The sequence below is a fragment of the Streptomyces sp. NPDC048514 genome (assembly GCF_043199955.1).
Lineage (GTDB): Bacteria > Actinomycetota > Actinomycetes > Streptomycetales > Streptomycetaceae > Streptomyces.
Genome location: NZ_JBICWT010000002.1, coordinates 165,619 through 280,592, shown reverse-complemented (window position 1 = coordinate 280,592; position 114,974 = coordinate 165,619). Strand labels below are relative to the sequence as shown.

Annotated in this window: 91 protein-coding genes, 2 pseudogenes and 1 riboswitch (1 of these 94 running past the window's edge); of the genes and pseudogenes, 46 read left to right on the top strand and 47 right to left on the bottom strand. The window is 72.7% G+C overall.

The genetic code is table 11. The features are described 5' to 3' along the window. The 7 genes in view from ACGFT2_RS04160 to ACGFT2_RS04130 are tightly spaced (at most 28 nt apart) and all read right to left on the bottom strand, a layout consistent with a single transcriptional unit that may run on beyond the window. A protein-coding gene (locus tag ACGFT2_RS04160) for an aspartate aminotransferase family protein (protein WP_393273278.1) crosses the window boundary here: on the bottom strand, window positions 1-809 show its 5' portion. The gene continues 448 nt to the left of window position 1, outside the view; only the first 809 of its 1,257 coding nucleotides appear in the window; the start codon lies at window positions 807-809; the stop codon falls past the left edge of the window. Window positions 810-826: 17 nt separating this feature from the next. Further along, complete coding sequence (locus ACGFT2_RS04155; protein ID WP_393273276.1) at window positions 827-1,942, bottom strand: Zn-dependent alcohol dehydrogenase; 1,116 nt, start codon at window positions 1,940-1,942, stop codon at window positions 827-829. 28 nt (window positions 1,943-1,970) lie between these two features. Further along, window positions 1,971-3,329, bottom strand: a complete 1,359-nt coding sequence (locus ACGFT2_RS04150; RefSeq protein WP_393273274.1) for an NAD-dependent succinate-semialdehyde dehydrogenase — start codon at window positions 3,327-3,329, stop codon at window positions 1,971-1,973. Between the two features lie 26 nt (window positions 3,330-3,355). Continuing rightward, complete coding sequence (locus ACGFT2_RS04145; RefSeq protein WP_393273272.1) at window positions 3,356-4,060, bottom strand: transporter; 705 nt, start codon at window positions 4,058-4,060, stop codon at window positions 3,356-3,358. Further along, the gene (locus tag ACGFT2_RS04140; protein WP_393273270.1) at window positions 4,057-5,451 is read right to left on the bottom strand and encodes a flavin monoamine oxidase family protein; all 1,395 of its coding nucleotides are present in this window, start codon (window positions 5,449-5,451) and stop codon (window positions 4,057-4,059) included. Before ACGFT2_RS04140 ends, ACGFT2_RS04145 begins: the two co-directional genes overlap by 4 nt. Further along, a complete protein-coding gene (locus ACGFT2_RS04135; protein WP_393273268.1) occupies window positions 5,435-6,370 on the bottom strand; it encodes an alpha/beta fold hydrolase in 936 nt (311 codons plus the stop codon). The genes ACGFT2_RS04140 and ACGFT2_RS04135 overlap by 17 nt, the downstream gene beginning before the upstream one ends. Continuing rightward, entirely contained in the window at window positions 6,363-7,898 is a 1,536-nt protein-coding gene (locus ACGFT2_RS04130; RefSeq protein WP_393273266.1) for a flavin-containing monooxygenase, read from the bottom strand. The genes ACGFT2_RS04135 and ACGFT2_RS04130 overlap by 8 nt, the downstream gene beginning before the upstream one ends. A gap of 128 nt (window positions 7,899-8,026) precedes the next feature. On the opposite strand from ACGFT2_RS04130, the gene ACGFT2_RS04125 reads away from it, so the two are divergent. Continuing rightward, entirely contained in the window at window positions 8,027-8,380 is a 354-nt protein-coding gene (locus ACGFT2_RS04125) for a hypothetical protein (protein WP_393273264.1), read from the top strand. A gap of 287 nt (window positions 8,381-8,667) precedes the next feature. On the opposite strand, the gene ACGFT2_RS04120 is transcribed toward ACGFT2_RS04125, so the two are convergent. Beyond that, the gene (locus ACGFT2_RS04120) at window positions 8,668-9,276 is read right to left on the bottom strand and encodes a helix-turn-helix domain-containing protein (protein WP_393273262.1); all 609 of its coding nucleotides are present in this window, start codon (window positions 9,274-9,276) and stop codon (window positions 8,668-8,670) included. A gap of 526 nt (window positions 9,277-9,802) precedes the next feature. Here ACGFT2_RS04120 and ACGFT2_RS04115 point away from each other — a divergent pair. Beyond that, a complete protein-coding gene (locus tag ACGFT2_RS04115; protein WP_393273260.1) occupies window positions 9,803-11,038 on the top strand; it encodes a PucR family transcriptional regulator in 1,236 nt (411 codons plus the stop codon). A gap of 2 nt (window positions 11,039-11,040) precedes the next feature. On the opposite strand, the gene ACGFT2_RS04110 is transcribed toward ACGFT2_RS04115, so the two are convergent. Continuing rightward, window positions 11,041-12,330 carry an MFS transporter gene (locus ACGFT2_RS04110; RefSeq protein ID WP_393273258.1) on the bottom strand — a complete coding sequence of 430 codons (1,290 nt, stop codon included), beginning with the start codon at window positions 12,328-12,330 and terminating at the stop codon, window positions 11,041-11,043. A 563-nt stretch (window positions 12,331-12,893) separates the two neighbouring features. On the opposite strand from ACGFT2_RS04110, the gene panD reads away from it, so the two are divergent. Next, a complete protein-coding gene (panD, locus tag ACGFT2_RS04105; RefSeq protein ID WP_393273256.1) occupies window positions 12,894-13,313 on the top strand; it encodes an aspartate 1-decarboxylase in 420 nt (139 codons plus the stop codon). A gap of 32 nt (window positions 13,314-13,345) precedes the next feature. Further along, on the top strand, window positions 13,346-13,690 hold the full coding sequence (locus ACGFT2_RS04100) for a GNAT family N-acetyltransferase (protein WP_393273255.1): 345 nt from the start codon (window positions 13,346-13,348) through the stop codon (window positions 13,688-13,690). A 686-nt stretch (window positions 13,691-14,376) separates the two neighbouring features. Here ACGFT2_RS04100 and gndA read toward each other — a convergent pair. Further along, window positions 14,377-15,816, bottom strand: coding sequence for an NADP-dependent phosphogluconate dehydrogenase (gene gndA, locus ACGFT2_RS04095; RefSeq protein ID WP_393273253.1), 1,440 nt, complete (start codon window positions 15,814-15,816; stop codon window positions 14,377-14,379). A 271-nt stretch (window positions 15,817-16,087) separates the two neighbouring features. On the opposite strand from gndA, the gene ACGFT2_RS04090 reads away from it, so the two are divergent. Then, on the top strand, window positions 16,088-17,332 hold the full coding sequence (locus ACGFT2_RS04090; RefSeq protein ID WP_393273251.1) for a transglycosylase family protein: 1,245 nt from the start codon (window positions 16,088-16,090) through the stop codon (window positions 17,330-17,332). Window positions 17,333-18,049: 717 nt separating this feature from the next. On the opposite strand, the pseudogene ACGFT2_RS04085 reads toward ACGFT2_RS04090, so the two are convergent. Beyond that, window positions 18,050-18,869, bottom strand: a pseudogene (locus ACGFT2_RS04085) (DMT family transporter); the annotation flags it as partial. Between the two features lie 721 nt (window positions 18,870-19,590). Between ACGFT2_RS04085 and ACGFT2_RS04080 the strand changes: the two are divergent. The 6 genes from ACGFT2_RS04080 to ACGFT2_RS04055 all read left to right on the top strand — a co-directional run bounded on the left by ACGFT2_RS04080 (window position 19,591) and on the right by ACGFT2_RS04055 (window position 28,581). After that, a complete protein-coding gene (locus ACGFT2_RS04080; protein ID WP_393273249.1) occupies window positions 19,591-20,343 on the top strand; it encodes a (2Fe-2S)-binding protein in 753 nt (250 codons plus the stop codon). Window positions 20,344-20,384: 41 nt separating this feature from the next. Beyond that, window positions 20,385-21,536: a glycogen synthase gene (gene glgA, locus ACGFT2_RS04075; RefSeq protein ID WP_393273247.1), complete on the top strand. Its 1,152-nt coding sequence runs from the start codon at window positions 20,385-20,387 to the stop codon at window positions 21,534-21,536. A 49-nt stretch (window positions 21,537-21,585) separates the two neighbouring features. Continuing rightward, window positions 21,586-22,806, top strand: coding sequence for a glucose-1-phosphate adenylyltransferase (gene glgC, locus ACGFT2_RS04070; RefSeq protein ID WP_393273245.1), 1,221 nt, complete (start codon window positions 21,586-21,588; stop codon window positions 22,804-22,806). 146 nt (window positions 22,807-22,952) lie between these two features. Then, the gene (locus ACGFT2_RS04065; protein ID WP_393273243.1) at window positions 22,953-25,274 is read left to right on the top strand and encodes a GH92 family glycosyl hydrolase; all 2,322 of its coding nucleotides are present in this window, start codon (window positions 22,953-22,955) and stop codon (window positions 25,272-25,274) included. 142 nt (window positions 25,275-25,416) lie between these two features. Next, window positions 25,417-26,748 (top strand): wax ester/triacylglycerol synthase family O-acyltransferase, encoded by a 1,332-nt coding sequence (locus ACGFT2_RS04060; protein ID WP_393273241.1) that lies wholly within the window; start codon window positions 25,417-25,419, stop codon window positions 26,746-26,748. A gap of 324 nt (window positions 26,749-27,072) precedes the next feature. Beyond that, a complete protein-coding gene (locus ACGFT2_RS04055) occupies window positions 27,073-28,581 on the top strand; it encodes an SDR family NAD(P)-dependent oxidoreductase (protein ID WP_393273872.1) in 1,509 nt (502 codons plus the stop codon). A 46-nt stretch (window positions 28,582-28,627) separates the two neighbouring features. Here ACGFT2_RS04055 and ACGFT2_RS04050 read toward each other — a convergent pair whose 3' ends face one another. Beyond that, on the bottom strand, window positions 28,628-29,023 hold the full coding sequence (locus tag ACGFT2_RS04050) for a hypothetical protein (protein ID WP_393273239.1): 396 nt from the start codon (window positions 29,021-29,023) through the stop codon (window positions 28,628-28,630). Between the two features lie 548 nt (window positions 29,024-29,571). Here ACGFT2_RS04050 and ACGFT2_RS04045 point away from each other — a divergent pair. Continuing rightward, complete coding sequence (locus ACGFT2_RS04045) at window positions 29,572-29,745, top strand: hypothetical protein (RefSeq protein ID WP_393273237.1); 174 nt, start codon at window positions 29,572-29,574, stop codon at window positions 29,743-29,745. 199 nt (window positions 29,746-29,944) lie between these two features. Here the strand turns inward: ACGFT2_RS04045 and ACGFT2_RS04040 are convergent, their stop codons facing one another. Both ACGFT2_RS04040 and ACGFT2_RS04035 read right to left on the bottom strand, forming a co-directional pair. Beyond that, the gene (locus tag ACGFT2_RS04040; protein WP_393273235.1) at window positions 29,945-31,303 is read right to left on the bottom strand and encodes an amidase; all 1,359 of its coding nucleotides are present in this window, start codon (window positions 31,301-31,303) and stop codon (window positions 29,945-29,947) included. Window positions 31,304-31,573: 270 nt separating this feature from the next. Continuing rightward, window positions 31,574-32,584: a LacI family DNA-binding transcriptional regulator gene (locus tag ACGFT2_RS04035; RefSeq protein WP_393273870.1), complete on the bottom strand. Its 1,011-nt coding sequence runs from the start codon at window positions 32,582-32,584 to the stop codon at window positions 31,574-31,576. A 271-nt stretch (window positions 32,585-32,855) separates the two neighbouring features. On the opposite strand from ACGFT2_RS04035, the gene ACGFT2_RS04030 reads away from it, so the two are divergent. From ACGFT2_RS04030 to ACGFT2_RS04005, 6 genes are read left to right on the top strand one after another with little or no spacing between them, the layout of a single operon-like run. Continuing rightward, on the top strand, window positions 32,856-34,145 hold the full coding sequence (locus ACGFT2_RS04030; RefSeq protein ID WP_393273233.1) for an ABC transporter substrate-binding protein: 1,290 nt from the start codon (window positions 32,856-32,858) through the stop codon (window positions 34,143-34,145). Between the two features lie 6 nt (window positions 34,146-34,151). After that, a complete protein-coding gene (locus ACGFT2_RS04025) occupies window positions 34,152-35,048 on the top strand; it encodes a carbohydrate ABC transporter permease (protein ID WP_393273232.1) in 897 nt (298 codons plus the stop codon). Next, a complete protein-coding gene (locus ACGFT2_RS04020) occupies window positions 35,045-35,956 on the top strand; it encodes a carbohydrate ABC transporter permease (protein WP_393273230.1) in 912 nt (303 codons plus the stop codon). Before ACGFT2_RS04025 ends, ACGFT2_RS04020 begins: the two co-directional genes overlap by 4 nt. A gap of 28 nt (window positions 35,957-35,984) precedes the next feature. Beyond that, on the top strand, window positions 35,985-37,241 hold the full coding sequence (locus ACGFT2_RS04015; protein ID WP_393273228.1) for a glycosyl hydrolase: 1,257 nt from the start codon (window positions 35,985-35,987) through the stop codon (window positions 37,239-37,241). Further along, window positions 37,238-39,268: an endo-beta-N-acetylglucosaminidase gene (locus ACGFT2_RS04010; protein WP_393273226.1), complete on the top strand. Its 2,031-nt coding sequence runs from the start codon at window positions 37,238-37,240 to the stop codon at window positions 39,266-39,268. Before ACGFT2_RS04015 ends, ACGFT2_RS04010 begins: the two co-directional genes overlap by 4 nt. Before the next feature lie 30 nt (window positions 39,269-39,298). Further along, the gene (locus ACGFT2_RS04005) at window positions 39,299-42,319 is read left to right on the top strand and encodes an alpha-mannosidase (protein WP_393273224.1); all 3,021 of its coding nucleotides are present in this window, start codon (window positions 39,299-39,301) and stop codon (window positions 42,317-42,319) included. A 79-nt stretch (window positions 42,320-42,398) separates the two neighbouring features. Here the strand turns inward: ACGFT2_RS04005 and ACGFT2_RS04000 are convergent, their stop codons facing one another. After that, on the bottom strand, window positions 42,399-43,808 hold the full coding sequence (locus ACGFT2_RS04000; RefSeq protein WP_393273222.1) for a lipase maturation factor family protein: 1,410 nt from the start codon (window positions 43,806-43,808) through the stop codon (window positions 42,399-42,401). 158 nt (window positions 43,809-43,966) lie between these two features. Here ACGFT2_RS04000 and ACGFT2_RS03995 point away from each other — a divergent pair, with 158 nt between their 5' ends. Both ACGFT2_RS03995 and ACGFT2_RS03990 read left to right on the top strand, forming a co-directional pair. Next, complete coding sequence (locus ACGFT2_RS03995) at window positions 43,967-46,030, top strand: SpoIIE family protein phosphatase (RefSeq protein ID WP_393273221.1); 2,064 nt, start codon at window positions 43,967-43,969, stop codon at window positions 46,028-46,030. A gap of 45 nt (window positions 46,031-46,075) precedes the next feature. After that, window positions 46,076-46,939 (top strand): Fpg/Nei family DNA glycosylase, encoded by an 864-nt coding sequence (locus ACGFT2_RS03990; RefSeq protein WP_393273219.1) that lies wholly within the window; start codon window positions 46,076-46,078, stop codon window positions 46,937-46,939. Window positions 46,940-46,942: 3 nt separating this feature from the next. On the opposite strand, the gene ACGFT2_RS03985 is transcribed toward ACGFT2_RS03990, so the two are convergent. The 3 genes from ACGFT2_RS03985 to ACGFT2_RS03975 form a co-directional block, all read right to left on the bottom strand. Further along, window positions 46,943-47,596 carry a zf-HC2 domain-containing protein gene (locus ACGFT2_RS03985; protein ID WP_393273217.1) on the bottom strand — a complete coding sequence of 218 codons (654 nt, stop codon included), beginning with the start codon at window positions 47,594-47,596 and terminating at the stop codon, window positions 46,943-46,945. 151 nt (window positions 47,597-47,747) lie between these two features. Next, entirely contained in the window at window positions 47,748-48,263 is a 516-nt protein-coding gene (locus ACGFT2_RS03980) for a hypothetical protein (protein WP_393273215.1), read from the bottom strand. Between the two features lie 144 nt (window positions 48,264-48,407). Beyond that, window positions 48,408-48,977 carry a sigma-70 family RNA polymerase sigma factor gene (locus ACGFT2_RS03975; protein ID WP_393273213.1) on the bottom strand — a complete coding sequence of 190 codons (570 nt, stop codon included), beginning with the start codon at window positions 48,975-48,977 and terminating at the stop codon, window positions 48,408-48,410. A 216-nt stretch (window positions 48,978-49,193) separates the two neighbouring features. Between ACGFT2_RS03975 and ACGFT2_RS03970 the strand changes: the two genes are divergently transcribed. Then, the gene (locus tag ACGFT2_RS03970; RefSeq protein ID WP_393273211.1) at window positions 49,194-50,339 is read left to right on the top strand and encodes a CapA family protein; all 1,146 of its coding nucleotides are present in this window, start codon (window positions 49,194-49,196) and stop codon (window positions 50,337-50,339) included. Here ACGFT2_RS03970 and ACGFT2_RS03965 read toward each other — a convergent pair whose 3' ends face one another. Continuing rightward, entirely contained in the window at window positions 50,340-51,764 is a 1,425-nt protein-coding gene (locus ACGFT2_RS03965) for an amino acid permease (protein WP_393273209.1), read from the bottom strand. It lies immediately after the preceding gene. Between the two features lie 201 nt (window positions 51,765-51,965). Beyond that, a complete protein-coding gene (locus ACGFT2_RS03960) occupies window positions 51,966-52,442 on the bottom strand; it encodes a universal stress protein (RefSeq protein WP_393273208.1) in 477 nt (158 codons plus the stop codon). An 89-nt stretch (window positions 52,443-52,531) separates the two neighbouring features. On the opposite strand from ACGFT2_RS03960, the gene lysX reads away from it, so the two are divergent. Both lysX and ACGFT2_RS03950 read left to right on the top strand, forming a co-directional pair. Then, window positions 52,532-55,810: a bifunctional lysylphosphatidylglycerol synthetase/lysine--tRNA ligase LysX gene (gene lysX / locus ACGFT2_RS03955; protein WP_393273207.1), complete on the top strand. Its 3,279-nt coding sequence runs from the start codon at window positions 52,532-52,534 to the stop codon at window positions 55,808-55,810. A 92-nt stretch (window positions 55,811-55,902) separates the two neighbouring features. Beyond that, entirely contained in the window at window positions 55,903-56,733 is an 831-nt protein-coding gene (locus tag ACGFT2_RS03950) for a polysaccharide deacetylase family protein (protein ID WP_393273205.1), read from the top strand. Window positions 56,734-56,765: 32 nt separating this feature from the next. Here the strand turns inward: ACGFT2_RS03950 and ACGFT2_RS03945 are convergent, their stop codons facing one another. Then, complete coding sequence (locus tag ACGFT2_RS03945) at window positions 56,766-57,437, bottom strand: class F sortase (RefSeq protein ID WP_393273203.1); 672 nt, start codon at window positions 57,435-57,437, stop codon at window positions 56,766-56,768. Window positions 57,438-58,378: 941 nt separating this feature from the next. On the opposite strand from ACGFT2_RS03945, the pseudogene ACGFT2_RS03940 reads away from it, so the two are divergent. After that, window positions 58,379-58,783 (top strand): annotated as a pseudogene (locus ACGFT2_RS03940) (hypothetical protein); the annotation flags it as partial. A 144-nt stretch (window positions 58,784-58,927) separates the two neighbouring features. On the opposite strand, the gene ACGFT2_RS03935 reads toward ACGFT2_RS03940, so the two are convergent. Both ACGFT2_RS03935 and ACGFT2_RS03930 read right to left on the bottom strand, forming a co-directional pair. Further along, window positions 58,928-59,692 carry a hypothetical protein gene (locus tag ACGFT2_RS03935; RefSeq protein WP_393273201.1) on the bottom strand — a complete coding sequence of 255 codons (765 nt, stop codon included), beginning with the start codon at window positions 59,690-59,692 and terminating at the stop codon, window positions 58,928-58,930. A gap of 33 nt (window positions 59,693-59,725) precedes the next feature. Next, entirely contained in the window at window positions 59,726-59,854 is a 129-nt protein-coding gene (locus tag ACGFT2_RS03930; RefSeq protein WP_393273199.1) for a hypothetical protein, read from the bottom strand. Between the two features lie 813 nt (window positions 59,855-60,667). Here ACGFT2_RS03930 and ACGFT2_RS03925 point away from each other — a divergent pair. From ACGFT2_RS03925 to ACGFT2_RS03915, 3 genes are all read left to right on the top strand, one after another. Next, window positions 60,668-61,633, top strand: coding sequence for an SCO0930 family lipoprotein (locus tag ACGFT2_RS03925; RefSeq protein ID WP_393273869.1), 966 nt, complete (start codon window positions 60,668-60,670; stop codon window positions 61,631-61,633). A gap of 292 nt (window positions 61,634-61,925) precedes the next feature. Continuing rightward, window positions 61,926-62,738, top strand: a complete 813-nt coding sequence (locus ACGFT2_RS03920) for an SAM-dependent methyltransferase (protein WP_393273198.1) — start codon at window positions 61,926-61,928, stop codon at window positions 62,736-62,738. Then, window positions 62,735-64,879 (top strand): putative bifunctional diguanylate cyclase/phosphodiesterase, encoded by a 2,145-nt coding sequence (locus ACGFT2_RS03915; RefSeq protein ID WP_393273196.1) that lies wholly within the window; start codon window positions 62,735-62,737, stop codon window positions 64,877-64,879. Before ACGFT2_RS03920 ends, ACGFT2_RS03915 begins: the two co-directional genes overlap by 4 nt. Before the next feature lie 339 nt (window positions 64,880-65,218). Here ACGFT2_RS03915 and ACGFT2_RS03910 read toward each other — a convergent pair whose 3' ends face one another. Next, window positions 65,219-66,112: a LysR family transcriptional regulator gene (locus ACGFT2_RS03910; RefSeq protein WP_393273194.1), complete on the bottom strand. Its 894-nt coding sequence runs from the start codon at window positions 66,110-66,112 to the stop codon at window positions 65,219-65,221. Between the two features lie 120 nt (window positions 66,113-66,232). Between ACGFT2_RS03910 and ACGFT2_RS03905 the strand changes: the two genes are divergently transcribed. The 5 genes from ACGFT2_RS03905 to ACGFT2_RS03885 all read left to right on the top strand — a co-directional run bounded on the left by ACGFT2_RS03905 (window position 66,233) and on the right by ACGFT2_RS03885 (window position 71,503). Beyond that, entirely contained in the window at window positions 66,233-66,904 is a 672-nt protein-coding gene (locus tag ACGFT2_RS03905; RefSeq protein ID WP_393273193.1) for a succinate dehydrogenase, read from the top strand. A 3-nt stretch (window positions 66,905-66,907) separates the two neighbouring features. Then, complete coding sequence (locus ACGFT2_RS03900; protein ID WP_393273191.1) at window positions 66,908-68,857, top strand: fumarate reductase/succinate dehydrogenase flavoprotein subunit; 1,950 nt, start codon at window positions 66,908-66,910, stop codon at window positions 68,855-68,857. Further along, on the top strand, window positions 68,854-69,603 hold the full coding sequence (locus tag ACGFT2_RS03895; RefSeq protein WP_393273189.1) for a succinate dehydrogenase/fumarate reductase iron-sulfur subunit: 750 nt from the start codon (window positions 68,854-68,856) through the stop codon (window positions 69,601-69,603). The genes ACGFT2_RS03900 and ACGFT2_RS03895 overlap by 4 nt, the downstream gene beginning before the upstream one ends. Before the next feature lie 215 nt (window positions 69,604-69,818). After that, window positions 69,819-70,616, top strand: a complete 798-nt coding sequence (locus ACGFT2_RS03890) for a GNAT family N-acetyltransferase (protein WP_393273187.1) — start codon at window positions 69,819-69,821, stop codon at window positions 70,614-70,616. Further along, window positions 70,616-71,503 carry a lysophospholipid acyltransferase family protein gene (locus ACGFT2_RS03885; protein ID WP_393273185.1) on the top strand — a complete coding sequence of 296 codons (888 nt, stop codon included), beginning with the start codon at window positions 70,616-70,618 and terminating at the stop codon, window positions 71,501-71,503. Before ACGFT2_RS03890 ends, ACGFT2_RS03885 begins: the two co-directional genes overlap by 1 nt. Here the strand turns inward: ACGFT2_RS03885 and ACGFT2_RS03880 are convergent. The 3 genes from ACGFT2_RS03880 to ACGFT2_RS03870 all read right to left on the bottom strand — a co-directional run bounded on the left by ACGFT2_RS03880 (window position 71,479) and on the right by ACGFT2_RS03870 (window position 75,178). Next, entirely contained in the window at window positions 71,479-73,809 is a 2,331-nt protein-coding gene (locus tag ACGFT2_RS03880) for an ABC transporter (protein ID WP_393273183.1), read from the bottom strand. The two genes, ACGFT2_RS03885 and ACGFT2_RS03880, sit on opposite strands and share 25 nt — an antisense overlap. Before the next feature lie 29 nt (window positions 73,810-73,838). Beyond that, window positions 73,839-74,033 (bottom strand): antitoxin, encoded by a 195-nt coding sequence (locus tag ACGFT2_RS03875; RefSeq protein ID WP_393273181.1) that lies wholly within the window; start codon window positions 74,031-74,033, stop codon window positions 73,839-73,841. Window positions 74,034-74,146: 113 nt separating this feature from the next. Beyond that, a complete protein-coding gene (locus tag ACGFT2_RS03870) occupies window positions 74,147-75,178 on the bottom strand; it encodes an LLM class flavin-dependent oxidoreductase (RefSeq protein ID WP_393273179.1) in 1,032 nt (343 codons plus the stop codon). Window positions 75,179-75,262: 84 nt separating this feature from the next. Here ACGFT2_RS03870 and ACGFT2_RS03865 point away from each other — a divergent pair, with 84 nt between their 5' ends. Beyond that, window positions 75,263-75,754: a hypothetical protein gene (locus tag ACGFT2_RS03865; RefSeq protein ID WP_393273178.1), complete on the top strand. Its 492-nt coding sequence runs from the start codon at window positions 75,263-75,265 to the stop codon at window positions 75,752-75,754. A 4-nt stretch (window positions 75,755-75,758) separates the two neighbouring features. On the opposite strand, the gene ACGFT2_RS03860 is transcribed toward ACGFT2_RS03865, so the two are convergent. Next, a complete protein-coding gene (locus ACGFT2_RS03860; protein WP_393273177.1) occupies window positions 75,759-75,974 on the bottom strand; it encodes a dodecin in 216 nt (71 codons plus the stop codon). Window positions 75,975-76,194: 220 nt separating this feature from the next. Here ACGFT2_RS03860 and ACGFT2_RS03855 point away from each other — a divergent pair, with 220 nt between their 5' ends. Continuing rightward, the gene (locus ACGFT2_RS03855; RefSeq protein ID WP_393273175.1) at window positions 76,195-77,451 is read left to right on the top strand and encodes an extracellular solute-binding protein; all 1,257 of its coding nucleotides are present in this window, start codon (window positions 76,195-76,197) and stop codon (window positions 77,449-77,451) included. A 1-nt stretch (window position 77,452) separates the two neighbouring features. Here ACGFT2_RS03855 and egtD read toward each other — a convergent pair whose 3' ends face one another. Genes egtD through egtA form a run of 4 tightly spaced genes read right to left on the bottom strand, consistent with a single transcriptional unit; the run spans window position 77,453 to window position 81,964 of the window. After that, window positions 77,453-78,412 carry an L-histidine N(alpha)-methyltransferase gene (egtD, locus tag ACGFT2_RS03850; RefSeq protein WP_393273173.1) on the bottom strand — a complete coding sequence of 320 codons (960 nt, stop codon included), beginning with the start codon at window positions 78,410-78,412 and terminating at the stop codon, window positions 77,453-77,455. Continuing rightward, window positions 78,409-79,224 (bottom strand): ergothioneine biosynthesis protein EgtC, encoded by an 816-nt coding sequence (egtC, locus tag ACGFT2_RS03845; RefSeq protein ID WP_393273171.1) that lies wholly within the window; start codon window positions 79,222-79,224, stop codon window positions 78,409-78,411. Before egtC ends, egtD begins: the two co-directional genes overlap by 4 nt. Beyond that, window positions 79,224-80,624 (bottom strand): ergothioneine biosynthesis protein EgtB, encoded by a 1,401-nt coding sequence (egtB, locus tag ACGFT2_RS03840; RefSeq protein WP_393273169.1) that lies wholly within the window; start codon window positions 80,622-80,624, stop codon window positions 79,224-79,226. The genes egtC and egtB overlap by 1 nt, the downstream gene beginning before the upstream one ends. Beyond that, window positions 80,621-81,964, bottom strand: coding sequence for an ergothioneine biosynthesis glutamate--cysteine ligase EgtA (gene egtA, locus ACGFT2_RS03835; RefSeq protein ID WP_393273168.1), 1,344 nt, complete (start codon window positions 81,962-81,964; stop codon window positions 80,621-80,623). The genes egtB and egtA overlap by 4 nt, the downstream gene beginning before the upstream one ends. 280 nt (window positions 81,965-82,244) lie before the next feature. Here egtA and ACGFT2_RS03830 point away from each other — a divergent pair, with 280 nt between their 5' ends. Then, window positions 82,245-83,108 (top strand): TIGR02452 family protein, encoded by an 864-nt coding sequence (locus tag ACGFT2_RS03830; RefSeq protein ID WP_393273166.1) that lies wholly within the window; start codon window positions 82,245-82,247, stop codon window positions 83,106-83,108. Between the two features lie 182 nt (window positions 83,109-83,290). Here ACGFT2_RS03830 and ACGFT2_RS03825 read toward each other — a convergent pair whose 3' ends face one another. The 5 genes from ACGFT2_RS03825 to ACGFT2_RS03805 all read right to left on the bottom strand — a co-directional run bounded on the left by ACGFT2_RS03825 (window position 83,291) and on the right by ACGFT2_RS03805 (window position 88,271). Beyond that, a complete protein-coding gene (locus ACGFT2_RS03825; protein WP_393273164.1) occupies window positions 83,291-83,737 on the bottom strand; it encodes a type II toxin-antitoxin system PemK/MazF family toxin in 447 nt (148 codons plus the stop codon). A gap of 56 nt (window positions 83,738-83,793) precedes the next feature. Next, a complete protein-coding gene (locus tag ACGFT2_RS03820) occupies window positions 83,794-84,243 on the bottom strand; it encodes a cupin domain-containing protein (RefSeq protein ID WP_393273162.1) in 450 nt (149 codons plus the stop codon). Window positions 84,244-84,582: 339 nt separating this feature from the next. Next, a complete protein-coding gene (locus tag ACGFT2_RS03815) occupies window positions 84,583-86,007 on the bottom strand; it encodes an amidase (RefSeq protein WP_393273160.1) in 1,425 nt (474 codons plus the stop codon). Between the two features lie 326 nt (window positions 86,008-86,333). Further along, window positions 86,334-87,320 (bottom strand): alpha/beta hydrolase, encoded by a 987-nt coding sequence (locus tag ACGFT2_RS03810; RefSeq protein ID WP_393273158.1) that lies wholly within the window; start codon window positions 87,318-87,320, stop codon window positions 86,334-86,336. A gap of 387 nt (window positions 87,321-87,707) precedes the next feature. Beyond that, window positions 87,708-88,271 carry an NAD(P)H-dependent oxidoreductase gene (locus tag ACGFT2_RS03805; protein ID WP_393273156.1) on the bottom strand — a complete coding sequence of 188 codons (564 nt, stop codon included), beginning with the start codon at window positions 88,269-88,271 and terminating at the stop codon, window positions 87,708-87,710. Between the two features lie 99 nt (window positions 88,272-88,370). On the opposite strand from ACGFT2_RS03805, the gene ACGFT2_RS03800 reads away from it, so the two are divergent. Further along, window positions 88,371-89,051 (top strand): TetR/AcrR family transcriptional regulator, encoded by a 681-nt coding sequence (locus ACGFT2_RS03800; RefSeq protein WP_393273154.1) that lies wholly within the window; start codon window positions 88,371-88,373, stop codon window positions 89,049-89,051. Between the two features lie 330 nt (window positions 89,052-89,381). Next, on the top strand, window positions 89,382-90,395 hold the full coding sequence (locus ACGFT2_RS03795) for a LacI family DNA-binding transcriptional regulator (protein ID WP_393273153.1): 1,014 nt from the start codon (window positions 89,382-89,384) through the stop codon (window positions 90,393-90,395). 189 nt (window positions 90,396-90,584) lie between these two features. On the opposite strand, the gene trxA is transcribed toward ACGFT2_RS03795, so the two are convergent. Then, window positions 90,585-90,962, bottom strand: a complete 378-nt coding sequence (trxA, locus tag ACGFT2_RS03790) for a thioredoxin (RefSeq protein ID WP_393273152.1) — start codon at window positions 90,960-90,962, stop codon at window positions 90,585-90,587. Window positions 90,963-91,102: 140 nt separating this feature from the next. On the opposite strand from trxA, the gene ACGFT2_RS03785 reads away from it, so the two are divergent. Then, window positions 91,103-92,533, top strand: coding sequence for a dihydrolipoyl dehydrogenase family protein (locus tag ACGFT2_RS03785; protein WP_393273150.1), 1,431 nt, complete (start codon window positions 91,103-91,105; stop codon window positions 92,531-92,533). A 115-nt stretch (window positions 92,534-92,648) separates the two neighbouring features. On the opposite strand, the gene ACGFT2_RS03780 is transcribed toward ACGFT2_RS03785, so the two are convergent. Beyond that, window positions 92,649-93,293, bottom strand: coding sequence for a peptide deformylase (locus ACGFT2_RS03780; protein WP_393273149.1), 645 nt, complete (start codon window positions 93,291-93,293; stop codon window positions 92,649-92,651). 73 nt (window positions 93,294-93,366) lie between these two features. After that, window positions 93,367-93,714, bottom strand: coding sequence for a tetratricopeptide repeat protein (locus tag ACGFT2_RS03775; protein ID WP_393273867.1), 348 nt, complete (start codon window positions 93,712-93,714; stop codon window positions 93,367-93,369). Window positions 93,715-94,026: 312 nt separating this feature from the next. On the opposite strand from ACGFT2_RS03775, the gene ACGFT2_RS03770 reads away from it, so the two are divergent. From ACGFT2_RS03770 to dhaK, 4 genes are all read left to right on the top strand, one after another. Then, complete coding sequence (locus ACGFT2_RS03770) at window positions 94,027-94,887, top strand: ketose-bisphosphate aldolase (protein ID WP_393273147.1); 861 nt, start codon at window positions 94,027-94,029, stop codon at window positions 94,885-94,887. A gap of 2 nt (window positions 94,888-94,889) precedes the next feature. Beyond that, window positions 94,890-95,753: an HAD-IA family hydrolase gene (locus ACGFT2_RS03765; protein WP_393273145.1), complete on the top strand. Its 864-nt coding sequence runs from the start codon at window positions 94,890-94,892 to the stop codon at window positions 95,751-95,753. A 22-nt stretch (window positions 95,754-95,775) separates the two neighbouring features. Beyond that, window positions 95,776-96,432 (top strand): dihydroxyacetone kinase subunit DhaL, encoded by a 657-nt coding sequence (gene dhaL, locus ACGFT2_RS03760; protein ID WP_393273143.1) that lies wholly within the window; start codon window positions 95,776-95,778, stop codon window positions 96,430-96,432. Between the two features lie 74 nt (window positions 96,433-96,506). Further along, on the top strand, window positions 96,507-97,502 hold the full coding sequence (dhaK, locus tag ACGFT2_RS03755) for a dihydroxyacetone kinase subunit DhaK (RefSeq protein WP_393273141.1): 996 nt from the start codon (window positions 96,507-96,509) through the stop codon (window positions 97,500-97,502). A 28-nt stretch (window positions 97,503-97,530) separates the two neighbouring features. Here dhaK and ACGFT2_RS03750 read toward each other — a convergent pair whose 3' ends face one another. After that, on the bottom strand, window positions 97,531-101,880 hold the full coding sequence (locus tag ACGFT2_RS03750; protein ID WP_393273139.1) for a molybdopterin-dependent oxidoreductase: 4,350 nt from the start codon (window positions 101,878-101,880) through the stop codon (window positions 97,531-97,533). A gap of 259 nt (window positions 101,881-102,139) precedes the next feature. Between ACGFT2_RS03750 and cbiE the strand changes: the two genes are divergently transcribed. Then, entirely contained in the window at window positions 102,140-103,402 is a 1,263-nt protein-coding gene (cbiE, locus tag ACGFT2_RS03745; RefSeq protein WP_393273137.1) for a precorrin-6y C5,15-methyltransferase (decarboxylating) subunit CbiE, read from the top strand. Further along, window positions 103,399-104,148, top strand: coding sequence for a precorrin-4 C(11)-methyltransferase (gene cobM / locus ACGFT2_RS03740; protein ID WP_393273135.1), 750 nt, complete (start codon window positions 103,399-103,401; stop codon window positions 104,146-104,148). Before cbiE ends, cobM begins: the two co-directional genes overlap by 4 nt. A gap of 114 nt (window positions 104,149-104,262) precedes the next feature. Here the strand turns inward: cobM and ACGFT2_RS03735 are convergent, their stop codons facing one another. Then, window positions 104,263-105,414 carry a cobalt-precorrin-5B (C(1))-methyltransferase gene (locus tag ACGFT2_RS03735; RefSeq protein WP_393273134.1) on the bottom strand — a complete coding sequence of 384 codons (1,152 nt, stop codon included), beginning with the start codon at window positions 105,412-105,414 and terminating at the stop codon, window positions 104,263-104,265. A 45-nt stretch (window positions 105,415-105,459) separates the two neighbouring features. Here ACGFT2_RS03735 and ACGFT2_RS03730 point away from each other — a divergent pair, with 45 nt between their 5' ends. Next, complete coding sequence (locus ACGFT2_RS03730; protein ID WP_393273132.1) at window positions 105,460-106,221, top strand: cobalt-precorrin-6A reductase; 762 nt, start codon at window positions 105,460-105,462, stop codon at window positions 106,219-106,221. A 69-nt stretch (window positions 106,222-106,290) separates the two neighbouring features. On the opposite strand, the gene ACGFT2_RS03725 is transcribed toward ACGFT2_RS03730, so the two are convergent. From ACGFT2_RS03725 to ACGFT2_RS03715, 3 genes are read right to left on the bottom strand one after another with little or no spacing between them, the layout of a single operon-like run. Continuing rightward, window positions 106,291-107,778 (bottom strand): precorrin-2 C(20)-methyltransferase, encoded by a 1,488-nt coding sequence (locus ACGFT2_RS03725; protein WP_393273130.1) that lies wholly within the window; start codon window positions 107,776-107,778, stop codon window positions 106,291-106,293. Next, entirely contained in the window at window positions 107,775-108,446 is a 672-nt protein-coding gene (locus ACGFT2_RS03720) for a precorrin-8X methylmutase (protein WP_393273128.1), read from the bottom strand. Before ACGFT2_RS03720 ends, ACGFT2_RS03725 begins: the two co-directional genes overlap by 4 nt. After that, on the bottom strand, window positions 108,443-109,726 hold the full coding sequence (locus tag ACGFT2_RS03715) for a cobalamin biosynthesis protein CobG (RefSeq protein WP_393273127.1): 1,284 nt from the start codon (window positions 109,724-109,726) through the stop codon (window positions 108,443-108,445). Before ACGFT2_RS03715 ends, ACGFT2_RS03720 begins: the two co-directional genes overlap by 4 nt. 58 nt (window positions 109,727-109,784) lie before the next feature. After that, window positions 109,785-109,941: riboswitch (cobalamin riboswitch) on the top strand. Window positions 109,942-110,003: 62 nt separating this feature from the next. On the opposite strand from ACGFT2_RS03715, the gene cobN reads away from it, so the two are divergent. Continuing rightward, entirely contained in the window at window positions 110,004-113,630 is a 3,627-nt protein-coding gene (cobN, locus tag ACGFT2_RS03710; protein ID WP_393273125.1) for a cobaltochelatase subunit CobN, read from the top strand. Between the two features lie 181 nt (window positions 113,631-113,811). Here the strand turns inward: cobN and ACGFT2_RS03705 are convergent, their stop codons facing one another. Together ACGFT2_RS03705 and ACGFT2_RS03700 are read right to left on the bottom strand one after the other, a co-directional pair. Beyond that, the gene (locus tag ACGFT2_RS03705; protein ID WP_393273123.1) at window positions 113,812-114,153 is read right to left on the bottom strand and encodes a hypothetical protein; all 342 of its coding nucleotides are present in this window, start codon (window positions 114,151-114,153) and stop codon (window positions 113,812-113,814) included. Then, window positions 114,150-114,830 carry an RNA polymerase sigma factor gene (locus tag ACGFT2_RS03700; protein ID WP_393273121.1) on the bottom strand — a complete coding sequence of 227 codons (681 nt, stop codon included), beginning with the start codon at window positions 114,828-114,830 and terminating at the stop codon, window positions 114,150-114,152. Before ACGFT2_RS03700 ends, ACGFT2_RS03705 begins: the two co-directional genes overlap by 4 nt. Window positions 114,831-114,974 lie beyond the last annotated feature (144 nt).

Genomic DNA, 114,974 nt, shown 5'->3' with positions numbered 1-114,974 from the left:
GCCATCGCCTTCCCGAAGACGGACAGGTCGGGCAGCACGCCGTACTTCTCGGCCGCCCCGCCCCGGGCGATCCGGAACCCGGCGATCACCTCGTCGAAGACGAGGACGACGCCGTGCCGGTCGCAGAGGGTCCGCAGCGTCGACAGGAAGTGCGGTGCGGGTGCTTCGACACCGGCGTTGCTCATCACCGGGTCGACGAGCACTGCCGCGATGTCGCGCTCGACGGACTCGCTCAGCAGGCGCTCGGCCAGATGCACGTCGTTGAAGCGCGCCACGACCAGGTCGTCCAGCACGCTGGACGACTGCCCCGGTCCGCCGGGGGCCGCGGGGCGATCGCAGTCGTCCTCGGACATCCCGGCATACACGGTGTCATGCCAGCCGTGGTAGCTCCTGGCGAACTTGAGGACGCGGCGGCGCCCGGTGGCGGCTCGCGCGAGGCGTAGCGCGACCTGCACCGCTTCGGTCCCCGTGTTGCTCCACAGCAGTCGCTCGCCGTGCGGCACGGCCTCGAGGACCGCTTCCGCCGCGCGGTACTCGAGTGGGTGGCCGGTGCCGACGACCTGCATCTTCTTCGCGACCTCGGACACCGCGGACAGCACGCGCGCATCACCGTGACCGAGGACGAGCGGGCCCCAGGCCATCACGTAGTCGATGTACCGGTCGCCGTCCAGGTCCCAGACGTACGGGCCCCGTGCCTCCTGCACGAAGAGCGGATGCGGAGGCATCGCGGCGCGCAGGCCCGACCCCACACCCCCGCCGACGCTGCGTCGAGCTCGCTCGAACGCCGAGCGTGATGATTCCAGGGCCATGCGATTGCCACCACCTTTCAGTACGTGATCACCGAGCGGATGCCGATGCCGCGCTTCATCTGGTCGAACGCCTCGTTGACGTCCTTCAGATCGATCACGCGCGTCACCAGGGAGTCGAGATCGAGGCGGTGGTTCATGTAGTGGTCGATCAGCAGCGGGAAGTCGGAAGCCGGCTTGCTGGAGCCGTAGTTCGAACCGATGAGTGAGAGTTCCTGATCGGACATGACGAAGGGATCGATGGAGACCTTCAGGCCGTCCGCCACCTGCCCGGCGACCACCGCCGTGCCGCCCCGGGCCAGGACCTCGTAGGCCGCCTCGATGGTGCGGGGCAGCCCGATGGCCTCGATGGCGATCTCCACGCCGCGTCCGCCGGTGAGCTGCCGCACCCGGTCCGTGAAATCCTCGCGGCCGTTGTTGATCAGATCGGTCGCGCCGAAGAGGCGCGCCTGCTCCAGCTTCTCGTCGGAGATGTCCGCGGCGATGATCTTCCGCGCGCCGGCGAGCCGGGCACCCTGGATCGCGTTCAGGCCGACGCCGCCGCAACCGAGGACCAGCACCGTGTCGCTCGGACGCACCTTGGCGGTGTTGACGGCCGCGCCCACACCGGTGGTGACGGCGCATCCGACCAGAGCCGACTGGGGGAACGGGGCGTCGTCCCGGATGGCGATCGCGCCCGATTCGGGCACGAGGGCGTACTGGCCGAACGTTCCGAGGCCAGCGAAGCTGAGGACGTCGCCCCCGCCGGCGGACGTGATCCGGGACCGGCCGTCGAACGACAGGTGGTTCGCCGAGTGCCGGCTGACCATGTCACACAGGACCGGCCTGCCACTGATGCAGTAGCGGCAGCGGCGACATGAAGGCGTCCAGGACAGCACGACGTGGTCGCCCTCCGTCAGCGTCGTGACACCCTCGCCGACCCTTTCCACGACGCCGGCTCCCTCATGACCGAGGATCATCGGCGAGGGGACCTCCCATTCGCCCAGGAGGACGTGGAGGTCGCTGTGGCACACCCCGCTCGCTTTGAGGCGTACGAGCACCTCGCCGGGCGGAGGCGTCGAGGGGAGAGCCACTCTCTCGATCGTCAGCGGTTCGTTCGGCGTCCTGAAGACGGCGGCGTCGAATTCGATGGTCATAGCGGGATTCCTTCTGCGCGCTGGGCGATCACGGCCGGGAGGTGCGGATGAGCTTCTTGTTGGCGAACTCGTCGATTCCCGCCCGGCCCAGTTCGCGGCCGAAACCGGACCGCTTGACCCCGCCGAAGGGCAGTTCCGCGCCTTCGAGGCCGACGCCGTTGATGAAGACCATGCCGGCGTCGATCCTGTCGGCGACGCGCAGCGCCTGCTCGGCGTCCGTCGTGAACACGTAGGAGCCCAGGCCGTACGGCGTGCCGTTCGCCAGCTCGACGGCCTCGTCCTCGGAGCCGACCCGGTAGACGGTCGCGACGGGGCCGAAGAGCTCCTCGGCGGCTGCCGGCGACCCAGGGGACACGCCCGTCAGCACGCCGGGCGGGAAGTACGCCCCGTCGCGCCGTCGTGCGGAGACGAAGGTCGCCCCCTCCCCGACGGCTCGCTCGACCTGTTCCTCGACGTACTCGGCGGCGGCGACCGAGGAGAGCGGCGCCAGGCCGTCGGTCAGGGCGAGCACCTTCCGGGTGAACTTGTCGAGGAAGGCGTCGTAGACGTCCTCGGCGACGATGAAACGCTTCCCGGCGTTGCACGCCTGCCCGGTGTTCTCGAACCGGGTCTCGACCGCCGCCCCGACCGTGGCGTCCAGGTCGTCGGTCGACAGGACGATGAAGGGGTCGGAGCCGCCCAGTTCGAGCACCACCTTCTTGAGGTTGCGTCCCGCCTTCTCGGCGACCTCCGCGCCGGCCCGCTCCGAACCGGTGAAGGAGACGCCCTGCACGCGGGGGTCCGCGATGACGCGAGCGATCTGCTCGCCGGTGGCGTGGACGTTGACGTAGCAGCCCTGGGGGAAGCCCGCGTCCGTGAACAGCTGCTGGAGCGCCGCGGACGACTCCGGGCACTGCGACGCGTGCTTGAGCACGATGGTGTTGCCCAGCGCGAGGTTGGGCGCGGCGAACCGGGCCACCTGGTAGTACGGGTAGTTCCAGGGCATGATCCCCAGCAGCACGCCGACCGGCTGGCGCCGGACGAAAGCGGTGCCCTCCCCTTCGAGGAGCTCGATCGGTTCGTCGGTGAGGAACTTCTCCGCGTTCTCGGCGTAGTACCGGTAGATGGAGGCGCTGAACTCGACCTCCGCGACGGCCTCGTCCACCGGCTTGCCCATCTCCCGGTGGATGATCTCGGCGAGGTGCCCGCTGCGCTCGTCGTGGAGGGCGGCGACGGTGTTCAACAGCTGGGCGCGCTCAGCCACGGAGGTCTGCCTCGACCACCGCGCGTAGGCGCCGGCCGCCGCGTCGACCGCCCCCTCGACGACCTCGTCCGTCGCGGTGGGGTATTCCTTGACCAGCTTGCCGTCCGCAGGGTCCACCACCGCGTACACGTGCCTCTTCGCCATACTGACTCCTTATTCGTTTTCGGGGTTCATGCGAGGGTTTCGGTTGCGCGGGCCGGGTTCGCGTCCAAGGCCGCGGTGCGGTCGTGCAGTGCGCGGTAGGCGCGGAAGTAGACGAATCCCTGGGTGCCCCAGGTCGCCAGCGCGGCGGTGTAGAAGATCGTGCGGTTCGCGTCGTCGAACGGCAGGGGGAAGAAGTCGTAGGTGATCGCGATGGCGGTCCCGGCGGCCGTGACCAGTCCCGTCCAGATCGCCGGCCACCTCGCGCCTGCCCCCCAGAGACGCTTGACGAAGTACCCGACGAAGACCGCCGTGAGCAGATTGACGACGACGTAGTACACGGCGACCGAGTACGCGGCGCGGTCGGTGTGGAGATCCGCGCCGTGGAAGTGCCGGAGGAACAGGCCGGCCGCCGTCGCGACTGCGAACACGCCGACATCGACGCCGAGGCTCGGCTTGTAGCGGTGGGTGACCTTCATCAGGCCCATGACCAGGATGAGCGTGATGCCGACCGACCTGGAGAACGCGTCGAAGAAGTACGCCACGTCGTAAAGGACGCTGCCGCTGTCGCCACCGAGCAGCGACCAGAGCAGGAAGTTGCTGCCCGAGGTCGCGACGACCATCCACTCGAGGCCGAGGAGGTAGTTGCCGTACCGGCGGATGAACCGCCATCCGTAGAAGTAGCCGGCGAAGATCATCCACAGGTCGGCCAGCAGGAACAGCGCTTCCTTCACCGCAGCGCCCCCTCTCGCACGTCGTGGGACAGGAGGGCGGTGACGCGCTCGGCGGCGCGCTGACCCGTCAGCACCGCGCCGTTCATGGTGCCGGCCCACTCGCCGGCGGTTTCGGTGCCGGCCCAGTGGATGCGCCCGTGTGGCTCGGTCAGCGCCTTGCCGTAGCTCACAGTCGCGTGGGGGCCGGCGGCAGGGTGGGGGCCGCCCGGGGCGAACGGTTCCGATCCCCAGCAGTGGTCCAGGTAGTCGATCGGGGTGCGGGCCTGCGGACCGTAGAGGTCGACGAGCTGCTGGACGACCAGGTCGCGTCGGGTCTCGGGGTCGAAGCCGTCGAAGACGCGGGGGTCGCAGAAGGCCATCAGGACGCCCGGTCCGCCGGGGCCGGGCGACACGTCGAAGGTGATGAACACGGTGCCGGTGTCGGTCACCGCCTCGCCGGAACAGCCGTCGGCCCGCCAGAACGGCTTCTCGTACGCCACGAACGCCTTGCTCAGCACGCCCATGCGCCAGGTTCGCGCGAGCCCTTCGGCCTGCTCGGGCAGAGCGGGATCGAACGCGATGGCGGCGCGGTGCGCCGGCGCGGCCGTGACGATGGCGTACCCGGCGTGGATCTCGCCGGAGTCGGTGTGGACGGTGACGCCGTCGTCGTCCTGCGTGACGCGGCGCACCGGTGTCTCCAGGCGCACGCGGTCGCCGAGCCGCTCCGCCACCCGTTTGGCGATCTCCTGGGTGGTTTCGACGAACCGGTCCTGGTTCGCTCCGCCCTCGACGTCCAGCATGTGGTTGAGCCCGCCCGCTGCACGGATGTAGCGCAGTACGTGCAGCAGGGAGACGTCTCCCGGGGTGCAGCCCCACTGCACCTTGCTGACGATGGTCATCAGCGCACGGGTGCTGGGCAGCGCGTTCTTCCGGTCGAGCCACTCGCCGAACGAGATGGCGTCCAGCCGGGCCGCTCCGGGTGTCTCCCATGGGGCGTTCACGTCGATGGTCGCGACCAGTTTGTTCACCGCCGTCTGCATGCGGGCCATGTCCACCAGGGTCGCGGGGGAGACCTTGGGGATGGTGCCGTTGTAGGTGCGGCGCCGGCCTGCCAGCCACAGCACGTTGCGACCCTGGTCGAACTGGCCGGTCGTGGTACACCCCATCCGGTCCGCGAGGTCCCGGACGGCGGTGTGGCGTCGGGCCACCCACGTCGCTCCGAGGTCGACCTTCACGCCTGCCACCTCGCCGGAGAGCGATCGGCCTCCGACCCGGTCGCGGCCTTCCACGACCAGGACGGACCGCCCCGTGCTCACCAGCCGCTCGGCGGCGCTCAGACCGGCGAAGCCGGCACCGACGACGACGACGTCGACCGCGGTGTCCCCGGAGCCGGGCTTACGAGATCCGGACATGGTTTCCTCCTTCACCCACGCGGTTCGCGTGCTGCGAGACGTACCGGGTGACGGTGCCGACGAGGGCCTCGGGGATGTGGTGGCCCATGCCGGGAATGACCACGTGCTGGGCCGAGCGGATCGCCTTCACCGTCGCTTCGCCGCCGCTCGGGTCGACCAGCAGGTCCCGGTCGCCGTTGATGACCAGCGTCGGGGCCGCGATGTCGCTCAACCGGGCCGTCCGGTCTCCGGAACGCTGGATGGCCTGGATCTGTCGCGCCGTGCCGGCCGCCGGATCACCGGCGCTGCGATCCCATCCACGCGCCGCGATGGCAGCCTCCGCCGCGTCGTCGATGGGATACCCCGTTCCCGCGACGTGCCTGGTGATCCGCAGGTGGGCACGGACCGCCGCGGTCCTGGTCCTCGCCGGTGGTGCGGCGAGCAGCCGGATCGTCGACAGCGCCGGCCGGCCCACCTTCTTCGCCCCGGTTGTCGAGTAGATGGAGGTCAGCGACAGAACGCGCTCCGGCGCCGTGGCCGCGATCGTCTGCGCGATCATCCCGCCCATCGACCGCCCCACCAGGTGCACCCGCGAGATCCCCAGCCAGTCCAGCACGCCGACGGTGTCCTGGGCCATGTCGGCCAGCGCATACGCGTCGCTGCGCGGGCGCGCGGCGATCTGACGCCAGAGCGCCGGAGGGGGCGCGGCGACGAACGTCGACTGGCCGACGTCACGGTTGTCGATCGCGACGACCCGGAAACCGCGGGCGACGAGCGAGCCGAAGAACGAGTCGGTCCAGAAGGTGAGATCCTCACCCAATCCGGCGATGAGCAGGATGGCGGGGTCGGCCTGGTCGCCGAAGTCCCGGAAGCAGATCCTCATCCCGGACGGCAGGGCCGCGTACTGGTCGGTGCTCTCCGCGCCGCTCGTCTCAGACATGGGTCGCCCGCCTCCCACCGGGCAGGTGCGCGGCCGGCCCGCCGGCACCGAACTCGAGGTGCTCGTCGGCCACCGGACCGCGCAGGGCCTTGGCGTCCTCGGGGTAGGACATCGCCATCCGCCAGGGCTTCTCGAGGCCCTGCTTGGGCAGGAACTTCTCGCCGCGCCTCGCGTAGCCGGCCTGGAGGTCCATGACGGGCCTGCGCTCCATCCCGGGCTGCGCGATCGGGACCACCCTGTCGTGTCCGTGGGCGTCCATGTGCCTGACCAGGTCGATGAAGTAACGGCACATCAGGCTCACCTTGAGCGTCCACGACGAGGTGGTGTAGCCGATCGCCATCGCCCAGTTGGGGATCCCGCTCAGCAGCATCCCGCGGTAGCAGACCGCGTCTGCGATGTCGACCTCGCGGCCGTCGACGACGATGGGCATTCCGCCGAAGAGCTGCAGGTTCAGCCCCGTCGCGGTGACGATGACGTCCGCTTCCAGCTCCTCGCCCGAGCTCAGCACGATTCCGCGTTTGCTGAACCGCGAGATCGTGTCGGTGACTACGGTCGCGGAACCCTTCTTGATCGCGTCGAAGAAGTCACCGTCCGGTGCCAGACACAGGCGCTGGTCCCACGGGTCGTACGGCGGGCTGAAGTGCTTGTCGACGTCGAACCCCCTGGGCAGCCGCTTGACGTTCTCGCGCCGGATCAACCGACGCCCGGCCTTCGGGAACGTGCGCAGTCCCTTGACGACGGCGCGGTCGAGCCAGATGTTCTTGAACCGCGTGACGGCGTACCCGCGCTTCTCCCCGAGCACCTTCGTGAGCGCCAGGGCGGCCTTGTCGACGCGAGGAAGGGCCATGACGTACGTCGGGGTCCGCTGCAGCATCGTCACGTGCCGGGCGGCGCCGGGCCCGGTGGCCATGGCCGGCACCAGGGTGATCGCGGTCGCGCCGCTGCCGATGACGACGACCTTCTTGCCGCTGTAGTCGACCGTCTCGGGCCAGTGCTGCGGGTGGACGACCGTGCCTTCGAAGTCGTCGCGTCCCGGGAACCGGGGGGAGAATCCCTCGTCGTACCGGTAGTAGCCGGTGGCGGCGAACACCCATCCGGCACGGATCGTCTTGGTTACGGTCCCTTCGCCGGTGGGGTCGGCCGCCTCGACGGTGAGGGTCCACTGCGAGTCGTACGAGGACCATTCCGCCCTGACGACCCGGTGGCGCAGCCTGATGAGGGGCTCCAGGTGGTTCTCCTCGACCGTCTCCCGGAGGTAGTCCCGGATCAGTGGCGCATCGGCGATCGCGGCTTCGTGACGCCACGGCTTGAACTCGTAGCCGAACGTGTGGAGGTCCGAGTCCGAGCGGATGCCGGGGTATCGGAACAGATCCCACGTGCCACCGATGTCGCCGCGGCCCTCGAGCACGAGCAGGGACTTGCCGGGGAGCTCTCGGCTGAAATAGCTGGCCGCACCGATTCCGGAGATCCCCGCCCCGATGATGACCACGTCGAACTCCTCGACGGCGTCAAGCACCTCAGTTGTCATGGTGTTTCCTCGCTGTTCCCGGGGTGGTGATCTCACTGTCGCCAGCCACGGTCACGGGCGGGAACGACAGCGTGCACCGGCTGGGCGCCGGGCTCGGTGCACGTTGCACAAGTCGGCAGCTCCTGGTCGTGGACGTCGGCATCGTGGGCCGCGGTGGCGCCCACGGCCTCACGGCGAAGCCCCTGCTGCCTTCGATCCCGGGGAACGGCTCCCTGGGCCTCGGCATGATGTTCGCCTTCTACGGGTTCATCGGCTTCGAGGCGACGGCCGTGTTCCGCGTCGCGGCAAAGGACCCCGGCGTCACGGTCCCCCGAGCGACGTATGCCGCGATCCCGGTGATCGGGATCTTCTCCTCGTTCACCGTGTGGGCGGTCGTGGTGGGTGTCGGCGTCGACTCGGTGACCGGCGCCGCGAAGGCCGACCCCGAGGGCCTGGTCCGCACGCTGGCGCGGAGCTACGTCGGTCGGCCTGGTTCGACGTGATGCAGTTGCTCCTGATCACCAGTCAGTTCGCGTGCGTGGCCTTCCACAACGTCGTGACGCGCTACCAGTTCGCGTTGTCCCGGGCCGGCGCCCTTCCGGCGCCGCTGGGTCGTTCACCCCCGGCACCGGGCGCCGTCAGCGTCCTCGGCCGTCGTCTCGGCGGTCGCGTTCGTCACCACGCTCGTCGTCGTCGCGCTCGGCCTCGACCCGATCGCGAACCTCTACGCCTGGTTCTCCGGCGCCGCCACCCTCGGCATCGTCCTGCTGTTCGGACGTGCAGGGCGGCTCTAGGACGGTTCTCGCGCGACACGAAGGAGCGGAGGCGACAGGACCCACAGGACCTCGCTCACCGTCGTACCCGGATTGTCGAACTGGTGAAGCGTCTGACCGGAGAACGAGGTGGACACACCGGCTGACAGCATCCGGGTCTCGCCCCCGACGATCAGACGGGTCGAGCCGCTCAGTCCGAGCGCGAAGATCGTGGTGGTGTCGAGCCGATAGGGACCACCCGTGCCCCCGCCTGGCTCGATCACGGAACGGAAGACTTGGAACGCCGTGGTGTCGGCAGGCGTGAGCAGGTACTCGGTGACGCCTTCACCGCCCATGTCGATCCGGCTTCCACCCTCCACGACCTGCTCATCCGGGTAGGCGAACAGCTCGCCGACCCCGATCTGCAGCACATCGCAGACGCGCAGCAACGTCGCGACGGACACGTTGGTGAGACCACGCTCCAACTGACTCAGGAAGCCCTTGGTGACGTCTGCCTGACGCGCAACCTCCGTCAACGACAACCCGCGGCTGAGCCTGATCTCCCTCAGTTGCGCGCCTGTGGATGCTTCGAGGGCAGGGGAGCCCTTCGCCGCCCCACCTGCTCCGCTGCTGCCATCCGTGGACATCGTGTACTCACCGCCCGTCCAAAGGTCGAGGTCGCGTGGCCTTCGGGTGACAGGCCGACTCGGACGAGCCCCCTCCGTGAGACGAGGCTAAGGCATGCGCCCCACGGGCAACTGGTGCCCCTTCAGACGGGGCGACGTCGCCGAACCCCTTGCAGCACGACCGACGGCGTGATAGATCTTCCGCCGTTTACCAATACTAAACACGACACCCCTGGAGACCCCGTGCGCGCCACCTCACGGTTGGGAGACGAGGGCTTCCCATGTTCCGCTTGCCTCGGCGCCGACTGACGACGAGCAGCAGAGCAGACGACGACGGATCCAGCTTCTCCGGCCTGCCGAACGCATGGCGGTCTCGGGGCCGGCAGCCGCCGGCGCACCGTGGTAGCGGCCTGACGCCCCCGCTGACGTCGGCCGGTGGCAGGCCTCGCCATCGCTGACGGCCCTGCCACCGGCCGGCCCTTCCTCTGGCTGTGACACGGCATGTCGGGAGCGCCGGCCTCTCGGGATCAGAGGGAGACTCGAAGACATGGAAGAGCTGTGGCCCCCGCCCCCGCGCGAGGTCGCTGATGCGATCAGGTCACTGTGCCAGCGCCTGTTGACGGAAACGGACGCCTTGGTCAACGCTCTCGCGGGGCCCGCTCTCGTGGCCCAGAACGATCCCGCCCTCCTCGCGGACGCATCGCTGGCCGAGGAGGATCGCGCACTCAACCGCTCTGATCTTGTCCAATGGCTGACCGCGAACGTCCAGCATCCGGGGCGGCGGGTGGAGCCCTACGTCGGCCCGAGGACCACGGCGTACATCAACGATCTCGTCTCCCGCGGCATCGCGCCCGACTTCGCTGATGCCTGGCGCGTGGCACTGGGGATCGGCTGGCGGCGATGGCTGGAGGAGTGCGTGGCGCACTGCGCCGCCCCCGACCTCCTCGTGGGGGTCCTGGACGTGTCGGCGAAGTCGCTGGCGCAGTACGCTCTCGACTCGGTCGCGGCCCTGCGTGAAGCCGGCCTCGCCGCTGCGATGGGCAATGCGGGTGCCGAGGCGGTCGCACTGATCCAGCTGATCGCCGGCGGAGCGCCGATGGCGGAGGATCTCGCCGAGGGGCGCCTGCGCTACCGGCTGGCGCGGTGGCACGTCGGTCTCGTGTTGTGGGTCGATGATCCCGAGCAGGCCGACGCCCTGGACGGAGCGATCCCGGCGATGCGCGCCGCCGGCGCGGGCCGGAGCGCCCTGGTGGCACGTGCCAGTGCCACGTCGCGGTGGATCTGGTTCTCGGGGCCGGGCATCCCGGACCTTCACCATGTGGAGAAGGTCATGGCGACGGCTGGCGTGGTTCGCGCGGCGGTGGGAAGGCCCGGACACGGACTCGAAGGGTTCAGGTCCAGCCACCAGGACGCCCTCGCGGCGCAGGCGCTGGTCACCCGGCTCGGGTCCGACCGGCGCCTCACCGCCTACGCCGACGTCGAGCTGATCGACGCGCTCACGAAGGACGGTGCCGGCGCCCGTCGGTTCGTCGTCAACACTCTCGGGCCGTTGGCCGAAGCGGACGTAGCACTACGGCAGGCGCTCCTCACCTACGTGCAGTGCGGCTTCAACACCACCCGGGCGGCCGCCAGCCTCTACGCGCACCGAAACACCGTCGAGCGGCGGGTCTCGCGCGCCAACGAACTCTCGGCCGTCAAGGTCGAGGACAACCCGACCCATGTGGCGGCGGCGCTCCTCGTGCTGGACATCGCGCCCGGCATCGTGGCGACCGGACCGAGCTGAGTTCACACCACGGCGTCGTGGTGCTCGAGCTTCCCGAACCAGTGGAGTGCCGGGAACGCGAGCAGGGTAGCGGCCGACAGGACCCCGAACGCGATCTCGGGGCGGCTGACGAAGAGTCCGACGGCCGTCGTCAGCAGTACGCCTCCCAGATTGCCCGCCATCCAGATGAGGCCGGCCGCCGTGCTCTCGGCTTCGGGCGCGTGCCGCTCGCTCAGGGAGAGCACGATGGGAAGAGCCGGGAGCAGCACGAAGCCTGTCCCCAGGAGCGTGAGGAAGGCCATGGGCGTGCTCGGGACCAGGGCGAGATGCAGGCAGGCCCCGGCGGTGAAAGCGATCGCGGCGCCCATGACCTGAACCTCGCGGCCACGCCGATCCGCCCAGACGGGCACGACGGCGCAGCCGATCACACCGGCGGTCATGGTCAGCGCGAGAATGAGGCCGGCGGAGGATCCGGGGACTCCCGCCGGCGCCAGCAGCGGTTGCACGAACGTCGCGAGTGCGATGAACGTGCCCATCGGGATGGCGACGACCCCGCACAGACGTCGGACGTGGTGATCGCCGAGTGCCGCGCGGAAGGCCCGGAGTCCGCCCGTCACGGATGCGGTCTCGGGGCTCGCCTGCGGCGCGCAGCGAAGCGCCCCGACGAGACAGAGCCCGGCGTCCATGGCGATCAGGGCGGTGATGAGGGTGAGGGTACGGATGTGGCTCTCACCGGGCAGAAACGCGCCGAGTAGGTAGCCCAGGACCATGCCGGCGAACGTGGCGGAGGATGCGGCGGCGATTCCGGTGGCGCGGTGCTTTTCGGCGAGGTAACCCACGGCAAGGCCCGGTATGGCGTTCAGGATGAAGGGCTGTCCCACGGCGGCGACGACCTGTCCGACGAACGCCCAGGTGAAGTCGTCGGCGACCAGCCGCAGGAACGCCCCGGACGCAGTGAGCAACGCGCCGACCACGAGGGCTGGGCGGAGAAACCGGTCGAGCGCGATGCCGGCAGGGATGGCAAGAAGGACGTAGATCAGCGGGAAGACCTGGGACAGCCAGCCGATCGCGCCGATGGAGACGCCGAAGTGCTGCGCGGCGTCCTGCGTCACGGGCGCGTAGTTCACGAAGAGCGCCTGGGTCGCGGCCGCCAGGAGTCCGTAGGCGAGGAAGACCAGCCACCGGCTCCTCGTGTGCTGCTCGACGTGCGGCACAGCCGTCGGCGAGGCTGCGCGTGTGTGCTCGCTCGCGCTGGTGAGCGGCGCGTGACGACCGAGCGGCTCGCCGCGCCTCCGGGCGCTGCGCCGGATCATGACTGCGGCGACTGCACCTACACCTACGGCGGCGGCTCCGCGCGCTCGCCGCCGAGCGGTCGTCAACTCCGGCATCCCATTGTCCTTGTCGGTCGACGGTGGTGCTCCACTGTCGCGATCCGGATCCTCTCCGGGTACGGCACACTGCACCCGGCTTCGCGCCGCGCTGTGCACTCGGCACTACCGGGGTAGGCCCAGGCGCACCGCGGGCTGCGTCCGCGGGCGCGCTGTTCACGCAGGCCGAGAGCCGTCTCCACGCATCGCCTCGTCAGTCGCGCCCGGGATGTGAACTGCGATGTCCTTCGGCTCCCTGACGTCCCGTCGGTCAGGCCGGCGTTTCGTCGGCACCAGTCCTGTGCATTCAGCGAAGAACGTCGTGCAGGTGCATGCTCGGCGACTTCACGGCCAACCCGGTCCGCGCTGAAGCCGCAGGTGCGGGCCCTGCGCGCCGAAGTGAAGCGACGTTCCTCACAGTCATCGAGTCCGGTGCGTGCCAGCGGTACAGTGAAGATCGCCCTTGACCTGTACAAAGCAGGCAGGGAGCCGTCTTCCAGGAGTCCAAAGTGCTGCGTACTCTGTTCAAGTCCAAGATCCACCGTGCCACCGTCACTCAGGCCGACCTGCACTACGTGGGCTCGGTGACCATCGACGCGGATCTCCTCGACGCCGCCGACCTGCTGCCGGGCGAGCTCGTGCACATCGTCGACATCACCAACGGCGCCCGGCTGGAGACGTACGTCATCGAGGGTGAACGCGGGTCCGGGGTGATCGGCATCAACGGGGCCGCCGCCCATCTCGTGCGCCCCGGAGACCTGGTGATCATCATCAGCTACGCTCAGGTCACCGACGTCGAGGCACGGCAGTTGCGGCCCAAGGTCGTACACGTCGACGGTGACAACCGGATCGTGTCCCTCGGCGCCGACCCGTCCGAGCCGGTGCCCGGCTCCGACCAGCAGCGCAGCCCGCAGGCCGTCAGGGCCTGAACGGCGGACCAGGACCAGGAGCGTGCGTGCCGATGAGCGAGACCGACATCCGCGACGACCGTGCGGCGGGCCGCCTGGAGGCCGTCGGCGAGGGTGAGGTCGTCGGCCGTATCGAGTACTTCGTCCTGGAGACACCCACGCGTGCCCTGGTTCCCGTGCACACGATCGTGGAGCCCGCCCACGAGGGCAAGGGCATCGCGGGCTCCCTGGCCCGTGAGCTGTACGCCGTCGCGGAGCGCGAGGGCGTCCCGGTGGCCCCGCTCTGCCCCTACGTCGTCCAGTGGGCCGAGCGCCACCCCGACGTCGCCCCGCCGGCCGACCCGGACCTGCTCGCCGCCGCCGAGGACTGGCTCCGCGCCCACCCCGAGAAGTTCTGACCGCCGTAGGCCGAGTGCTTCTCCTTGCCGTAGGGCGAGTTTCCGCGCTGCCACCAGCTTGAAGTGCCTGTGCTGCCGTCGGGTGAGTGACCGAGCGGCCTCCGGGTAGGCGGGGGAGTAGTCCAGAGGTGACGTCCAGCGACTGTCCGGAGGACTCGATGACGAACCCGTACCCCGACCCTTTGCCGCCGGGACCGGGACCGACCCCGCCGGATCCCTATCCGAGCCCGGTGCCGACGCCGCAGCCAGGTCCCGAGCCCAGCCCGCCCGGTCCCGGCCCGGAGCCTACGCCGCCCCCGCCGGGCCCCGATCCGACCCCGCCCCCGGCGCCCCCGGCCCCGGGCCCGCCGGAGCCCTCGCCCTCTCCGATCCCGCCGGGACCGGAGCCGGTTCCCAGCCCTGAGCCCGGCCCACCGCTCAGCTGAGCGCACCCCAGACGCCGGAGGCACCACAGAGGTCAGCGGCACCCCAGAGGTCAGAGGCACCCCAGACGCCAGAGGCACCGCGGGCGCCGGAGACAGAGGAACCGGAGGCGACCGGAACATCGGAAGCGGCAGAGGCACCGGAGGCGCCGGACGGCCGCCGCGGGGGCGAGGTGATCCCGGCGGCCGGCAGGAGGCGTACGGCCTCGGCGGCCCCTGGTTCTGGCCCCGCCCGTGGAGGGCGGGGCCCTGCGGGGGGAACCCCTAGGCCGAGACCTCCGACCGGTCTCCGCCCCACAGCGTGTGGAACGACCCGTCACGGTCGACCCGCCGGTACGTGTGGGCCCCGAAGAAGTCCCGCTGCCCCTGCGTCAGTGCCGCCGGCAGCCGCTCAGCGCGCAGCGCGTCGTAGTACGCCAACGCCGCGGCGAAGCCCGGCGTCGGCACCCCCTGCCGGGTCGCGGCGACCAGTACCTCGCGCCAGTCGTCCTGGGCCGCGGCGATCTCCCGGGCGAACGTCTCGTCCGACAGAAGGCTCGGCAGGTCGGCGCGGGCGTCGTACGCGGCGCGGATGCGGTCCAGGAACGCGGCCCGGATGATGCAGCCACCGCGCCAGATCGCGGAGACCGCGCCGAGGTCGATGTCCCAGCCGTACTCCTCGCTGCCCGACGCCAGCTCGTGGAAGCCCTGCGTGTACGACACGATCTTGGACGCGTACAGCGCCTGCTCCACCCGGTCCGCGAAGGCCGCCGCCTCCGACTCGCCCAGCGCGGCCGGCTTCGGCCCGGCCAGGCCCCGCGAGGCCTCGCGCAGCGCCGCGTGCCCGGACAGGGAGCGCGCGAAGACCGCCTCCGCGATACCGGACACCGGAACGCCCAGGTCCAGGGCGATCTGCACCGTCCAGCGGCCGGTGCCCTTCTGTTCGGCCTGGTCGACCACGACGTCCACGAACGGCTTGCCCGTCGCCGCGTCCACATGGGACAGCACCTCGGCGGTGATCTCGATCAGGTAGGAATCCAGCCGCCCGGTGTTCCAGGTGCGGAAGATGTCCGCGATCTGCGCGGGCGAGTACCCGGCGACGTCGTGCAACAGCTGGTACGCCTCGCCGATCAGCTGCATGTCGGCGTACTCGATGCCGTTGTGGACCATCTTCACGAAGTGCCCGGCGCCGTCGGGACCACAGTGCGTGACGCAGGGGGCGCCGTCCGCCGCCTTCGCCGAGATCTTCTCCAGCATGGGTCCGAGAGACTCGTACGACTCCTTCGAACCGCCCGGCATGATGCTCGGTCCGTGCAGCGCGCCCTCCTCGCCGCCCGAGATGCCCGTGCCGACGAAGTGGATGCCCCGCTCGCGCAGCTCCCGCTCCCGGCGCCGGGTGTCCGCGAAGTGCGCGTTGCCCCCGTCGATGATCATGTCCCCGGGCTCCAGCAGCGGTGCGAACTCCTCGATCACCGCGTCCGTCGGATCGCCCGCCTTGACCATGATGACCAGCCGGCGCGGGCGTTCCAGCGCCGCCACGAAGTCCTCGGCGGTCTCGGCCGCGATGAAGTCCCCCTCCTGCCCGAACTCCTCCACCAGCGCCTTCGTCCGCGAGACCGTACGGTTGTGCACGGCGACCGTGTAGCCGTTGCGGGCGAAGTTGCGGGCGAGATTGCGGCCCATGACCGCGAGTCCCGTGACGCCGATCTGCGCTGAAGTGCTCATACCGCCTGCTCCCTAGCTGCCTCGTGACTACGGCTTCGTCAGTACGTGCCCTCGCCCATCCTGACGTGCCGCTACGGCGAGCGCACATCCGACCCGCCACGCTTGTTTACGCGGCAACCGCGCCCCGAGCCTCAGTCTTCGGGGATCTGATGCAAGGAGCGGCCGTTACCGGCCACTTGGCTGCGGTGCAAGGCCGGTTTCCTGTCTTGTCATGGCCGGTTCGCCGCGCTTACTTTTGCCCCTCCTGACGCATGCCGAGGGGATTTCGGACATGGCCGTACGCGGCCGGCACCGCCGGTACCAGCCGAACAGGATCAACCGCGCCTCGCTCACCGTCACTGCGGGCGGCGCCGGTCTCGCCATCCCGCTGGTCGCCGCCGGCACGGCCGACGCCGCCGACGTGGCCACCTGGAACAAGGTCGCCGCCTGCGAATCCAGCGGCAACTGGGACGTCAACACCGGTAACGGCTATTACGGCGGGCTCCAGTTCACCCTGTCCACCTGGGAGGCGTACGGCGGCACGCGCTACGCACCACGCGCCGACCTCGCGACCAGGGACCAGCAGATCGCCGTCGCCGAGAGGGTGCTCGACGGGCAGGGGCCGGGGGCCTGGCCGGTGTGCTCCGTGCGGGCCGGCCTGACGCGGGGCGGCGCCGCACCCGGTCCGCACACGGACGACTCCGCCGCGCAGCCCGCCGGCACCGGTTCGAAGGCCCGGGCCGCGAAGGCCGGTCCGGGGCAGGACGTGCGGCCCCAGACCACCCCGCAGTCCCGCGCGGGCCGGGCCGAGATGTACACGGTGGTGCACGGTGACACCCTCTCGGGCATCGCCGGCGACCACGACGTCCGGGGCGGCTGGCGCGGGCTGTACGCGGGCAACCGCGCGACGATCGGCGCCGATCCCGACCTGATCCTGCCGGGTCAGCGGCTCAGCCTGCACCCCACCGGTACGGCGCCCGACGCCCACACCACGGCCAAGCCGCCCAGACGGAAGACCGCTCCGGCGAAGAAGGCCCCGGCGGAGAGGGCCCCGGCGGAGAGGGCCCCGGCGGAGAAGAGGAGATCCCCGTCGGAGCGGAAGTCCGCCCCCCACCACGCCTCGCCGGGCGGTCACTCGTTGGCGGCGCCCGTGGCCGCGCCCATCGGCACCGGCTACCACGTGGCGGGCTCCCACTGGTCGAAGGGCTACCACACGGGCGTCGACTTCCTCGTGCCCACCGGCACTTCGGTGCGGGCCGCGGAGGCCGGGCAGGTGGTGTCCGCCGGGTGGGGCGGCTCCTACGGCTACCAGGTGGTGCTCCGGCACGCCGACGGCCGCTACACCCAGTACGCGCATCTGTCGGCCATCTCCGTGCGGGCGGGCCAGGGCGTCACCACGGGTCAGCGCCTCGGCCGCTCCGGTGCCACGGGTAACGTCACGGGCCCGCATCTGCACTTCGAGGTGCGCACCGGGCCCGGTTTCGGCACGGACATCGACCCGCTCGACTATCTGCGCTCCGGCGGCGTCAGGATCTGACCCGCTCACGCCGCCGCCGGTCCAGGACCGGCAGCGGTACGTAGATGCCCAGCGCCGCGCACGACACGGGCAGCTCGTGGTCGGCCGGCGGTGCGCCACCCTCGGTGTCGCCGCCGCCGTCCGCACCCGGTACGAGCAGCTCCCGCAGGATCGGTTCGGCCGGCTCCCGCAGAGCCGGACCGGCCGAGCCCGGAAGCACGGCTTCCCCCGGCTGCCGGGGCACACCGTCGACCGGGCCGCCCGCCACCGGGCCGCCAGCGACCGGCTCCAGCCCCGCTGTCTCCGGAAGGTCCGGCTCCAGTACGACCGGCCACTTCCCGACGCCCCGATCCCGCAGAACCGGCTCCCCGGTCCGCACCGGCTCGGTCTTCCCGGCCTGCACCGGCTCGGTCTCCCCGGTCCGCACCGGCTCGGCGGTCTCGGCGTCCGGCACGCCCGGTGCCGGCCGGCCCGTCGTCCTCGTCTCGGCCTCCGCTGCCGGGCGCTGCGGCGGCACGGCGAGGAACGCGTGCGGCGCGTGAGCCGGTTCGGGGGCGGTGGGAACGGGCTGCGGCGCGTGAGCCGGTACGGGGGCGGTGGGAACGGGCTGCGGCGATGCAGGCTCCTCCGTGGTCGCCGTGGTCGCCGTGGTCGCCGTGGTCGACGCGGTCCCGGGGCCGGGGGCGTCCTCGACGCCCGCGGCCGTCCTCCGGTCCGCAGTCGGTCGTGCGTCCTCCATCCGGTCCGTGGTCAGCATGATCAGGCCGCCCGCCGCCACCACCCCGCAGCTCAGGGCGAGCACGGTGCCCGTCGTGCCGTAGCGGAACGTCTCGCCGAACATGAGGATGCCGACCGCAGCGGCCAGTACCGGATTGACCACGGTCAGCGTGGCCAGCGGAGCGGCGAGGCCGCCTCCCCGGTAGGACGCCTGGGACAGCAGCACGCCGGCGGCGGCGAACACGACGATCACCCCGAGGGACGGCAGGTCGCTCGGGCCGATGTCCCGGGACCAGTCGACGGCGACGGTCTTGGTGAACACCGACGACATCCCGAAGGCTATGCCGGAGGCGGTCGCGAGCAGCACGCTGCGCACCGCCGGGTGCCGGTGTGCCGCCAGGCCCGCGCACATCAGCGCCACGACCACGCCGCCGGTGACGAGCGCGACCGCCACCCGCTGGGTGCCGTCGAGGGAGTGCGCGTCGGAGGAGCCGACCAGGGACAGCAGACCGGACAGGCCCGCCGTGGCCATGAGGGCGCCGCGCCAGGCGGTGGCACCGGCCTTGCGGCCGACGAACAGCGCCGCCATGGGCAGTGCGAAGACGATGGTCAGCGCGCCCAGCGGCTGTACGAGGCTGAGCGGGCCGTAGGCGAGCGCCACGACGTGCAGCACTCCACCGAGGCCGTTGAGCGCCAGTGCCCCCCACCAACTCGCCCGGCGCAGTGGCAGATAGCCGCTGTCGGGGGAGGACACCGCGACCTGCTCCTGCACGATCGCTCCGCCCGCGTAGGCGAGGGCCGAGACGAACGACAGGAGCACGGACACCGCGAGGGCGCTCATCGGCGTCTCCCCTGCGTGAGGCGGGGGCCCCGACCCTGCGGGTCGCGGGGGTCCAGGGCCCGGCGCGGCGGACTGTCGGCTTCCATGACCAACACTCTGCCCGCCCGCAGTCTTCCCGTCGTCGTCCCTGAGCACGCGATGCGTCCTACTGCCGATGGAGTACGCCGGCGGTGCGATCATCCTCGAGACGGGTGCCGTCCGCTGTCCGCCCCGTGCCCCAACCGCCGTCCGGTGCGGGCCCGGTGTCCCGCGCGAGACGGGTGCAGTGGGTGCGGTGCCCGCGTCCCGCTCTCCGTCAGCCGGGGTCCCGCGTCCCGCTCTCCGTCAGCCGGGGTCCCGCGTCCCGCTCTCCGTCAGCCGGGGTCCCGCGTCCCGCTCTCCGTCAGCCGGGGTCCCCGTGTCCCGCTCTCCGTCAGCCGGGGTCCCGCGTCCCGCTCTCCGTCAGCCGGGGTCCCCGTGTCCCGCCCGCCGTTCGGGCCTGGTACTAGTGCCTGTCGTGGACCTCGATCGCGACCTCGCCGCGCTCCGCCCGCTCGGCGGCTTCTTCGCCCTGCGCACGGCCCCGCCCGGGGCCGAAGCCGGGAGCGCAACCGGAGCCGAAGCCGGAGCCCCAGCCGGAACGGGAATCACAGCCGGAGCCACAGCCGAAGCCGGAGCCCCAGCCGGAACGGGAATGACAGCCGGAGCCACAGCCGAAGCCGGAGCCCCAGCCGGAACGGGAGTGACAGCCGGAGCCGGAGCCACCGCCGGCCCGGGCGCGCCCCCGCCCGGCGCCCGCGCATCCTCGCCGGTACCGGCTCCCCTGCCCGCGTGGCCGGTGACCCTCGCCGAGGCCTATGAGGGGTCGGCGCCGGGCGGGCGGCGCGACGCGCTGAGGGTGCGCGTCGACACCGTCGCGGGCCGGCTCCGGGCCCCGGAGCCGCGCGTCGCCGCGTCCGTCGCGCAGCTGGGACTGGCGGCCCGGCTGTGGTCGGTGGCCCTGGGCTGTGCCGTCCTGTACGGCAGGCTGCCGGACCTCGGCCCCCGCCTGCTGCGCTGGGACCCGCTGGCCTCCGCCCCCGACGACCTGTGGCTCACCGAGGTGCGCCCGCTGCCCGGGGACGCGGACGCGGCCGCCCTCGCCCGTACCGTGCTGCACGGGCATCTCGAGCCCCTGGCGGCCGCCTTGCGAACGCACCACGGCGTCGCGGCGGGCCTGCTGCGCGGCAACTCCGGTTCGGCGCTCGCCGGTGCGGCCCGTGAGCTGGACCGCTGGGCCCGTGCCGGCGGCCGCGACGACCTGGCGGACCGGGCCGGCGCCCTCACCGACGACCTCTTCGCCCACCCCCTCCTGCGCGCCACCGGCACCCGCACCGGCACCGTCTTCCGCCGCCACAGCTGCTGCCTGTACTACCGCGTCCCCGGCGGCGGACTCTGCGGCGACTGCTGCTTCACCCGGTCGCCGCGCTCTTCCCCGCGCGGCGCATCTGGGTGACCATGAAACGGAACCTGCCGCCGGAACAAAGGGGTTGTCGGGTGCGAGTGGGACTGCTGACCCGGGAGTACCCCCCGGACGTGTACGGCGGTGCCGGTGTCCATGTGGAGTTCCTGGCACGGGAGTTGAGCGCTCTGGTGGACCTGGAGGTGCACTGCTGGGGCGAGGGCCGCGGCGTCGGTGTCGTACGCCACCGGCCCTGGCCCGTGCTCGACGGCTCCAACGACGCGCTGCGCACCTTCTCCGTGGACCTGTCCATCGCCGCCGCCCTCGAAGGCCGCGAACTCGTCCACTCCCACACCTGGTACGCGAACCTCGCCGGCCACTTCGCCAAACTGCTGTACGGCGTCCCGCACGTGGTGACCGCACACTCGCTGGAGCCGCTGCGGCCCTGGAAGGCCGAGCAGCTCGGCGGCGGATACGCGTTGTCGGGCTGGGCCGAGCGCACCGCGATCGAGGCCGCCGACGCGGTGATCGCCGTCTCCGGGGCCATGCGCGAGGACATCCTGGCCTGCTACCCGGCGCTGGACCCGGCCAGGGTCCAGGTGGTCCACAACGGCATCGACACCCGCCTGTACCGGCCCGACCACGGCACCGACGCCCTCACCCGGCACGGCATCGACCCTGCCCGCCCCTACGTCCTGTTCGTCGGCCGCATCACCCGGCAGAAGGGCGTCCCCCACCTGCTGCGCGCGGTACGGGAGATCGACCCGGGCGCGCAGGTGGTCCTGTGCGCGGGCGCGCCGGACACCCCCGAGATCGACCGCGAGTTCCGCGAGCTGTACGAGGAGCTGAGCGGGGGCCGCGAGGGCGTGTTCTGGATCCCGCAGATGCTGCCGCGCCCCGAGGTGATCCAACTCCTCACCCACGCCGCGGTGTTCGCCTGCCCGTCGGTGTACGAGCCGCTCGGCATCGTCAACCTGGAGGCGATGGCCTGCGGCACCGCGGTCGTCGCGTCCCGGGTGGGCGGCATCCCGGAGGTCGTGGACGACGGCCGTACCGGCCTCCTGGTCGACGCCGGCGACGACTTCGAGGCGCGCCTCGCCCGGGCACTGGACGCCGTGCTCGGCGACCCGGAGGCGGCGCGGCGGATGGGGGAGGCCGGACGGCAGCGCGCCGTCGGGGAGTTCGGCTGGGACGCGGTGGCCCGGCGCACGGCCGCACTGTACGAGGAGATCCGCAAGCAGGCTTAGTCCGGCCCGCGCGGGGCATCCATGGTTCACCAGGGTGAGGGGAGCGGCCATGCGTCGTGGAGGGCCTTCGGTTCTCGGGATCGTGCTGGCGGGCGGGGAGGGCAAACGCCTGATGCCGCTCACCGCGGACCGCGCCAAACCCGCGGTCACCTTCGGCGGGACCTACCGCCTGGTCGACTTCGTCCTCTCCAACCTCGTCAACGCCGACGTGCTGCGGATCTGTGTGCTGACCCAGTACAAGTCGCACTCGCTGGACCGGCACATCACCACCACCTGGCGGATGTCCAGCCTGCTCGGCAACTACGTCACCCCGGTCCCGGCGCAGCAGCGGCTCGGCCCGCGCTGGTACCTGGGCAGCGCCGACGCGATCCTGCAGTCCCTGAACCTGGTGTACGACGAACAGCCCGAGTACGTGGCGGTGTTCGGCGCCGACCACGTCTACCGGATGGACCCGCGCCAGATGCTCCGGGAGCACGTCGAGAGCGGTGCGGGCGTGACCGTGGCCGGCATCCGGGTGCCGCGCGCGGAGTCCTCCTCCTTCGGGGTGATCACACCGGGCTCGGACGGCCGCAGCGTCCGGCGCTTCCTGGAGAAGCCGGCCGACCCGCCGGGTCTCGCCGACGATCCCGAGTGCGTGTTCGCCTCGATGGGCAACTACATCTTCACCACCAAGGCGCTCATCGAGGCGCTCCAACGGGACGCGGAGGACGGCCAGTCCGTGCACGACATGGGGGGCTCGATCCTGCCCCAGCTCACCGCGCGCGGCGAGGCCCGGCTGTACGACTTCAGTGACAACCACGTGCCCGGCGAGACCACCCGCGACCAGGGTTACTGGCGGGACGTGGGCACCCTGGACGCCTACTACGAGGCGCACATGGACCTGATCGCCGAGCGCCCCGCCTTCAACCTCTACAACCGCCAGTGGCCCGTCTACACCCACTCGGGCCAGCTCTCCCCGGCCCGCTTCAACGCCGGTGGCATCGCGAGCGAGTCCATCATCAGCGCGGGCTGCCTGATCCGCGGCCAGGTCACCCGGTCCGTGCTGTCCCCGGGCGTACGGGTCGATCCGGGTGCGGTCGTGCAGGGTTCGGTGCTGCACGACAACGTGCGCGTCGGCCGGGGCGCGGTCGTGCGCGGTGCCGTCCTGGACAAGAACGTCGAGGTACCGCCCGGCGCGACGGTCGGCGTCAATCCGGACCGCGACGCGGAGCTGTACACCGTCTCCCAGGGCGGAGTGATCGCCCTCGGGAAGGGCCGGCAGGTCTCCTGACCACGCGACGGGCTGTCCGGCGGACGGCCCGTCAGGGCATCTTTCCGCGCGACGCGTTTGACACCACCTTGTCGGAATGCCCGGATTCGAACCGTTCTGCCGCCACGATGCAGGCAACGACGTCGAAACTCCGGAGGTCATCCGAGATGAGAGGGACCCGGCGCACGCGGCTGTGCCTGGCCGGCGTGATGGCAGCGTCCGCGCTGATCGCCACCCCCGCCGCACGTGCCGCCGAGCGGACCGACGGCCACCTCACCGATCTGGTCAACCCCTTCATCGGGAGCCAGAACGAGGGCAACACCTTCCCCGGCGCGGCCGTGCCCTTCGGCATGGTGCAGCTTTCCCCGGACACCGGGCACAGCACGGGCTACGACTACACGCAGAACCGTATCCGCGGCTTCTCCCTGGTCCACCTCTCGGGCGTGGGCTGCCGCATCGGCGGTGATCTGCCCGTGCTGCCCACCACCGGCGACGTCACACAGACGGACTACACCCGCTACGCGGCCGCCTTCTCGCACGAGGACGAGGAGGCGAGCCCCGGCTACTACCGGGTCGGCCTCGCCTCCGGCATCCGCGCCGAGCTGACCGCCACAGCGCGCACCGGCGTGCAGCGCTACACCTTCCCGGCCACCGGCAAGGCCAACGTCCTGCTGAACGCGGCCCAGTCGCTGCACAAGGCGGCCGGCAGCACCGTGGAGATCCTCGACGACCGCACCGTACGCACCGAGATCACCGGCCACGGCTTCTGCCGGGACACCGGCCCGTACACGGTGTACACGATCACCCGCTTCAGCAGGCCCTTCACCGCCTACGGCACCTGGGACGGCTCCACCGTCACCCCGGGTTCCCGCAGCGGACGCGGCGGCGCGTACGTCCGCTTCGACACCACCGGGGACCGCACGGTGGAGGCGACCACCGCGCTGTCGTACGTCGACGCGCGCGGTGCCGCCGGCAACCTGCGCGCCGAGGGCGGCCGGCCCTTCGACGCCGTACGCCACCGGGCGCGCGAGGAGTGGGAGCGCCGGCTCGCCGACGTCCGGGTCCGGGGCGGCACGGCCACCCTCCGCCGTACCTTCTACTCCTCGCTGTACCGGTCGTTCCTCGCGCCCAACGTCGGCAGCGACGCCGACGGCCGCTACACCGGCTGGGACCGCCGTACCCACCGCGCGGCCGGGTTCACGTACTACCAGAACTGGTCGCTGTGGGACACCTATCGCACCCAGATCCAGCTCCTGGGCCTGCTCGCCCCGCGTGAGGCCCGGGACATGGCCCGGTCGGTGCTCGCCGTCGACGAGGACGGCGGCTGGCTGCCCAAGTGGGGCTACGGCCCGGTCGAGACGAACATCATGAGCGGCGATCCGGTCACCCCGTTCCTGACCACCGCCTACCACCTCGGCCTGCTCCGGGGGTTCGAGGAGCGGGCCTACCGCGCGCTGCGGAAGAACGCCGACGGCGTACCGCCCGCCGAGTACCCGGGCGTCGGCCGGGAGGCCAACTCCGAGTACCTCGCCCGGGGCTTCGCCCCCTACGTCAAGGGGCGGCCGTACGCCAAGGTGGGCGACTCCGACTACCACCACGGCGCCTCGGTCACCCTGGAGTACGCGCTCGCCGACGCCATGCTCGCCCAGATGGCCCGCGGCCTGGGCCACGAGGACGACGCCGCCCGCTACGCCGCCCGGTCGCGCAACTACCGGAACATCTTCGACCCGGCCACCGGCTTCTTCCGCGCCCGCGACGCCTCCGGCGCCTTCGCCGGGCCGCCCGACCCGGCCCGCGGCACCGGCTTCCACGAGGGCACCGCCTGGCAGTACCAGTGGCTGGTCCCGCAGGACCTGCCCGGCATGGTCGGCCTGATCGGCGGCAAGCGCGCGGCCGACGACCGGCTGGACGCCTTCTTCGCCTACGACCGGCTGCTCGCCGACCCCCAGCGGACCGCCCGCGAGGTGTGGGTGCACGGTGACCCGTACGCCTACTACAACGCGGCGGTGTACAACCCGCAGAACGAGCCCGACCTGATCGCGCCGTACACCTACCTGGCCATCGGCCGGCCCTGGAAGACCACGGACGTGGTGCACGCGGCGCTGACCCTGTTCACCGACACCCCCACCGGCATGACCGGCAACGACGATCTCGGCACGATGTCCGCCTGGAACGTGCTGTCGTCCATCGGGCTGTTCCCGATCCAGCCCGGCTACGACACCTGGGGACTGTCCACCCCGGTCTTCGACCGCGTCCACCTCACCCTCGACCGCCGCTACTGGCCGGGCGGCGAACTGACCGTCACCGCGCCCGGCACCTCCGCCGCCGACCGGTACATCCAGGCCGTCCACACCGACGGCCGGGCGCACGGGCGGACCTATCTGACGACCGGCGGGCTGCGGTCCCTGCGCTCGCTGGTGTTCACGGTCGGCCCGCGCCCGTCTGAGTGGGGCACGTCACCCGGCGCGGCACAGCCGGTACTGAGGTGACCTCGCCTCACCTGGGCTCCGCCCCCCTGGGCGGGGCGGGCCTTGATCTGTCTTTAACTGTACGTAACCTGATCGTACTTGACCGTAATCGGCGGGCGGCGATTGACTGCAGATCCACCCGTCGTCGACGTGCGAGGCAACCTTGACTTCCGACCTGCTCGCTCCGCTCGACCTGGCCTTCTGGAACATGGAGTCCGACCGGCATCCGATGCACCTCGGAGCGCTCGGCGTCTTCGCCGCGCACTCGCCCACGGCCGGGGCCCACGCGGCCGACCTGCTCGCCGCCCGGGCCGCCGCCGTACCGGGCCTGCGCATGCGTATCCGCGACGTCTGGCAGCCGCTCGCCTTCGGCGGGGCGACCCGCGAGGCCGCCCCGGACTTCGACCCGCTCGACCATGTAAGGCTGCACGCGCCCGCCACCGACTTCCACGCGGCCGCCGGCCGGTTGATGGAACGCCCGCTGGAGCGCGGCCGGCCGCCGTGGGAGGCGCATGTGCTGCCCGGGGAGGACGGCGTGTCCTTCGCGGTGCTGTTCAAGTTCCACCACGCACTCGCCGACGGACTGCGCGCGCTCAAGCTGGCCGCCGGACTCCTGGACCCGGTGGAGCTGCCCGAGCGCCCTCCCCGCGCCCTCGAGCCGCCCCGGGGCCTGCTGTCGGATGTGCGCCGACTGCCGGGCCGCGTACCCGAACTCCTCAAGGGCGCGCTGTCCGACGTGGGCCGCGCCCTGGACATCGGTGCCTCGCTCGCCCGGTCCACGCTCGGCATGCGCCCGTCGTCGGCGCTGACCTCCGCACCCAGCGGCACCCGCCGCACCGCCGGGGTCGTCCTCGACATCGACGACGTGCACCGGGTGCGCAAGAGCGTGGGCGGGACCGTCAACGACGTCCTCATCGCCGTCGTGGCAGGCGCTCTGCGCCGCTGGCTGGACGAGCGCGGCGACGGCAGCGCCGGGGTGGCGCCCCGCGCCCTCATCCCGGTCTCCCGGCGCCGCTCGCGCACCGCCCACCCGCAGGGCAACCGGCTCTCCGGGTACCTGATACCGCTTCCGGTCCATGATCCCGACCCGCTCGGGCGTCTCGCGACGGTGCGCACCGCGATGGTCCGTAACAAGGACGCCGGTCCCAACCGGGGCGCCGGTGCCGTCGCGCTGCTGGCCGACCACGTCCCGGCCCTCGGTCACCGGCTCGGCGGGCCGCTCGTCGGGCAGGCGGCCCGGCTGTGGTTCGACATCCTGGTCACCAGCGTGCCGCTGCCCGGTGTGGGCCTCCGGCTCGGCGGCCACGAGCTGACCGAGGTCTATCCGCTGGCCCCGCTGGCTCCCGGGCAGTCGCTGGCGGTCGCGATCTCGACGTATCGCGGCCGTGTCCACTTCGGGCTGGTCGCCGACGCGCAGGCCGTGCCGGACCTGGACGTGTTCGCCCGGTCGGTGTCCGACGAGGTGGAGACGCTGCTGTCCGTCTGCGACGCCTGAACGCGCGGCCTGCGGGCTTTCGCGTCCGGAGGGGCCCGGCGGTCCGGAGGTGGCCCGGCGGTCCGGAGGGGCCCGGCGGTCCGGAGGGGCCGCGCCAGGCCCCTCCGGGACCCGGCGCGGCCGGGTGCGGCCGGGCGGTCGAGGCGGCCGGGTTTGGCCGTACGGCCCGCCGCTCCGTAAAATCCCCCCTTCGAGGGCGGGCGCGAGTCGGAGCGCTGCGCGGGTGATCAGGGAAGCGGCAGCGCGATGACGGTGACAGAGGACGGGTCTGCGTCCACGGAGGTCCCCATGGACGTCCCCATGGACGCCTCCACGGACGTCCCCATGGACGCCTCCACGGACGTCCCCACGGACGCCTCCTTGGACGAGGTGGTCCACGGACCCGGCATCGACCCGGAGCGCCTGGCCGTCTGCCTCGGCGTGCTCGAGGAACTGGACCGGATCGACGTCGACCACCCCGACGCGATCAAGGTGCGCCGCGCCACCTCGCACATCTACCGCACGGTCAAGCAGCGCCGCCGTCAGGAGCGCCGGGCCGCCAAGACCGCGCACGACCGTGCGGTCACGGAGGCCACGGCCACCGGCTCCGCCGAGCGCATCGACGACGAGACCGAGGGCATCCTGCCCTCCTCCAAGATCGAGTCCGGCAAGATCGCGGGGATACTCCAGCGCCCGCGCTCCTGCTACACCTGCAAGGGCCGGTACGTGGAGGTCGACTACTTCTACCACCAGCTCTGTCCCGACTGCGCCGCGGTCAACCGGGACAAGCGCGACGCCCGTGCCGACCTCACGGGCAAGCGTGCGCTGCTCACCGGCGGCCGGGCCAAGATCGGCATGTACATCGCACTGCGGCTGCTGCGCGACGGCGCGCACACGACGATCACCACCCGGTTCCCCAAGGACGCCATCCGCCGTTTCAAGGCGATGGAGGACTCGGCGGACTGGATGCACCGTCTGGAGGTCGTCGGCATCGACCTGCGCGACCCGGCCCAGGTCGTCGCGCTGGCCGATCAGCTCGCCGAGGCGGGCCCGCTGGACATCCTGATCAACAACGCCACGCAGACGGTGCGCCGCCTGCCCTCCGCCTACGCCGCCCTGGTCGAGGGCGAGAGCGCCCCGCTGCCCGCCGGGGAACTGCCCGCCCACCACGTGATCGGCGCCTTCAACTCCGGCGCGGTCGGTGAACTCGGCGGGTCGGCCGCGCTGCCCATCGGCATCAGCGGCCTCGACGCGCAGAAGGTCGCCGACCTCGCCCTCGTCGCGGGCAACGCCAGCGTCGCCCGGCACCTCGACGGCACCGCCATCGACGCGGGCGGCCTGCTGCCCGACGTCGTCGAGAGCAACACCTGGGTGCAGACGATCGAGCAGATCTCCCCTGTGGAGCTCCTCGAGACCCAGCTGTGCAACTACACCGCGCCGTTCATCCTGATCAGCAAGCTCCGTCCGGCCATGGCCGATGCCGCCGCAAAGGCGACGAGCGGTCGGTCGTACGTCGTGAACGTCTCGGCCATGGAAGGCGTCTTCGGCCGCGGCTACAAGGGCGCCGGCCACCCGAACACCAATGCCGCCAAGGCCGCGATGAACATGGTGACGCGGACCAGCGGCGAGGAGATGTTCCAGGCCGACGGCATCCTCATGACCTCGGTGGACACCGGCTGGATCACCGACGAGCGCCCGCACTACGACAAGCTGCGCCTGGCCGAGGCGGGCTTCCACGCCCCGCTCGACCTGGTCGACGGCGCCGCCCGCGTCTACGACCCGATCGTGCGCGGCGAGGCGGGCGAGGACCTGTACGGCGTCTTTCTGAAGGACTACGCGCCCGGCAAGTGGTGACCGGCCCCGCGGCCGCCGGCGCAAGACCGGCCGGACCTCGGGCGCCTCAATCCACCGCGCCCAGCCGGGAGTTGCGGGCCGCCACCAGTCCCAGGACCGTCCGCCAGTCCTCCAGCACGCCCGCGTCGATGCCGCCCGTCCGGCTCTCCTCGTCCGCCCGGCGCAGGCGCAGCACATCCTCGGCGCCGGGTCCCGCGTCCCCGCGCACCAGCCGGAACACCCGCTCGCCGAGGAGGCCGCGCACCGCCTCGGCGGCACTGCGGGCCCGCGCCGGCTCGTCGCCCGGGCAGAGCACCGGCCCGATGCCCCGGACCAGCCCGGCCACCTGGAGTTCCTTGTCGGCCGGACGGCTGCGGCGCAGCAGCGCGGCGGCCCGCAGCGCGTGCTGGTGCCGGCCGGCGTACAGCAGATCCATCAGCTCCTCGACGCTGCGCAGCTCCATGCGCCGGTCCTTCCGCGAGACGGCCGTTGCCCGCGCCAGCAGACCATGGCCGGCTTGCGGCACGGCCAACGGCACTTGAACTGCGCCGCGCCCCGCGTGGGCGGGTGGCCGGACGTCCGGGCTCGCGTCCCGCGTGGGCGCGTAGCCGGGCCTCCGGGTGGCCTCCCGGGCTCGAAGGGGCGTTCGCCGCTGTAGGCCGAGCGGGTGAATCGGCCCGTCCGGCGAGTGATGCGGTTTGTTGCAAATAGCTGCATATTGGGGTGCATTGGGGGGCTGGATGACGCGCATAAGTTACAGCTTGTTTGCACTCCCTATCGAGCGGGCCCCCGCTCATTTGGTTAACCTGGAGTGGACGGACAGCAGCACGGGGTCCCACCCACACCCATCGTCCGTCCTGGGGCGAGCCGGTCACCACGGCCTGCTCTGACGAGTGACCGGCGCCACCGCGTCCGAACTGGCCTTCCATCCAGACCCGAGCGGGCGACAAGTGCCGGAGCGCAGACTGTCCGGTATGCCCCGAGGGTGACCCGACACATAAGGAGTGCGCGGTGACACCGGAGAAGACGAATCGCGACGAACGCCCCAAGGAACGCGCGGAGCGCGCCGGCCGGCGGCCCGGAGAACTGGGCAGCCTCGACGTGTGGGCCCGGTCCGCTCCCATCCGCCTCGCGGGCTACGAGGAAGACCTCGCCGAACCGCACATCCTTCCCAGCGTGGACTGACGCGCGACGGGAACCGTCGCGATCGCCGGTGGCATGGGCGTGACAGGCTCGCGCCCATGCGGAGCAGAGCGGCCGCGGCCGGTCACCGGCCGCGGCCCCGGGCTTTCCGGCGCCGCATCGCCGCTGCCGGCACCCTGCGCCCCACCCCGCCCGGCAGTGCGGCGGGGAGTGACTTCGCGTACCTGAGGTGACTATCGGGTCACTGAACGTACTGATCCTCCATCGGTGCCGTCCGCTGCCACGGGTGCAGGCGCTCCAGCTCCTGAGCCAGATCCAGCAGGGCCGCCTCCGTGCCGGGGCGGCCGACCAGCTGCACGGCGCAGGGGGCGCCCGAGGGCAGGGCACCGAAGGGCACGGACATCGCGGGCCAGCCCGTCAGGTTCCACGGCGGGGTGAACGGCGAGTAGGCGGTGTTCGCGAGGACATTGCGCAGCCAGCCGCGCTCGTGCCACGGGCCCGCGGCGGGGGAGCGCCGCGCCAGTGCCGGGGTGAGCAGGACGTCGTACTCGGCGAAGAAGGGCTCCAGCCGGGCGCGCAGGCGTTCACGGCCGCCACCGGAGCGTACCGAGCGCACGAAACGCCGGCCCACCGCCGCGTGCACCCGGGTCCGCCGGGCCAGCCGTGCCGGGTCCAGGCCCTCGGCGTCCACCGCCGTCCCCGCCGTCCAGTGCCGCAACGAGGTCACACCCAGGGAGAGCGGGTAGGGCGGCTCGGCCCGCCGTACCCGGTGCCCGGCCCGGGACAGCAGCCCGGCCGCCTGCCGGACCGCGGTCGTATACGGTTCGCTCACGCTCACCCCGGCCAGCGGGCTGCGTACGGCGGCGGCGATCCTTCTGCGCGGCGGCTCCGCCGCCCGGTCCGGTCCGGTGCCGGCGAGGACGCCGTACATCAGCCGCAGGTCCTCGACCGTGGTGGCCAGCGGACCGTTCTCCGACATGCCGAACCAGTCGCCGTTGCCGATCCCCGCCGGCACCACCCCGTGCCCCGGCTTCAGGGTGACCAGCCCGCAGTTCGCGGCCGGGATGCGCAGCGAACCCATGCCGTCGTTGCCGAGCGCGATCGGCACGAGCCCCGCGGCCACCGCGGCCGCGCTGCCGCCGGAGGAGCCGCCCGCGGTCCGGGACGGGTCCCACGGATTGCGGGCGATGCCGTAGACGCCCTCCGTGGTGCCGAAGACGCACAGCTCGGGCACGTTCGTCAGGCCCACCACCACCGCGCCGGCCGCCCGCAGCCGGGCCACCGTGACGTGGTCCTCGGCCGCCGGCGCGTCCGGTGTGGCGAGGGTGCCGTCGCGGTGGGCCTCGCCGCGCACCGCGAGGTTGTCCTTCACGGCCACCGGCACGCCCGCGAGCGGCAGTCCGGCCAGATCGGCACGCGCGGCCACCTCGTCGGCCTCGGCGAGCGCGGCCTCCGTGCGGACCTTCCGGAACGACTCGATCCGTCCGTCGAGCCGCTCGATCCGTGCGAGGTGCTCGGCCACCACCTCCCGTGGCGTGACCTCCTTCGCGCGTACGGCGGCGGCGATGTCGGACGCGGTGCGGCCGGCCCAGCTGTTCAATGGCACTCCTCGGCTAGTCATCGACTCCGCTCGGCCGGTCGGCGGCTCCGCTCGGCCGGTCATCGGCTCCGCCGGCCGTTCGCCGGCCCTGCGCCGGTCGGTGAACCGGCTGCCCGCCGGCAGGAATTCAGGACGCGCCCGGAGTCGCGCGTCAAGATGCGTAGGGAGAACTGTGCACGCCCGGACCGGGTTCGTCGAGAGGCCGCTTCCGGGCCGGCGGTCCGCCGCACGGTCCGCCGCGAAGAGGACTCGGCGCCGTGCCGCCGCGCCTCAACCGGAGCGCGCGGGGCCCGTGCTGTCGCGTTCGATCAGGCGGGGGACCGGCACCCGCACGGCCCGGGCCGGTCCACCGTCCAGCAACGCCAGCAGCTCCCTCGCCGCCGTGACGCCGAACTCCACGCTGTCCCGGGACAGTGCGGACAGCCACGGCTTGACGATCCGGCACAGCGCCGAGTCCTCCCAGGCCACCACCGACAGATCGGCCGGCACCCGGAAGCCCAGGTCTGCCGCGGCGGCCACGCCGGCGACGGCCATCACGTCGTTGTCGTAGACGAGGGCCGTCGGGGGAGTGGGGCCGTGCAGGACCCTCCGGGTGACGGCGGCCGCCGCCACGTCGGAGTAGTCGGTCGTCACCGACTCCACCTCGGAAAGGCCGCGCCGCCGGGCCTCAGCGCGCAGGGTGCGGATGCGGCGCCGGGTGTGCGCGAGGTCCGGCAGGCCGGCGATGTGCACGATCCGGCGGTGGCCCAGGGCGGTCAGTTCGTCCACGACCGCGGCCATCGCGCCCGCGTCGTCCGCCCACACGGTGGACAGCCCGGCGTGCCGCTCGTCCGGTGCGCCGCCGATCACCACGGCCGGCAGGCCGAGTTCGTCCAGCAGATCGGGACGCGGGTCCTCGGCCCGCGGGTCGGCGACCAGGACGCCGTCCACCCGGTGCTCCGCCCACCAGCGCCGGTACACCCCGCACTCCTCGGTCACGTCCCGCGCCACCTGGAAGAGGAGACCGAGATGGCGCTCGGCGAGCACCTCCTGGATCCCGGAGACGAGTTGCAGGAAGAAGGAGTCGACCCCCAGCGTGTCCGGGGGGCGGGCCAGGACGAAGCCGACCGTGGCCGCCCCCTCGCCGGACAGGGCGCGGGCCGCCGTGCTCGGACGCCAGCCCAGCTGCTCGGCCACCCGGTGGACCCGGGCCCGGGTGATCTCGGAGACCCCGGGACGGCCGTTCAGGGCGAACGACACCGCGCTCTCGGAGACTCCGGCGCGGCGCGCGATGTCCTTCATGGTGGGCCGGCGCGCCGGTGATCGCCTCTCCGTCACCGCGGTGCTCCTCTTTCGACGGGTGTGGTTCGGCCAACAGCTAATGCGCTTGAGTGGCTGCACTCTAAAGCGCATTAGCGATCGATGGCAATGGTCGCCACGGACCGTACTGAGCAGGGGTTTTGCGTCACTAATGTCTTTAGCCGAGTCGAATCCATTGACTCTTGCGGGAATCGGCGTGCAAGGTCTGGCCCGGCACCTTCGCCACATCCCCCTGCAAAGGAGCCCAGCCACCGTGCGCATCTCCCGCAGATCCTTCGCCGCCGCTGCCGTCGCCCTCCTGCTGCCGCTGAGCGCCTGCGGCTCCGGCGGTGACGACGGCGGTTCGACCGACGCCTCGGGCAAGGTCGAGGGCGACATCAGCTTCCAGACCTGGAACCTGCGCGCCAACTTCAAGCCGTACTTCGAGGGCCTGATCGCCGACTTCGAGAAGAGGTACCCCGGGACCCACGTGAAGTGGATCGACCAGCCCGCCGAGGGCTACGCCGACAAGATCAGTGCCGACGCGGCCGGCGGCACCCTGCCCGACGTCGTCAACGTCTCGCCCGACCTGGTCGCCCCGCTCGCCCGGGCCGGACTCGCCATGGACCTCGGCAAGGCCGCCGCGAAGTACCGGACCGAGTACCTGGACGGGGCCTGGAAGAGCCATCAGGTGCCGGGCCTCAGCGGCACGTACGCCTTTCCCTGGTACCTGAACACCGGCCCCCTCTTCTACAACAAGTCCCTGTTCGAGAAGGCCGGACTCGACCCCGGCAAGCCTCCGGCGACCTACGACGAACTGTTCGCCGACGCCCTGCAGATGGCCCGGAAGTCCGGCGGGAAGGTCGCCACGCTCGCCAACGTCCCCACCATCGAGGACTTCGGGCGCTACGGCGTACGGCTGATGAACAAGGAGGGGACCGGGTTCGCCTTCGACGACGCCAAGGGAGTCGAACTCCTCGGCAGGTACAAGGAGCTGTACGACGCCGGGGCGCTCGATCCGCAGGCCCTGACCGCGACCCCGGAGTCGTCCGGGAAGAAGTTCCTCACCGGAGCCGTCGCCATGAACCCCGGCAGCGCCCTGGACCTCGGCAACTTCAGGAAGCAGGCGCCCGAGCTGTACAGGAACATCGGGATCACCGACCAGATCACCAGCACCGGACACGTCAACATGTACGTGATGGGCGTCATGGTCAACTCCCGCACCAGGCACACCCCGGCCGCGGTCGCCTTCGCGCACTTCGTCACCGATGCGCGCAACCAGATGTCCTTCGCCAGGAAGGTCGCCATCTTCCCGAGCACCGCGGGCTCCCTCGACGACCCCTACTTCACCGAACAGGACGGCACCGACGAGACCCGGGTACGCGTCGCCGCGGCCAAATCGCTGAAGAGCGCGGCCAATTACACGCCCGTCCTGTTCAGCGAGCAGATGAAGACCGCACTGCGCAACGAGGTGGCCAAGGCCCTGCAGGGCAAGGAGAGCCCCGAGGCGGCCCTGGACAACGCTGTCAGGGCCTGCGACCGGCTCCTGAAGCAGCAGGGCTGACCCCGCATGGCCACTCCCACCGCACCGACCCGCATACGTCGGCAACTACCCAGCAGCCCCTGGCTGTTCGCCGCCCCCGGACTGCTGGTCACCGGCGCCTTCGTGCTCTACCCGTTCACGGCGACGGTGGTGAACTCCTTCACCGACCGCCGCACCCTGATCCCGGGCCGCTTCGTCGGACTCGCCAACTACCGCGAGCTGCTCCACGACGACATGTTCTGGACGGGCCTGCGCAACAGTGCGCTGTACATCGCCGGTGTCGTCCCGGCCCTGGTGGTCCTGCCGTTGCTGCTCGCGCTGCTGGTGCGGAAGAACATCCCCGGCATCACCTTCTTCCGTGCCGCCTTCTACACCCCGGTCGTCGCCTCCATCGTGGTCGTCGGGCTGATCTGGGTGTGGCTGCTGGACGAGCGCGGCCTGGTCAACTCCCTGCTGGAGGCCGTGGGCGTCGGGCGAGTCGGCTTCCTCAGCGACCAGTGGCTGCTCCTGCTGAGCGCCATGACGGTGACGGTGTGGAAGGGCCTCGGCTACTACATGATCGTTTACTTGGCGGCCCTCGCGAACGTACCGCGCGAACTGCACGAGGCCGCCGCCGTGGACGGCGCGGGCGCGGTCCGCCGCTTCCTCACCGTCACGGTGCCCGCCGTGCGATCCACCATGGTGCTGGTCGCGGCGCTCTCCTCGGTCGCCGCGTTCAAGGTCTTCTCCGAGGTCTACCTGATGGCCGGCCCGAGCGGCGGCCCGGCCGGCGAGGACACCACTCTCGTCATGCTCGTCCAGCGCACCGGCACCGGCCTGACCGGCCGCGTCGGCTACGCCTCCGCCCTGTCGGTGGTCGTGTTCACGGTCACCGTCGCGCTGATGCTGCTCGTGCTGCGAGCCGACCGGAGGGAGGAGACGTGAGCGTCCTCGAAAAGACCCGCAGCGTACGGCCGGAGCCGCCGGCCGCCCCCCGGAAACCCCGCGTCACCGACGAGCACGGGCGACGCGTCCGTCCCCTCGAACTGGTCCTGCGCTACCTGCTCCTGCTCGCCGTCCTGGCGATCACCGTCGGCCCGTTCCTCTGGCAGTTGTCCACGTCCCTCAAGGGGCCCACCGAGAACATCTTCAGCTCGCCGCCGACGTTCCTGCCCGGCCACCCGACCCTGCACAACTACGAGCGGGTCGCGCAGACCATCCCCGTCTGGGACTACGCCCTCAACTCCCTGCAGGTGGCGGCCGCGAGCGTGGTGACCAACTGCGTGGGTTCGGCACTCGCCGGGTACGCGCTGGCCCGGCTGCACTACCGCGGCCGGCGGGTGGCCACGCTCGTCTTCGTCCTGGCGATGCTCGTGCCCGTCGAGGGCATCATCATCGCCCAGTTCACGACCATGCGGGAACTCGGCCTGAACAACACGCTGATCGGCGTCGCACTGCCCGGCGCCATCGGCGCGATGAACGTGCTGCTGATGCGCAACGCCTTCCGCAGCCTGCCCTACGAGATCGAGGAAGCCGCCTACGTCGACGGCGCCGACGTCTGGCAGCGGTTCTGGCGCATCGCCCTGCCGTCGGTGCGGGGCACCCTCGCCGTCGTCGCGATCTTCGCCTTCATGGGTGCCTGGGACGACTTCCTGTGGCCGCTGATCGTGCTCAGCGACCCGTCCAAGTTCACCCTGACCATCGGCCTCAACTACCTGCACGGCACCTTCGCGAACGACGAACGCCTCGTCGCCGCCGGCACCGTGATCGCCGTGGCGCCGCTCATCGCCCTCTTCGCCTGCCTGCAGCGCTACTTCTTCCGCGGGGTCGGCGAGGGTGCCGTCAAGGGCTGATCCCCGCAACCGAGGAGCAAGGACACCCATGTCCCCTGCCGTGCGCTTCGGCGTCAACTACACGCCCAGTGAGGGGTGGTTCCACCACTGGCTCGACTTCGACCTCGACTCCGTGCGCGCCGACCTCGACGCGGTCGCCGCGCTCGGCCTCGACCACATCCGGGTCTTCCCGCTGTGGCCGTACTTCCAGCCCAACCGCACCCTGATCCGTGCCGGCGCCGTCGACCGGCTCGTGGCCCTCGCCGACGCGGCCGCCGAACGCGGACTCGACGTCAACGTCGACGGTCTGCAGGGACACCTGAGCAGCTTCGACTTCCTGCCCGCCTGGACGCGCACCTGGCACCGGCGCAACCTCTTCACCGCCCCCGACGTCGTCGACGGGCAGGCCGCCTATCTGCGCACCCTGGCCGCCGCCCTGGCCGGCCGGCCCAACTTCATCGGCATGACCGTCGGCAACGAGGTGAACCAGTTCGCCGCCGGACCCCACCCGGACCCCGACCGGATCACGGCCGAGGACGCCGGCCGATGGCTGACGCGGATGCTGGCCGCCTGCGCCGACGGCGCTCCCGGACGACTGCACCTGCACGCGTCCTACGACGCCGCCTGGTACCAGGACGACCAGCCCTTCACACCCGGCCACTCGGCCCGCCTTGGCGCCGTCACCGCCGTGCACTCCTGGGTCTTCAACGGCACCGCCCAGCGTTACGGCCGCACCTCCGTGCAGAGCGAGCACCACGCCGCCTATCTGGTCGAACTGAGCAAAGCCTGGGCCGAGGAGCCGCACCGGCCCGTATGGCTCCAGGAGGTCGGCGCGCCCGCGCCCCTCGTGCCCGCCGAACACGCGGCCGCCTTCACCGAGGCGACCGTCGCGAACGCCCTCGACTGCCCCGGCTTGTGGGGCATCACCTGGTGGTGCTCGCACGACGTCTCCCGCGACCTCGCCGACTTCCCCGAACTCGAGTACTCCCTCGGCCTGCTGACCAACGACCGGCGGCCGAAGGACATCGCCCGGGTGCTCGCCGCGGCGGCCCGCGAACCGCACCGGACGGCCCCGGCGCGCACCACGGCCCTCGTCGTGCCCGCCGATCCGGCCCGCCGCTCCCGCTGCGCCCCCGGCGGTCCCGTCTTCGAGGCGTTCTTCCGGCTCGTCGCCGACGGCGCCCGTCCCGCCACCGTGCTGGACACCCGCGCCGGCGACCGGGAACACCTCGCCGCCCGCGGCATCACCGAAGTCGTCACTCCCGACCAGGTACTCCCCACCCCACAAGGAGGCACCCGCTCGTGAACCCCAGCAGACGCACCGTCCTGATCGCAGGCACCGCGGCGGCCCTGCTCCCGGCCGCCCCCGCCGCGGCCGCGGCCCGCCCGAGGGCCACCGCCACCCCGCCGTACGCCTCCTACTGGTACCCGGACTCCGTCCCGGCGGGCAGCCCGGGCACCGGCATCACCTGGCGCAGCCTGAAGACCTGGCGTGCGGCCGACGACGCCGACCTCGCCTTCAACGCGGCGTCCGTGCCGCTCGCCCCCCGTTTCACACCGACCCCGGCCAACACCACGGCACGCCCGGGCCAGGCCCGCGTCCAGGCCCTGGTCTCCTTCGGGCCCACCTCGTCCAACCCCGCCCAGGGCTCGGCCACCGCCGACTACTACGCCCTCACCCACTGGGCGTACCTCGACGAACTGGTCTTCTGGGGCGGCTCGGCCGGGGAGGGCCTGATCCTGGCCCCCAACGCACCGATCGTGGACGCGGCCCACCGGCACGGCGTGCCCGTCCTCGGCAACATCTTCCTGCCGCCCACCGCCTACGGAGGCCGGCTGGAGTGGACCCGCGACCTCGTGCAGAAGGACGCCACCGGGCACCACCCGCTCGCCGCCCAGCTCGTGGCGGTCGCGGCGGCCCACGGCTTCGACGGCTGGTTCCTGAACGCCGAGACGGGCGGCGGCGACACGGCCCTGGGCACGGCCATGCTCGGTTTCGTCGAGGAGCTGAAGTCGCTGGCGGCGGCCGCGCGACAGCGGGTGACCTGGTACGACGCGATGACCGTGAACGGCACGGTCAGCTGGCAGGGCGCCCTGAACAGACAGAACCAGGCCTTCTTCCAGGCCGCGGACGACATGTTCGTGGATTTCCGGTGGAGCGCGAACACGCTGGCGGCCTCCGCGATCAGGGCCGGGCAACTGGGCCGCGACCGCTACGAACTGTGGGCCGGCGTCGACGTCGAGTCCAACGGTTCGAACGCGACGGTCGACTGGGACGCCATCGTGCCGGCGGCGAAGGCGCACGTCACCTCGATCGGCTTCTACCGGCCGGAGTGGACCCGCAACCACCTGCCCGCCGACCGGCGCGCCCCCGAGGACTTCCACGCCGCCGACGACCGGTTCTGGAGCGGACGGTCGCTCGATCCGTCCCGGCCCGACGGCGCCGACCCGTGGCGGGCGCCCGCGCTGTCGGTGGCCGACCGCTCGACGGTCAGCGCGCTGCCGTTCGCGAGCGTGTTCAACACCGGGCACGGACTGCGCTGGTACGAGGACGGGGCCGTCACGTCGGACGCGCCCTGGAACCACCTCGGGTTGCAGGACCGGCTGCCGTCCCGGCGGTGGGTGGTGCGCACGGCGGGGGAGCGGCCGGCGGTCTCCTTCGACTTCGCCGACGCCTGGCGCGGCGGCAGCAGCGTGCTGGTGGCCGGTGGACTCGATCGGCCCGCCGTGCTGGACCTGTACGCGACCCGGCTGCCGATCGGTGTGGACACGGTCGTCGAGCTGACGTACCGGACCGAGGCCGGGAGCGTTGACGTCGAACTCGCGGTGGCGACCGCGGAACCGGGCGGGGCCGGAGCGACCCCGCCGTACCGGTATCTGCCGGTGCGGCCGGGCGTCCGGGGCGCACGGGTGCGCACGGGCGGCGGCTGGCGGACGGCGACCCTGCCGCTCACCGGGCTGTCCGGGACCGCCCATGCCCTCGGCGTCCGGCTCACCGCCACCGAGGGCCCGGTGCGCTGGCGGCTGGGCGCGCTCGCCGTCCGTGACGCGGTCACCACACCGGCCGCCCCCTCCGGCGCCCGCGTCACCGCGGCGAACGGCGGCGACCTGCGCCTCGCCTGGAACGCCGCCCCCGGCACCGTCCGCCACTACACCCTCCACCGCCTCCTCCCCGACGGCACCCGCCGCTTCCTCGGCGCCACCGGCCAGCGCGCCTTCTTCCTCGGCGGCCTGCGGGCCGAGCAGGGCGAGACGGCCGCACGGTTCGAACTGCACGCCGTGGGGGAGCTCTACAACGCCTCGACCCCCGTGACCGTCACCCACCCCTGGTGATCACCCGGAACCCCGCAGGGAGCACCCCGCATGCATGACGACCGCACTCTCGTGGAAGCCCGCCTCAGGCGCGTCCTCGACGAACGCATCCGCCCCGCCGTGTACCCCGAGTCCGTGCCGCTTCAGGTCGCGGTCTGGCACGCGCCCGGCGAACCCGTGCCGGTCGCGGAGGGCCTCGCCGCCGAGCCGGAGCCGATCGAGGTGGGCGCCCGGTGGGGCGCTCCCTGGGGCACCAGCTGGTTCCGGGTGACCGGGACCGTGCCCGAGGCGTGGGCCGGGCGCACCGTCGAGGCCCTGCTCGACCTCGGCTTCGACGAGAACATGCCCGGCTTCCAGTGCGAGGGCCTGGTCTACCGGCCCGACGGCTCCCCGGTGAAGGGCCTGAACCCGCGCAACCAGTGGGTGCGCGTCGGCGCCCCGGCCGAGGGCGGTGAGGAGGTGTGCCTGCACATCGAGGCCGCCTCCAACCCGGTCATCCTCGACTACCACCCCTTCCGGCCCACTCCGCTCGGCGACAAGGCCACCGCCGGGCACGAACCGCAGTACACGCTCACCCGCATGGATCTCGCCGTCTTCGACGAGACCGTGTGGCAGCTGGTGCTGGACCTGGAGGTGCTCGGCGAGCTGATGGCCGAACTGCCCGTCGACTCCGCGCGCCGCTGGGACGTCCTGCGGGCGGTCGAGCGGGCCCTGGACGCCGTCGACCTGCAGGACGTGGGCGGCACGGCGGACCGGGCGCGGGGCCTGCTGACGGAGGTGCTGGCCGCTCCCGCCGTGCCGTCCGCGCACCGGATCAGCGCCGTCGGTCACGCGCACATCGACTCGGCGTGGCTGTGGCCGCTGCGCGAGACCGTGCGCAAGGTGGCCCGTACGACGTCCAACATGACCGCCCTCATCGACGACGAACCTGAGTTCGTCTTCGCCATGTCCCAGGCCCAGCAGTGGGCCTGGGTGAAGGAGCACCGGCCCGAGGTGTGGGCGCGGGTGAAGAAGGCCGTGGCGGAGGGCCGGTTCGTGCCGGCCGGCGGCATGTGGGTCGAGTCGGACACCAACATGCCCGGCTCGGAGGCGATGGCCCGCCAGTTCGTGCACGGCAAGCGGTTCTTCCTCGACGAGTTCGGCATCGAGAACGAGGAGGCCTGGCTGCCCGACACCTTCGGCTTCGCCGCCGGCCTGCCGCAGATCATCAAGGCGGCCGGCTCCAAGTGGCTGCTGACCCAGAAGATCTCCTGGTCGCAGACGAACAGCTTCCCCCACCACACCTTCCGGTGGGAGGGCATCGACGGCACCCGGATCTTCACGCACTTCCCGCCCGTCGACACCTACAACTGCTCCATGAAGGGCGGCGAGATCGCCCACGCGGCCAGGAACTTCAAGGACATGGGCCGGGCCAGGCACTCGCTCGCGCCCACCGGCTGGGGCGACGGGGGTGGCGGCACGACCCGCGAGATGGTCGCCAAGGCGGCCCGGATGCGCGACCTCGAAGGCTCGGCGACCGTCGCCTGGGAGACGCCGCGCGCGTTCTTCGAGAAGGCCGAGGCCGAGTACCCCGAGCCGCCCGTCTGGGTCGGCGAGCTGTACCTCGAACTGCACCGCGCGACCCTCACCAGCCAGGCCAGGACCAAGCAGGGCAACCGGCGCAGCGAACACCTGCTGCGCGAGGCCGAGTTGTGGGCGGCCACCGCCGCCGTCCGCGCCGGGTTCCGCTATCCGTACGAGGACCTCGACCGGATCTGGAAGACGGTCCTGCTGCACCAGTTCCACGACATCCTGCCCGGCTCGTCCATCGCCTGGGTGCACCGGGAGGCCCGGGCGACGTACGAGCGGCTCGCCGGCGAGCTGACCGCCGTCGTCGAGGCCGCCCAGCGGGCGCTGGCCGGGCAGGGCACGACCCCGCTGCTCTTCAACGCCGCCCCGCACCCCCGCCACGGTGTCCCCGCGGGCGGAGCCGGCCCCTGGGAGGTGCCCGGCCGGACGACCCTCACGCCCGGCCCGGACGGCGGTCACGTCCTGGACAACGGACTGCTGCGGATCACCGTGGACGGCCGGGGTCTGGTCGTCTCGGCGTACGACCCCGCGGCCGACCGCGAGTCGATCGCCCCCGGCACGGCCGCCAACCTTCTCCAGCTCCACCCGGACTTCCCGAACATGTGGGACGCCTGGGACGTCGACTCCTTCTACCGCAACACCGTCACCGACCTCACGGAGGCCGAATCGGTCACGGCCGGCGAGGACGGCGCCTCGGTACGGATCGCCCGCTCCTTCGGCGACTCCCGGGTCACCCAGGTGCTGTCGCTGCCGCCGGGGGAACGGCGGCTGCTCATCGACACCGAGGTGGACTGGCACGAGACGGAGAAGTTCCTGAAGCTGGCGTTCCCGCTCGACCTGCACGCCGAAAGGTACGCCTCCGAGACCCAGTTCGGGCACGTCTTCCGCCCCACCCACACCAACACCTCATGGGAGGCGGCCAAGTTCGAGGCCTGCAACCACCGCTTCCTCCATCTTGCGGAGCCCGGCTGGGGCGTCGCGGTGGTCAACGACTCGACGTACGGGCACGACGTGACCCGGACCGTGCGGGCCGGAGGCGACCGCGGTACGACCACCACGGTCCGGGTGTCCCTGCTGCGCGCCCCGCGCTTCCCCGACCCGGAGACCGACCAGGGCGTGCACCGCTTCCGGCACGCCCTGGTCACCGGCGCCTCGATCGCCGACGCGGTGCGCGAGGGCTGGCGGATCAACCTGCCGGAACGGCGGACCACCGGAGCCGCGGCGGTGGCACCGCTGATCACCGTCGACGACGAGGCGGTGGTGGTCACGGCGGTGAAGCTCGCCGACGACGGCAGCGGCGACGTGGTGGTCCGCTTCCACGAGGCTCGGGGAGGCCGGGCCCGGGCCACCCTCACCGCCGGTTTCGAGGTCGCGGAGGCCACCGTGACGGATCTGCTGGAACGGCCGGGCGGCGACGGGGAGCCGCCCGTTCGCGACGGCGACCGCATCACGGTGCGGCTGCGCCCGTTCGAGCTGATGACCCTACGGCTGAGCCGGGTCTGACCACGAGACCGCGCCCGGCGTCGTGCCCAGCCATACGAGCGCGAGCCGCTTCCCGACCTCGCGGGCCCCCGGCCGTCCGTCACACCCCGGCCAGCCGGGTCGGCGGCAGATACTCGCGCACGTACGTGCGCTCCCAGTACGCGCCCGTCTCCCGCATCTCCCGCCGGGTGGTGTAGCGGTAGCGGAAGAGGCGGGCCCGGACGTGCCGGGGCGGGGTGTCCGGCGGGAACGGGGAGCGGCGCAGGAGCCGCAGCGTGTCGCGGTCGTTCTCCAGCAGCCGTTCCACCAGGCCGCCGAACCAGTCACCGGCGTACGCGGGCGACAGCGCGGCGAACCACATCAGCCAGTCGAGGCGGAGGTGGTAGGGCGCGTACTGGCGCGGACGGCGGCGCGGATCACCGGGCTTGCCCTTGAACTCGTACTCCCGCCAGTCCGAGTCCTCCCGCGGCGTGTCGTCCAGCGTCCCCTCGACCACCACCTCGTAGCGCACCCGGCTGACACTCCCGAAGGCGCCGTAGGTGTTCACCAGGTGCAGCGGGTCGAAGGAGCGGTTCATGATCTGCCGGCGGGAGATCATGTTCCGCACCGGCTGGTGGCTCAGGACGAGCAGCAGGGCGGCGACCGCCAGGACGACGACCTCGTACCACAGCGGTGCCGGCGGGACGGAGGGCGCGGCTCCCGGCAGCCGGAGCGCGGACAGGGCCAGCACGATGGTGATCCAGTTCAGCCACGCGAAGTTGCCGGAGAGCACCAGCCACAGCTGGGTGACGATCATCAGGGCGGCCGCGGCCGAGGCGACCGGCTGCGGGGTGAACAGGAGCACCGGCACGACCAGCTGGGTGAGGTGGTTGGCGGCCACCTCGGCCCGGTGAAGGGGCTTCGGCAGACGGTGGAAGAGCCGGCTGAGCGGGCCCGGCATGGGCTGCGTCTCGTGGTGGTAGTACAGGCAGGTCAGCTTCCGCCAGCAGGCGTCGCCGCGGAGCTTGATCAGCCCGGCGCCGAACTCCACGCGGAACAGGATCCAGCGCAGCAGGAACAGCACCACGACGGGCGGGGCCACCTCGCCGTTGCCGAGGAAGGCCGCGAGGAAGCCGGTCTCCAGCAGCAGCGACTCCCAGCCGAACGCGTACCACGTCTGCCCCACGTTGACGATCGACAGGTACAGCGCCCAGGGCACCAGCCACAGCAGGATCCCGGCCCACAGCGGCACTTCGGAGTCCGCGCCGGCCAGCAGGGCCGCCGACACCGCGCAGCCCGCCCAGGCGCAGGCCGCGAAGAACCGGTCCGAATAGTGGGCGTGGAACAGGCTCGGGGCCCGCTTGAAGGGCACCCGCGCCAGGAAGCGGGGGATCGGCAGCATGCCACGCTCCCCGAGGAGGGCCCGGAACTGCAGGGCCGCCGTCAGGAACGCGACGAGATACACGGCGGCCAGAGCCCGCTGGAGGACCAGCCGGCTGAGCCAGTATCCGGGTGCGGTGAACCAGTCCACGGCGGTGCGCGCCCTTCGTAGCGGCCAGACGGTCCCCGAGTTGCCTCTCGGGCCACCGCGATGCGGACGATACCGGGGAATCACCGAGAGTGATGAGATGCGTGCGTTCGCGCGCGTGCAAAGTCGAGGAATCGGGCAAATCCTGGCAAGGTGGCCCCATGGCTGATCGGGGAGCGAGCGCCCTGTCACTCCCGGAGGACTGGCCCACCCATCCGGACCCGATCCTGGCGCTCAACCGCATGGGCAGCTTCGACTGGGACCTGGACACCGGTCTCTTCCACATGGACGTCCAGGCCCATGAGGTCTTCGACCTGCTGCCCGAGGAGTTCGACGGCCGCCCCGAGTCCCTCGCCGTCCGGGTACCGCCGCCGGAGGCGGCCCGGCTCGACGCGGTGGTCGCCCGGGCCATCAAGGACGGCAGCGAGAACTACGGCGCCTATTTCCGGATCCGCTGCCGCGACGGCTCACCGCGCTGGACGCACACCCAGGGCTACATCCGGCGCGACGGCACCGGCCGCCCCCGCCGGGTCGTCGGCATCGTCCGCGACGCCACCCAGGAACTCGCCGACAGCGCGACCCGCAGCCTGCGGGCCGCCCAGGACGAGGCCCTGCGCCAGCAGACGAACATCGTCCAGGTCATCTCCGCCGCACTCGCCCACGCACGCAGCGTGCAGGACGTCATCGACGTGCTCAAGGACACCCACGGCGTCCGCCATCTCGGCGCGGCCAGCCTGGTCATGGGCCTGGTGGAGGCCGGCCGGATCCGGCTCGTCGCCGAGGCACCCCCGGGCAGCTTCATCCCCACCTCCACCCAGGTGCACCGCATCGACGAGCCGTACCCGATGAGCGAGGTCGTCCGCACGCTCCTGCCACGGTTCATCGAGTCCCCGGAGGAGTTCGCCGAGGGCTACCCGATCCTCTGGCCGCACCTGACCGACCTGCGCATCACCTCGGCCGCCTACCTGCCGCTGGTCGCCCAGGCCCGGCCGATCGGAGCCATGGGGCTGCTGTACGACGACCGGCGCGGCTTCTCCACCGAGGAGCGTGCCGTGCTGGTCGCGCTCGGCAGCAGCATCGCGCAGAGCCTGATGCGGGCCATGCTCTACGAGCAGGACAAGGACCTCGCCCAGGGCCTCCAGCAGGCCATGCTGCCCCGCACCATCCCCTGCGTCCGCGGCGCCGACATCGCCGTCCGCTACCGTTCGGCCGCCCTGGGCAGGGACATCGGCGGCGACTGGTACGACCTGATCCCGCTGCCCGGCGGGCGGGTCGGCGCGGTCATCGGTGACGTCCAGGGCCACGACACCCACGCGGCGGCCGTGATGGGCCAGCTGCGCATCGTGCTGCGCGCCTACGCCGCCGAGGGGCACACCCCGGCCACCGTGATGGCCCGCGCCTCCGTCTTCCTGCACGAACTCGACACCGACCGCTTCGCCACCTGCCTGTACGCGGAGGCCGACCTGACCACCGGCGTCGTCCAGGCGGTCCGGGCCGGCCACATCGACCCGCTGCTGCGGCACGCCGACGGCAGCTGCCACCGGGTCCCGGTGGCGGGCGGACTCCCGCTCGGTCTGTCGGCGGAGTTCGGCCGGCTGGAGTACCCCGTCTCCACCATCGAACTCGACCCCGGGCACACCCTGCTGCTGTGCACCGACGGACTGATCGAGCAGCCCGGCACCGATCTCGACGACGGCATACGCAGGCTGACCAGGCTCGTCGCGGCCGGTCCGGACGACGTCCGCGCCCTCGCCGACGGGCTGATCCGGATGGCCGAGGAGCGGGGCGGCGACGACGACGTGGCCCTGCTCCTGCTGCGCCGCCGGGTCCCGCAGTCCCCGCGGCCGAGCGGCCGGCTCCAGCAGCACGTGGCACCCGGCGACCCGGAGGCCCTCACCCACGCCCGGCACATGATCCGCGCCGCCGTCCACGCCTGGGGCGCCCGCGACCGCGCCGACGAGATCGAACTGGTCGCCGACGAGCTGATCACCAACGCCCTGATGCACACCGAGGGTTCATCGATCGTCACCCTGCGGGCCCTGGACGACAGCCGGCTGCGCATCGAGGTCGCGGACTCCTCCAGCGCGCTGCCGCGCCGCCGCGAGGCGGGCGAGGACGGCGTGTCCGGCCGCGGGCTGCTCCTGGTGGACCGGCTCGCCGACTCCTGGGGCGTCGAGGCGCGCGGCGGCGGCAAGGCGGTGTGGTGCGAGTTCCGGCTGCCGTAGGGCCGGCCGCCTGGCGTTGTCGGTGCCGGATGGCACCCTGGACGTATGCCGGAACTCCCCGAGGTCGAAGCGCTGACGGACTTCCTCACCGAGCACCTGGTCGGCCGCCGGGTGGCGCGGGTGCTGCCGGTCGCCGTCAGCGTCCTGAAGACGTACGACCCGCCGGTCACCGCCTTCGAGGGCGGTGCGGTGACGGCCGTACGCCGGCACGGCAAGTTCCTGGACCTGGCGGCGGACAGCGGACTGCATCTGGTGACCCACCTGGCCCGCGCGGGCTGGTTGCAGTGGAAGGACCGGCTGCCGGACGGCCCGCCCAAGCCGGGCAAGGGACCGCTCGCGCTGCGCGTGGCGCTGGAGACCGGCGAGGGCTTCGACCTCGTCGAGGCCGGCACCCAGAAACGCCTCGCGGTGTACGTCGTCCGCGACCCGCGAGAGGTCGAGGGGATCGCCCGGCTCGGCCCGGACCCGCTCGCCGCCGGCTTCGACGAGGAGCGCTTCGCCGCCCTCCTGAAGGGCGAGAGACGCCGCCTCAAGGGCGCCCTGCGGGACCAGTCACTGATCGCGGGCGTCGGCAACGCCTACAGCGACGAGATCCTGCACGCCGCGAAGATGTCCCCGTTCAAGCTCGCCGCGTCCCTCACGCCGGAGGAGACCCGTCATCTCTACGAGGCGCTGCGGAGCACGCTCACCGAGGCGGTCGAGCGCTCCCGGGGAGTGGCCGCCGGACGGCTGAAGGCGGAGAAGAAGAGCGGCCTGCGGGTCCACGGCCGCACCGGGGAACCCTGCCCGGTGTGCGGCGACACCGTCCGTGAGGTCTCCTTCAGCGATTCCTCGCTGCAGTACTGCCCCACCTGCCAGACGGGCGGCAAGCCGCTGGCCGACCGCCGGCTGTCCCGGCTGCTGAAGTGAGCCCTACCGCGTCCTCAGGGTCACCAGCGGCCGTCCGTCCTCGGCGCGGACCTCGTAGCGGTCGATCTGGTCCGGGTGCATCCCGGCGGTGCCGAGCGTCGTGGTGGGTCCGGCGTCCCGGCCCGGGTCGGCCCAGCCGGCGACGACCTGCTCCGTGCCGTCACGGCCGATCGCGACGAGCCGGCAGGTGCGCGAACCGGACCCGTCCTTGACCTCCAGCCGCAGGTCGCTGCCCCACTCCGCGTCCTCGGAGGTGACCTTGGCCCATACCCCGGTCCGCGGATCGGTGGCCGCGGTGACCCGTACGGCGGGCTCGTCGTGCCCGGTGAAGGCGACCACGCCCGGACCGGCCACGGCCAGCAGGACGGACGCGGCGAGGCCGTACAGGAGACGGCGGCGGCGTGTCCGGTGCCGGCCGGCGATCTCGCCGAGCAGCCGGTCCAGCAACCGCGGACCGGGCTGTGCCACGGGCGGGACGAACCGCGGTGTGGCCCGGCGGTACAGCATCAACTGCCGTGCCGCGGGTCCGAATTCGGTCACCTCTGCCGCGCACCGGGGGCACTCCATGAGGTGGTCCTCGAAGCGGAAGGCCTCCGCCTCGTCCAACACGCCGAGCGCGTAGGCGCCGACGTCGCGATGCCTTTCCAGGGACCTCATGCCGAATCCTCGTGCCGAAGGGTGGGGGTGGGGTTACTCCTTGCTCCCACCCGTACGCAGGGGAGAACCGAATCACTCAAGGCACACACCGAATCGTGACCGAAGAGATTCGGAGCGGTACGGCACGCGGATTGGTCTGAATTCCAGACGTTCAGAAAAGGTGGATCGCGAGGTGCCCGAGGGGCAGTCCGAGCCGCCAGGCCGGTGTCCACACCTTGGGTCCGTCGTCCTCGCCGAGCACCGCGCCGCCGCCCGGTACGGCGTCGAGATCCGGGGCGAGCAGTTCGGTCTCCTCCAGCCAGCGCCAGGCGTCCGCCGCGAGCGCCAGGTCGGGCGAGGGGGTGCCCTCCTCGGCGGACCCGGCGGTCAGCTCGGCCATCCGCTCGCGCACCCAGTCCCGCCACGGCTGGTCGTAGGCGGTCAGCGACAGCCAGTTCTCCAGCTGGGAGATCACCCGGATGCCGGAGAGTTCCCCGTCGGTGTCGGACAGGAAGACGGTCAGCGCCAGCGCGTCCCGGCCGGCCCGGAACTCGAAGGACGTCGGCGGCATCAGATCGCCGGTGCGCAGCAGCTCGTCGGCGATGTACTCGGCGTACAACCAGGCCATCGGGACGGTCAGTTCTCCGCCGCCGGTGCCGTCCCTGCTCTCGTGCCCTCTGTGCAGCATCCCTTCCTGCCCTTCCTCCGGTACGTGCGCGTCGCCCGAACCCCCGGGACCCTGCCCTCGCCCGGAACGCGGATGAGGACAGCCCATTGCCCGAACGGGGGCCACAGCAAGGCGCTTTACCGAGGTTTGACCAGACTTCCGGTTTCAGTGCAGGTCGGCTGCATAACCCGGAAGGACCCGGCGCAGGGCGCGCAGCGCGTAGTACGCGCGCGACTTCACGGTACCGGGTGGGATTCCCAGGGTCCGCGCCGCTTCCGCCACACTGGCCCCGCGGAAGTACACGAGTATCAGCACGTCACGGTGGGCCGGCGTGAGTGTCTTCACAGCCTCGCGGACGTCCAGCATCGCGGCCGCCCGCTCGGCGTGATCGCCGGTCACCCGGGCGTCCTCGGTGATCGCGTCGCCGATCTCGGGCGGCCGGGCCTGCCGGGCCCGCCGGGCGTCGATCGCCAGTCGCCGGGCGACGGTCAGCAGCCAGGGCCGTACGGAGTCGAAGTCGTCGGCGTGCAGTGCCTCGGGATGCTGCCAGGCGCGCACCAGGGTCTCCTGCACGAGGTCCTCGGCACGCTGCCGGTCCCCGTCGCAGAGCCGGAGCAGCAGGGCGAACAGGGGCCGGCCGTGCTCGCGCTGGAGCGCGGCCAGCTCGTGCTCGGCGGTGGTCGCAGGGCGGGTCGCTCCCGTGGTCCCGTGGATCAGTGAGGTTCCGGCCGTCATGGCCGTATGGCAGCGCAGCGCGCGGGCGGGGGACAGGGGGCGCACACGACTCTGCGGCGGACGGTCGATCGGGGCGGCGAACGGTCGGACGAGCGGTCGGCAGGACACCGGACGGGTTAATCAGGGTGCCTGGATTGTTTACGCGGAGAGCCAGATTCGTACCCATATGCCCGACGCGGCGTTGTCTTTATATAGGAAAAACCTTGGGGTGAGCTGATGATCGGACGCAGGCAACAGGTGGCCCTGGCCCTCACTGCCGTGCTCGCGGCGGCGGCCGCCTGCCAGAACGCGGGGCGGCAGGAGTCCAAGCATCCGACGGCCGCCGTCTCGCCGGCCCGCGGTTTCACCCTCGTCGCCTCCGGCGACATCCTGCCGCACGATTCCGTCATCGAACGGGCGGCCTTCGACGGGGGCGGCGGCTACGACTTCCGGCCCATGCTCGCCGGTGCCGAACCGGCCGTCGCCAAGGCCGACCTGGCGCTCTGTCACATGGAGACCGTCTTCGGCGCCGACGGGGACTACTCCGGCTACCCGAAGTTCAAGTCCCCGCCGCAGATCGCCCCGGCCCTCGCCGCGGCCGGCTACGACGGCTGCTCCACCGCCTCCGACCACTCCCTGGACGACGGCGCCGACGGCATCCGGCGCACCCTGGACGCCATGGACCGGGTCGGCCTCAAGCACGCCGGCACGGCCCGCAGCGCGGCCGAGGCGCGCTCGGTCACCCTTCACCGGGCCGGCTCGGCCAAGGTCGCGCACCTGGCGTACACCTTCGGCACCGACGTCGGCCCGGTACCGGCGGGAGAGCCGTGGGCCGTCGACCTGATCGACCCGGACCGGGTGATCGCCGACGCCCGCGCCGCCCGCCGGGCCGGTGCCGACGTGGTCGTGGTCTCCGCGCACTGGGGCACCGAGTGGCAGGACCAGCCCGACCGGCTCCAGCTCGGCCTCGCCCAGCGGCTCACCGCGTCCAGGACGAACGGCCGCCCGGACATCGACCTGATCCTCGGCACCCACGCCCACGTCCCGCAGGCGTACGAGAAGGTCAACGGCACCTGGGTGGTGTACGGCATGGGCGACCAGATCGCCGGCGAGATGTACAACGGCCGGGGTGTCCAGGACCGGCGCGGCAACGAGTCCACCCTCGGCCGCTTCACCTTCGCCCCGCCCGCCCGGCCGGGCGGGCGCTGGCAGGTGACCCGGGCCGAGTTCGTCCCGCAGGTCTACGACGTCGACGCGGGCCGGGTCCTCGACCTCGCCTCCGCGATCGCCGGGGGCGCCGAACTCGAGGGGGTGCGCGAACGCATCAAGGACGTGGTCCTCAGCCGCGGGGCCGCCGCGGACGGACTGGCCATGGGCGGGTGATCACTCGGCGGACGGGCGCGGGGCGAGCGCCGAGTGCCGGTAGGAGTAGCCGAAGTAGATCACGCACCCCACCGCGAACCACACCGCGAACCGTACCCAGGTCTGCCACTGCAGGAAGGTGATCAGCCAGACCGAGAAGACGACACCCAGTGCCGGCACGAACGGCATCCACGGCGTACGGAAGGTGCGCGGCAGGTCGGGCTGCCGGTGGCGCAGCACGATCACCGCCGCGCACACCACGACGAACGCCAGCAGGATGCCGATGTTGGTGAGTTCGGCCGCCTCCCCGATGGGCACGAACCCGGCGATCGCCGCCGACGCCACCCCGACGATCCAGGTGACCCGGGTCGGCACGTGCCGCGTCGGGTGCGTCTTGGCGAACCACCGAGGCAGCAGCCCGTCCCGGGACATCGAGAACCACACCCGGGTCACGCCCATCATGAACGTGAACATCACGGTGAGGATGCCGATGATCGCGCCCACCGCGACCAGGTTCGCCAGCGCGCTCAGGCCCACCGCGTCGAACGCCGTGGAGAAGCCGCTCTCCGGATCGATGACCCGGTAGCTCTGCATGCCCGTCAGCACCAGGCAGGCCGCCACGTACAGCACCATCGAGATCGCCAGCGAGTAGATGATGGCCTTCGGCATGTTCCGCTGCGCGTCCTTGGACTCCTCGGCGGCGGTCGACATGGCGTCGTAGCCGAACACGGCGAAGAACACGGTCGCCGCACCGGTGAACGCACCGCTCACCCCGAACGGGAAGAACGGATGGTAGTTCCCGGTGTCGATGTGGAACACGCCCACCGCGATCACCACCAGCACCACCAGCACCTTGAGCGCGACCACGACCGTCTCGAACCGGGCCGCGCTGCGCATCCCCAGATTGAGCAGCCAGGCGATCAACAGGCACAGCAGGGCCGCGATCAGGTCGACCCGGTGGCCGCCTCCGGTGCCGGGCGCGCCCTGCAGCCAGTCGGGCAGGTCGGCACCCAGGTTCTCGACGAGGAAGCCGAAATAGCCGGAGATCCCGATCGCCACCACGGCCACGATCGCCGTGTACTCCAGCAGCAGGTCCCAGCCGATGAACCAGCCCGCGAACTCACCGAGCACCGCATAGCCGTACGTGTACGCCGACCCCGCCTTCGGGATCAGCCCGGCGAACTCCGCGTACGACAGCGCGGCGCAGGCGCTCGCGACGCCGGCGATCAGGAAGGAGACCAGCACAGCCGGCCCGGCGATGCCGTGGGCCACCGTGCCGGCCAGCGTGAAGATGCCCGCGCCGATGATGCCGCCCACGCCGATCGCGGTGAGCTGCCAGAGCCCCAGCGACTTGTCCAGCCCGCCGCCCCCGCCGACCTCCGTCTCCTCGATGTGTTCGATGGGTTTGCGACGGAGAATCCCCTCACCCATACGGAGCCTGGCCATGCGCCTCACCTCTTCGCCCGTGGCAAACGGCTGACGGCGGATCATGATGTCCCAGGGCCGCCCCGGACGGAAGCCGCCACGCACGGCCCGGGCCGGCTGTGAGGCCCGACGGGCGGTGTGCCGGGCGTCCTCACCGCCCCGCGCCACCGCGCTCGCTCGCCGGGGGCCCGCTCCTCGCGGCCCCTCCGCCGCCGCGGCGCCCTACGGGACGACCGTCACCGGCCAGCGCCCCGCCTTCACCAGCCGGACCGCCACCGAGCCGATGATCCGGTGCCCGGCCTGCTCCGAGGCACCCACCACCACCGCGTCCGCCTTCAGTTCGCCGGCCGCCTTCACCAGACCGTTGTAGGGGTCGCCGGGGAAGGTGTGGAACTCCCAGCGCACCTCGAATATCCCCCTGACCCGCTCGGCGGCCTCCCGGATCTGCGTGATCAGGTCCTCGGCGATCTCATCGGTCGTCTCCGCCACCGGCGCCCCGAGCGCCGCGCCGGCCGCGAGCACCGGCTGCACGTACACCACGGCCAGCAGCGCGTGCTGGCGCCGGGCCAGCCCGCCCGCGTAGGCCGCGGCACGCAGCGAGGAGTCGGACCCGTCCACACCGACCATGATGACCTTCGGCCCGTCCGTGCCCCGCTCGAACCGGTGCGAGCGCTCGTCCTCTTCGTGCTGTTCCGTCACGGCCGTGAGGCTATCGGAACCCGCCGTTCCAGCCGAGTCCGGGCCCGCTCGACGGGCGAGCCGCCCGGCCCCTTCCTACAGTCGGAACCATGACCGCCACCGCGGAGCCCGGCGCACGCAGGCACGCCCCGGCGCCGGCACCCCCTCCCGCCGGCCGGCACCTCGGCTGGGTGCCGGAGACCTTCGCGACCCTTTTCGGCGCGCTCGGCCTGCTGTGCGCACTGCTCGCGGTCATCGCCCCGCTGCGCGGTCCGCTCCGCCCGGTCGCCCACACCCTCGACCTGCTCCTGGTCCCCATCAGCGCCAACCTCGCCTACGCCGTCTTCCTGTTCCTGCTGGCCGGCGCCACCGCCGCCCGCAAGAAGATCGCCTGGTGGCTGGTGGTCGTCTACCTGGCCCTGCTGATCGTCACCGACGCCCTCGGCGCGGCGCTCGGCCTGTACGCCCAGTCACTGCCGTCCCTGGTGCTGTGCGCCCTGCTGCTGCTCCTGCTGGTCGTCGCCCGCAGCGAGTTCTACGCCGCCTCCCGCCACGGTGCCGTACGGCGGGCGCTCGGCGTCCTGCTGGCCGGACTCGTCGCCGCCGTCCTGCTCGGCTGGGGCCTGGTCTCGCTCTTCCCGGGCACCCTGCCGCAGAGCCAGCACCTGGCCTGGGCCGCCGACCGGGTGTGCGGCGGACTGGTCGCCAACAGCTCCTTCGACGGCCGCCCGGCCCGCCAGGTCACCTTCGTCCTCGGCCTGCTCGGCGCGCTCGCGCTGCTGAACGCCGTCGTCACGCTGTTCCGCTCCCAGCGCCTCGAGGCCGCCCTGCACGGTGACGAGGAGGCCCGCATCCGCGCGCTGCTGGCCGCCTACGGCGAGCGGGACTCCCTCGGCTACTTCGCCACCCGCCGGGACAAGGCCGTCGTCTTCTCACCCAGCGGCAAGGCCGCCGTCGCCTACCGCGTGGAGGCCGGGGTGTGCCTGGCGGGCGGCGACCCCGTCGGCGACCCGGAGGCCTGGCCGCGGGCCATCGAGGCCTGGCTGGAGGCGGCCCGCCGGCACGCCTGGGCGCCCGCCGTGATGGGCGCCTCCGAGGACGGCGCCCGCGCCTACGCCCGTGCCGGGCTCGGCGCCCTGCAGCTCGGTGACGAGGCGATCGTGCACGTGGCCTCCTTCGATCTGAGCGGCCGGGACATGCGGGTCACCCGGCAGGCCGTGCACCGGGTCCGCCGCACCGGCGCCACCTGCCGCATCCGCCGCCACGCCACCCTCACCGAGCGCGAGATGGAGGAGATCGTCACCAAGGCCGACGCCTGGCGGGACACCGAGACCGAACGCGGCTTCTCCATGGCCCTGGACCGGCTCGGCGACCCCGCCGACGGGGACTGCCTGCTCGTCGAGGCCCTCGGCGACGACGGCCGGCTCCTGGCGCTGCTCTCCTTCGTGCCCTGGGGCCGCGAAGGCGTCTCCCTGGACCTGATGCGCCGTGACCGCACGGCGCCCAACGGGGTGATGGAGTTCATGGTCACCGAACTGTGCGCCGCCGCGCCCAGACTCGGCGTGCACCGGATCTCGCTGAACTTCGCCGTCTTCCGGTCCGTCTTCGAGGAGGGCGCCCGCATCGGCGCCGGCCCCGTCCTCCGGCTCTGGCGCCGCCTGCTGCTGTTCTTCTCCCGCTGGTGGCAACTGGAGGCCCTGTACCGCTCCAACGCCAAATACCGTCCCGAGTGGTACCCGCGCTTCATCTGCTACGGCGAGACCGCCTCCCTCGCCCGCATCGGCCTCGCCTCCGGCATCGCCGAGGGCTTCGTGTCCGTACCGTCCCTGCGCAAACTCTGGGGAAAGGGGCACCCGAAGACCGGGCGGCGGCCCGCCGGCACCGAGGGGCTGCCGTCCCTGACGGCGCTCGGCCTCGACGGAGGGGACCAGGCCGGGCCCGCAGCCCCGGACGCGGGCCTGCCCGAACAGGTCCGCGTCCGGCACCGCACGCTCGACCGGCTGCGCGCCGCCGGCACCGACCCCTACCCCGTCGGAGTCCCCGCCCCCACCCACGCCCTCGCCGACCTCCCGCCCGGTGAGGACGTCACCGTGGCCGGACGCGTCATGCTGGTCCGCGACTTCGGCGGCATCGTCTTCGCCGTACTGCGCGACTGGTCCGGCGACCACCAGATCGCCCTCACCCGCGACGGCTCCGGCGCCGCCCTCGACCGCTTCACCCGCGACACCGACGTCGGCGACCACATCACCGCAACCGGACACACCCGGCCGAGCGACCGGGGTGAACCCACGGTCTTCGTCACCTCCTGGCAGCTCACCGGCAAGTGCCTGCACCCCCTGCCCGACAAGCACCGCGGACTCACCGACCCCGAGACCAAGGTCCGCCGACGCTACCTCGACCTCGCGACCGGCCCCGGAACCCGCGCCGTGCTGCGCGCCCGCTCCGCCGCCGTGCAGGCACTGCGTCAGGGCCTGCTGGAGCGCGGCTACATCGAGGTGGAGACCCCGATGCTCCAGCAGATCCACGGCGGCGCCAACGCCCGCCCGTTCACCACCCACATCAACGCCTACGACCTCGACCTGTACCTGCGCATCGCGCCCGAGCTGTATCTGAAGCGGCTGTGCGTGGGTGGCCTGGAGAAGGTGTTCGAACTGGGCCGCACCTTCCGCAACGAGGGCGTCTCCCACAAGCACAACCCCGAGTTCACGATGCTGGAGGCCTACCAGGCCCACGCCGACTACGACGTCATGCTCGACCTCGTGCGCGAGCTGATCCAGGCCGCCGCGACCGCGGCCTTCGGCTCCCCGGTGGCCCGCAGGGACGGCGAGGAGTACGACATCTCCGGGACCTGGCCGGTGAAGACCGTGCACGGGGCGATCTCCGAGGCGCTGGGCGAGGAGATCGGCCCCGGCACCGAGCTGCTGCGGCTGCACCGGCTGTGCGACCGCGCGGGCGTGCCGTACACCGCCGACGACGGGCCTGGTGACGTCGTGCTGGAGATGTACGAACGGCTGGTCGAGGAGCGGACCGGACTGCCCACGTTCTACAAGGACTTCCCGACCGACGTCTCCCCGCTCACCCGGCAGCACCGCACCGACCCCCGGCTCGCCGAACGCTGGGACCTCGTCGCCTTCGGCACCGAACTGGGCACCGCCTACTCCGAGCTGACCGACCCCGTCGAACAGCGCCGGCGCCTCACCGAGCAGTCGCTGCTGGCCGCCGGCGGCGACCCGGAGGCCATGGAACTGGACGAGGACTTCCTCCAGGCCCTGGAGTACGCGATGCCCCCGACCGGCGGGCTCGGCATCGGTGTCGACCGGCTCGTCATGTTCCTCACCGGCCTGACCATCCGGGAGACGCTCCCCTTCCCGCTCGTACGCCGCCGCTGAACCCGCCGCCGATTGCGCCGTCCGGGCGTATTCGCGCCGCCGCACCGGTGGCGTTGCGGTGCGCCGGAGTCCGACGGGGCGACTGATGAGTCATGCAGAAGGATCAGTTGTTCACGCGGCGCCGGATGCTCCTCGCCGGCGCCGCCGCCGTGGGCGCCGCGGGCACCGCCGGGCTCGTCCTCGCAGGCGGCGAGGAGACCGCCCGGACCGCAGCTCCTGTCGCCGGACCACAGGCCCGCCAGGCACTCAAACCCTCCGCCTTCCGGCTCCAGCCGCTCACCGGCTACGGACCGCCACGCCGGGCGCCCCGCAAGCTGAAGGTGCGCAAGGAGCCCATCCTGGAGATCTCCGGGCGCGGCCGGCGCATGATGCTCACCTTCGACGACGGCCCCAATCCGAACTACACCCCGCACATCCTGGACACCCTCGCCAAGTACGACGTCCGGGCCATGTTCTTCGTGTGCGGCGAGTGTGTGGTCGACAACCGGGAACTCCTGGCCCGGATGGCCGACGAGGGCCATGTCGTCGGCAACCACACCTGGACGCACCCGCTGCTGACCTCCCTGGGCCGCAAGGAGATCCGCTCCGAGATGGAGCGCACCAGCGACGTCATCGAGGACACCTACGGCGAGCGCCCCCAGTGGTTCCGCGCCCCCTACGGCGCCTGGAACCGCGCGGCATTCCAGCTGGGCGCCGAGATGGGCATGGAGCCGATGGCCTGGACCGTCGACACCACCGACTGGGAGGTGCCCGGCACCGGCACCATCATCGACCGGGTGGAGAGCGGAGCCGCCCCCGGCGTCGTGGTGCTCTCGCACGACGCCGGGGGCGACCGTTCACAGACCGTCCGGGCGATCCGGGAATGGCTTCCCTATCTGATCGACTCCGGATACCACCTCACCGTGCCGCCCCGCCGTACCTGACGGGTGCCGTCCGCCCGTCTGGTGACGCGGCCTCAGGTGACCGCGACCAGGCGGGCGAAGGCGACGACGTTGCCGTCGTAGCCGTTCTGCTTGGAGAAACCGCCGCCGCAGGTGATGACGCGCAGCTCCGGAGTCCCCTTCGAGCCGTACACGCGGTCGCCGGGGAAGCCGCTCTTCGAGAAGACCTCGACCCCGTACACCTCGAACACGGCGGTCTTCCCGTCCTGGCGCGTCACCGCGACCTGGTTCCCCTTCTTCAGGGCCCCGAGGCCGTAGAACACGGCGGGGCCCTTCTGGTTGTCGACGTGGCCGACGACGACGGCGGTGCCCTTCTCGCCGGGGGAGACCGCGCCGGTGAACCAGCCCGCCAGGTTGGGATCGTCCGGCGGGGGCGCGGCCACCCAGCCGTTGGCGTCCAGCCCGACCGGCATGACCGGCGCGTCGACCTGGATGGCCGGGATCCGGATCCGGTCGGCGGCGGAGAACGCCAGCGAGAGGGGCGCCGCGGCCACCGGGCTCGGGGTGTTACGGATGTCCGGTGCCACCGCCGAGGCCGGCTGCGGTGGGCCGGCGTCGAACTCTCCCGAACCGTTCCGAATGAGCGCGAGGCCGGTCAGCAGAACAAGCGCTATCACGCCCCAGGGGGCGCGCCTCTTCCGCCGTTCCTCCTCTTCGGCAAGTTCCGCCCACTCGGACGCGTACATTCGTCATCCCCTCTCGTCGCGGCCGTCGCCACGTCCGTCGCGCATGGGAAAACGCTAAGTCCCGCGCGGGCGACGGGCGACGGGTCGACGGGCGAACGGGTGGCCCGGCGCTTTCCCGGTGCGCCATCCGAGTTGCAGCCTTCAGGAATTTTCTGACGGGGCGTGACCTGCAGTAATGTCTGATTGTGTGGTTTTCGTTCGGCGTGTTGCCTCACCAGGACGGACCATTCTCGAAATGCGGGCGTGTTCCAGGGGTCTGAGGGTCATTCCGGGAGGTGTTTTCTCGCCGATCGACCGGGGACGGGACCCGGGCGCCTCCCGCGGAGGATCACATGCGAAACCAACGTGCCCTGGCGGCCGCGTGCGCCGCGGTTGCCGCGATCGGGTTCGTCGCCCCCGTGGCCGTCGCGGACGGCATGGGCAACGGGGGCGGCCCGAGCACCACCAACAACAACGGCACGGCCATCGTCCCCGGCACCGGCGTGGGAGGCATCGCGGGCATCGGGGGCGTCGGGGGCGTCGGCGTCATCGGAGGTGTCGGCGGAGTGGGGGGCGTCGGGGGTGTCGGCGGCGTCGGCGGTATCGGCAACGGCAACGGCTTCGGGAACGGGAACGGCAACTTCGGCAACGGCAACTTCGGCAACGGGAACGGCAACTTCGGCAACGGCAACGGCAACGGCAACGGCTTCGGAAACCGGCATCAGAACGGTTTCGGCAACGGCAACGGGCACGGGAACGGATTCGGGAACGGCAACGGGAACGGCAACGGGCACGGGTTCGGGAACGGCAACGGGAACGGGAACGGGCACGGCAACGGGAACGGCCTGGGTGACGATTTCGGCCGCGGTGACGACTTCGACGGTGGCAATTTCGGCGGAGACAATTTCGGTCGCGGAGAGGACGGCTTCGAGGAAGGGCTCGGAGGCGACTTCGGCGGCCGGGGAGGCAACGGCAACCCGCGCGACATCGTCGCCAGGCCCAGCGTGGTCCCGGCGGGGGGCCGGCTCACCGTCACCGTGGACGGCTGCCGGGGCGGCGCGATGACCTCCCGTGCCTTCCGCACCGCGCCGCTGGCGCCGGTGCGCGGCAACGTCTCGCGGGGCGTCGTCTTCGTCGACCGCGGTGCTCGTCCCGGCCGGTACGACATCACCGTCCGCTGCGGCGGCCTCACGCTGACACGTCCGAGGGCCTTCGCCGTGCTCGGCGGTGTGCAGGGTGGCCTCGGCGGCAGCAGGACCGTCGGCGCGACGCCCGAGGACACGGCCATCGGTGGCGGTCTGGTGGCGCTGGCCGTCTTCGGCGGTGGCGCGTTCTGGGTGCGCCGCCGGAACGAGCGGGGCGTCTGAGCCCGCCTGCCCGCCCCCGCGGGACGGCGTGGCGCGCACGTGCGACAGGCCTGTGCCCCGGTACCTCGTGGGAACCGGGGCCGAGGCCTGCCGTGACGCGCCGGTGGTGCCGACCGCGGGCTACGGCTATGCCGTGACGTGCGGCTATGCCGTGATGTTCGGAAACAGGTTGAAGAACGGCTCCGCGTTCACCGCGATGCCCCGGCTGTAGGGGGCGTCGAAGTCCCAGATGAGGAACAGCATGAAGGCGATGGTCGCGGAGAAGAGCCCGGCCAGCACCAGCTCCCTGCTGGTCCGCCGGATCTGCAGTGCGAACACCATGCCCACGGTGATCAGCGCGCCCGTGATCAGCCCCCACCACACCACCGGCGGCATGGTGGCCCCGGTGGAGTCGGCGCGCGCGTTGCGGGCCTGGTCGGCGGCGGCCATCTGGTCCAGCACCGGCTGGTAGGCCTGCGCCTCGAAGTCGTTGCGCGGCTGGTAGTCGGTCACGTCCTCCCGGACCTTCTGGAGCAGGTCGGCGCCCCGGTCGGTGACCTGACCGTCGCGCTCCATGGTCTTCCACTCGGTGTGCACCACGTAGCCGGCATAGGCGTCGATGTCGTTCCGGATACGGTCGCGGACGTCGGGCGGATACACCCGGACCCGCGCCGAGATCTCGTGCAGCGCCTGGGCTTCGGCCTGCACATGGTCCTGGGCGGAGTTGCGCGCCTCCCACACGCCCGCGATGGCCAGGCCCAGGACGATGGCGTACACGACGCCGATCCACATCGTCATGTACTCGATGACGTCGGGGGTCTCACTGGGGTCCTCGTCCTCGGGGGCCCTCTTGTGCCGCACCACGGTGACGAGCACCACCACGGCACAGGCCCCCAGGATCGCGAGGACGAGAACAAGCCAATCCGACAACAGGTGCCTCCAGGTGTGAGCGGGGCCGGCGCCTCAGCGCGGGCGCAGCGCCGCGACGGCGACGATCGCGGGAACGGTGATGAGCAGGACATAGGTGACCGGTGCGGTGTGACCGGGCGCGGGGCGGCTGACGGCATGGGGGTGGTACACCGGGTAGCTCACCGGCGTCACCGGCGGCCGCGGCACCGGCTTGGGCGCCGGCTTGGGCGCGGGAGCGGGCTTCGGCGGCGGCAGGGGCGGAGGCGTCGGCCTGGGCGCCGGGGGCGCCTGGGCCGGCCTGGGCGGCGGCTTGGGCGCGGGAGCGGGCTTCGGCGGCGGTTTCGGCTTCGGTTTCGGCTGCGGTGTCGGCGTCGGCGTTGGCGTCGGTGGGGGAGGGGGCGGCGGTGGCGGGGGAGGCGTCGGGGTCGGAGTCGGGGTCGGCGTGGGCGTGGGCGGGCACGGCGGCGGGGTCGGCATCGGGCAGGGCGGCGGAGGGGGCCAGTGGTGGCCGTGATGGCCGTGATGGCCGTGGTGGCCGTGGTGGCCACCGGCGTAGGCCACCGCCACCGTGCCGTCCGAGCCCGTCGAGGCGTACGCGCAGGCGTCGGCCGAGGCGCTGCCGACCGGGCAGCCCACCAATGTCCAGGTCAGCGTCAGCAGAGCCAACGCCCGTGTGGTGGGCGCGCAACGGGTCACTTCGGGTCCATGCACGACGAGATCATGGGGTCCGAAACGCGGTCGTACGCCGTGGTGCGCCGGGATTGCTCCGAAGGGGGGACATAGTGCGATCAATGGTTTGACCGCGGAAGCGGGGTGGCCGCCGTGAAACGTACGCCCGTGCGAGCCCCGGCCGGCGGCCCGCGGCACGGTGTCCGGAAAGAAAAACCCGAAGAACTTCCCGTCCCGTTGAACGCTCCGGCCCCTCCGCCGCGTACCCATGGCCGTGCGGCGGCACGCAGGGCGCTGCAATATCCAGGCGATAATGGGGAGTTGACCATGAAGACCTCCTGGCGGACCGCCGCACTGGTGGCCACGGCCGCTTCGGTGCTGGCGCTGACGACGGCGTGCGGTCAGGACAACGCCGGCGCTCCCGCGTCGTCGGCCCAGAACGTCGGGGCCACGGCGCCCGCGGGCGGCTACGGCAGCACCGGCACCGCGACCACGGCCGGCGCGGGCAACGGCTACGGCGCGGACGGCAGCCAGAGCTCCGCTTCCCCCACCCAGGCGGCCCCCGCGGGCAAGTTGACCGTGGCCGCCAACCCCGAGCTGGGCAAGGTGCTGACCGACGGCTCCGGTCTCACCCTGTACCGGTTCGACAAGGACGTCGCCGATCCGCCCAAGTCGAGCTGCGACGGCGACTGCGCCACCACCTGGCCGCCGGTACCCGCCGGTGACGCCTCCGCCGGCGCAGGCGTCGACAAGGCGATGCTCGGCGAGGTCACCCGAGCCGACGGCAGCAAGCAGCTCACCATCGGCGGCTGGCCCGCCTACCGTTACGCCAAGGACGTCAACGCGGGCGACGCCAACGGCCAGGGCGTGGGCGGGAAGTGGTTCGCGCTCGCCGCGGACGGCAAGAAGGCGTCCCTCGCCTCGCTGCCCGGTCTGTCCGTCCGCAAGGACTCCAAGCTGGGTGACCTGGTCGTCGACAAGAACGGCATGACGGTCTACCGCTTCATGAAGGACCAGGCCTGGCCCAAGTCCGTCTCCAACTGCACCGGCGCCTGCCTGGGGAAGTGGCCGGCCGTCGAGCCGGTCAGCGCCGACAACACCGAGGGCGTGAAGAAGAAGGGGCTCATGCCCTTCACCCGGTCCGACGGCAGGGAGCAGATGACGGTCAACTGCTGGCCGATCTACACCTTCTCCGGTGACAAGGCCCCCGGGGACACCAACGGTCAGGGCGTGGGCGGCACTTGGTACGCCGTCTCGCCCGACGGCAAGCCGGTCGGCGCGCCGGGCAAGTAGATCACCTCCCCAGGGTCGATCGCCCCGCCCGCCCGGCGCGCCGCCCGCAGGTCCGCCCCCTCCGCACCGCACGGAGGGGGCGGACCGTTGTGCGGGTCGTGCGCCTATGCGTCGTTTGCCACCGGTTGCCGGCGCAACCGTCACGCAGCGGGGTCGCACAGGCACTTGCCGCAGGCAGTGACCGGGAACGGATGGTCAATTTCCGTTTCAGGTCGCTCCTTTGGCACGCGATCAGTAGCCTCAGCTCGAACACCGGATCGCCTACGCCTGTCGTCCACGCCTTGGAGAGAACATGGAGCGTCCCGCCTGGGCCCCACGGAGCATCGACATCTCGGTGCCCAGCGTCTCGCGGATCTATGACTACTACCTGGGCGGTTCGCACAACTTCGAGGTCGACCGGGAAGCGGCCCGCAAGGCCATGGAGTTCATGCCGGGCCTGCCGAAGACCATGCAGGCCAACCGGGCGTTCATGCGCCGGGCCGTACGGTTCGCGGCCGAGCAGGGCATCACCCAGTTCCTCGACATCGGCTCCGGCATCCCGACCTACGGAAATGTGCACGAGGTGGCCGGGGCGGTCGTACCCGGGGCCCGGGTTCTGTACGTCGACCACGACCCGGTAGCCGTCGCGCACAGCCAGGCCGTCCTGGCCGGGAACGACGGGGCTGACGTGGTCGCGGCGGACCTGTGCAAGCCCCGGGAGATCCTCGCAAGTCCCCAGCGCGAGCGGCTGATCGACCTGAATCGGCCAGTCGCGCTCCTTCTCGTTGCGATACTGCATTTCGTGGAAGACGCGGACGACCCGTACGGTGCGGTGGCCGAGTTGCGCGAGGCCCTCGCGCCCGGCAGCCTGCTGATCCTCACCCATGCCTCGTACGAGGGAATCCCGGTGCCCGCGGAGCGGGCCGAGGGTGCGGTGGACGTATACAAGGACATTCGCAACCCGCTGATCATGCGCTCGCGCGAGGACATCGCGCGGTTCTTCGAGGGGTACGACATGGTGGAACCCGGACTGGTGCCGATGCCGCACTGGCGACCGGAGTCTGCGCCGGAGGACGAGGATCCGTATGCCTTCTCCGGATTCGCCGGCGTGGGGCGTACGGCGTGAGCGCGGAGCCGGACGGGCCGGAGGACAGACTGCGCCGGCTGACGACGATCTGGAGCCGGGCGGTCTTCCCGGTGACCTCGACGTCGCTCACCCGCCCGGAGTTCGAGGAGCGACTGCTGCCGCTCGCACACCGGTTGAGCGAGTTGCTGCGGGCGCGCGGCTTCGACGCGGACGGCGCCAGGGCGGTCGGCGCGGCCCTCGTCGAGGCGCACTGCACCGACCCGGAGGCGCTCACCCGCACGCTGGACTGCATCGAGGCCTACCTGGTCCTGTACTGCGGCGAGGACGGCCCGCAGGAGGAACTGCGGCTGCGCTCCTCGCGGTTGCAGGCCGCCATGGCCGCCGGGTACGCCCAGGCGCTGCGCGCGCGGACCCTGGCCGAGCAGGAGGCCATCGCCCAGGCCGCGTTGCAGGCCCAGGGGGTGGTGGCGCAGGCGCTGCACGCCAGCGAGGCCCGGTTCCGTGCGGTCTTCGAGGGCGCTGCCATAGGCATCGGCATCGCCGACCTCGACGGCAACGTGCTCCAGGTCAACGGCGCCCTGCTGCGCATGTTCGGGCTCACCGACCAGTCGCCGCGCATCCGCAGGGTGCAGGACTGGACCCACCCCGAGGACGCCCCGCAGACCTGGCGGCTCTACGACGAACTGGTCCGCGGCGAACGCGAGCACTACCACCTGGAGAAGGCGTTCAACCGGCCCGACGGCACGGTGCTGTGGACCAACCTGACCGTCTCGCTGCTGCGCGACGCCGACGGCAGTCCGCGGTACCAGCTCGCCCTCATGGAGGACACCACCGAGCGCCGGCTGCTCAACCTCAGGCTGCGCTACGAGGCCACGCACGACGCGCTCACCGGACTGCCCAACCGCACGCTGTTCTTCGAGCGGCTGGAGAAGGCCCTGGGCGCCGGCGAGGGCCAGCGCTTCGGGCTGTGCTATCTCGACCTGGACGGCTTCAAGACCGTCAACGACAGCCTCGGCCACGCGGCGGGCGACCGGCTGCTGGTGGAGGTCGCCGACCGGCTGCAGTCCTGCGCGACCGCGCCCGGCGAGATGGTCGCCCGGCTCGGCGGTGACGAGTTCGTGGCGCTGACCACCGGGCCCGGCACCGAGCGGGAGGTGGACGAACTCGCCGAGCGGATCATGAACGCGCTGGTCACCCCGATCAGCGTCGACGGCCGGGACCTCATGGTCCGCGGCAGCCTGGGCATCGTCGAGGGCCCGGCCGGCGAGCGTACGGCGGCGGAGGTCCTGCGCAGCGCCGACATCACCATGTACCGGGCCAAGTCGGCGGGCGGCAACCGCTCGGAGCTGGCGGATCCGGAGGCCGACGCCCGCGCGATCACCCGCCACGGTCTGACCACGGCCCTGCCGACCGCCCTGGAGCGCGGTGAGTTCTTCATCGAGTACCAGCCGCTGGTCCATCTCGGCGACGGCAGCGTGCGCGGCGCGGAGGCGCTGGTGCGCTGGCTGCACCCGCAGCACGGGGTCCTCGGCCCCGACCGGTTCATCCCGCTGGCCGAGCACACGGGGCTGATCGTGCCGCTGGGCCGCTGGGTGCTGGAGGAGTCCGTCCGCCAGGCCCGCACCTGGCGGGAACGCTACGGCGCCGAGACGACCGCCGGCCCGCTGCGGATCAACGTCAACCTGTCGCCCTGCCAGCTCAGCCATCCCGGTCTGGTGCAGGACACGGTCGACATCCTGGAACGCACGGGCGTCGCGCCCGACGCGCTGTGCCTGGAGGTCACCGAGTCCGCGCTGATCGGTGCCGACGACGACCTGCTCAAACCCCTGCGCCGGCTGGCCGAGATGGGCGTCGACATCGCCCTGGACGATTTCGGCACCGGGTACTCGAATCTGGCGAACCTCCGGCGCCTGCCGGTGAGCATCCTCAAGCTGGACCGGTCCTTCACCCAGGGCATGCAGCAGTTCCCGGCCGACCCGGTCGACCTGAAGATCGTCGAGGGGATCGTCTCCCTCGCCCACAGCCTCGACCTCGCGGTCACGGTGGAGGGCGTGGAGACCGGCGCCCAGGCCGAGCAGTTGCGGATACTGGGCTGCGACACGGCCCAGGGCTGGTACTACGCCCGCCCCGGCCCACCGGAGCGGCTGCACGACCTGGCCCTGGCCGACGCGACCAACTGACCGACCGCCCCCTCCACCCCAGAGGGGGCCCACCAGCAGACCCCCGCGCAACGCCCCGCCCCCTGACCTCCGCCGACCGCGGCCCCCCGCCCCGACGCCCCGAGCCCCTCAACTCCGCCGACCGCGGCCTCCCCCCCCCGGGCCCCGACGCCCCGAGCCTCTCGACTCCGCCGAGCGCCACCACCCCAGGGGCGCGGGGAACTGCGCGACCAGCCACGACGCACCCGCGTCCCGCCACGGCGCTCCCACCGCAGACGCGGACGCGCACGCGGACGCAGCCGGAGCCGCACCCGCACCCGCACCGGCATCGCGACCGCGGCCGGCGCACAGCAGTCACCCTCACCGCTCCAGCAACATCCGCTGCAACTCGCGTGCGGCCCGGGGCGGAGCCACATCGCTGCGGTGGGCCAGCGCGATGGTCCGATGCAGCCCCGGCCGGGCCAGCGGCGTCACCCGCAGTCCGCGCCCCGCCCGCGTGGCGACCATCCGCGGCACGACGGCCACCCCCAGCCCCGCCCGCACAAAACCCAGCACCGCGTCCATCTCGCCCCCCTCGACCGCGAAGTCCGGCTCGAACCCCGCGGAGCGGCACGCGGCGACGGTCAGCTCCCTGAGGTCGTAGCCGTGCCGGAACATCACCAGCCGCTCACCCTCCAGGTCCCCGATGCGCACGACCCGCCGGCCCGCTCCGGAGGTGCCCGGCGCCGGCGCCTCCGGCGAGGACACCACCACGAGGTCCTCCCGCAGCAGTTCCACCGTGCTCAGCGCGGGTGCCGGCGTCGGCAGCGGCAGCACGACCAGCGCCAGGTCGAGCGCGCCGCGAGCCAGCTCGCGTACCAGGTCGTGTGAGCCGCCCTCCTCGATCAGCAGCCGGATGCCGGGGTAGCGGTCGTGGAAGGCGCGCAGGACGTCCGGAAGCAGACCCGTGCACAGGCTCGGGGTCGCCCCGAGCCTGACCCGCCCCCGGCGCAGCTGCACCAGCTCCTGCACCTCGTGCCGGGCGGTGTCCGCGTCGGCCAGGATCCGCCGGGCCAGCGGCAGCAGCGCCTCGCCCGCGTCGGTGAGCGTGATGTTGCCCCGGGCACGCAGGAACAGATCGGCGCCCAGCTCCCGCTCCAGCGTCTTGATCTGCTGCGACAGCGAGGGCTGGGCGACATGGACCAGCTCGGCGGCCCGGGTGAAGTGCCGGGTCTCGGCGACGGCCACGAAGTACTGAAGCTGCTGGAACTGCATCCAGGCAGGATAGCTTGAACCTATGGAAACCAGCTGGACCATGTCTTGGACCGATCGGCCTCGTCGGGCCTAGCGTGCTGTTCCATGGCTCTGGCAACGCGGACGGACCGACGGCCGTCCATGGCACGCACCGTGTGGGACTCCTCCGTCGGCAAGAAGACGGTGATGGCCGTCAGCGGCCTGATCATGCTGATGTACCTGGTCGCCCACGTGATCGGCAATCTGAAGATCTTCTTCGGGGCGGGCGAGTTCGACCACTACGCCCACTGGCTGCGCACCATCGGCGAACCCTTCATGCACTACGAGTGGACGCTCTGGCTCATCCGGATCGTCCTCGTCGTCGCCGTGCTGGCGCACGCCACCTCCGCCTACCAGCTCAGCCGCCGTGACCTGAAGGCGCGGCCCAGCAAGTACGTGCACAAGAAGCCGAGGGCGAGCTACGCGACCCGCACCATGCGCTGGGGCGGGATCATCCTCGGGCTGTTCGTCGTCTGGCACATCCTGGACCTGACCACCGGCACCGTGCACTCGGGCGGCTTCCAGGAGGGGCACCCGTACCGGAACGTCGTGGACACCTTCTCCACCTGGTACGGCAACGTGATCTACATCGTCGCGATGCTCGCGCTCGGACTGCACATCCGGCACGGCTTCTGGAGCGCCGCCCAGACCCTCGGCGTCGGCAGCCGGGCCCGTGACCGCTTCCTGAAGACCTTCGCCGACGTCCTCGCGCTGCTGCTCACGGCCGGCTTCGTCGCCGTACCCGTGGGCGTCATGACCGGAGTGGTGAGCTGACCCATGACCGCATACGTGAACTACCCGACCGGTGCACCGGTCACCGACCGCAAGGCGCCCTCCGGCCCGATCCACGAGCGCTGGGACAAGCGCCGCTTCGAGGCGAAGCTGGTCAACCCGGCCAACCGGCGCAAGCACACCGTCATCGTCGTCGGCACCGGCCTCGCGGGCGGCTCCGCGGGCGCCACGCTCGCCGAACAGGGCTACCACGTCGTCCAGTTCTGCTACCAGGACTCCCCGCGCCGGGCGCACTCCATCGCCGCGCAGGGCGGGATCAACGCGGCGAAGAACTACCGCAACGACGGCGACTCGGTCCACCGGCTGTTCTACGACACCGTCAAGGGCGGCGACTTCCGGGCCCGCGAGTCCAACGTGCACCGGCTCGCGCAGATCTCGGTGGAGATCATCGACCAGTGCGTGGCCCAGGGCGTGCCGTTCGCACGCGAGTACGGCGGCCTGCTCGACACCCGTTCCTTCGGCGGTGTGCAGGTCTCCCGCACCTTCTACGCCCGCGGCCAGACGGGCCAGCAGCTGCTGCTGGGCGCCTACCAGGCGCTCTCCCGGCAGATCGCCGCGGGCAACGTGGAGATGCATGCGCGCACCGAGATGCTGGACCTGATCGTCGTCGACGGCCGGGCCCGCGGAATCGTGGCCCGCGACCTGGTCACGGGCCGGATCGACACGTACTTCGCCGACGCGGTCGTGCTGTCCAGCGGCGGTTACGGCAACGTCTTCTACCTGTCCACGAACGCCATGCACTCCAACGCGACCGCCGTCTGGCGGGCGCACCGGCGAGGCGCCTACTTCGCCAACCCCTGCTTCACCCAGATCCACCCCACCTGCATCCCGCGCACCGGCGACCACCAGTCCAAGCTCACGCTGATGAGCGAGTCGCTGCGCAACGACGGCCGGATCTGGGTGCCCAAAGCCAAGGGCGACGACCGGCCGCCGAACCGGATCCCGGAGGACGAGCGCGACTACTACCTGGAGCGCGTCTACCCCTCGTTCGGCAACCTCGTGCCGCGTGACATCGCCTCCCGCGCCGCGAAGAACGTGTGCGACGAGGGCCGGGGGGTCGGCCCCGGCGGGCAGGGCGTCTACCTCGACTTCGCCGACGCGATCCGGCGGATGGGCCGCAAGGCCGTCGAGGCCCGGTACGGCAACCTCTTCGACATGTACCAGCGGATCACCGACGAGGATCCGTACGAGGTGCCGATGCGGATCTACCCGGCCGTGCACTACACCATGGGCGGCCTGTGGGTCGACTACGACCTGCAGACCACCGTCCCCGGCCTGTTCGCGATCGGCGAGGCCAACTTCTCCGACCACGGCGCCAACCGGCTCGGCGCGTCGGCGCTGATGCAGGGCCTGGCCGACGGCTACTTCGTCCTGCCGGCCACCATCAACGACTACCTGGCCCGCAACCCGCACCAGGAGCCGGTGACCTCCGGACACCCGGTGGTGCAGGAGGTGCTGGCGGAGACCGAGGACCGGCTGCACCTGCTGCTCGCGGTGGACGGCGACCGCACCCCCGACTCCTTCCACCGCGAACTCGGCGAACTGATGTGGGAGTTCTGCGGCATGGCCCGCACCGACGCCGGCCTGCGCAAGGCGCTGGAGCGCATCCCGCAGATCCGCGAGGAGTTCTGGCGGCGGATCAAGGTGCCGGGCACCGGCGAGGAGTTCAACCAGTCGCTGGAGAAGGCCAACCGCATCGTCGACTACCTGGAACTCGCCGAGCTGATGTGCCTCGACGCACTGCATCGCGCCGAGTCCTGCGGCGGCCACTTCCGCGAGGAGTCCCAGACCCCCGAAGGGGAGGCGGCCCGCGACGACGACGCGTTCTCCTACGCGGCCGCCTGGGAGTTCACCGGCACCGGCGAGTCGCCCGTCCTGCACAAGGAAGACCTGGTCTTCGAGTACGTCCATCCCACCCAGCGGAGCTACGCATGAAGCTCACCCTGCGCGTCTGGCGGCAGCACGACGCCGACGCCGACGGCACCATGTCCACCTACGAGGTGGACGGCATCTCGCCCGACATGTCCTTCCTGGAGATGCTGGACGTCCTCAACGAACAGCTCATCCTCTCCGGCGAGGAGCCCGTCGCCTTCGACCACGACTGCCGCGAGGGCATCTGCGGGGCGTGCTCGCTGGTCATCAACGGCGACGCGCACGGACCCGAGCGGACCACCACCTGCCAGCTGCACATGCGGTCCTTCCAGGACGGCGACACCATCGACGTCGAGCCGTGGCGGGCCGCCGCCTTCCCGGTGATCAGGGACCTGGTGGTCGACCGGTCCGCGTTCGACCGGATCATCCAGGCCGGTGGCTACGTCACCGCGCCCACCGGCTCCGCGCCGGAGGCGCACGCCACACCGGTTCCCAAGGCCGACGCCGACTTCGCCTTCGAGCACGCCGAGTGCATCGGGTGCGGGGCGTGTGTGGCCGCCTGCCCCAACGGGGCGGCGATGCTGTTCACCTCCGCCAAGGTCAACCATCTGAACGTGCTCCCGCAGGGCGCCCCCGAGCGGGAGACGCGCGTGCTCGACATGGTGGCGCAGATGGACGAGGAGGGCTTCGGCGGCTGCACCCTGGCCGGCGAGTGCGCCACCGCGTGCCCGAAGGGGATCCCGCTGGTCTCCATCACGAGCATGAACAAGGAGTGGCTGCGGGCCACCCGGAAGGCCGCGAAGCGGTGAAACCGCACTGATCGTTCGCCGCAAGGGCGGGCGGGTGGGACCGGGCGTGGTGCTCCGACCCGGTCCCACCAGGCATCCGGCGGGCCGGACGCCGACTCCCGTCATTCAGCAGGCGCACATCCCCGGGTCCCGCCGCGGACACGCCGAGGCCAGCCTGCCGCGGAAGAAAGCAGGTGCAGTTTTCCGCACGCTTCCGCTCGGCGCAGGAGACCCCCATGACCGCGATGCCCGCCTCGCCCCCCGCCCTCGCCGCCCCGCCCGACGGTTCCGGTTACCGTGTGACGCTCGCCCGTGACCAGGACGACGTCCGGGCCGCGCAGCGCCTTCGCCACCAGGTGTTCGCCGGGGAGCTGGGCGCCCGGCTCGACGGTCCGGAACCGGGCCTGGACATCGACGCCTTCGACGCCTACTGCGACCACCTCCTCATCCGGGAGGGCGCCACCGGCGAGGTCGTCGGCACCTACCGGCTGCTGCCCCCGGAGCGGGCCGCGACCGCGGGCCGCCTCTACTCCGAGGGCGAGTTCGATCTCGGCCCGCTCGCCTCGATCCGGTCCGGCCTGGTCGAGGTCGGCCGCTCCTGCGTGCACCCCGACCACCGTGACGGCGCCGTCATCGGCCTGATCTGGGCGGGCATCGCGCGCTACATGGTCGACCGGGGCCACGAGTGGCTGGCCGGCTGCTGCTCGGTGCCGCTCGCCGACGGGGGCGCCCTCGCCGCCGCGACCTGGGAGCGGGTGCGCGCCAAGCACCTGGCACCCGAGGAGTTCCGGGTACGGCCGCTGCTGCCCTGGATCCCCGGCCCCGCGGCCACGGCCGGGCCCACGGCCCCTCCCGTGCCCGGCCGCCCGGAGCTGCCCGCCCTGCTGCGCGGCTACCTGCGCCTCGGCGCCTGGGTGTGCGGCGAGCCCGCGCACGACCCCGGGTTCGGGGTCGCCGACCTGTACGTGCTGCTGTCGATGCGCCGGGTCGACGCGCGCTATCTGCGGCACTTCCTCTCGCTCGTCCCGGCGTGATGAGCGTCTGGCTGCCCAGCGCGCCCTGCACCCCCGGCGCCTGCGTGGACCCGGCCCGGACCGCCGTGGCCGTACCCCGTGCCGTACTGCGGCTGACCGCGGTCACGGCGCTGGTGCTGGCCGGGGCAGTGGTGTCCCTGCTCGGCCGGGCGAGCCCCCGCCTGGGGCGGAGGATATCCGCCGAGTGGATCGGCAGGTGGTGCCGGATGATCGTGCGTGCCGTCGGGGTCAGGGTCAGCGTGAGTGGTGGCGCCGCACCGCCCGGCGGGCTGCTGCTGGTCGCCAACCACGTCTCCTGGCTGGACGTCCCGCTGCTGACCGCCGTACGCCCGGCCCGGATGCTCGCCAAGAGCGAGGTCGGCCGGTGGCCGGTGGCAGGCGCCCTGGCCGCGCGCGGCGGCGTCCTGTTCATCGAGCGGGACCGGCTGCGCGCCCTGCCGGGCACGGTCGCCCGGATCGCCGACGCCCTGCGCGAGGGCGGGGCCGTGGCCGCCTTCCCTGAGGGCAGCACCTGGTGCGGGCGGTCCCAGGGGCATTTCCGCCGGGCCGTCTTCCAGGCGGCGCTGGACGCGGGTGTGCCCGTGCAGCCGGTGCGCCTGCGCTACCGGCAGCAGGACGGCGCGGCCGGCACCGCGGCGGCGTTCGTGGGCGAGGACACCCTGCTCGCCTCCCTGTGGCGGGTGGCCCGTACCCGGGGTCTGGTGGCCGAGGTGGAGGTGCGGCCGCCGATACCGCCGGGCACCCATCCCGACCGGCGTGCCCTGGCCCGCGCCGCCCAGCCGGTCACGCCCGAGCCGGCCTGGACCCATGCGGCCCTGGTCGCCGGCCGGCCGGTGCCCGCGCGGACCGCCCCACCCACCGCTCAGGACATGACCCGCGCCAGGTAGGGCGCCGTGGCGCTGTCCGCCGCCCGCGCCACCCGCTGCGGGGGGCCGGCCGCCACGATCCGGCCGCCCCGGCCGCCACCGCCCGGCCCCAGGTCGATCACCCAGTCGGCGCCCGCGACCACCGTCATGTCGTGCTCCACCACCACGACCGTGTGCCCGGCGTCCACCAGCCCGTCCAGCCGGTCCATCAGCACCTCGACGTCGGCCGGATGCAGCCCGGTCGTCGGCTCGTCCAGCAGATAGAGGGTGTGACCGCGCCGGCCGCGCTGCAGCTCGCTCGCCAGCTTGATCCGCTGGGCCTCGCCGCCGGACAGCTCGGTCGCCGGCTGGCCGAGGCGGAGATAGCCGAGGCCCACGTCGAGCAGGGCGCCCAGACTCCGGGCCGCGGCCGGGATGTCCGCGAAGAACTCCGCCGCGGCCTCCACCGTCAGGTCGAGCACCTCGGCGATGTCTCGTCCCCGGTAGGTCACCCGCAGCGTCTCGGGGTTGTAGCGGGCGCCGCCGCAGTCCGGGCAGGGCGCGTACGTGCTCGGCAGGAACAGCAGCTCGACGACGACGAACCCCTCGCCCTGGCAGGCCTCGCAGCGACCGCCCGGCACGTTGAAGGAGAACCGGCCGGGCCCGTAACCGCGCGCCCGCGCCTCCCCGGTGCCGGCGAACACCTTGCGGACCACGTCGAACAGGCCCGTGTAGGTGGCCAGGTTGGAACGCGGAGTGCGTCCGATCGGCTTCTGGTCCACCCGGACCAGCCGGTCCACGCCCGCCAGCTCCTCCGTCAACTCGCCGATGAGCGTGGACTTCCCGGAACCCGAGACCCCGGTGACGGCGGTGAACGCGCCCACCGGGAACTCGGCCGTCACCGCGCGCAGATTGTGCCGGGTCACGGGACCGACCTTCAGCCAGCCGCGCGGTTCGCGGATCTCACGTGCCGGTCCCGGAGCCTCGTCGAAGAGGAACGCGGCCGTCGCCGACTCCTGCACCGACGCCAGCTCCGCCGGCGGCCCGCTGTACAGCACGCGGCCACCGTGCTCGCCCGCGCCGGGACCCACGTCCACCAGCCAGTCGGCGCCGCGCACGACGTCCAGGTGGTGCTCGACGACGAACACCGAGTTGCCCGCCGCCTTCAACCGGTCCAGCACGGTCAGCAGCGCCTCGGTGTCCGCCGGGTGCAGACCGGCGGACGGCTCGTCCAGCACGTACACCACGCCGAACAGCCCCGAACGCAACTGCGTGGCCAGCCGCAGCCGTTGCAGCTCGCCCGCCGAGAGGGTGGGGGTGGCCCGGTCCAGGCTCAGATAGCCGAGGCCCAGTTCGACCACCGGGGCGATGCGGGACCCGAGGTCCGCCATGAGGACCCCGGCCGTCCGCGAGGTGCCGGCCGGCACTGCGGCGAGGTCGCTCAGCGGCAGCGCGGCCAGCTCGGCGATGGTCCGGCCGCCGAAGGTCACCGCCAGCGCCTCCGGCCGCAGCCGGCTGCCCCCGCAGGCCGGACAGGGCCGACTGGTCAGGAAGCGCTCCGCCTTCGCCCGCAGCGTCGCGGACTTGGTGTCCGAGAAGGTCTTCAGCACATATCGGCGGGCGCTCATGTACGTGCCCTGGTAGGGCCGTTGGATGCGGTCGGCGTCCCGGACCGGATGTACGGTGACGACCGGCTGCTCGTCCGTGAACAGGATCCATTCGCGCTGCTCGGCGGGCAGTTCGCGCCAGGGCCGGTCCACGTCGTAGCCGAGGGTGTCGAGGATGTCCCGCAGGTTCTTGCCCTGCCAGGCGCCCGGCCAGGCCGCGACGGCGCCCTCACGGACGGACAGCGAGGGATCCGGGACGAGCGACTCCTCGGTCGTCTCGTGCACCCGGCCGAGGCCGTGGCACCCGGGACAGGCGCCGGCCGCCGTGTTCGGCGAGAACGCGTCCGAATCGAGCCGCTCGGCGCCCGGCGGGTACCGCCCGGCACGGGAGAACAGCATCCGCAGGGAGTTGGAGAGATTGGTGACCGTGCCCACCGAGGAGCGCGAGGTGGGGGCGGAGCGCCGCTGTTGCAGCGAGACCGCGGGCGGCAGCCCGCTGATCTCGCCGACCTCGGGCGCCCCGACCTGGTGGATCAGCCTGCGCGCGTAGGGTGCGACCGACTCGAAGTAGCGCCGCTGGGCCTCGGCGTAGATGGTGCCGAAGGCAAGCGACGACTTGCCCGAGCCGGACACACCGGTGAACACGGCCAGTACGTCCCGCGGGATGTCCACGTCGACGCCCTTGAGGTTGTGCTCGCGGGCGCCGCGGACGCGGACGTACGGGTCGTGGGGGCTGTGCATCGTGGGGGAACTCTATCCGCCCCCGAGTGCTACGGCCGCGGAGGGTTGCCCGGGTCCCGGCGGGTGCCGAACTCGTCCCTCAGCTTGTCCTGCCCGGTGTCGACCTGTGACTGGTACTTGTTCCCGGTGCGCTGGTCGACGTAGTCGCCGCCCTTGTCGATGCCCTTGTCGGCCATGCCCTCATGGCCCTTGAGCATGCCCTTGATCTTGTCCATGAAGGACATGGCAGCCCTCCTCGTCGTTTGCGGTTTCCCTCCCAGGGTCACCGGGCCCCGCCGGGTTCGCATCTCGAGCCGGTCAGCGCTCCGGTGGCGGCTTCGGCGCCGCGGTCGCCGGATCAGCCCTGCGGTGCGAAGAGCGCGGCGAGCCGCCGGTAGGAGTCGAGCAGTGCCGTGCGGTCGTAGGTGCTGGTGGTGACCAGGACCTCCGCGGCGCCGGTCTCCTCCAGTAGCGTCCGCAGCCCGTCGGCGACCTGCTCCGCGGTGCCGGCCAGGTGGCCGGCGAGCCCGGCCTCGTAGAAGTCCCGTTCCCTGGCGGTCATCGTGCGGGCCCGGATCTCCTCGGCGGGGGCGAGGGGCGGAAAGGTGCCGTGGGTGCGCGAGTGCGCCATCGACCAGGCCTCCGGGACCAGCAGCCGCCGGGCCTCCTCCTCGGTGCCGGCCACCGCGATCGTCCCGGAGACCACCACGTACGGCTCGGCCGCCCAGGCGGAGGGCCGGAACCGGGACCGGTACTCGTCGATGCCGCGCAGCATCCGGTCCCGGCCGCGCAGGTCGCCGATGACCACGGGCAGACCCGCGCGGGCCGCGATCCGCGCGCCCTCGCCGGTCGCCAGCACGAAGGGCGGCACGTCGAGGCCCTCCGCGGGTCGGGCGTGCACCCCGGTCGGCGAACCGCCCGCGAACCACTGCAGCAGCTCGTCCAGCTGCGCCGCGAAGTTCCCGGCGTCGCCCTTGTCCCGGCCGAGCGCCCTGCGCACCCCCTCCGTGAAGCCCACGGAACGGCCGAGGCCCATGTCGATCCGCCCCGGGAACAGTGACTCCAGGACGCCGAACTGCTCGGCCACGACCAGCGGCTGATGATTGGGCAGCATCACCCCGCCGGTGCCGACGCGGATCGTACGGGTGGCGCCCGCGACCGCCGCGGCGAGCACGGTCGGCGCCGAACCGGCGACCCCGGGCACGCCGTGGTGCTCCGACACCCAGAAGCGGTGATAGCCGAGCCGCTCCGCCTCCCGCGCCAGGGCCACGGTGTCCCGCAGCGCCTCGGCGGGCGGGTGCCCCTCCCGGGTGCGGGAGCGGTCGAGGACCGAGAACCGGGTCCCGCTGATGCCTGTGCTGCTCGGAGTGCCGCTCACGGTGCTGCTCACGATGGGTTCAACGCTCTGGGCCGCCCGGGATTCCCGCGGCGGGCGCCGTGTCCGGCGCCGCTGCCGCCTGACTACGCTGTCGGGGTGACCGACAGCAGCAGGCGACCGCTCGCCGTGTTCGACCTCGACAACACCCTCGCCGACACCGCCCACCGGCAGCACCACCTGGAGAGCCGGCCGCGCGACTGGGCCGCCTTCTTCGCGGCCGCGCCCGCGGACCCGCCTCTCGCCGAGGGGGTGGCGCTGGCGCTGGAGAGTGCCCGGGAGTGCGAGGTCGTCTACCTCACGGGCCGCCCCGAGCGGTGCCGCCGCGACACGCTGGAGTGGCTCGCGGCCCACGGGCTGCCCGAGGGGCGGGTGCACATGCGCGGCAACGCCGACCGCAGGCCCGCCCGGTTCACCAAGCTGGAGATCCTGCGCCGCCTCGCCCGCGACCGTGCGGTGCGGGTCCTCGTGGACGACGACGAGCTGGTGTGCGACGACGCCGAACGCGCGGGGTTCACCGTGGTGCGGGCCCGCTGGGCCGCCGAGTCGGCCGCGCTCCGTCAGGCGCAGGAGGGCGAGGGGCGTACCTGACGGTTCAGTCGGCGTCCTCCAGGCGGAAGCCCAGCTTCAGGCCGACCTGGTAGTGCTCGATCCGTCCGTTCTCGATCTGCCCGCGGACCTGGGTCACCTCGAACCAGTCCAGGTTGCGCAGAGTCTGGTCGGCACGGGCGATGCCGTTGCGGATGGCCTGGTCGATGCCCTCGTGCGAGGTGCCGACGATCTCGGTGACCCGGTACGTGTGGTTCGACATGCGGGTGCTCCTCTCGTGTCACGCCGTACTCCACGGTGCCGCATCCGCGTCCGGCCCGCACGGCGTCGTCGTCGTCGGCGGACCGTGGGCAGCCCTTGACCCCGCGCATTGGTCCATACCAAAATCCCAGCACACCCGTACGAACGCATGTGTTCGTCCCCCCACGACCGGGCGCCCACCCCTGTCCGCACCGTCCAGGCCAGACAGAACAGGACCCCTCGTGAGACGTCGTCTGCTCGCCCTCATCTGTGTCGCCGGATCCCTCGTCAGCGCCTGCGGGGTGCTCCCCGGCGGGCACGAGCGCAAGACCGTCACGGTCTGGCTGATGAAGGACAGCGCCTCCGAGAAGTTCCTGCACCGCTTCACCGAGGACTTCGAGAGCACCCACAAGGACCTGCGCCTGGACATCCGCATCCAGGAATGGACCGGCATCGTCGAGAAGGTCAGGGGGGCGCTCGCGGACGGCTCGGGGGACGGCCCGGACGTCATCGAGGTCGGCAACACCCAGGTGCCGCTGTACGCCGACGGCGGCCGGCTCGTCGACCTCACCCTGGAGTCGATGCGCGACTGGGGGAAGGAGAAGTGGCTGCCCGGCCTCGCCCAGCCCGGCAAGGACGGCAACAAGCAGTACGGCATCCCCTGGTACGCGGCCAACCGGGTCGTCATCTACCGCAAGGATCTCTTCGAACGGGCGGGCATCACCCGTGTACCGAAGACCCGCGACGAGTGGCTGACCGACACCGGGAAGCTGAACTCGGCCGGCGATCAGGGCATCTACCTCGCCGGACAGGACTGGTACACGCTCTCCGGCTTCATCTGGGACGAGGGCGGCGACCTCGCCCGCGAGAAGGACCACGAGTGGCAGGGCACCCTGGACACTCCGGCCGCGCTGCGCGGCATGGACTACTACCGGCGCCTGCAGGCGCTGGGCACGGGACCGGTGGACGCCGACGAGGAACACCCGCCCCAGGCCGGGGTGTTCGCCGGCGGCAAGGTCGCACAGATCGTCGCGGTACCCGGCCTCGCCCAGTCGATCGTGCAACAGAACCCGGAACTGGAGCACAAGCTGGGCTTCTTCCCGGTACCCGGCCGGAGCGCCGGCCGGCCCGGCACGGTGTTCACCGGCGGCTCCGACCTGGTCGTACCGCAGAACACCGAGGACCAGTTCGCCGCGACCGCCGTCGTCGGGGCGCTCACCGACGCCAAGTGGGACACCGAACTCGCCCGGGCGATGAACTACGTGCCGAACAAGACCACGCTCGCCGGCGCGGTCGCCGAAGCGGAGGGGGTCGCCGCCATGGCCGCGGGCGCGGCGCACGGGCGGGCGACCCCCAACACCCCTCAGTGGGCCGACGTCGAGGCCGACAACCCGATCAAGGAGTACATGACGCGCGTGCTGAACGGGGCGGACCCGGCGGCGGAGGCGCGCCGGGCGTCCCGGAAGATCACCGAGGCGCTCCAGCCGGACGTGGGCTGACTCACCGAGCCACGCTCAGCGACAGTGCGAACCGGTCCTGGTCGTCCGTCCACCAGTGGGTCAGGTCGAACCCCACCGCGGCCAGTTCGGTGCCGACCTTGTCCTTGCGGAACTTCGCCGACACCTCGGTGCGCAGCTCCTCGCCCGCGGCGAACTCCACGGCGAGGCCCAGCGCGGGCACCTTCACCGTCTGTTCGGTGCGCGAGCGCAGCCGCATCTCGATCCACTCACGCTCGGCGTCCCACAGCGCCACATGGTCGAAGGCGTCCAGGTCGAAGTCGGCGCCCAGTTCACGGTCGACGACGGCCAGCACGTTCTTGTTGAACGCGGCCGTCACCCCGGCCGCGTCGTCGTACGCCCGCACCAGCACCTGCTCGTCCTTGACCAGGTCGGTGCCGAGCAGCAGCCCGTCGCCCGGCGCGAGCAGGGCTCGTACGGACGTCAGGAACTCGGTGCGCTCGGCCGGCAGCAGGTTGCCGATCGTGCCGCCGAGGAACGCCACCAGCCGGGGCCCGGGGGTGGCCGGCAGCGTCAGCGGTGCGGTGAAGTCCGCGATCAGCGCGTGGACTTCGAGGCCCGGGTGGTCGGCGATGAGCGCCTGAGCGGCCTGGGTGAGGGCGCTCTCGCTGACGTCGACCGGGACGTAGGCCGCGAGCGGTAGGGCGTCGATGAGATAGCGGGTCTTCTCCGAGGAGCCCGAGCCCAGCTCGATCAGCGTGCGGGCACCGCTCGCGGCGGCGATCTCGCCGGACCGGGCGGCGAGGATCTCCCGCTCGGCCCGTGTGGGGTAGTACTCGGGCAGTTCGGTGATCTGCTCGAACAGCTCGCTGCCGCGGGCGTCGTAGAACCACTTCGGCGGCAGCCACTTGGGTGTGGCGGTGAGGCCGTGCCGGACGTCGGCGCGCAGGGCCGCGTCCGTGGCGTCCTCGGGGAAGGTACGGGTGACGTGCAGGGGACTCACGTACAGGGCTCCTTCGTCGATGTGGGCTCCTCCGCTCGAGCGGAGCCGAGAGCGGGGGCGGCCGCCGGGTCCTCCAGCGGGGCGAGCAGCACACCGGTGCTGCTCGCGGTGAGCGCGGTGCGGTCGGGGACCTCCTGCCAGAGGGGATCGTCGTCGGAGGGTTCGGAGGCGACGACCGTGCCGCGACCGGGCTCCGTCCGGTACCAGAGGGTGTCGCCCCAGGCGGTGGCGGCGATCGTGGTGCCGTCGGTCAGCAGCAGGTTGAGGCGGGAGGCGGGGGCGGCCCCGGCCAGTCGGCGGACCGTCTCACCGAGGGCTCGGGCCGGTTCGTCGCCGCCGCGCAGCCGGTGCAGGACCAGCGCCCAGACGAACGCCGAGTCGTTGCGGGCCTGCAGCGACAGCAGGTCCACCGGGGGCAGTGCCGACACCAGCGGTGCCGCCGAGTCCGGCCAGCCGGGGACCGCGCCGTTGTGGCTGAACAGCCACCGCCCGGCCGCGAAGGGCGCCGCCGCGGCCTCGGCGTCCGCGCCCGCGAGCGTCGCGTCCCGTACGGCGGCGAGCACCGCGCCGGAGCGCACCACCCGTGCCAGGTCGGCGAAGGACAGGTCCGCCCAGATCGGGCCGGCCCGCCGGTAGCGGGCCGGCGCCGGGTCCCCGGGCGCGTACCAGCCCACCCCGAAACCGTCGGCGTTGACCGTCCCGTAGCGCTGCCGTCGCGGTGCCCACGACTGGCGGAACAAACTGTGCTCCGGCTCCACCAGGAGCCGGCCGAGCGGCTCCTCGGGCCCGAGATAGGCCAGATGCCGGCACATCAGACGGCCTCCGAACGGGCCGTGCGGAACCCGGAGAAGATCTGTCGGCGGATCGGATGGTCCCAGTTGCGGAACGTGCCCCGGCACGCCACCGGATCCACGGCGAACGAGCCCCCGCGCAGCACCTTGTAGCCGGAGCCGAAGAAGACCTCCGAGTACTCCTTGTACGGAAACGCCCGGAACCCCGGGTACGGCAGGAAGTCGCTGGCCGTCCACTCCCACACGTCACCTATCAACTGCCGGACGCCCAGCGCGGACTCACCCTGCGGGTAGCTGCCGGCGGGCGCCGGCCGCAGATGCCGCTGGCCCAGGTTGGCGTGCTCGGGCGCCGGGTCGGCGTCGCCCCACGGATAGCGTCGCGAGCGGCCGGTGGCCGGGTCGAAGCGGGCGGCCTTCTCCCACTCCGCCTCCGTGGGCAGCCGGCGACCGGCCCAGCGGGCGTAGGCATCGGCCTCGTACCAGCACACGTGCAGCACCGGCTCCTCGGCCGGGACCGCCTCCGTGACCCCGAACCGGCGCCTGAGCCACTGGCCGGCGTCCCGGCGCCAGAACTGCGGGGCCGTGAGGGAGTGCCGCTTGATGTGCGCCCAGCCCTCCGGCGTCCACCAGCGCTCGGTGTCGTACCCGCCGTCCGCGATGAACGCCTGGTACGCCCCGTTCGTCACCGGGGTCGTGTCGATCCAGAACGGCGCCACCTCACGCTGGTGGGCCGGCCGTTCGTTGTCCAGCGCCCACGGCTCGGCCGACGTGCCCATGGTGAACGGGCCACCGGGGACGAGCACTTCGGCCGGCCCGGTGAACAGCGCTACCGGCTCCGGGTCCGGGGCGGTCAGGGCCTGGGGTCCCTTCCTCAGCTGATGGGTGATCAGCATCGTCTCGTCGTGCTGCTGTTCGTGCTGGGCGACCATCCCGAAGGCGAAACCGGCCTCGGTCAGCCGGGTGCCGTGGAAGTCCGCGCCCGCCAGCAGATCCATCACCCGGCCGCGCACCTCGGCCGCGTACCGGCGGGCCTCGGCGGGCGGCAGCAGCGGCAGCGAGGGCCGCTCCGCGCGCGGATGCTCGAAGGCGTCGTAGAGGGTGTCGATCTCCGGCCGCATCGCCTCCCGGCCGCCGACGGCCCGCAGCAGCCACAGTTCCTCCTGGTTGCCGATGTGCGCGAGGTCCCACACCAGCGGGGACATCAGCGGGGAGTGCTGGGCGGTGAGGTCCGGTTCGTCGACGCAGTCGGTCAGCAGCGTGGTGCGGTCGCGGGCGGTGGTGAGCGAGGCCAGCGCCCGCTCGCGCAGGGCGTCGGCGTCCGGCTCGACGGTCGTGGTGCCGGACCCGGCGGCCGTGGTGCCGGAACCGACGGTCGTGGTGCCGGACCCGAAGGTCGTCGTGCCGGTCTCGGGCGCGGTCATGTGCGGATGTCCTTCCTCCCGTGGGCGGTGCGGGTACCCGCTGCGGGGCCGGACCGGTGCCGGTCCGTGCGGTGCGATCCGTCCAGCAGGTCGTCGGCCGGGCAGCGGCCCCGGGCGACGTAACGGTCCAGATGGACCGCCACGGCATCCACGACCTGCCGGGACGCGCCCAGCCGGGGCAGTGCCTCCAGGGCCACCCCGAAACAGACGGTGGCCGCGTCGCGCAGCTCCGGATCGGCGAGCCCCAGCCGGGCCGCGTCGGCCCACAGCGGATTGTGCGGGGCGGGCAGGTTCAGCGCCCGCTCGGCGAGCGGCTTCACGATCCGGTACGCGGTCTCCGCCGCCGCCGGATCGTCGAACAGCGCCGCCGTGACCGCGAGCGGCACGATCCAGCCGTCGTCGCCGGGTTGCGCGTCGATCATCCTCAGCTCCAGGTGACCGCGCGGCCGCACCGGCGGGAACAGGGTGGTCAGGTGGTAGTCGAGGTCCGCCCGGGTGGGCGGCCGGGGTGATCCGGTGCGGGCCCACTCCCGGAAGGTGAGCCCGTCGGGCACCTCCCACGGCCCGTGCTCCCGGCGGACGCACATCACCGGCGAGTCCAGTACGTGCCGCGCCCACATGGCCCGTGGGTCACCATCCAGCGGGGGGCCGCCCGCCCGGCCGGCGCCGATCTCCATCCAGACCAGCTGCCGGGTGGACTTCCAGCCCGTGGGCCGCTGCCCGACCAGCGGGGAGTTGGCGAACGCGGCCACCAGGACGGCGCCCAGCTGATGGGCCAGCCACCAGCGCCGCCGGTGCCCCAGGGGGCCGGGCTCCTCGTGGCCGGCGTCCACGCACACCTGGACGGAGGCGGAGGCGCACATCATGTGCCGGCCGGCCGGACCGTTGCGGTCCAGGCACGCCTCCATGGCGTCGTAGCGCGGCTGGTGCAGGAACCTGCGGGGTGCGTGCCAGGGGTCGTGGCCGATGCCGACGAGGCCGAGACCGGCTTCGGCGAGGACGGCACGGACGGTGTCGAGGTCGGCCGAGACGGTGCCGATGCACTCCATCAGGGAGGCGGCGGGCGGCGAACTGAGCTCCAGCTGGCCACCGGGTTCGACGGTGAGAGCCGAACCCAGGGACACGGCCCGCAACGCGGCATAGGCCGCCTCGAGACGTTCGGGTGTCACGGTGAGCTGCGGCTGCCGCAGCTCGTGGACGAGCCATTCCAGTTCCACCCCGACGGTGCGGGGCGGCCCGGTCTTGAAGCAGATGCCCCTGACGAGGGCCTCCACCTCAGGCTCGGTGACGGCGACAAGGTGCTCGGTACAGCCACCGCCGTCGCTATGTGAATCGGACATGTCGGGATCCTCCTGAGATTCCACCATGCCACCGGCCCGGTACTGCGAGGGGGGCCGGGCAGGCACTCGCTCCACCCAAAACCCTCGAGGCGATTCGCACAAGGGTGCCCCTCCGGACGTTCCGGATCGGTCATCTCCGTTTCCGTACCCGTTTTCCGGACTGTTCCGCGGGCGGTGAAACTCCGTTGCACCGCAGGACCAGCATCACCCAGGATGCCTGTATGAGCACGACGGGGGAGATCGCGCAGGCCGCGGACATGGCGTCCACGGGGGTGGCGCCATGAGCGCGCGCCTGCGCGGTATCGCCACGGACACGGAGAAGATCGTGGCGGCCGGCCGGTACCTGGCGCCGGACGGGCGGGAGGTACCGATCGCGGCGGCCGTCGCGGCGGCCCGAGCCGGCACGCGGATGTTCGGACCCGCGCCGGTGCCGACTCCTCCGGTCCCGCCCGTCCCGGTGCCGGTCCCGACCATGTCCGGGGCCGGCACCGGGACGGATCCGCGGACCGGGCCCGTCGTCGAGGTCACCGGCGAGAGCAGTCTGGAGGCGGCCCGCCGGCTGGCCGGCGCGCCCGTCGCCGTCCTGAACTTCGCCTCCGCCCGGAATCCGGGCGGCGGTTACCTGAACGGCGCACAGGCCCAGGAGGAGGCCCTGTGCCGCGCCTCCGCCCTGCACACCTGCCTCCTGGCGGCCCGTGGCTTCTACGATCACCACCGGGCCGAGCGTGACCCCTTCTACACCGATCGGGTGATTCACTCGCCGGCCGTCCCGGTCTTCCGCGACGACCGCGGCGGCCTGCTCGCGGAGCCGTTCCTGGCGGGCTTCCTGACCGCCGCGGCGCCCAACGCGGGCGTCGTTCGGCGTACGGCACCGGAGCGCGCCGCGGAACTGCCGTCCGTGCTGGCCGGCCGGGCCGAGCGGGTCCTGGAGACGGCCGTGGCGCACGGCTACCGGCGGCTGGTGCTCGGGGCCTGGGGCTGCGGTGTCTTCCAGAACGACCCGGCGCAGGTCGCGGACGCCTTCCGGGCGCTGCTGGGCGCCGGGGGCCGGTTCGCGCAGTCCTTCGAGCACGTGGTGTTCGGCGTACTGGACCGGACGCCGGGCGCCGCGACCCGCACGGCTTTCGAGAAGGTGTTCGGTTAGGGCGGTCGCGTGCGCAGGCGGCCGGGACGCACCCCGCCGGGCTGCGCGCACCGGCCCTCGGCACCTTGGCGCGCGGCTCGCACGAGGCGGGGTCCGGGCGTGCGGCACCCGGCGCCGGGCTCACGTGCGGCGGGCCGCCCGTCACGAGGCGAGCCGGATGCGCCCAGCGCGTGCCGGCAGGGTCAGGTCCAGCCGTAGCGCTCGTGGAGCCGTCGGCGGACCAGGTCGAAGCGCATCCGGTCCAGGGCGCACGCCTCCCTGCGCATGCCCGCCTCGTGCAGCCGCAGCACTCGGTCCACGTCCACCCACGAGTCGCGGCCCGAGCGGTCCCACGGCCCGCTGCCGATCGCCACCCACTCCCGGTCGCCGTCGTGCCGCTTGCTGGAGAGCTGCACGGCGAGAAACGTTCCTGCCGCCTCTCGGGCCACGACCAGGACCGGGCGGTCCTTGCCCCGGCCGTCGTTCTCCTCGAACGGCACCCAGGTCCACACGATCTCCCCGGGGTCCGGGTCGCCGTCGTGGGCGGGGGAGTACTCGGTGCGTACCCGGCCGACCTCCCGCGGGTCGGCCTCGGTGGTGGCGTGGCGGCCAGGGCGGCCGGGGATGCTCTCATCGGTGGACGTGCTCACGGAAGGCACCCTAGTGGTACCCGCCCGGAGCGCAACAAGCGCCCGGGGCACGCACGTTATTCCGGTGGGACGGCGGTGGTCGGGGCCGTGGGAGTGCCGGGCGGCCGCGAGCCGATCCACATGCCCGGGCGGCGGCGGTGCACGGTCAGATAGGTCAGGCCGCTCTCCGCGGCGGTGACGCTGCGGGCGGCACCGCGCGGCAGCCAGACAAGGGCGCCCTCGCCGAGCGGCTGGGGTTCGCCGGAGAGCTCGTCGCCTAGCACACCGGTCCCGGCGACGACGAAGAGCATGACGTCCAGCTGCGTCTCGGTGTGGGCCGTGATCCGGCCGCCCGGGGGGAGCCGGACCACGTTGGCGTCCAGCTGGCGCCCGCTCTCGGCCAGCTTCCACAGCACTCCGGCCGGCGCGGGCGGCGCCTGCACCAGGGCCCGCGTGTCGCACAGCACGCGCGGGCCCGCCGTGGAGTCCTCCCACGGTCCGCTGCCCGTCGTCGGCGGTGGCGCCATCTGATGTGTCCCTCGGCTCCGCTGTGTCCGTGCCCCGCACATGCCGTCGATCACCCTACAGCCGACTCGTGTGGACGCGGTGAAGGACAGGCGGGCGGCAGCCGACGGGCCGGACCGAGGCCCGTGCGGCCCATGGTGAGCGCCTTGGCTGGCAACTCTCCCCTGGCGTCCGCCCCGTTGAGCGGCACGATGTGGTCGCGTCGCCGCACGTGGACGCATCCGCCGGGACGATCTCCGGGCCCGTCTCCGCGAGTTGCTGGGCGACGACGTGCGCCTCCGGTTCGGCACCAGCGTGCACCGCCCGGTGACCATGGCCAACCGGGTACGGGCGGAACGCGGTCAGGGGGCCGGTGTGCCGGCCTCCGCCCGCTGTGGCGGCCACACCTCGTGCCAGCGCAGTTCCGCCTCCAACTGGGCCGCGAGGGAGACCAGCAGCGGCTCGCTGCCGGCGGGGCCGAGCAACTGGGCGCCGACCGGGAGGCCGCCGTCCACGAACCCGGCGGGCACGTTCACGCCCGGCCAGCCCAGCACGTTCCAGGGCCAGGCGTACGGGCAGGCGGCGATCATCGCGCGGTCGGTGGCGAACCCGCTCAGCCCGGACAGGGCGCCGATCCGGGGCGGGGGAGCCGCCGTGGTCGGCGCCAGGATCACGTCGTACGACCGGAAGAAGACGCCGATCCGCCGGTGCAGCACCGCCTCCGCGCGCCGGGCCGCCCGGAGCGGGGCCCCGCCGAGCAGCCGGCCCAGCCGGGCGGCGCCCCGGGTGCGCGGGTCGAGCAGCGTGAAGTCGGGTGCCTCGAGGGCCCGTTCGGCGATCCCCGCGGTGGCGCGAGGAAGGAAGGTCAGCCCGATCTGGCCGTAGGGCGGATCGGCCTCCTCGACATGGTGGCCCGACGCGGCCAGTCTCTCGGCGAGTTCGACCACTCGGGCGCGTACCTCCGGCCGGAGACGGGCGGGTACGGCGGTGAACGGCGGCTTCAGCGACAGGGCGATGCGCAGCCGGCCCGGATCGCGGCCGACCGCGTCGGCCACCGTCACGGCGGGCGGCCGGTGCGGGTCCAGGTCGTGGTTGCCGCTGGCCGCGTCCAGCAGCAGGGCCGCGTCGGCGACCGTGCGGGCGAGCGTGCCGTTGACCGTGATGCCGTGGAAGGATTCGCCGCGGGGCCAGGTCGAGATCCGGCCGCGCTGCGGCTTGATGCCGATCAGGTGGGTCCAGGAGGCCGGGATGCGCACCGAGCCTGCGCCGTCGGAGCCGAGGGCGGCCGGGACGAGCCCGGCGGCGACCGCCGCGGCCGAGCCGCCCGAGGATCCACCGGGTGTGTGCTCGGTGTGCCAGGGGTTGCGGGTCTCGCCGAACGCCGGGCCCTCGGTGAACGGCCACTGCCCCAGTTCGCAGGTGTTGGTCTTGCCGACGATGACCGCACCGGCCGCGCGCAGGCGCCGTACCGCCTCCCCGTCCGCGGCCGCCGGCGGGAACTCGCCCCGGCAGCCGAACGCGGTCGGTTCGCCGGCCACGTCCATGTCGTCCTTGACCGCCACCGGTACCCCGAGCAACGGGCGGCGTACTCCGGCGGCCAACTCCCGGTCGGCGGCGTCCGCTTCGGCGAGCGCGGCCTCGGCACGCACGATCCGGAAGGCGTTCAGCGTCGGCTGGGTGGCGTCGATCCGGGCCAGCGCCTGCTCCACCAGCGCCCGCGAGGTCACCTCCCCGTCGGCGAGGGCACGTCGGGTCTCCGCGAGACCTGCGGCACGGTCGGGCGTCATGGGGTGAGCACCTCCGGGAGGCTCCGGGCACGATGTCTACCGAACGGTAACGTCATGTCGGCGGCGCGCCTACGGTTTGCGCAGGGGTGTCTTCGGTATGAGGGGTCGTCGCCGTCGTCGCCGTCGCCGCCGGGGGCCCGCTGCCACGCGGTGGCAGGGCCGGCCAGTGCCGGCTCGCGGAACGACGACACGACTGGCCCCTCGCCCAGGACGTCGCCGCCCTCACCGAGACGGTCCCGGCCGCCTTCCGGACCGAGCCGCGGGAGGAAGGCCTCGTCGCCCCGGACGCGCCCCTGCCCGCCTGAGCCGCTCCCGCTCGACGGACGTCAGCGCTGGTCCCGGCGGTCCCCGCCGAGCAGCCGCCGCAGCCACGCCACTCGTGCCGCGCGGGCGGCCCGGGACAGGGCCGCCTCGGGGACCAGGGCGTCGAAGCCGTGGAAGCCGCCCGGCCAGACGTGGAGTTCGGCCGCGCCGCCGGCCTGCCAGATGCCGGAGGCGTAGGCGACCACCTCGTCCCGGAAGGTCTCCGCGGAGCCGACGTCGAGGAAGGCCGGGGGCAGTCCGGACAGGTCGGTGGCGCGGGCGGGCGCGGCGTACGGGGAGACCCCGGGGCCGCCCCGGCGGTCGCCGAGCAGCGCCGTCCAGCCGGTCTCGTTGGCGCTGCGGTCCCAGGCGCCGAGGCCCGCCATCTGGTGGCCGGAGGCGGTGTCGTTGCGGTCGTCCAGCATCGGGGACATCAGGACCTGGCCGAGCGGTCGCGGACCCCGCCGGTCCCGGGCGAGCAGAGCGAGCGCCGCGGTGAGGCCACCGCCGGAACTGGCGCCCGCCACGACCATCCGGTCCGGGTCGCCCCCGATCTCCTTCGCGTGCCCGGCGGTCCACAGCCAGCCGGCATACACGTCCTCGACCGGCGCGGGGTAGGGGTGTTCGGGGGCGAGCCGGTACTCCACCGACACCACCACCGCGCCCAGCTCGCGCGCCCAGCCGAGGGGTTCGGCCACGCCGGCCCGATTGGTCCCGGTCATCATGCCGCCGCCGTGGACGTGGTAGACGACCGGCAGCGGAGGTGTGAACGCCGTGGCGGTGGGGCGGCAGATGAGCAGGGAGACGTCGGGGGCTCCCTCGGGGCCGGGAACCGCGCGGTCCTCCACCTCGAAGGCGCCGTCCAGGGTGACGTCCAGCAGGCCGAGCAGTTCGGCGGCCTCCCGGGCCTCGTCCAGGTCGTCCAGGGTGAAGCCGGGGGTGGTCACGTCCTTGACCGATTCCAGCGCGGAGGCGAGTTCCGGATCGAACGGCGGCGGGACCAGGGGCATGGCGTCTCCTCGGGTGACACTGGGTCCGCCGCGGCGAGTGCCGGAGCGGAGTGTGAGCGGTCAGGAGTCGCCTACCCCGTGGCGAGTGATCCGCGGCGCCGACCGGCGGAACGGATCCGCGAGGCCCCCCGTGATCGGTTCCGTAAGGAGCGCCGCTCGGGTGGAGCGCCGCTCGGGTGGAGCGCCACTCGGGCGGAGCGGCCTCGGGTGGTGCGCTGCCCGGTCGGGGTGCCGCCCGGCAGGGCGCCTCTCGGGCGGAGCGGCCCTCGGGTGGGGCGCTGGTCGGGGTGTCGCCCGGGTGGAGCGCCGCCGGCCGGATTCCGGGGGAACGCGGACGGGGCCGGAGCTGTGGGCTGCAGCTCCGGCCCCGTGCGGGTGAACCTCCGGTCAGACGGCGACGGCCTCGGACACGGTGCCGTGCAGGCGCACCACGACCTCGGTCAGCTGGGCGGCGACCTCGGCGTCGTCGACCGGGTGGGTCTCGGCGAAGCGGGTCACGGAGCCGGGGATGGCCAGCTTGATCTCCTCGACCACCTTGCCGCCGGCGATGCCCACCGCCTTGCGGGCCTCGTCCTGCGCCCACACGCCGCCGTACTGACCGTACGCGGTGCCGATCACGGCCACGGGCTTGCCGCCGAAGGCGCTGGCACCGTACGGGCGGGACAGCCAGTCGATGGCGTTCTTCAGGACGGCCGGGATGGTGCCGTTGTACTCGGGGGAGAAGAGCAGGAACGCGTCGGCGGCCTGCGCGGCAGCGCGCAGCTTCGCGGCGGGGGCCGGGACGTCGCCCTCCACGTCGATGTCCTCGTTGTAGAACGGGATCTCGGCGAGGCCCTCGAACAGCTCGACCTCGGCGCCCTCGGGTGCGAGCTTCACGGCGGCCTCGGCGAGCTGGCGGTTGTGCGAACCGGCGCGGAGGCTGCCGACGAGCGCGAGGATACGAACGGACATGGGAACTCCAAGGGGCTGAAACATCGCGGTCACGATCCGGACCAAGGTCCGTTTAGATTTCTATCACCCTAACCGGACCGTGGTCCAGTTTTCTTCCCGATGCTTTACGCTGTCTTCATGACCAGCGCCCTGCCGCACCTCCCCGAGCCTCAGGAGCCATTCGAATCCTCTCAGTTGCTGGAGGTCGGGCCGGTTCCCGACGAGCCCTGCCTGCGGGCCGACGCGGCCCGCAACCGGGCCCGGCTGCTGGAGGCCGCCGCCCGGCTGATCGCCGAGCACGGCGTGGGCGGAGTGACGATGGAGGCGGTGGCCGCGGCGGCCCAGGTCGGCAAGGGCACGGTGTTTCGCCGCTTCGGCGACCGCACGGGGCTGCTGATGGCCCTGCTGGACCACTCCGCCAGGCAGCTGCAGGCCGACTTCCTGTGCGGGCCCCCGCCGCTGGGGCCCGGGGCGCCGCCGCTCGACCGGCTGCGGGCGTTCGGCGTGGCGGTGCTGTACCGCTCCGCCGAGCAGCTGGATCTGCAGCTGGCCGCCCAGCCGGAGCCGGATCGGCGGTTCGCCCACCCCGCATTCGCTGCCCTGCGTACACAGGTCACGATGCTGCTGCGGCAGATCGTGCCGGACGCCGACTGCGCTCTGCTGTCCCAGACGCTGATGGCCTCGCTCGACCCGGCACTGATCCACCATCTGACCCGGCAGTGCGCGATGCCCATGGAGCGCCTGGAGGCCGGCTGGATCGACCTGGTCGCCCGGGTGACCCGCACGGCCCCACCCCGCTGAATCCGCTTTCTCGGTCGGCCCCACCCTGCTGAATCCGTTCTCTCGGCCGGCCCCACCCTGCTGAATCCGTTCTCTGGGCCGGCCCCACCGCGCTGAATCCGTTCTCTCGGCCGGGATCACCGCGAACCGCTCTCTCGGCCGGGCCCTCTCCGAAGCCGTCGAGGCGGACCTGCTGGACGCGGACCTGCTGGACGCGGAACTGCTGGAGGCGGAACTGCTGGAGGCGGACCTGCGCGCCGCGCGCCGGGGCCGTCCTCCCACTCCCACCCGTGTCGTCCAACGCCGAACCACGTTCCCCCGAGTGCTCCCGGCCGCCGTTCCTCTGCCAAGATGCGGTCTGTCATGGTGCAGATACCGAACACGCCCACGAGTGCCGACGTCGCCCGCCTGGCCGGCGTCTCGCGCGCGACCGTGTCCTACGTCCTCAACAACACCAGCGCCGTCCGCATCAGCGAGCCGACGCGCCGGCGCGTCCACGAGGCCGCGCGGGAACTGGGATACGTGCCGCACGCCGCCGCCCGCAGCCTGCGCGCCGGACACAGCCGCATGGTGCTCATGCCCGCCCCGGCGATCCCGGTGGGCCCGCTCTACAGCAGGTTCCTCAACGAACTCCAGTGGGCGCTCGGCCGGCTCGACTACACGGTCGTGCAGTACGGAAGCGTCGGCCTGCAGGGCGACGAAGCCGCCCGCGCCTGGGCCGAGTTGCGGCCGGTGGCGGTGCTGGTGCCGGGCGCGGGGCTCGGCCCCCAGGGGGTCCAGGTCCTGAAGCGGTCCGGCGCCCGGGCCGTCGTCACCCTGGGCCCCGAACGCGTCGAGGGCGCGCACGCCCTGCTCATGGACCAGGCCACCGTGGGCCACTGCGCGGGCGCCCATCTGCACGAGCGCGGCCGGCGCCGGATCGGGGTCGTCGTTCCCGGGGAGACGGGGCTCGAGGCCTTCTCCCGGCCGCGGCTCGCAGGCGTACGCCAGGCCCTGCGCGGTACGGGCGCGACCCTGACCGAGCTGCCGCTCGACTACACGGAGGAGGCCGCCGTCCAGCTGGCCGCCCAATTGCGGAAGTCGGATCTGGACGCGGTGTTCGCCTACAACGACGAGTACGCCATGCTGCTGCTGCGCGCCCTCCAGGACGAGGGCGTCCGCATCCCCGACGACATGGCCCTGATCGGCGCCGACGACCTGATGCTCGGCCGGCTGCTGCGGCCCAGGCTCAGCACGGTCCACATCGAGCTGCCCTCGGGCCGCGACCTCGCCGAACTGGTCGACCGCGTGGTGCGCGATCCCGGGGGCGAGCCAGAGGTGCACGGGCTGCTGGGTGCCTCGGTGGTCCGGCGCCAGTCCAGCTGACCCTGGAACGAGTCCAGCCGACCCCGGGACGAGCACGGCTGACCGGGGACCGAGCACGGCTGACCCGGGACCGCGTACGGCTGACCCGGTGGCCGGTCCGGCCGCCCGGTGGCGGGTACGGCTCCCCGGTGTCCGCCGGGGAGCGCCGCGCCGGACGGCCGAGGGCGAAGACGGGTTCTTCCGCCGGTGCTACTGGGCCGCGTCGCCCTCCTGGGCGGCGATGCTCTTGCGGACCTCGTCCATGTCCAGCTTGCGGGCCTGGCCGATGAGGTCGGTGAGGGCCGCCTCGGGCAGGGCACCCGGCTGGGCGAAGACGGCGACCTTGTCCCGGACGATCATCAGCGTCGGGATCGACTGGATCTGGAAGGCCGCGGCCAGCTCGGGCTGGGCCTCGGTGTCCACCTTGCCGAAGACCAGGTCCGGGTTCTCCGCGGCGGCCTTCTCGTACACCGGCGCGAACTGCCGGCAGGGCCCGCACCAGGACGCCCAGAAGTCGATGAGCACGAACTCGTTCTCGCCGACCGTCTGGTCGAAGTTCTCCTTGGTCAGCTCCACGGTGCTGCTCATGGCGTGATTCCCTCTTCCTGGTGTGGGGTGTGCCGACGGCGGAAACACGGCCGCCGGGCCGCCTATTCCACACGTGCACGCTCGTGTTCCGCGCGCGTACCCATGTGGCCACGGCGCACACCACCGACCAGACTGGCCCCATGACGGAAACGGAATCCATCGAGTACGACGTCGTGGTCATCGGGGGCGGACCCGTGGGGGAGAACGTCGCCGACCGCACCCGTGCGGCCGGTCTGACCACCGCGGTCGTGGAGAACGAACTGCTCGGCGGCGAGTGCTCGTACTGGGCGTGCATGCCCAGCAAGGCCCTGCTCAGGCCGGTCATCGTCCAGGCCGACGCGCGCCGCCTGCCCGGCCTCGCCGGGGCGGTCCAGGGCTCCCTCGACACCCCGGCGGTGCTCGCCCGGCGGGACGAGTTCACCTCCCACTGGAAGGACGACGGCCAGGTCGCCTGGCTCGAGGGCACCGGCGCCGACCTCCACCGCGGCCACGGCCGCCTCGCCGGACCGCGCACGGTCACCGTGACCGGCCCCGACGGCAAGGTCACCACGCTCACCGCGCGGCACGCCGTCGCCGTCTCCACCGGCACCCGCGCCCAGCTGCCCGACCTCCCGGATCTCGCCGGCGTACGGCCCTGGACCAGCCGCGAGGCGACCAGCGCAGAGGCGGCCCCCGGCAGGCTGATCGTCGTCGGCGGTGGTGTCGTGGCCGCCGAGATGGCCACCGCCTGGCAGGCTCTCGGCTCGCGGGTCACGCTGCTGGTGCGCGGCAAGGGGCTGCTGAACCGCATGGAGCCGTTCGCCGGTGAACTGGTCGCCGAATCGCTCGCCGAGGCGGGCGTCGACGTGCGCACCGGCACCTCCGTCGAGTCCGTCACCCGCGAGAGCGGCACCGTCGTCGCCGTCACCGGCACCGGCGACCGGATCGAGGCCGACGAGATCCTCTTCGCCACCGGGCGCGTCCCGCACACCGACGACATCGGCCTGGACACCGTGGGCCTGGCACCCGGCTCCTGGCTGGAGGTGGACGACAGCCTGCTGGTCACCGGCACGGACTGGCTGTACGCGGTCGGCGACGTCAACCACCGGGCACTGCTGACCCACCAGGGCAAGTACCAGGCCCGCATCGCCGGCGCCGCCATCGCCGCTCGCGCCGCCGGCAGCCCGCTGCTGGACGAGGAGTGGGGCGCGCACGTGGCCACCGCCGACCACCACGCCGTACCGCAGGTCGTCTTCACCGAACCCGAGGCCGCCGCGGTCGGTCTCTCCCTCGCCGAGGCGGAACAGGCGGGCCACCGCGTCCGCGCGGTCGACGTCGAGTTCTCCTCGGTCGCCGGGGCGGGCCTGTACGGGGACGGCTACAAGGGCCGGGCCCGCATGGTCGTGGACGTGGAGGACGAGATCCTGCGGGGTGTCACCTTCGTCGGCCCGGGCGTCGGCGAACTCATCCACTCGGCCACGATCGCCGTCGCCGGCCGCGTCCCCGTCAGCCGGCTGTGGCACGCGGTCGCGTCCTACCCGACGCTGAGCGAGGTCTGGCTGCGGCTGCTGGAGGCCTACCGGGACAGCTGAGCACCGGCGGATCGTCCCGCACCGAGGAGACGTGCGGGACGCCCGGCCGCGGCGGTCCCGCCTGGTGCCGGGGCCGCCCGCGGCGGTGCGAGGCTCCGCCGGGCGACCGGGTCGGCTACGGCAGCGCGAAGCCCAGGGCCCGCGCCGCCGCCTCGGGCGTCGGCTGGGCCCAGAGCGCCGACACCGCCTCGTTCGTGGACAGGGAGCGCGGCTCCGCGCGGTCCAGGTACAGAGTGCCGTCGAGATGGTCCGTCTCGTGCTGGACGATGCGGGCCGGCCAGCCGGTGAACACTTCGTCCAGCGTGCGGCCCCGCTCGTCGGCGCCGCGCAGCCGTACCGCGGCGTGCCGCGCCACGACCGCCTGCCAGCCCGGCACGCTCAGGCAGCCCTCGAAGAACGCGACGCGGTCGTCGCCGGCCGGTTCGTACACCGGGTTGACCAGGACCCGGAAGGGCTGCGGGACCCGGCCCCGGGCCACGGCGACCGGTTCGGGCACCGGGGCCGGGTCCTCGATGACCGCGATCCGCAGTGGCACGCCGACCTGCGGTGCGGCCAGGCCCACGCCCGGAGCGGCGTGCATGGTGACGCGCAGGGCCTCGACGAAGCGGTTCAGCAGAGCGGGGCCGAGCTGACCGTCGTACGGTTCGGTGCCCTGGCGCAGCACCGGCTGTCCGGCGGCGACGATGGGCAGGGGGCCACCGGCGGCGAGGAGTTCCTCGACCCGCTCGGCGAGGGGCGCGTGATCAGGAGGGGGTGCCATCGCGTCAGAATGCCACGTCGGCGCGCCTCGCCCGGTGACACGCCAGGTAGCGCCCCCTCCCACGGTCTGCGGCTCACTCCCGCGGGAAGTCACCCGCGAGCGCCGAGGCGAGCCGCAGATGCCGCTCCGCCTCCTCGTGCCTGGCCTGCCGCTGGAGGGTGCGGCCCAGCATCAGCCGGGCGTAGTGCTCCACCGGGTCGCGCTCGACGATGACCCGCAACTCGGCCTCGGCGCGGTGCAGCTGGGCCGAGTGGTAGTAGGCGCGGGCCAGGAGCAGCCGGGGACCGGTCTGGTCCGGCACCTCCTCGACCAGTCCGGCCAGCACGCGCGCCGCCGCCGCGTAGTCCTTCGCGTCGAAGAACAGCCGCGCGCGCTCCCAGCGCTCGGCGGCGGTTCCGTGGTCGTAGTACGGGATCTCCACTTGCGTGTCCACTCGTGACCTCCTTCGCGGGCTGCAACGAAGCGCGGTTGTTCAATATTCCACTACTTGGGTGCGGGCGCCCGGCGAGGGGTGGATGCGGCACCGGTCCGGGTTGCGGCACAGGCCGGGTGTCCGGGTGCGTCCCGCGCGGCGGAACGGGTGGCGGCCGGCCCGGGAGGTGTCGCCGCACAGCCAACTGCGCCGCCGTCCTTGCGGGTCAGGGGCGCCGGGGAGGTGGCCGCGGGCCACAAGTGGCGGGGTGTGAGGGGCGGGCGTGGAATGGAGGAGCAAGGGCGGAGACGAGGAGGCGCCGTGGGTGTGACACCGCTGACCGAGATCCTCGCCAAGCCGTTCGAGGAACGCTATGCCGTTCCGGCCGTCAACGTGTTCAACGATCTCACGCTGGAGGCCGTGCTGGCGGCGGCGGTGGAGAACGCGTCGCCGCTGATCGTGCAGACCTCCGTGAAGACCGTCAGGTCCATCGGCAGCGACGTGCTCTACGCGATGTGGACCTCGATGACAGCGGGCATCGAGGTGCCGGTCGCCCTGCATCTGGATCACTGTCCGGAACGCGAGGTCATCACCGAGTGCCTGCGCCGGGGATGGAACTCGGTGCTGTTCGACGCCTCGACGCTGCCGGTGGAGGAGAACATGAGGCAGACCGTCGAAGTCGTCGCCGAGGCCCGTGCCTTCGGCGCCGCGGTCGAGGGCGAGATCGAGTCGATCACCGGTGTGGAGGACGGCGTCGGCAGCGACACCGCCGCCCGGCAGCAGGACCTCGCGGTCGCTCTGGAGTTCCTGCGCACCACACAGGTCGACGTCTTCGCGCCGGCGATCGGGAACGCGCACGGATCGTACAAGCAGGCGCCGGTCCTCGACGCCCAACGGGTCTCCGACATCGTGGCGGCCCATCCGGTACCGATCGCCCTGCACGGCGGCAGCGGACTGTCCGACGAGCAGTTCCGCGACCTGATCTCCCGCGGCTGCGCGAAGGTCAACATCTCCACGGCGCTCAAGGAGACGTACATGAAGTCGAACCTGGCCTTCCTCCAGGCCGCGGCGGAGCGCGGGAAATGGGACCCTCCGTCGCTCTTCCGGGCCGTCCGCCAGGACGTCGTCGAACTGGCCGGTTCGCTGATGACGCTCTTCGGCAGCGCCGGACGGGCGGGCTGACCGTGCCCGCGCTCGTCTTCGACTGCGACGGCGTCCTCGCCGACACCGAACGCGACGGCCACCTGCCCGCCTTCAACCGGACGTTCGAGGAGTTCGGTCTGCCGGTGCGGTGGAGCGACGCGGAGTACGCGGAGAAGGTGAAGGTCGGCGGCGGAAAGGAGCGGATGCGGACCCTGCTGACCCCGGAGTTCGTCGCAGCCGCCGGTCTGCCCTCCGACCCGGCCGCACTCGACGAGCGGATCGCCGTCTGGCACCGGCGCAAGACCGAGATCTACACGGGGATCATCCGCGGCGGGAGTATTCCGCCCCGGCCCGGTGTACGGCGGGTGGCCGCGGAGGCGCACGAGGCCGGGTGGACGCTCGCGGTGGCCTCCACCTCCGCCGAGGCGTCCGTGCGCAGCGTGCTCGAACTCGCCATGGGCCCGGAACTCGCCGCCCGCTTCAGCGTCTTCGCCGGGGACGCGGTCCAGCGGAAGAAGCCCGCCCCGGACATCTACGCGTTCGCCGTGCACCGGCTCGGGCTGGACCCCGCGGACGCCGTCGCGATCGAGGACAGCCGCAACGGGATGCTGTCCGCGCTCGGCGCCGGGCTCGTCTGCGCGGTCACGACCAGCGCCTACACCGGGGAGGAGGACTTCACCGGGGCCGCCCTGGTGGTCACCTCGCTCGGTGATCCACCCCCGCGGGAGACGGTCACCCGCGTGCTCGGCGACCCGCTCGGCATCCGCCCGGGGCCCCGTGTGGTGCTCGCGGACCTGGCCGCCCTGCTCGGCTCCGGCGACCTCACGGACTCCGCCACGTCCGATCCGCCCGTGGGCGGCCTCCTCGACCCCGGGCCGTCCGGTCCCCGTCCCCGGCCGCACTGAGCTCGCGGAAGTAGGGAGAGCCATGCCATCGCCATCGACGTCCGCGAGCGACCTCGCCTTCGTCGTCCGGGTCATCGCACGCACCGCGGTGGACAACGAGCGGGCCTTCAGCGATCTCGACGCCGTCGCGGGGGACGGGGACTTCGGCTACTCGCTCGCCCGCGGTTTCGAGATCGTACTGGCCGAATGGGACACCCTCGCCCCGGAGCCGCCCGCCGAGCTCCTGAAGAAGGTCGCGATGGTGATCTCCAAGCGGGTGGGCGGCACGTCGGGGCCGCTGTGGGGGACCGCCTTCCTGCGGGCCTCCGGGGTCGTGCGGGACCGGCCGGAGCCGGCCGCCGCGGACGCGGTGGCGATGCTGCGGGCCGCCGCGGAGGGGATCAAGGCGCGCGGCAGGTCCGACCTGGGCGACAAGACGCTGCTGGACGCGCTGATCCCGATGACCGACGCCCTGGAGCGGCGGCTCGCCGACGGCGGACCGGAGACCGCCGGTTCCGAACTGGCCGCTCTGGCCGCCACCACCGCCCGCGCCGCGGCCGACGCGACGACGCCCATGCAGGCCAGACGCGGCCGCCAGAGCTACACCGGAGAGCGCAGCATCGGCTCGCCGGACCCCGGCGCGGTGGCGGTCGCGGTCATGGCGGAGCGCGTCGCCGCCGAGTGGGACACACGCGGCTGACGGCAGGGACCGGGCCCCGACGACCGGCCCGCCTCCCGGCACCCGCGGCCGGCAGGACCAGGAGGAGTCACGACATGAAGAAGTTCGTCAACGACCCGAAGGACTACGTCGCCGAGATGCTGGAGGGGCTGGCCCTGGCCAATCCCGGCACACTCACGTACGTGCCCGAGTACAACCTGATCATGCGAGCCGACGCCCCGCAGCGGAACAAGGTCTCGATCGTGCAGGGATCCGGGTCCGGGCACGAGCCGGCGCACGTGATGACCGTCGGCAAGGGCATGCTCGACGCCGCCTGCCCCGGCGACGTGTTCGCCGCGCCGCCCGCCGACTTCGTCTACGAGACGGTCAGGCTGGTCGCGTCCCCGAAGGGCGTGCTGCTGCTCGTCAACAACTACACGGGTGACCGGATGGCGTTCGAGATGGCCGAGGAGATGTCGCAGGCGGACGGTGTGACCGTGCGCACCCTCTTCATCGACGACGACGTGGCCGTACAGGACTCGACCTACACCGTCGGCCGGCGCGGGGTGGCCGGCAACTTCTTCGTGATGAAGGCCGTCGGCGCGGCCGCCGAGCGCGGCGCCGACCTCGACGAGGTGTACCGGGTCGGCGAGAAGGTCAACTCCGTCACACGCACCATGGGCATGGCGCTCACCGCGTGCACACCGCCCGCGAAGGGTTCGCCGCTGTTCGACCTGCCCGAGGACTCCGTCGAGATGGGCGTGGGCATCCACGGCGAGCCGGGCCGCAGGCGGGAGAAGCTCCGGCCGGCGGCCGCGATGGTGCGCGAGCTGGTCGACGCCGTCGTGGACGACCTGCCGTTCGCCACCGGTGACCATGTCGCCCTGATGGTCAACGGCCTCGGCGGCACACCGGTCGGCGAGCTGTACCTGGTGTACGGCCTGGCCCACAAGCAGCTGGCCGAGCGGGGCATCGAGGTCGGGCGCAGCTACGTCGGCGAGTACTGCACCTCGCTCGACATGGCCGGCGCCTCCGTGACGCTGGTCCGGCTGGACGACGACATCTACGACCTGCTCACCGACCCCGCCGAGATCCCGATCCGGGTGTTCTGACGGACCGGCGCGGCCACCCGCCCCGCCGTCAGTAGACGTCGCGGACGTAGCGCTTCTCCGCGGCGAGGTGCCTGACGTAGGCGCCGGCCTCCTCCGGGCTCATGCCGCCGTGGACGGCGGCGATGTCCGCGAGGGCCCGGTCCACGTCCTTGGCCATGCGGGCCGCGTCGCCGCAGACGTAGAAGTGGGCGCCGTCCTGGAGCCACTGCCACAGGCGGGAGCCGTGTTCGCGCATGCGGTCCTGGACGTAGATCTTGTTGCGCTGGTCGCGGGAGAAGGCGAGGTCGAGCCGGTCGAGGTGGCCGGACGCCTGGTACGCCTCCAGGTCCTCGCGGTGGTAGAAGTCGGTGGCCCTGCGCTGTTCGCCGAAGAAGAGCCAGTTGGGGCCGGTGTGGCCACGGGCCAGACGGTCCTCGAGGAACCCGATGAAGGGCGCGACACCGGTTCCGGGACCCACCATGATCATGGGGGTGGCGGGGTCGGCGGGCGGCCGGAAGTGCGGTGAGCGCTGGACGAAGACCTGGACGGGGCCGTCGTCCGCGCAGTCGGCGAGATAGGTCGAGCACACGCCTTTGCGGTCCCGGCCGAGATCGCTGGTGTAGCGGACCACGGAGACCGTGAGGCGGACCTCGCCGGGGTGGGCGAGCGGGCTGGAGGATATGGAGTACAGGCGAGGCTGCAGGGGTTTGAGGACGCCCGCCCACTCCGCGGCCGAGGCGCGGACCGGGAACTCGGCGAGGACGTCGGCGGCCTGCCGGCCCCAGCTCCACTGCGCGAGCGCGTCCTTGTTGGCGGGGTTGTCGGTCCGCAGCAGTCGCTTCAGCCTGTGGTCGCCGGTGCGCTCCGTGACGAACTTCAGCAGGCCGGTGGTGATGCGGGAGATGTCCAGGCGGGTGCGCAGCGCTTCTTCGAAGGGGAGGGGCGTGCCGTCGCCCAGCGTGACGGTCTCCTCGGGGTCGAGGCCGGTGAGGGCGAGCCACTCGGCGACGAGCGGGGCGCCGTTGGCCGGCCAGACACCGAGGGCGTCCCCGGCGTCGTAGGCGAGTTCACGGTCCCGGGTGTCGAAGGCGAACTGCCGTACCTCCTTGCGTGAGCCGGGCAGGCTCAGCAGCCTGTTGCCGATGAGCAGGGTGGCGAACGGGGATGCCTTGGTGTAGCCGGCGGGTGCCGGCGGCGGGCCGACGACGGCCGGTGCGGACGCGGTGGCCGCGGTGGGGGCCGGGTCGCTCGTCCCGGCCGGGCCGGCGGGCACCGGTCGCCGGTCCCCGGCCGTGGCCAGGGCGGCGGCGACCCGGCCGAGCCACTGCTCGGCGGCCTCCTCGAAGTCGGGCTCGCAGTCGGTGCGGGGCAGGAGCCGGGTGGCGCCGAGTGCTTCGAGGCGTTCGTCGAGGCGGCGGCCGTGGCCGCAGAAGTCGTCGTAGGCGGAGTCACCGAACCCGAGGACCGCGTACCGGATGGTCTCCAGCCGGGCGGCGTCCGGGGCGGACAGCGCCTGCCAGAAGCCGGCGCCGTTGTCGGGGGCGTCGCCGTCGCCGAACGTGCTCGTGACGAGCAGCACGTCGCTGTCCGGGGTGAGGTGTGCCGGGGAGACGTCGGCCATGGACAGCAGTTCGGCAGGACGCCCGGATCCGGTGAGGCGGGCGGCAGCGGTGGCGGCGAACTCCTCGGCGCCACCGGTCTGGGACGCCCACAGAACGATGAGACGGCGGGCCGGTACGGCCCTACCGGCTGCCGGCGAGCCGATCCGGGTGGCCTCCGGGGCGGGCGCGGCGCCGGTGCGGGAGTACAGGCCGGCGAGGACGCCGTCGACCCACAGGGCGTTGCCCGGGGTGAGGGGCGCCCCCGGGGGCAGGACGGGAACGCGTCCGTCCGGCGGGGCGAGGGCGAGGCCGGAGAGGAAGCCGGACAGGTAGTCGCGCTCCGGCCCGGCCAGGGGTGCGGGGACGAGGCTGGTGGTGCCGAACAGGGTGGCGAGGGCGTGGACGGGCGATTCCGCCGGGAGGGCCCCGGCTCCGGCTCCGGGGACAGCGGATTCCGCCGGGACGGCTCCGGCTCCGGGGACGGAGGATTCCGCCGGGCCGGCCCCGGCTTCGGCCGCGGCCCCGGCGCCGTGCTGGGCCGGGGCGTTCACGGGTGGTGCTCCTCGCCGGAGGGGGTCGGGCCGGCTGCCCGGCCGGTCCGCCGGGGCGGGGGCGGTCGTCCTGGTGAGGGCGACGGCGCAGGCCTTGAACCCGGGCTGGAAGGAGATCGGGTCGACGGCGTCGTGGGTGACGGCGTTGATGCTGAGGTGTTCGCCGAACAGGTCGTTCCAGTGGAACGGCGCGAAGCAGGTGCCGGGCCGCACCCGGTCGGTGACCACGGCGGGCAGCACCGCGCGGCCGCGCCGCGAGGCGACCTCCACCTGGTCGCCCTCCGTGATCCCGAGCGCGCCCGCGTCTTCCGGATGGACCTCCACGAACGGGCCGGGGTCGAGCTTGGTGAGCTTGGCGACCTTGCCGGTCCTGGTCATCGTGTGCCACTGGTGCTGCAGGCGGCCGGTGTTGAGGACGAAGGGGTGCTCGTCGTCGGGGAGTTCGGCCGGGGGCAGGTGCGGGCGGGCGAAGAACCGTGCGCGCCCGCTCGGGGTGGGGAAGACCGGACGGGGGCGGGTGCCGTCCGCGCGTTCCGGGAGGGCCCGGCCGGCGCCGTCGGCGAGGTAGCGGATCGGGTTGCGGTCCGGGCCGTCGGCGGTGGGCGCCGGCCACTGGACGGGCGTGGTGCGCAGCCGCTCGTAGGTGATGCCGCGCAGGTCCCAGCCGGTCGTGGGGTTCCACGCCTGCCTCAGCTCGTCGAACACCTCTTCGGCCGAGGCGTACGTGAACGCCTCGGCGAAGCCCATCTCGCAGGCCACCCGGGCGATCAGCTGCCAGTCGGGCAGCGCCTGCCCCGGCGGGTCGACGACTCCCTGCACGAGGGTGAGGTTGCGCTCGGAGTTGACCAGTACGCCGTCGGACTCCGCCCACAGCGTCGCCGGCAGCGCGACGTCGGCGTACGCGTTGGTCTCGGTCTCGGCGAACACGTCCTGGGTGATGACGAGTTCGGCGGTCTCCAGAGCGGCCACGACGTTCTTGCGGTTGGCCACCGAGGCGACCGGGTTGGTGCACATGATCCAGCACGCCTTGATGTCGCCCCCGGCCATCCGCTCGAACATCTCGACCGTGCCCCGCCCGACCTCGGTACGCAGCGAGCCCTCGGGGATGTTCCACAGGTCCTCGACGAAGGCGCGTTCGGCGTCGACCAGGACGGAGCGCTGTCCGGGCAGGCCGGGGCCCATGTAGCCCATCTCGCGGCCGCCCATGGCGTTGGGCTGGCCGGTCAGCGAGAAGGGGCCGGATCCCGGGCGGCAGATGGCGCCGGTGGCCAGGTGCAGGTCGATCAGGGCGTTGGTGTTCCAGGTGCCGTGGGTGGACTGGTTCAGGCCCATGGTCCAGCAGCTCGTCCACTCGCCGGCCTCGCCGATCCACCGCGCTGCCTGCCGGATGTCGGACTCCGGTATGCCGGTGATCTCCGCGACCTTCCCGGGCGGATAGTCCGCGAGGAAGGCGGGCATCTCGTCCCAGCCCTCGGTGCACTCGGCGATGAACTCCTCGTCCGTGTGCCCGTTCGCCACCAGCAGGTGCAGCAGACCGTTCAGCAGGGCGAGGTCGGTGCCGGGCCTGATCTGCAGGAAGAGGTCGGCCTTGGCGGCGGTGGCGGTGCGGCGCGGGTCGACGACGATGAGCCTGGCGCCCGCCGACCTGACCCGGTCCATCATGCGCAGGAACAGGATCGGGTGGCAGTCGGCCATGTTGGCGCCGATGACGAGGAACACGTCCGCGTGATCGAAGTCCTGGTACGAACCGGGCGGCCCGTCGGCCCCCAGCGACAGTTTGTAGCCCGAACCCGCGGAGGCCATGCACAGCCGTGAGTTGGACTCGATCTGGTTGGTGCGCACGAAGCCCTTGGCCAGCTTGTTCGCCAGGTACTGCGCCTCCAGGGACATCTGCCCCGAGACGTAGAAGGCCAGGGCGTCGGGCCCGTGCTCGTCCAGGACCGCCCGCAGCCGGGCGGCGACGGACGAGATCGCCTCGTCCACGTCGGTCTCCTGCGGCTCGGCGCCCCGTCCGGCACGCACCAGTGCCGTCCGCATGCGCCCGGGCGCGGCCAGCATGTCCGCGCTGGTCGCCCCCTTGGTACAGAGGCGGCCGAAGTTGGCGGGGTGCTCCTTGTCCCCGGACGCCTTCGTGGCACGGCGCCGTCCGTCGCCGGAGTCCCGCGTGATGTCGAGCACGATGCCGCAGCCGACGCCGCAGTACGAGCAGACCGTGCGGACACCGCCGTCCTTCGACCCAGCTGCCACCGAATGCCACCCCGCGTGTGTGTTGTCCCGGCCGGGACCGTCTCGCCGGCCGGCGGGAGCCCCAGGCCAGTACCGTAGGAAGATCGAATTTCCGGCTCGTCACACGCCGGGCGCGGGTGTCGTTACGCGCCCCGCACGCGCCACCGCAGGGCCCTGTGAGGCGAGGCCCCGCCGGATGGGAACCCTGGGCTCGGGTGCACGGGTGACCGCCCAGTAGAGTGCGCCACTGTCGCCCGTCCCAACTCCGAGGTATGCCGCAGTGACCCCCGCCCGACCAGCACAGCCGTTCCCCGTCACCGTCGTCGGGATCGGGGCCGACGGATGGCAGGGCCTCCCCGAGTCCTCCAGGACCGAGCTGCGTGCGGCCGGAGTGCTCATCGGAGGGCAGCGCCAGCTGGACCTGCTGCCGCCCGAATGCGCGGGGGAGCGCATCGCCTGGCCCTCGCCCCTGCGTCCTGCCGTCCCCCGGCTGCTCGCGGCTCACGCCGGCCGCCGCATCGCCGTTCTGGCCAGTGGCGACCCGATGTTCTACGGCATCGGGCGCGCCCTCGCCGAGGAGGCCGACGCCCTGCGGGTGCTGCCTCACCCGTCCTCGGTGTCCCATGCCGCCGCCCGCCTCGGCTGGCCCCTGGAGGACGTCGAGGTCGTGACGCTCGTCGGCCGCCCCGCCGCCGGCCTCGCCGCCGCCCTGCACGAGGGCCGGCGCCTCCTCGTGCTCAGCGCCGACGCCGGCACCCCCGGCGAGGTCGCCGCGCTCCTCAGGGACCGGGGCTTCGGGCCGAGCCGCATGCGGGTCCTGGAGCAGCTCGGCGGCGACCGGGAACGCACGACCGCCGAGACCACCGCCGACGACTGGGTGCAGAGCCAGTCGCCCGGCGATCCGCTCAACATCGTCGCCGTCCGATGCCGTCGCGCACCGGACACCCCGCGGCTCGGGGCCGTGCCGGGCCTGCCCGACGAGGCGTACGAGCACGACGGGCAGCTCACCAAGAAGCACATCCGGGCCGCCACGCTCGGCGCACTCGCCCCCGCCCCCGGCGAACTGCTGTGGGACGTCGGCGGCGGATCCGGCTCGATCGCCGTCGAGTGGATGCGGACCCACCCCTCCTGCCGGGCCGTCACCGTCGAGCGCGACCCGGTGCGCGCCGAACGCATCACCCGTAACGCCGAACGCCTGGGCGTGCCCGGACTCAGGGTCGTCGGCGGGGCGGCTCCCGCCGCTCTGGCCGGACTCCCCGCCCCGAACGCCGTGTTCGTGGGCGGAGGGCTCACGGCACCCGGTCTCCTCGACGTCTGCTGGGCGGCGTTGCCGCTCGGCGGACGGCTGGTCGCGAACACGGTGACCCTGGAATCCGAGGCGCTGCTGGCCGATGCCCATCGCCGGCACGGCGGCGAGCTGGTGCGGCTCGCGGTGGCGCACGCCGTGCCCGTGGGTGGCTTCACCGGCTGGCGCCAGGCCATGCCGGTCACCCAGTGGTCCGTAGAGAAGACCGTCGACCCCTCCCCAGGAGCAGACAGATGACCGTGTACTTCATCGGCGCCGGCCCCGGTGCCGCCGACCTCATCACGGTGCGCGGCGCCCGCACGCTCGCCGCCTGCCAGGTCTGCCTGTACGCGGGCAGCCTGGTCCCGCGCGAACTGCTGGCCGAATGCCCGCCCGGCGCACGTCTGGTGGACACCGCCCGGCTGAACCTGGACGAGATCACGGCCGAACTGGTCCGCGCGCACGAGGAGGGCCACGACGTGGCCCGGCTGCACTCGGGCGACCCTTCCGTGTTCAGCGCGATCGCCGAGCAGATGCGGCGACTGGACGCGGCCGGCGTGCCGTACGAGGTCGTCCCCGGCGTTCCCGCCTTCGCCGCCGCCGCCGCCGCCCTGAAGCGGGAGCTGACCGTGCCGACGGTCGGTCAGACCGTCATCCTCACCCGGGTCGCCCAGCAGGCCACCGCCATGCCCGAGGGCGAGGATCTTGCCACCCTCGGCCGCAGCGGCGCGCTGATCGTGCTGCACCTGGCCGCCAGGTACGTGGACCGCGTGGTCGACGAACTCCTCCCGCACTACGGTGCCGACTGCCCCGCCGCCGTCGTCGCCTACGCCTCCCGCCCGGACGAGCTGATCATCCGTGGCACTCTGGAGGAGATCGCCCCGAAGGTGAAGGAAGCCGGCGTGCTGCGCACCGCTGTGATCATGGTGGGGCGCACGCTGGGTGCGCAGCAGTTCGGCGACAGTCACCTGTACTCGCCGGAGCGGGAACGGCACCTCTGCTGAGCGGAGTCGCCTGCTGCGCCGTCCGGACGTCCCCGCCGGCGGCGCAGGGTCCCGGGCGGGGATCGGCGCCGGGAACGGGAAGGGGCGGGACCGCGCCGGGGACGGGAGCGGGTGTCATCGCACCGAGCTGCGTCCCACGACGGTGCCCGCACGGTCGATGCAGATGACGTCGACGGCGACCGGTGCTCCGCGCAGCACGGCCAGCGCCTCGTCGCGGGCCGCCCCCGCCACCAGGTCACCGAGCGGTACCGCGGCGCCCTGGCACAACTGGAGTGCGGCGAGACCGGTGTTGGCGGCGGCCACCTCGCGGGCGAGCCTCTCGTCCGCGCCGCCGTCCCGGGCCAGCGCGGCCAGGAAACCCTTGTCGACCTGGGAGCGGCCGGAGTGCAGGTCCAGATGGCCCGCGGCGAGCTTGGAGAGCTTGGCGAAGCCGCCGCAGATCGTGAGGCGGTCCACCGGGTGCCGGCGGACGTACTTCAGCACCGCACCCGCGAAGTCGCCCATGTCCAGCAGGGCGTCCTCGGGCAGGGCGTACTCGGCCATGACCGTCCGCTCGGAGGTCGACCCCGTGCATCCGGCGACGTGGGTCCGGCCGGCCGCGCGGGCCACGTCCACGCCCCGCCGGATGGAGTCGATCCAGGCCGAGCAGGAGTACGGCACGACGATGCCCGTGGTGCCGAGGACGGACAGGCCACCGACGATCCCGAGCCGCGGGTTCCAGGTGGACCGGGCGATCTCCTCGCCGTGGTCCACGGAGACCGTGATCTCCACGTCGCCACTGCCGCCGTGCCGCTCGGCGACCTCGGCGACGTGCTCGCGCATCATTCGGCGGGGCACGGGGTTGATGGCCGCCTCGCCGACGGGCAGCGGAAGGCCGGGCCGGGTGACGGTCCCCACGCCGGGCCCGGCTCTGAAGACGACGCCCGTCCCCGCGGGCAGCCGCCGTACCGTCGCCCGGATCAGTGCGCCGTGCGTGACGTCCGGGTCGTCACCGGCGTCCTTCACGATCCCCGCCATCGCGCTCTGCCCGGACAGCCGCTCGGCGGCCAGCGCGAACGACGGCTTCTGCCCCTTGGGCAGCGTGATCGTCACCGGGTCGGGAAACTCGCCGGTCAGCAGGGCGGTGTACGCGGCCGTCGTGGCCGCCGTCGCGCAGGCACCGGTGGTCCAGCCGGGCCGCAGCCCCGTGTGCTCCAGCTGGGCGCGGCGGCCGCCCTTCGCCGCGCCGGAACCCGGCGCCCCGCCGGTGCCGCTCGACTCATCCATGTCCCTGCTGCTCCCGCTGCTCCTCATGAACGGACCCGGACTCCCATGCACGTACTGATTCTCGGCGGCACCACGGAGGCCCGCCGTCTCGCCGAACTGCTCCACGGCCTGCCCGGGCTGAAACTGACCAGTTCCCTCGCCGGGCGGGTCGCCAGCCCCCGGCTGCCGCCGGGCGGCACGCGCGTCGGCGGCTTCGGCGGGGCGGACGGACTGGCGGCGTGGCTGCGCGAGCACGAAGTCGGCGCGGTCGTCGACGCCACCCACCCCTTCGCCGGAACGATCAGCTTCAACGCGGCCCGGGCCGCTGCCGCCACCCATGTTCCCCTGCTCGCCCTGCGCCGCCCCGGCTGGGTCCCCGCCGAGGGCGACCGATGGCACGAGGCGGCCTCGCTGGAGGAGGCCGCCCGGTCACTGCCCGCACTCGGCCGCCGGGTGTTCCTCACCACCGGGCGCATGGGCCTGGCCGCTTTCGCGGACCTGGACGACCTGTGGTTCCTCGTGCGGTCCGTGGACGCTCCCGAGCCTCCGTACCCGTCCCACATGGAGGTGCTCCTCGACCGCGGCCCCTTCGATCTGGGGCGGGAGCGCGAGCTGCTGCTGCGCCACCGCATCGACGTCGTGGTGACGAAGGACAGCGGCGGAGCGGCCACGGCGCCGAAACTGACGGCCGCCCGCGAGGCCGGCCTGCCCGTGGTCGTGGTCCGCAGACCACCGGCGCCCGCCGGCGTGCCCGTGGTTGCGGACCCCGAGGAGGCGGCCCGGTGGGTACGGGAACGTTCCGGGCCGGAGCCGTTCTCGGCCGGTTGACCCGGACCTGGCAGGGGCCGCTCGCCGGGAAGCGAGGCTCACGCCCCTGCGGCGCGGTACCGCGCGCTCTCACGCCTCCGGATACCGGCGCGGCGTCCAGACGATCTCCTCGCCGTCTCCGCGTCGTACCACCCGCGTCTGCGAGGAGCCGACCAGCAGGATCGTGCGCATGTCGACCTCGGCCGGATCCAGCTCACCCAGCGCCACGATCCGTACGCTCTCATCCGCACCGCCCACGTCCCGCGCGACCACCACGGGTGTCTGCGGCGCCCGGTACTCCAGCAGCAGTTCCCGGGCCTTGCCCACCTGCCAGGTACGGCTGCGCGAGCCCGGGTTGTACAGGGCGAGCACCAGGTCCGCGGAGGCCGCCGCGCGCAGCCGCTCGGCGATGACCTCCCACGGCTTGAGCCGGTCGGACAGCGAGAGGGTGGCGTAGTCGTGGCCGAGGGGAGCGCCGGCCCGCGCGGCAGCCGCGTTGGCGGCGGTCACCCCCGGCAGGACCCGCACCGGCACGTCCAGGTACTCCGGCCGGGAGGCGGCCTCCAGGACGGCGGTGGCCATGGCGAAGACACCGGGGTCACCGCCCGACACGACGGCCACCCGCCGTCCACGCCGGGCCAGTTGCAGGGCGAACTCGGCGCGCTCGGCCTCGACCCGGTTGTCCGAGCCGTGCCGGGCCTGGCCCGGCCGCTCGGGCACCCGCTCGAGGTAGGTCGTGTACCCGACCAGGTCGTCGGCGGCGGCCAGCGCGCCGCGTGACTCGGGCGTCAGCCACAGCGGACCGGCCGGACCCGTACCGACCACGACCACTTCGCCGTGCGCCCGCGCGGGCGGTTCGGCGTCGACCTGGCTGGGCAGGACGGCCACCGAGAAGTACGGCACCGAGTCCGGGTCCACGTCCGCCAGTTCGGCGACCCGTTCCTTGCTCATGGTGGCCCGCTCCACGTACCGGGCCTCGGCCAGACGCCCGGATCCCTCCAGGGCGCGGCGCACCTTGGGGAAGGTCCGGCCGAGCTTCATCACCACCGCCGCGTCCGTCGCGGCGAGCCGTGCGGTCAGCTCCTCCTCGGGCAGGGTTCCCGGCAGGATGGTCAGCACCTCCTCGCCCTCGGCGAGCGGTGCGCCCAGGCGGGCCGCGGCAGCCGACACGGACGTGACACCGGGGACGACCTCGGTGTCGTAGCGGTCGGCGAGCCGCTTGTGCATGTGCATGTAGGAGCCGTAGAAGAGCGGATCGCCCTCGGCGAGCACGGCGACGGTCCGGCCGGCGTCGAGGTGGGCCGCCAGCCGGGCCGACGCCTCGGCGTAGAACTGCTCCATGGCGCCCCGGTAGCCACCGGGATGGTCCGTGGTCTCGGTCGTGACCGGGTAGACCAGACGTTCCTCGATGTGGTCGGCCCGCAGGTGCTTCGCCGCGATCGACCGGGCGATCGACCGGCCGTGCCGGGCGCTGTGGTAGGCGATCACGTCCGCCCCGGCGATGACCTCGACCGCCCGTACGGTCATCAGAGAGGGGTCGCCCGGGCCGAGACCCACCCCGTACAGCTTGCCGCTCATTCTTCCTCGCTCGCGATCGCGTTGAGCGCGGCGGCCGCGATGGCGCTGCCACCGCGACGGCCCCGCACCACCAGGTGGTCGAGCCCCGACGCATGCGCGGCGAGGGCGTCCTTGGACTCGGCCGCACCGATGAAACCGACGGGGACACCGATGACGGCGGCGGGCCTCGCAGCGCCCTCCTCGATCATCTCCAGGAGCCGGAAGAGAGCGGTGGGCGCGTTGCCGACGGCGACCACCGAGCCCTCCAGCCGGTCGCGCCAGAGCTCCAGCGCGGCGGCGCTGCGCGTGGTGCCCAGCCTCGCGGCCAACTCGGGAACGGCAGGGTCGGACAGCGTGCAGAGCACCTCGTTGCCGGCCGGCAGCCGCTTGCGGGTCACTCCGCTGGCCACCATCTGCACGTCGCAGAAGATCGGTGCGCCGGCGCGCAGGGCCTCGCGGGCCCGGGCCACCACCGCGGGCGTGTAGGACAGGTCCCGGACGAGGTCGACCATTCCGCAGGCGTGGATCATGCGCACCGCCACCTGGCTGACATCGGCGGGCAGGCCGGCGAGGTCCGCCTCCGCGCGGATCGTGGCGAAGGACTGGCGGTAGATGGCCGCTCCGTCCTTCTCGTAGAAGTGGGTGGTCACGGTGCTTTTCTCGTCACTCTCGGTCGTCTTGCGGCTCATGAGCTGAACGCCGCCAGGGCGGCGGGTATCTGGGAAGGGTCTGCTGCGCGGGCGGTTCGCGGTCTCGGGCCGGCCGGAGCGGCGGACAGGCGGTAATCGCCGCCCGGTTGCGCGACCACCTCGACATGGTCGGTCCGTGGCTGCCCGCACCGGCGTTCGCAGCCGGACCAGTACAGGGGGAGGCCCGGGTCGCCGATGGCCTCGACCGTCCGGGCCGCGTCCGTCCGTACGTCGGCGTGTGCCTTGGCGCACCCGGGCCGGCCGATACAGGCACCCACGTGAAGCCAGGGTGATGCGGGATCGGTGACCAGACCGGCCGCGCCGAGACGGGCGAGCGCTTCGGCCGCCTGCCCGGGGGTCGTGCCCACGGCGGGGAGGACCACACCGCGCCAGGGGGTGAGCCGGAGTTCGGTGCCGGCGAGCTGCGTCAGCCCGTCCCACTGGTGGGCCGAGAGCCGTCCCAGCGGGATGTGCACCGACACGGCGCCGTCGACGATCCCCGGGGGAGGGCCGTCCGCGACGCCGGCCGGCTCGGGGTGGTCCGTGTGGCCGATCCCCTCGGCGTCCAGGCGGTGACGGACCAGGCGGGCCATCTCATCTCCGGACAGGCCGAGTTCGGGCAATCGCCAGGCGCGCTCACCATGCGCCCGGGCCGCCTCGAGGAACGCCTCGGCGGCCACCAGCGCGGCCCGGGGCGCGTCCCCGGCGGCCACCCGCACCGAACCCGGGGCGAGCCACGCACCGCCGTCCGCGAGCGCCCGAACCGTGACATCGGCACCGAGGCCGGACATGTCACCACGCCCGTCGTCCAGGGCGAACAGGAACCGGCCGGAAAGGCCCTTCGCGGCCCGGCTCGCGCACAAGGCGGTGTCGAGAGCCGTCAGCCAGGGCCGTACGTCCCGGAAGCCGGCGCCGCCGAGACCGGACAGGGGTGAAGCCACGACATTGCGCACCCGCTCGTGCTCCCGCGAGGGCAGCAGGCCGGCCGTGTCCAGCAGTTCCGCCAGCTCCGCACCGCACCCCTGCGGCAGCCCGCGCAACTGCACGTTGCCACGCGAGGTCAGATGCAGGTCTCCGTCGCCCAGCCGGCGGGCCGCGACGCCCAGCGCGCGGGCCTGACCGGTGGACAGCACGCCCCCGGGAAGCCGGATGCGGGCCAGCGCTCCGTCGTCCGCCGCGTGCAGGCGCAGTGCCCCCGGGCAGGCGTCACCACGGTCCCGTGCGGCGGCACGGGCGGGCGATGTGGCCTGGGACGACGGATGAGGGGCTGCCGCGGACATGGCCGTGAGCATACCTACGATCACTCCGACTGTATGTCCCGCACACCCTTCGGGGGCCCTTACTATGCTCCCGAGTGGATCACCCGGTCCACGAACCGCCACAACGGCGAAAAGGGGAGGAAGCCGGTGCGAGTCCGGCGCGGTCCCGCCACTGTGAACCCGTCCACAAGGGACGGGTGAGCCAGGAACTCCCTTCCCCCGCATCCGGCTTCGCCCGGGGGGCGAGACCCATCCCACACCGCCCGGGGCGCGGACCCCGAGGAAGGCCAGGCATCGCATGCCCACTCCGCCCGGAGAGCGCGCTCCCAACGCCCGCGAGATCCTGCTCCTGTCGACGTCCGACACCGACCTGCTCAGCGCCCGCGCGGCCGGCGGCCCGGTCTCCTACCGTTTCGCCAACCCGTCCAGGCTCCCGCTGGACGACCTGCCGGCCCTCCTCGACGGAGTCGGCCTGGTGGTCGTACGCCTCCTCGGCGGGATCCGCGCCTGGCAGGACGGCCTCGACCTGCTGCTCGCCGACGGCCGTCCGGTGGTCGTCCTCAGCGGTGAACAGGCCCCCGACGCCCAGTTGATGGCCGCCTCCACGGTCCCGGTCGGCATCGCCGCCGAGGCCCACGCCTACCTGGCCCACGGCGGCCCCGCCAACCTGGAGCAGCTCGCCCGGTTCCTCTCGGACACGGTGCTGCTCACCGGGCACGGCTTCGACGCGCCCGCGCCCGCACCCACCTGGGGCCCGCTGGAGCGCGCGAGCCGGCCCGCCGACGGCCCGACCGTCGCCGTGCTCTACTACCGCGCCCACCACATGAGCGGCAACACGGCCTTCGTGCACGCCCTGTGCGACGCCGTCGAGAACGCGGGCGCCCGGCCGCTGCCCCTGTACGTCGCCTCGCTGCGCGCCCCCGAGCCGGAGCTGATCGACACCCTGCGCACCGCCGACGTGATCGTCACCACAGTGCTGGCCGCCGGCGGCACCAAGCCCGCCGAGGCATCGGCGGGCGGCGACGACGAGTCCTGGGACGCCGGCGCCCTGACCGCCCTCGACGTCCCCATCCTCCAGGCCCTGTGCCTGACCGGCTCCCGCACGGCCTGGGAGGAGAACGACGAGGGCGTCTCCCCGCTGGACGCGGCCAGTCAGATCGCCGTCCCCGAGTTCGACGGCCGTCTGATCACCGTCCCGTTCTCCTTCAAGGAGATCGACGCCGACGGCCTGCCCGCCTATGTCGCCGACCCCGAGCGCGCGGCCCGCGTCGCCGGGATCGCCGTACGCCACGCACGCCTTCGCCACATCCCGCCCGCCGGCAAGCGCCTCGCCCTCGTGCTGTCCGCCTACCCCACCAAGCACTCCCGCATCGGCAACGCCGTCGGCCTGGACACGCCCGCCAGCGCCGTCGCCCTGCTGCGCCGGCTGCGCGAGGAGGGCTACGACTTCGGCGACGCCGACATCCCCGGACTGGCCTCCGGTGACGGTGACGAGCTGATCCGCGCGCTCATCGAGGCGGGCGGCCACGACCAGGAATGGCTCACCGAGGAACAGCTGGCCCGCAACCCGGTCCGCATCCCGGCGGCCGACTACCGCCGCTGGTACTCCACTCTCCCCGCGGACCTGCGCACGGCGGTCGAGGAGCACTGGGGCCCCGCACCGGGCGAGATGTTCGTCGACCGCAGCCGCAACAAGGACGGCGACATCGTCCTTGCGGCGCTGCGCTTCGGCAACCTGCTCATCCTCATCCAGCCCCCGCGCGGCTTCGGCGAGAACCCCATCGCCATCTACCACGACCCGGACCTCCCGCCCTCCCACCACTACCTGGCCGCCTACCGCTGGATCGGATCCCCGGTCTCCGACGGCGGATTCGGCGCCGACGCGATGATCCACCTCGGCAAGCACGGCAACCTGGAGTGGCTGCCCGGCAAGAACGCGGGCCTGTCCGCCGCCTGCGGCCCCGACGCCGCCCTCGGCGATCTCCCGCTGATCTACCCCTTCCTGGTCAACGACCCCGGCGAGGGAACCCAGGCCAAGCGCCGCGTGCACGCCACCCTCGTGGACCACCTCGTCCCGCCGATGGCCCGCGCCGACTCCTACGGCGACATCGCGCGCCTGGAGCAACTCCTGGACGAGTACGCCCAGATCTCCTCCATGGACCCGGCCAAGCTGCCCGCCATCCGCGCCCAGATCTGGACCCTCATCCAGGCCGCCCGCCTCGACCACGACCTCGGCCTGGACGACCGCCCCGACGACGACGGCTTCGACGACTTCCTCCTGCACGTGGACGGCTGGCTCTGCGAGGTCAAGGACGCCCAGATCCGCGACGGTCTGCACGTCCTCGGCAACCCGCCCGCCGGCGCCGACCGCGTCAACCTGGTCCTCGCCATCCTCCGCGCCCGCCAGATCTGGGGCGGCGCCCAGGCCCTGCCCGGCCTGCGCGAGGCCCTCGGCCTGGACGAGTCCGCCGCGACCCGCACGACCGCCGACGCGGCCGAGGAGCGGGCCCGCGCTCTGGTGCAGGCGATGGACGACGCGGGCTGGGACCCCGCCGCCGTACCCACCGAGCACGGTGAACAGGTGGCCGCCATCCTGGAGTTCGCCGCCCGCGAGGTCGTCCCGCGGCTGGCCGCGACCACCGCCGAGATCGACCACGCGGTGCATGCCCTGGCCGGCGGCTTCGTCCCGGCAGGCCCCTCCGGCTCACCTCTGCGCGGCCTGGTCAACGTCCTGCCGACCGGCCGCAACTTCTACTCCGTCGACCCCAAGGCCGTCCCCTCCCGGCTCGCCTGGGAGACCGGCCAGGCCCTCGCCGACTCCCTCCTGGAGCGCTACCGCGCCGACAACGGCGACTGGCCCACGTCCGTCGGTCTGTCCCTGTGGGGCACCAGCGCCATGCGCACCGCCGGTGACGACGTCGCTGAGGCCCTCGCCCTGCTCGGCATCCGCCCCGTCTGGGACGACGCCTCCCGTCGCGTGACGGGCCTGGAGCCCATCCCGTACGAGGAGCTGGGCCGCCCCCGCATCGACGTCACCCTGCGCATCTCCGGCTTCTTCCGCGACGCCTTCCCGCACACCATCGGTCTGCTGGACGACGCCGTACGCCTCGCGGCGTCGCTGGACGAGCCGGCCGAGGCCAACCACGTCCGCACCCACGTGCAGGCGGACCTGGCGGCCCACGGTGACGAACGCCGCGCGACCACCAGGATCTTCGGCTCCCGCCCCGGCACGTACGGCGCCGGCCTGCTGCAGCTGATCGACTCCCGCGACTGGCGCACCGACGCCGACCTGGCCGAGGTCTACACCGTCTGGGGCGGCTACGCCTACGGCCGCGAACTCGACGGCCGGCCGGCTCGCGAGGACATGGAGACGGCCTACAAGCGCATCGCGGTCGCGGCGAAGAACACCGACACCCGCGAACACGACATCGCCGACTCCGACGACTACTTCCAGTACCACGGCGGCATGGTGGCCACCGTGCGCGCACTGCGCGGCACGGCCCCCGAGGCGTACATCGGCGACTCGACCCGCCCCGAGACGGTCCGTACGCGCACTCTCGTCGAGGAGACCTCGCGCGTCTTCCGCGCCCGCGTCGTCAACCCGAAGTGGATCGAGGCGATGCGGCGCCACGGCTACAAGGGCGCGTTCGAACTCGCCGCCACGGTGGACTACCTGTTCGGCTACGACGCCACGACCGGCGTGGTCGCCGACTGGATGTACGACAAGCTCACCGAGACGTACGTCCTCGACCCGGCCAACCGCGAATTCCTCCAGCAGGCCAACCCCTGGGCGCTGCACGGCATCGCCGAGCGGCTGCTGGAGGCGGAGTCGCGGGGGATGTGGGAGAAGCCGGACCCGGCGGTGCTGGAGCAGCTGCGGCAGGTGTACCTGGAGACCGAGGGGGACCTCGAAGGGGACGCGTGACGGCTCCGGCCGTCGCGCGGGGTCGCGACGAGCGCCGGATCTCCCGGAGGCCGGCCGCGGGGACGCCGTAGCGGCACGTCCCGCGGCACGGCCGGCCGGTGCGGGACGCCGCCTCTCGGCCAACCGCGCGCCACGGGTGTGCCGTCGGTTCGGGGGTGACCGCGTCCGCCGGCCTCCGGGACTAGGGCCGCCGTGCGCTGGGGGAGGGCTGGGCGGTGAGGGGGCCGGGGGGACTGGGGGCCGGTGACGGTGTGCCGGTGGTCGGCCGTGGTGGTCGAGCCGGCCCGGACGGGCCCGGGTGTGCGTCGCGTACGGTGAAGAACACCAGCGCCGCCACGGCGGCCAGCGCCAGCACCCCCACCACGGCCAGGCGCAGCCGCACCCGGCCGGGCCGCGCCTGCGCGACGGGCGGACGCAGGGGCCGCAGGTCGGCCGGGCCGACGGAGCGCGCCCGCGCGGCCAGGGCGGCCCGCAGCCGTTCCTCGACGAGTGCCGACGCGGTCCCGGTGCCGCTCTCGTTCATCGCAGCCCCTCCAGACGCCGGCCCAGCGCGTCCAGCGCCCGGCTGGCCGTCGATTTGACGGTGCCCCGCGACAATCCGAGCGCCGCCGCGATCTCGGCCTCGGTCAGATGCGACCAGTAGCGCAGCACGAGCACCTCCCGCTGACGCCGGGTCAGCGTGCGCAGTGCCGCCAGCACCTCCTGGTGGTCCTCGTGGATCAGCACGTCCTCCTCCGGGGCGGGCGCGTGCTCCTCGCGCGGGGGGATGTGCGCCCGTACCGTCCTGCGCCGGCGCAGCACCGAGCGGGCCCCGTTGACCACGCTGGTCCGCAAGTACGCCTCCGGGTCGTCCAGGGAGCCGAGCCGGTGCCCGTGCCGGCGGAACAATGCGGTGAACGCGTCCTGGACGACGTCCTCGGCCGTGGGCAGGTCGTCCACCAGCAGCACCGCCAGGCGCACCAGCGAGAGCCGGCGGTGGTGGTACAACTCCTCGATGGCCGGCGGGGCTTCGGGCGCGGCGGGTGGAGGTGGGCCGGTGCGGAGCCCGGTGCCCGGCGCCGCCGGTGCCGTACCCGCGCGGGGCCGGGCGGGCATGCGCGCCCGCAGAGTCCGGATGAACCGCCGCCAGGGGACGGGGTGTTGCGCGATGCCGGGCCGGTGCCAGGGCAGGCCGGCCGCCGGCGGTGTGGCTGTCGTCATGGATCTCCCGGAGCCGGATGGGGGGGTGGGGGGGGCCGCCGCCCGGCGGCGCCCCCCCCCCCCCGGGGGGGCGTGGGGGGGGGGCCCCCGCGCCGGGGGGGCGGGGGCGGGGGGCGGCCCCCGCGCCCGGCCCCCGCGCCCCGG

What these genes read in the sequence shown, in the direction of transcription:
- ACGFT2_RS04155 (WP_393273276.1), bottom strand. Translation starts at nt 1,942, where the DNA reads ATGACCATCGAATTCGACGCCGCCGTCTTCAGGACGCCGAACGAACCG.
- ACGFT2_RS04150 (WP_393273274.1), bottom strand. Translation starts at nt 3,329, where the DNA reads ATGGCGAAGAGGCACGTGTACGCGGTGGTGGACCCTGCGGACGGCAAG.
- ACGFT2_RS04140 (WP_393273270.1), bottom strand. Translation starts at nt 5,451, where the DNA reads ATGTCCGGATCTCGTAAGCCCGGCTCCGGGGACACCGCGGTCGACGTC.
- ACGFT2_RS04135 (WP_393273268.1), bottom strand. Translation starts at nt 6,370, where the DNA reads ATGTCTGAGACGAGCGGCGCGGAGAGCACCGACCAGTACGCGGCCCTG.
- ACGFT2_RS04130 (WP_393273266.1), bottom strand. Translation starts at nt 7,898, where the DNA reads ATGACAACTGAGGTGCTTGACGCCGTCGAGGAGTTCGACGTGGTCATC.
- ACGFT2_RS04120 (WP_393273262.1), bottom strand. Translation starts at nt 9,276, where the DNA reads ATGTCCACGGATGGCAGCAGCGGAGCAGGTGGGGCGGCGAAGGGCTCC.
- ACGFT2_RS04115 (WP_393273260.1), top strand. Translation starts at nt 9,803, where the DNA reads ATGGAAGAGCTGTGGCCCCCGCCCCCGCGCGAGGTCGCTGATGCGATC.
- ACGFT2_RS04110 (WP_393273258.1), bottom strand. Translation starts at nt 12,330, where the DNA reads ATGATCCGGCGCAGCGCCCGGAGGCGCGGCGAGCCGCTCGGTCGTCAC.
- ACGFT2_RS04100 (WP_393273255.1), top strand. Translation starts at nt 13,346, where the DNA reads ATGAGCGAGACCGACATCCGCGACGACCGTGCGGCGGGCCGCCTGGAG.
- gndA (WP_393273253.1), bottom strand. Translation starts at nt 15,816, where the DNA reads ATGAGCACTTCAGCGCAGATCGGCGTCACGGGACTCGCGGTCATGGGC.
- ACGFT2_RS04090 (WP_393273251.1), top strand. Translation starts at nt 16,088, where the DNA reads ATGGCCGTACGCGGCCGGCACCGCCGGTACCAGCCGAACAGGATCAAC.
- glgC (WP_393273245.1), top strand. Translation starts at nt 21,586, where the DNA reads ATGCGTCGTGGAGGGCCTTCGGTTCTCGGGATCGTGCTGGCGGGCGGG.
- ACGFT2_RS04065 (WP_393273243.1), top strand. Translation starts at nt 22,953, where the DNA reads ATGAGAGGGACCCGGCGCACGCGGCTGTGCCTGGCCGGCGTGATGGCA.
- ACGFT2_RS04055 (WP_393273872.1), top strand. Translation starts at nt 27,073, where the DNA reads ATGGACGCCTCCACGGACGTCCCCACGGACGCCTCCTTGGACGAGGTG.
- ACGFT2_RS04050 (WP_393273239.1), bottom strand. Translation starts at nt 29,023, where the DNA reads ATGGAGCTGCGCAGCGTCGAGGAGCTGATGGATCTGCTGTACGCCGGC.
- ACGFT2_RS04035 (WP_393273870.1), bottom strand. Translation starts at nt 32,584, where the DNA reads ATGAAGGACATCGCGCGCCGCGCCGGAGTCTCCGAGAGCGCGGTGTCG.
- ACGFT2_RS04025 (WP_393273232.1), top strand. Translation starts at nt 34,152, where the DNA reads ATGGCCACTCCCACCGCACCGACCCGCATACGTCGGCAACTACCCAGC.
- ACGFT2_RS04015 (WP_393273228.1), top strand. Translation starts at nt 35,985, where the DNA reads ATGTCCCCTGCCGTGCGCTTCGGCGTCAACTACACGCCCAGTGAGGGG.
- ACGFT2_RS04005 (WP_393273224.1), top strand. Translation starts at nt 39,299, where the DNA reads ATGCATGACGACCGCACTCTCGTGGAAGCCCGCCTCAGGCGCGTCCTC.
- ACGFT2_RS03995 (WP_393273221.1), top strand. Translation starts at nt 43,967, where the DNA reads ATGGCTGATCGGGGAGCGAGCGCCCTGTCACTCCCGGAGGACTGGCCC.
- ACGFT2_RS03990 (WP_393273219.1), top strand. Translation starts at nt 46,076, where the DNA reads ATGCCGGAACTCCCCGAGGTCGAAGCGCTGACGGACTTCCTCACCGAG.
- ACGFT2_RS03985 (WP_393273217.1), bottom strand. Translation starts at nt 47,596, where the DNA reads ATGAGGTCCCTGGAAAGGCATCGCGACGTCGGCGCCTACGCGCTCGGC.
- ACGFT2_RS03980 (WP_393273215.1), bottom strand. Translation starts at nt 48,263, where the DNA reads ATGCTGCACAGAGGGCACGAGAGCAGGGACGGCACCGGCGGCGGAGAA.
- ACGFT2_RS03975 (WP_393273213.1), bottom strand. Translation starts at nt 48,977, where the DNA reads ATGACGGCCGGAACCTCACTGATCCACGGGACCACGGGAGCGACCCGC.
- ACGFT2_RS03970 (WP_393273211.1), top strand. Translation starts at nt 49,194, where the DNA reads ATGATCGGACGCAGGCAACAGGTGGCCCTGGCCCTCACTGCCGTGCTC.
- ACGFT2_RS03965 (WP_393273209.1), bottom strand. Translation starts at nt 51,764, where the DNA reads ATGGCCAGGCTCCGTATGGGTGAGGGGATTCTCCGTCGCAAACCCATC.
- lysX (WP_393273207.1), top strand. Translation starts at nt 52,532, where the DNA reads ATGACCGCCACCGCGGAGCCCGGCGCACGCAGGCACGCCCCGGCGCCG.
- ACGFT2_RS03950 (WP_393273205.1), top strand. Translation starts at nt 55,903, where the DNA reads ATGCAGAAGGATCAGTTGTTCACGCGGCGCCGGATGCTCCTCGCCGGC.
- ACGFT2_RS03945 (WP_393273203.1), bottom strand. Translation starts at nt 57,437, where the DNA reads ATGTACGCGTCCGAGTGGGCGGAACTTGCCGAAGAGGAGGAACGGCGG.
- ACGFT2_RS03925 (WP_393273869.1), top strand. Translation starts at nt 60,668, where the DNA reads ATGAAGACCTCCTGGCGGACCGCCGCACTGGTGGCCACGGCCGCTTCG.
- ACGFT2_RS03920 (WP_393273198.1), top strand. Translation starts at nt 61,926, where the DNA reads ATGGAGCGTCCCGCCTGGGCCCCACGGAGCATCGACATCTCGGTGCCC.
- ACGFT2_RS03910 (WP_393273194.1), bottom strand. Translation starts at nt 66,112, where the DNA reads ATGCAGTTCCAGCAGCTTCAGTACTTCGTGGCCGTCGCCGAGACCCGG.
- ACGFT2_RS03905 (WP_393273193.1), top strand. Translation starts at nt 66,233, where the DNA reads ATGGCACGCACCGTGTGGGACTCCTCCGTCGGCAAGAAGACGGTGATG.
- ACGFT2_RS03900 (WP_393273191.1), top strand. Translation starts at nt 66,908, where the DNA reads ATGACCGCATACGTGAACTACCCGACCGGTGCACCGGTCACCGACCGC.
- ACGFT2_RS03895 (WP_393273189.1), top strand. Translation starts at nt 68,854, where the DNA reads ATGAAGCTCACCCTGCGCGTCTGGCGGCAGCACGACGCCGACGCCGAC.
- ACGFT2_RS03890 (WP_393273187.1), top strand. Translation starts at nt 69,819, where the DNA reads ATGACCGCGATGCCCGCCTCGCCCCCCGCCCTCGCCGCCCCGCCCGAC.
- ACGFT2_RS03885 (WP_393273185.1), top strand. Translation starts at nt 70,616, where the DNA reads ATGAGCGTCTGGCTGCCCAGCGCGCCCTGCACCCCCGGCGCCTGCGTG.
- ACGFT2_RS03880 (WP_393273183.1), bottom strand. Translation starts at nt 73,809, where the DNA reads ATGCACAGCCCCCACGACCCGTACGTCCGCGTCCGCGGCGCCCGCGAG.
- ACGFT2_RS03875 (WP_393273181.1), bottom strand. Translation starts at nt 74,033, where the DNA reads ATGTCCTTCATGGACAAGATCAAGGGCATGCTCAAGGGCCATGAGGGC.
- ACGFT2_RS03860 (WP_393273177.1), bottom strand. Translation starts at nt 75,974, where the DNA reads ATGTCGAACCACACGTACCGGGTCACCGAGATCGTCGGCACCTCGCAC.
- egtC (WP_393273171.1), bottom strand. Translation starts at nt 79,224, where the DNA reads ATGTGCCGGCATCTGGCCTATCTCGGGCCCGAGGAGCCGCTCGGCCGG.
- egtB (WP_393273169.1), bottom strand. Translation starts at nt 80,624, where the DNA reads ATGACCGCGCCCGAGACCGGCACGACGACCTTCGGGTCCGGCACCACG.
- egtA (WP_393273168.1), bottom strand. Translation starts at nt 81,964, where the DNA reads ATGTCCGATTCACATAGCGACGGCGGTGGCTGTACCGAGCACCTTGTC.
- ACGFT2_RS03830 (WP_393273166.1), top strand. Translation starts at nt 82,245, where the DNA reads ATGAGCGCGCGCCTGCGCGGTATCGCCACGGACACGGAGAAGATCGTG.
- ACGFT2_RS03820 (WP_393273162.1), bottom strand. Translation starts at nt 84,243, where the DNA reads ATGGCGCCACCGCCGACGACGGGCAGCGGACCGTGGGAGGACTCCACG.
- ACGFT2_RS03815 (WP_393273160.1), bottom strand. Translation starts at nt 86,007, where the DNA reads ATGACGCCCGACCGTGCCGCAGGTCTCGCGGAGACCCGACGTGCCCTC.
- ACGFT2_RS03810 (WP_393273158.1), bottom strand. Translation starts at nt 87,320, where the DNA reads ATGCCCCTGGTCCCGCCGCCGTTCGATCCGGAACTCGCCTCCGCGCTG.
- ACGFT2_RS03805 (WP_393273156.1), bottom strand. Translation starts at nt 88,271, where the DNA reads ATGTCCGTTCGTATCCTCGCGCTCGTCGGCAGCCTCCGCGCCGGTTCG.
- ACGFT2_RS03800 (WP_393273154.1), top strand. Translation starts at nt 88,371, where the DNA reads ATGCTTTACGCTGTCTTCATGACCAGCGCCCTGCCGCACCTCCCCGAG.
- ACGFT2_RS03795 (WP_393273153.1), top strand. Translation starts at nt 89,382, where the DNA reads ATGCGGTCTGTCATGGTGCAGATACCGAACACGCCCACGAGTGCCGAC.
- trxA (WP_393273152.1), bottom strand. Translation starts at nt 90,962, where the DNA reads ATGAGCAGCACCGTGGAGCTGACCAAGGAGAACTTCGACCAGACGGTC.
- ACGFT2_RS03785 (WP_393273150.1), top strand. Translation starts at nt 91,103, where the DNA reads ATGACGGAAACGGAATCCATCGAGTACGACGTCGTGGTCATCGGGGGC.
- ACGFT2_RS03780 (WP_393273149.1), bottom strand. Translation starts at nt 93,293, where the DNA reads ATGGCACCCCCTCCTGATCACGCGCCCCTCGCCGAGCGGGTCGAGGAA.
- dhaL (WP_393273143.1), top strand. Translation starts at nt 95,776, where the DNA reads ATGCCATCGCCATCGACGTCCGCGAGCGACCTCGCCTTCGTCGTCCGG.
- dhaK (WP_393273141.1), top strand. Translation starts at nt 96,507, where the DNA reads ATGAAGAAGTTCGTCAACGACCCGAAGGACTACGTCGCCGAGATGCTG.
- cobM (WP_393273135.1), top strand. Translation starts at nt 103,399, where the DNA reads ATGACCGTGTACTTCATCGGCGCCGGCCCCGGTGCCGCCGACCTCATC.
- ACGFT2_RS03735 (WP_393273134.1), bottom strand. Translation starts at nt 105,414, where the DNA reads ATGGATGAGTCGAGCGGCACCGGCGGGGCGCCGGGTTCCGGCGCGGCG.
- ACGFT2_RS03730 (WP_393273132.1), top strand. Translation starts at nt 105,460, where the DNA reads ATGCACGTACTGATTCTCGGCGGCACCACGGAGGCCCGCCGTCTCGCC.
- ACGFT2_RS03725 (WP_393273130.1), bottom strand. Translation starts at nt 107,778, where the DNA reads ATGAGCGGCAAGCTGTACGGGGTGGGTCTCGGCCCGGGCGACCCCTCT.
- ACGFT2_RS03720 (WP_393273128.1), bottom strand. Translation starts at nt 108,446, where the DNA reads ATGAGCCGCAAGACGACCGAGAGTGACGAGAAAAGCACCGTGACCACC.
- ACGFT2_RS03715 (WP_393273127.1), bottom strand. Translation starts at nt 109,726, where the DNA reads ATGTCCGCGGCAGCCCCTCATCCGTCGTCCCAGGCCACATCGCCCGCC.
- cobN (WP_393273125.1), top strand. Translation starts at nt 110,004, where the DNA reads ATGCCCACTCCGCCCGGAGAGCGCGCTCCCAACGCCCGCGAGATCCTG.
- ACGFT2_RS03705 (WP_393273123.1), bottom strand. Translation starts at nt 114,153, where the DNA reads ATGAACGAGAGCGGCACCGGGACCGCGTCGGCACTCGTCGAGGAACGG.
- ACGFT2_RS03700 (WP_393273121.1), bottom strand. Translation starts at nt 114,830, where the DNA reads ATGACGACAGCCACACCGCCGGCGGCCGGCCTGCCCTGGCACCGGCCC.